The 113,112-nt window shown below is 69.9% G+C and carries 104 protein-coding genes, 1 tRNA gene and 3 pseudogenes (2 of these 108 cut by a window edge); 50 read left to right on the top strand and 58 right to left on the bottom strand.

Annotated elements, in window-relative coordinates; translation table 11 throughout:
• The 6 genes from purM to AC5Y4Z_RS09010 all read right to left on the bottom strand — a co-directional run.
• Positions 1-895: the 5' portion of a phosphoribosylformylglycinamidine cyclo-ligase gene (gene purM / locus AC5Y4Z_RS09035; RefSeq protein ID WP_499962757.1), read on the bottom strand. Its footprint begins 200 nt before the window's first position; only the first 895 of its 1,095 coding nucleotides appear in the window; the start codon lies at positions 893-895; the stop codon falls past the left edge of the window.
• Between the two features lie 69 nt (positions 896-964).
• On the bottom strand, positions 965-2,491 hold the full coding sequence (gene purF / locus AC5Y4Z_RS09030; RefSeq protein WP_499962755.1) for an amidophosphoribosyltransferase: 1,527 nt from the start codon (positions 2,489-2,491) through the stop codon (positions 965-967).
• Between the two features lie 113 nt (positions 2,492-2,604).
• Positions 2,605-3,018, bottom strand: a complete 414-nt coding sequence (locus tag AC5Y4Z_RS09025; RefSeq protein ID WP_499962753.1) for a sterol carrier family protein — start codon at positions 3,016-3,018, stop codon at positions 2,605-2,607.
• A gap of 3 nt (positions 3,019-3,021) precedes the next feature.
• Positions 3,022-3,636: an Rv0804 family intramembrane glutamic endopeptidase gene (locus tag AC5Y4Z_RS09020; RefSeq protein WP_499962751.1), complete on the bottom strand. Its 615-nt coding sequence runs from the start codon at positions 3,634-3,636 to the stop codon at positions 3,022-3,024.
• Between the two features lie 39 nt (positions 3,637-3,675).
• On the bottom strand, positions 3,676-5,943 hold the full coding sequence (gene purL / locus AC5Y4Z_RS09015) for a phosphoribosylformylglycinamidine synthase subunit PurL (protein WP_499962749.1): 2,268 nt from the start codon (positions 5,941-5,943) through the stop codon (positions 3,676-3,678).
• A gap of 99 nt (positions 5,944-6,042) precedes the next feature.
• Positions 6,043-7,299 carry a M18 family aminopeptidase gene (locus AC5Y4Z_RS09010; RefSeq protein ID WP_499962747.1) on the bottom strand — a complete coding sequence of 419 codons (1,257 nt, stop codon included), beginning with the start codon at positions 7,297-7,299 and terminating at the stop codon, positions 6,043-6,045.
• A 51-nt stretch (positions 7,300-7,350) separates the two neighbouring features.
• On the opposite strand from AC5Y4Z_RS09010, the gene AC5Y4Z_RS09005 reads away from it, so the two are divergent.
• Positions 7,351-8,370 (top strand): Dyp-type peroxidase, encoded by a 1,020-nt coding sequence (locus AC5Y4Z_RS09005; RefSeq protein WP_499962745.1) that lies wholly within the window; start codon positions 7,351-7,353, stop codon positions 8,368-8,370.
• Positions 8,367-9,164 (top strand): family 1 encapsulin nanocompartment shell protein, encoded by a 798-nt coding sequence (locus tag AC5Y4Z_RS09000; protein WP_499962743.1) that lies wholly within the window; start codon positions 8,367-8,369, stop codon positions 9,162-9,164. Before AC5Y4Z_RS09005 ends, AC5Y4Z_RS09000 begins: the two co-directional genes overlap by 4 nt.
• Before the next feature lie 5 nt (positions 9,165-9,169).
• Here AC5Y4Z_RS09000 and AC5Y4Z_RS08995 read toward each other — a convergent pair whose 3' ends face one another.
• Positions 9,170-10,861, bottom strand: coding sequence for an MOSC domain-containing protein (locus AC5Y4Z_RS08995; RefSeq protein ID WP_499962741.1), 1,692 nt, complete (start codon positions 10,859-10,861; stop codon positions 9,170-9,172).
• Positions 10,862-11,030: 169 nt separating this feature from the next.
• On the opposite strand from AC5Y4Z_RS08995, the gene AC5Y4Z_RS08990 reads away from it, so the two are divergent.
• From AC5Y4Z_RS08990 to AC5Y4Z_RS08940, 11 genes are all read left to right on the top strand, one after another.
• Positions 11,031-11,903 carry an alpha/beta fold hydrolase gene (locus AC5Y4Z_RS08990; RefSeq protein ID WP_499962740.1) on the top strand — a complete coding sequence of 291 codons (873 nt, stop codon included), beginning with the start codon at positions 11,031-11,033 and terminating at the stop codon, positions 11,901-11,903.
• A 74-nt stretch (positions 11,904-11,977) separates the two neighbouring features.
• Entirely contained in the window at positions 11,978-12,676 is a 699-nt protein-coding gene (locus AC5Y4Z_RS08985) for a TetR/AcrR family transcriptional regulator (protein ID WP_499962739.1), read from the top strand.
• Complete coding sequence (locus tag AC5Y4Z_RS08980) at positions 12,673-13,338, top strand: TetR/AcrR family transcriptional regulator (protein WP_499962738.1); 666 nt, start codon at positions 12,673-12,675, stop codon at positions 13,336-13,338. The genes AC5Y4Z_RS08985 and AC5Y4Z_RS08980 overlap by 4 nt, the downstream gene beginning before the upstream one ends.
• A 121-nt stretch (positions 13,339-13,459) precedes the next feature.
• Positions 13,460-14,503, top strand: coding sequence for a zinc-binding dehydrogenase (locus tag AC5Y4Z_RS08975; RefSeq protein ID WP_499962736.1), 1,044 nt, complete (start codon positions 13,460-13,462; stop codon positions 14,501-14,503).
• Positions 14,504-14,543: 40 nt separating this feature from the next.
• Positions 14,544-15,425, top strand: coding sequence for a DUF427 domain-containing protein (locus AC5Y4Z_RS08970; RefSeq protein ID WP_499962734.1), 882 nt, complete (start codon positions 14,544-14,546; stop codon positions 15,423-15,425).
• Entirely contained in the window at positions 15,422-15,856 is a 435-nt protein-coding gene (locus tag AC5Y4Z_RS08965) for a VOC family protein (RefSeq protein ID WP_499962732.1), read from the top strand. Before AC5Y4Z_RS08970 ends, AC5Y4Z_RS08965 begins: the two co-directional genes overlap by 4 nt.
• 2 nt (positions 15,857-15,858) lie before the next feature.
• The gene (locus AC5Y4Z_RS08960; RefSeq protein ID WP_499962730.1) at positions 15,859-16,452 is read left to right on the top strand and encodes a TMEM175 family protein; all 594 of its coding nucleotides are present in this window, start codon (positions 15,859-15,861) and stop codon (positions 16,450-16,452) included.
• Positions 16,452-17,141, top strand: a complete 690-nt coding sequence (locus AC5Y4Z_RS08955) for a haloacid dehalogenase type II (RefSeq protein ID WP_499962727.1) — start codon at positions 16,452-16,454, stop codon at positions 17,139-17,141. The genes AC5Y4Z_RS08960 and AC5Y4Z_RS08955 overlap by 1 nt, the downstream gene beginning before the upstream one ends.
• Positions 17,142-17,151: 10 nt before the next feature.
• Complete coding sequence (locus AC5Y4Z_RS08950) at positions 17,152-17,619, top strand: cupin domain-containing protein (RefSeq protein WP_499962725.1); 468 nt, start codon at positions 17,152-17,154, stop codon at positions 17,617-17,619.
• A gap of 88 nt (positions 17,620-17,707) precedes the next feature.
• A complete protein-coding gene (locus AC5Y4Z_RS08945) occupies positions 17,708-18,187 on the top strand; it encodes a hypothetical protein (RefSeq protein ID WP_499962723.1) in 480 nt (159 codons plus the stop codon).
• 137 nt (positions 18,188-18,324) lie between these two features.
• The gene (locus AC5Y4Z_RS08940) at positions 18,325-19,137 is read left to right on the top strand and encodes a lysophospholipid acyltransferase family protein (protein ID WP_499962721.1); all 813 of its coding nucleotides are present in this window, start codon (positions 18,325-18,327) and stop codon (positions 19,135-19,137) included.
• 51 nt (positions 19,138-19,188) lie between these two features.
• On the opposite strand, the gene purQ is transcribed toward AC5Y4Z_RS08940, so the two are convergent.
• The 3 genes and pseudogenes from purQ to AC5Y4Z_RS08925 form a co-directional block, all read right to left on the bottom strand.
• The gene (purQ, locus tag AC5Y4Z_RS08935) at positions 19,189-19,863 is read right to left on the bottom strand and encodes a phosphoribosylformylglycinamidine synthase subunit PurQ (RefSeq protein WP_499962719.1); all 675 of its coding nucleotides are present in this window, start codon (positions 19,861-19,863) and stop codon (positions 19,189-19,191) included.
• Entirely contained in the window at positions 19,860-20,099 is a 240-nt protein-coding gene (gene purS, locus AC5Y4Z_RS08930) for a phosphoribosylformylglycinamidine synthase subunit PurS (RefSeq protein ID WP_499962717.1), read from the bottom strand. The genes purQ and purS overlap by 4 nt, the downstream gene beginning before the upstream one ends.
• 52 nt (positions 20,100-20,151) lie before the next feature.
• A pseudogene (locus AC5Y4Z_RS08925) lies at positions 20,152-20,882 on the bottom strand (ATPase).
• Here AC5Y4Z_RS08925 and AC5Y4Z_RS08920 point away from each other — a divergent pair.
• Positions 20,859-21,497, top strand: a complete 639-nt coding sequence (locus tag AC5Y4Z_RS08920) for an MBL fold metallo-hydrolase (RefSeq protein ID WP_499962715.1) — start codon at positions 20,859-20,861, stop codon at positions 21,495-21,497. The pseudogene AC5Y4Z_RS08925 and the gene AC5Y4Z_RS08920 sit on opposite strands and share 24 nt — an antisense overlap.
• Before the next feature lie 8 nt (positions 21,498-21,505).
• On the opposite strand, the gene AC5Y4Z_RS08915 is transcribed toward AC5Y4Z_RS08920, so the two are convergent.
• Both AC5Y4Z_RS08915 and AC5Y4Z_RS08910 read right to left on the bottom strand, forming a co-directional pair.
• The gene (locus AC5Y4Z_RS08915) at positions 21,506-23,173 is read right to left on the bottom strand and encodes an FAD-binding dehydrogenase (RefSeq protein ID WP_499962713.1); all 1,668 of its coding nucleotides are present in this window, start codon (positions 23,171-23,173) and stop codon (positions 21,506-21,508) included.
• Positions 23,174-23,206: 33 nt separating this feature from the next.
• Positions 23,207-23,911, bottom strand: coding sequence for a DUF2334 domain-containing protein (locus tag AC5Y4Z_RS08910; protein ID WP_499962711.1), 705 nt, complete (start codon positions 23,909-23,911; stop codon positions 23,207-23,209).
• 92 nt (positions 23,912-24,003) lie between these two features.
• Here AC5Y4Z_RS08910 and AC5Y4Z_RS08905 point away from each other — a divergent pair, with 92 nt between their 5' ends.
• Positions 24,004-25,617, top strand: a complete 1,614-nt coding sequence (locus AC5Y4Z_RS08905) for a DHA2 family efflux MFS transporter permease subunit (protein WP_499962709.1) — start codon at positions 24,004-24,006, stop codon at positions 25,615-25,617.
• Between the two features lie 5 nt (positions 25,618-25,622).
• Here AC5Y4Z_RS08905 and AC5Y4Z_RS08900 read toward each other — a convergent pair whose 3' ends face one another.
• Positions 25,623-26,186: a TetR/AcrR family transcriptional regulator gene (locus AC5Y4Z_RS08900; RefSeq protein WP_499962707.1), complete on the bottom strand. Its 564-nt coding sequence runs from the start codon at positions 26,184-26,186 to the stop codon at positions 25,623-25,625.
• Positions 26,187-26,279: 93 nt separating this feature from the next.
• Between AC5Y4Z_RS08900 and AC5Y4Z_RS08895 the strand changes: the two genes are divergently transcribed.
• Positions 26,280-26,726, top strand: a complete 447-nt coding sequence (locus tag AC5Y4Z_RS08895) for a DoxX family protein (RefSeq protein WP_499962705.1) — start codon at positions 26,280-26,282, stop codon at positions 26,724-26,726.
• On the opposite strand, the gene AC5Y4Z_RS08890 is transcribed toward AC5Y4Z_RS08895, so the two are convergent.
• Both AC5Y4Z_RS08890 and AC5Y4Z_RS08885 read right to left on the bottom strand, forming a co-directional pair.
• Positions 26,655-28,817: a S9 family peptidase gene (locus AC5Y4Z_RS08890; protein ID WP_499962703.1), complete on the bottom strand. Its 2,163-nt coding sequence runs from the start codon at positions 28,815-28,817 to the stop codon at positions 26,655-26,657. The genes AC5Y4Z_RS08895 and AC5Y4Z_RS08890 overlap by 72 nt on opposite strands.
• Positions 28,814-29,707: a phosphoribosylaminoimidazolesuccinocarboxamide synthase gene (locus AC5Y4Z_RS08885; protein ID WP_499962701.1), complete on the bottom strand. Its 894-nt coding sequence runs from the start codon at positions 29,705-29,707 to the stop codon at positions 28,814-28,816. The genes AC5Y4Z_RS08890 and AC5Y4Z_RS08885 overlap by 4 nt, the downstream gene beginning before the upstream one ends.
• A gap of 66 nt (positions 29,708-29,773) precedes the next feature.
• On the opposite strand from AC5Y4Z_RS08885, the gene AC5Y4Z_RS08880 reads away from it, so the two are divergent.
• Positions 29,774-30,439 carry a hypothetical protein gene (locus AC5Y4Z_RS08880; RefSeq protein ID WP_499962699.1) on the top strand — a complete coding sequence of 222 codons (666 nt, stop codon included), beginning with the start codon at positions 29,774-29,776 and terminating at the stop codon, positions 30,437-30,439.
• Here the strand turns inward: AC5Y4Z_RS08880 and AC5Y4Z_RS08875 are convergent.
• The 3 genes from AC5Y4Z_RS08875 to purB are packed head-to-tail and all read right to left on the bottom strand — an operon-like array spanning position 30,404 to position 34,079.
• Positions 30,404-31,429 (bottom strand): tellurite resistance/C4-dicarboxylate transporter family protein, encoded by a 1,026-nt coding sequence (locus tag AC5Y4Z_RS08875; RefSeq protein ID WP_499962697.1) that lies wholly within the window; start codon positions 31,427-31,429, stop codon positions 30,404-30,406. The two genes, AC5Y4Z_RS08880 and AC5Y4Z_RS08875, sit on opposite strands and share 36 nt — an antisense overlap.
• Positions 31,426-32,664 carry a cytochrome P450 gene (locus AC5Y4Z_RS08870; protein ID WP_499962695.1) on the bottom strand — a complete coding sequence of 413 codons (1,239 nt, stop codon included), beginning with the start codon at positions 32,662-32,664 and terminating at the stop codon, positions 31,426-31,428. The genes AC5Y4Z_RS08875 and AC5Y4Z_RS08870 overlap by 4 nt, the downstream gene beginning before the upstream one ends.
• Entirely contained in the window at positions 32,661-34,079 is a 1,419-nt protein-coding gene (purB, locus tag AC5Y4Z_RS08865; protein ID WP_499962693.1) for an adenylosuccinate lyase, read from the bottom strand. Before purB ends, AC5Y4Z_RS08870 begins: the two co-directional genes overlap by 4 nt.
• A 104-nt stretch (positions 34,080-34,183) precedes the next feature.
• On the opposite strand from purB, the pseudogene AC5Y4Z_RS08860 reads away from it, so the two are divergent.
• A pseudogene (locus AC5Y4Z_RS08860) lies at positions 34,184-34,959 on the top strand (DUF429 domain-containing protein); the annotation flags it as partial.
• Here the strand turns inward: AC5Y4Z_RS08860 and AC5Y4Z_RS08855 are convergent.
• A complete protein-coding gene (locus AC5Y4Z_RS08855; protein ID WP_499962691.1) occupies positions 34,916-35,533 on the bottom strand; it encodes a TetR/AcrR family transcriptional regulator in 618 nt (205 codons plus the stop codon). The pseudogene AC5Y4Z_RS08860 and the gene AC5Y4Z_RS08855 sit on opposite strands and share 44 nt — an antisense overlap.
• A gap of 73 nt (positions 35,534-35,606) precedes the next feature.
• Between AC5Y4Z_RS08855 and AC5Y4Z_RS08850 the strand changes: the two genes are divergently transcribed.
• Both AC5Y4Z_RS08850 and AC5Y4Z_RS08845 read left to right on the top strand, forming a co-directional pair.
• Positions 35,607-36,500 (top strand): alpha/beta hydrolase-fold protein, encoded by an 894-nt coding sequence (locus AC5Y4Z_RS08850; RefSeq protein WP_499962689.1) that lies wholly within the window; start codon positions 35,607-35,609, stop codon positions 36,498-36,500.
• A gap of 23 nt (positions 36,501-36,523) precedes the next feature.
• Complete coding sequence (locus tag AC5Y4Z_RS08845) at positions 36,524-38,107, top strand: gamma-glutamyltransferase family protein (RefSeq protein ID WP_499962686.1); 1,584 nt, start codon at positions 36,524-36,526, stop codon at positions 38,105-38,107.
• Here AC5Y4Z_RS08845 and purD read toward each other — a convergent pair.
• Both purD and AC5Y4Z_RS08835 read right to left on the bottom strand, forming a co-directional pair.
• Positions 38,104-39,372: a phosphoribosylamine--glycine ligase gene (purD, locus tag AC5Y4Z_RS08840; RefSeq protein ID WP_499962684.1), complete on the bottom strand. Its 1,269-nt coding sequence runs from the start codon at positions 39,370-39,372 to the stop codon at positions 38,104-38,106. The two genes, AC5Y4Z_RS08845 and purD, sit on opposite strands and share 4 nt — an antisense overlap.
• A gap of 109 nt (positions 39,373-39,481) precedes the next feature.
• Positions 39,482-40,666, bottom strand: a pseudogene (locus AC5Y4Z_RS08835) (serine hydrolase domain-containing protein).
• A gap of 140 nt (positions 40,667-40,806) precedes the next feature.
• On the opposite strand from AC5Y4Z_RS08835, the gene AC5Y4Z_RS08830 reads away from it, so the two are divergent.
• Positions 40,807-44,127 (top strand): helix-turn-helix transcriptional regulator, encoded by a 3,321-nt coding sequence (locus tag AC5Y4Z_RS08830; RefSeq protein ID WP_499962682.1) that lies wholly within the window; start codon positions 40,807-40,809, stop codon positions 44,125-44,127.
• Between the two features lie 97 nt (positions 44,128-44,224).
• Here the strand turns inward: AC5Y4Z_RS08830 and AC5Y4Z_RS08825 are convergent, their stop codons facing one another.
• Genes AC5Y4Z_RS08825 through AC5Y4Z_RS08810 form a run of 4 tightly spaced genes read right to left on the bottom strand, consistent with a single transcriptional unit; the run spans position 44,225 to position 47,754 of the window.
• Entirely contained in the window at positions 44,225-44,662 is a 438-nt protein-coding gene (locus AC5Y4Z_RS08825) for a carboxymuconolactone decarboxylase family protein (RefSeq protein ID WP_499962680.1), read from the bottom strand.
• The gene (locus AC5Y4Z_RS08820) at positions 44,662-45,522 is read right to left on the bottom strand and encodes an NAD(P)-dependent oxidoreductase (RefSeq protein WP_499962678.1); all 861 of its coding nucleotides are present in this window, start codon (positions 45,520-45,522) and stop codon (positions 44,662-44,664) included. Before AC5Y4Z_RS08820 ends, AC5Y4Z_RS08825 begins: the two co-directional genes overlap by 1 nt.
• Positions 45,519-46,268: an SDR family oxidoreductase gene (locus tag AC5Y4Z_RS08815; protein WP_499962677.1), complete on the bottom strand. Its 750-nt coding sequence runs from the start codon at positions 46,266-46,268 to the stop codon at positions 45,519-45,521. Before AC5Y4Z_RS08815 ends, AC5Y4Z_RS08820 begins: the two co-directional genes overlap by 4 nt.
• A gap of 7 nt (positions 46,269-46,275) precedes the next feature.
• Positions 46,276-47,754: an aldehyde dehydrogenase gene (locus tag AC5Y4Z_RS08810; protein ID WP_499962674.1), complete on the bottom strand. Its 1,479-nt coding sequence runs from the start codon at positions 47,752-47,754 to the stop codon at positions 46,276-46,278.
• A gap of 184 nt (positions 47,755-47,938) precedes the next feature.
• On the opposite strand from AC5Y4Z_RS08810, the gene AC5Y4Z_RS08805 reads away from it, so the two are divergent.
• The 9 genes from AC5Y4Z_RS08805 (at position 47,939) to AC5Y4Z_RS08765 (ending at position 56,508) form a co-directional block, all read left to right on the top strand.
• Positions 47,939-48,589, top strand: a complete 651-nt coding sequence (locus AC5Y4Z_RS08805; protein ID WP_499962672.1) for a TetR family transcriptional regulator — start codon at positions 47,939-47,941, stop codon at positions 48,587-48,589.
• Entirely contained in the window at positions 48,586-49,806 is a 1,221-nt protein-coding gene (locus AC5Y4Z_RS08800; protein ID WP_499962670.1) for a cytochrome P450, read from the top strand. Before AC5Y4Z_RS08805 ends, AC5Y4Z_RS08800 begins: the two co-directional genes overlap by 4 nt.
• Positions 49,807-50,631, top strand: coding sequence for an SDR family oxidoreductase (locus AC5Y4Z_RS08795; protein WP_499962668.1), 825 nt, complete (start codon positions 49,807-49,809; stop codon positions 50,629-50,631).
• Positions 50,628-51,989, top strand: coding sequence for a lanosterol 14-alpha demethylase (cyp51, locus tag AC5Y4Z_RS08790; RefSeq protein WP_499962666.1), 1,362 nt, complete (start codon positions 50,628-50,630; stop codon positions 51,987-51,989). Before AC5Y4Z_RS08795 ends, cyp51 begins: the two co-directional genes overlap by 4 nt.
• 2 nt (positions 51,990-51,991) lie before the next feature.
• Entirely contained in the window at positions 51,992-52,198 is a 207-nt protein-coding gene (gene fdx / locus AC5Y4Z_RS08785) for a ferredoxin Fdx (RefSeq protein ID WP_499962664.1), read from the top strand.
• Positions 52,199-52,200: 2 nt separating this feature from the next.
• Entirely contained in the window at positions 52,201-52,755 is a 555-nt protein-coding gene (locus AC5Y4Z_RS08780; protein WP_499962662.1) for a nuclear transport factor 2 family protein, read from the top strand.
• Between the two features lie 146 nt (positions 52,756-52,901).
• Positions 52,902-54,029: an NDMA-dependent alcohol dehydrogenase gene (locus AC5Y4Z_RS08775; RefSeq protein ID WP_499962660.1), complete on the top strand. Its 1,128-nt coding sequence runs from the start codon at positions 52,902-52,904 to the stop codon at positions 54,027-54,029.
• Between the two features lie 18 nt (positions 54,030-54,047).
• Entirely contained in the window at positions 54,048-56,063 is a 2,016-nt protein-coding gene (locus AC5Y4Z_RS08770; protein ID WP_499962658.1) for an oxidoreductase, read from the top strand.
• Positions 56,064-56,079: 16 nt separating this feature from the next.
• The gene (locus AC5Y4Z_RS08765; protein ID WP_499962657.1) at positions 56,080-56,508 is read left to right on the top strand and encodes a ketosteroid isomerase family protein; all 429 of its coding nucleotides are present in this window, start codon (positions 56,080-56,082) and stop codon (positions 56,506-56,508) included.
• A gap of 5 nt (positions 56,509-56,513) precedes the next feature.
• Here the strand turns inward: AC5Y4Z_RS08765 and AC5Y4Z_RS08760 are convergent, their stop codons facing one another.
• Positions 56,514-57,953 carry a hypothetical protein gene (locus AC5Y4Z_RS08760; protein WP_499962655.1) on the bottom strand — a complete coding sequence of 480 codons (1,440 nt, stop codon included), beginning with the start codon at positions 57,951-57,953 and terminating at the stop codon, positions 56,514-56,516.
• Positions 57,954-58,063: 110 nt separating this feature from the next.
• Between AC5Y4Z_RS08760 and AC5Y4Z_RS08755 the strand changes: the two genes are divergently transcribed.
• Entirely contained in the window at positions 58,064-58,468 is a 405-nt protein-coding gene (locus tag AC5Y4Z_RS08755; RefSeq protein ID WP_499962653.1) for an HIT family protein, read from the top strand.
• Between the two features lie 4 nt (positions 58,469-58,472).
• Here the strand turns inward: AC5Y4Z_RS08755 and AC5Y4Z_RS08750 are convergent, their stop codons facing one another.
• Together AC5Y4Z_RS08750 and phoP are read right to left on the bottom strand one after the other, a co-directional pair.
• Positions 58,473-59,900: a sensor histidine kinase gene (locus tag AC5Y4Z_RS08750; protein WP_499962651.1), complete on the bottom strand. Its 1,428-nt coding sequence runs from the start codon at positions 59,898-59,900 to the stop codon at positions 58,473-58,475.
• A 23-nt stretch (positions 59,901-59,923) separates the two neighbouring features.
• Positions 59,924-60,643 (bottom strand): two-component system response regulator PhoP, encoded by a 720-nt coding sequence (gene phoP / locus AC5Y4Z_RS08745; protein WP_499962649.1) that lies wholly within the window; start codon positions 60,641-60,643, stop codon positions 59,924-59,926.
• A 157-nt stretch (positions 60,644-60,800) separates the two neighbouring features.
• Here phoP and AC5Y4Z_RS08740 point away from each other — a divergent pair, with 157 nt between their 5' ends.
• The gene (locus AC5Y4Z_RS08740) at positions 60,801-61,532 is read left to right on the top strand and encodes a hypothetical protein (protein ID WP_499962647.1); all 732 of its coding nucleotides are present in this window, start codon (positions 60,801-60,803) and stop codon (positions 61,530-61,532) included.
• Between the two features lie 29 nt (positions 61,533-61,561).
• Positions 61,562-61,633, top strand: a tRNA-Thr gene (locus AC5Y4Z_RS08735).
• Between the two features lie 177 nt (positions 61,634-61,810).
• Here the strand turns inward: AC5Y4Z_RS08735 and AC5Y4Z_RS08730 are convergent.
• From AC5Y4Z_RS08730 to AC5Y4Z_RS08715, 4 genes are all read right to left on the bottom strand, one after another.
• Positions 61,811-62,296, bottom strand: coding sequence for a hypothetical protein (locus AC5Y4Z_RS08730; RefSeq protein ID WP_499962645.1), 486 nt, complete (start codon positions 62,294-62,296; stop codon positions 61,811-61,813).
• A gap of 456 nt (positions 62,297-62,752) precedes the next feature.
• Entirely contained in the window at positions 62,753-63,496 is a 744-nt protein-coding gene (locus tag AC5Y4Z_RS08725; protein ID WP_499962643.1) for a DUF732 domain-containing protein, read from the bottom strand.
• 30 nt (positions 63,497-63,526) lie between these two features.
• Positions 63,527-64,315 carry a carboxymuconolactone decarboxylase family protein gene (locus AC5Y4Z_RS08720; RefSeq protein WP_499962641.1) on the bottom strand — a complete coding sequence of 263 codons (789 nt, stop codon included), beginning with the start codon at positions 64,313-64,315 and terminating at the stop codon, positions 63,527-63,529.
• A complete protein-coding gene (locus AC5Y4Z_RS08715) occupies positions 64,315-65,103 on the bottom strand; it encodes an SDR family oxidoreductase (protein WP_499962640.1) in 789 nt (262 codons plus the stop codon). Before AC5Y4Z_RS08715 ends, AC5Y4Z_RS08720 begins: the two co-directional genes overlap by 1 nt.
• Before the next feature lie 71 nt (positions 65,104-65,174).
• On the opposite strand from AC5Y4Z_RS08715, the gene AC5Y4Z_RS08710 reads away from it, so the two are divergent.
• Genes AC5Y4Z_RS08710 through AC5Y4Z_RS08695 form a run of 4 tightly spaced genes read left to right on the top strand, consistent with a single transcriptional unit; the run spans position 65,175 to position 68,929 of the window.
• Complete coding sequence (locus tag AC5Y4Z_RS08710; protein WP_499962638.1) at positions 65,175-66,629, top strand: aldehyde dehydrogenase family protein; 1,455 nt, start codon at positions 65,175-65,177, stop codon at positions 66,627-66,629.
• Positions 66,626-67,429, top strand: coding sequence for an SDR family oxidoreductase (locus AC5Y4Z_RS08705; protein WP_499962636.1), 804 nt, complete (start codon positions 66,626-66,628; stop codon positions 67,427-67,429). The genes AC5Y4Z_RS08710 and AC5Y4Z_RS08705 overlap by 4 nt, the downstream gene beginning before the upstream one ends.
• On the top strand, positions 67,426-68,271 hold the full coding sequence (locus AC5Y4Z_RS08700) for an NAD(P)-dependent oxidoreductase (protein WP_499962634.1): 846 nt from the start codon (positions 67,426-67,428) through the stop codon (positions 68,269-68,271). Before AC5Y4Z_RS08705 ends, AC5Y4Z_RS08700 begins: the two co-directional genes overlap by 4 nt.
• A complete protein-coding gene (locus AC5Y4Z_RS08695; protein WP_499962632.1) occupies positions 68,261-68,929 on the top strand; it encodes a TetR/AcrR family transcriptional regulator in 669 nt (222 codons plus the stop codon). Before AC5Y4Z_RS08700 ends, AC5Y4Z_RS08695 begins: the two co-directional genes overlap by 11 nt.
• 20 nt (positions 68,930-68,949) lie before the next feature.
• On the opposite strand, the gene AC5Y4Z_RS08690 is transcribed toward AC5Y4Z_RS08695, so the two are convergent.
• From AC5Y4Z_RS08690 to AC5Y4Z_RS08655, 8 genes are all read right to left on the bottom strand, one after another.
• Positions 68,950-70,689 carry a PE domain-containing protein gene (locus AC5Y4Z_RS08690; RefSeq protein ID WP_499962629.1) on the bottom strand — a complete coding sequence of 580 codons (1,740 nt, stop codon included), beginning with the start codon at positions 70,687-70,689 and terminating at the stop codon, positions 68,950-68,952.
• Positions 70,690-70,803: 114 nt separating this feature from the next.
• Positions 70,804-71,649: a hypothetical protein gene (locus tag AC5Y4Z_RS08685; protein WP_499962627.1), complete on the bottom strand. Its 846-nt coding sequence runs from the start codon at positions 71,647-71,649 to the stop codon at positions 70,804-70,806.
• A 10-nt stretch (positions 71,650-71,659) separates the two neighbouring features.
• On the bottom strand, positions 71,660-74,020 hold the full coding sequence (locus tag AC5Y4Z_RS08680; protein WP_499962625.1) for a putative alpha/beta hydrolase: 2,361 nt from the start codon (positions 74,018-74,020) through the stop codon (positions 71,660-71,662).
• A 146-nt stretch (positions 74,021-74,166) separates the two neighbouring features.
• Positions 74,167-74,943 carry an enoyl-CoA hydratase gene (locus tag AC5Y4Z_RS08675; RefSeq protein ID WP_499962623.1) on the bottom strand — a complete coding sequence of 259 codons (777 nt, stop codon included), beginning with the start codon at positions 74,941-74,943 and terminating at the stop codon, positions 74,167-74,169.
• Positions 74,930-75,571 carry a S1 family peptidase gene (locus AC5Y4Z_RS08670; protein ID WP_499962621.1) on the bottom strand — a complete coding sequence of 214 codons (642 nt, stop codon included), beginning with the start codon at positions 75,569-75,571 and terminating at the stop codon, positions 74,930-74,932. Before AC5Y4Z_RS08670 ends, AC5Y4Z_RS08675 begins: the two co-directional genes overlap by 14 nt.
• Positions 75,572-75,672: 101 nt before the next feature.
• A complete protein-coding gene (locus AC5Y4Z_RS08665; RefSeq protein ID WP_499962619.1) occupies positions 75,673-76,557 on the bottom strand; it encodes an alpha/beta fold hydrolase in 885 nt (294 codons plus the stop codon).
• Between the two features lie 42 nt (positions 76,558-76,599).
• Positions 76,600-76,761, bottom strand: a complete 162-nt coding sequence (locus tag AC5Y4Z_RS08660; protein ID WP_499962617.1) for a hypothetical protein — start codon at positions 76,759-76,761, stop codon at positions 76,600-76,602.
• A gap of 27 nt (positions 76,762-76,788) precedes the next feature.
• On the bottom strand, positions 76,789-76,938 hold the full coding sequence (locus AC5Y4Z_RS08655; protein WP_499962615.1) for a hypothetical protein: 150 nt from the start codon (positions 76,936-76,938) through the stop codon (positions 76,789-76,791).
• A 72-nt stretch (positions 76,939-77,010) separates the two neighbouring features.
• On the opposite strand from AC5Y4Z_RS08655, the gene AC5Y4Z_RS08650 reads away from it, so the two are divergent.
• Entirely contained in the window at positions 77,011-77,280 is a 270-nt protein-coding gene (locus AC5Y4Z_RS08650) for a hypothetical protein (RefSeq protein ID WP_499962613.1), read from the top strand.
• A gap of 26 nt (positions 77,281-77,306) precedes the next feature.
• On the opposite strand, the gene AC5Y4Z_RS08645 is transcribed toward AC5Y4Z_RS08650, so the two are convergent.
• The gene (locus AC5Y4Z_RS08645; RefSeq protein WP_499962611.1) at positions 77,307-77,924 is read right to left on the bottom strand and encodes a DUF2510 domain-containing protein; all 618 of its coding nucleotides are present in this window, start codon (positions 77,922-77,924) and stop codon (positions 77,307-77,309) included.
• A gap of 252 nt (positions 77,925-78,176) precedes the next feature.
• Here AC5Y4Z_RS08645 and AC5Y4Z_RS08640 point away from each other — a divergent pair, with 252 nt between their 5' ends.
• Positions 78,177-79,736 carry an LCP family protein gene (locus AC5Y4Z_RS08640; protein ID WP_499962609.1) on the top strand — a complete coding sequence of 520 codons (1,560 nt, stop codon included), beginning with the start codon at positions 78,177-78,179 and terminating at the stop codon, positions 79,734-79,736.
• Between the two features lie 533 nt (positions 79,737-80,269).
• The gene (locus AC5Y4Z_RS08635) at positions 80,270-80,512 is read left to right on the top strand and encodes a hypothetical protein (protein WP_499962607.1); all 243 of its coding nucleotides are present in this window, start codon (positions 80,270-80,272) and stop codon (positions 80,510-80,512) included.
• Between the two features lie 61 nt (positions 80,513-80,573).
• On the opposite strand, the gene AC5Y4Z_RS08630 is transcribed toward AC5Y4Z_RS08635, so the two are convergent.
• Complete coding sequence (locus tag AC5Y4Z_RS08630; RefSeq protein ID WP_499962605.1) at positions 80,574-81,377, bottom strand: SDR family NAD(P)-dependent oxidoreductase; 804 nt, start codon at positions 81,375-81,377, stop codon at positions 80,574-80,576.
• Between the two features lie 19 nt (positions 81,378-81,396).
• Here AC5Y4Z_RS08630 and AC5Y4Z_RS08625 point away from each other — a divergent pair, with 19 nt between their 5' ends.
• A complete protein-coding gene (locus tag AC5Y4Z_RS08625; RefSeq protein ID WP_499962603.1) occupies positions 81,397-82,287 on the top strand; it encodes an NAD(P)-dependent oxidoreductase in 891 nt (296 codons plus the stop codon).
• Here the strand turns inward: AC5Y4Z_RS08625 and AC5Y4Z_RS08620 are convergent.
• Together AC5Y4Z_RS08620 and AC5Y4Z_RS08615 are read right to left on the bottom strand one after the other, a co-directional pair.
• Positions 82,270-83,100 carry an SDR family oxidoreductase gene (locus AC5Y4Z_RS08620; protein ID WP_499962601.1) on the bottom strand — a complete coding sequence of 277 codons (831 nt, stop codon included), beginning with the start codon at positions 83,098-83,100 and terminating at the stop codon, positions 82,270-82,272. The two genes, AC5Y4Z_RS08625 and AC5Y4Z_RS08620, sit on opposite strands and share 18 nt — an antisense overlap.
• Positions 83,101-83,189: 89 nt before the next feature.
• Positions 83,190-84,119 carry an enoyl-CoA hydratase gene (locus AC5Y4Z_RS08615; protein WP_499962598.1) on the bottom strand — a complete coding sequence of 310 codons (930 nt, stop codon included), beginning with the start codon at positions 84,117-84,119 and terminating at the stop codon, positions 83,190-83,192.
• 97 nt (positions 84,120-84,216) lie between these two features.
• Between AC5Y4Z_RS08615 and AC5Y4Z_RS08610 the strand changes: the two genes are divergently transcribed.
• From AC5Y4Z_RS08610 to AC5Y4Z_RS08600, 3 genes are all read left to right on the top strand, one after another.
• Positions 84,217-84,381: a hypothetical protein gene (locus tag AC5Y4Z_RS08610; RefSeq protein ID WP_499962596.1), complete on the top strand. Its 165-nt coding sequence runs from the start codon at positions 84,217-84,219 to the stop codon at positions 84,379-84,381.
• Positions 84,382-85,842, top strand: coding sequence for an alpha,alpha-trehalose-phosphate synthase (UDP-forming) (locus AC5Y4Z_RS08605; RefSeq protein WP_499962595.1), 1,461 nt, complete (start codon positions 84,382-84,384; stop codon positions 85,840-85,842).
• A gap of 65 nt (positions 85,843-85,907) precedes the next feature.
• Positions 85,908-86,486 (top strand): hypothetical protein, encoded by a 579-nt coding sequence (locus AC5Y4Z_RS08600; protein WP_499962593.1) that lies wholly within the window; start codon positions 85,908-85,910, stop codon positions 86,484-86,486.
• Positions 86,487-86,495: 9 nt separating this feature from the next.
• Here the strand turns inward: AC5Y4Z_RS08600 and AC5Y4Z_RS08595 are convergent, their stop codons facing one another.
• The 12 genes from AC5Y4Z_RS08595 to AC5Y4Z_RS08540 all read right to left on the bottom strand — a co-directional run bounded on the left by AC5Y4Z_RS08595 (position 86,496) and on the right by AC5Y4Z_RS08540 (position 98,368).
• The gene (locus AC5Y4Z_RS08595) at positions 86,496-86,981 is read right to left on the bottom strand and encodes a mammalian cell entry protein (protein WP_499962591.1); all 486 of its coding nucleotides are present in this window, start codon (positions 86,979-86,981) and stop codon (positions 86,496-86,498) included.
• Positions 86,981-87,700 (bottom strand): Rv1363c family protein, encoded by a 720-nt coding sequence (locus AC5Y4Z_RS08590; RefSeq protein ID WP_499963300.1) that lies wholly within the window; start codon positions 87,698-87,700, stop codon positions 86,981-86,983. The genes AC5Y4Z_RS08595 and AC5Y4Z_RS08590 overlap by 1 nt, the downstream gene beginning before the upstream one ends.
• Complete coding sequence (locus AC5Y4Z_RS08585; protein WP_499962589.1) at positions 87,700-89,427, bottom strand: virulence factor Mce family protein; 1,728 nt, start codon at positions 89,425-89,427, stop codon at positions 87,700-87,702. Before AC5Y4Z_RS08585 ends, AC5Y4Z_RS08590 begins: the two co-directional genes overlap by 1 nt.
• A gap of 12 nt (positions 89,428-89,439) precedes the next feature.
• The gene (locus tag AC5Y4Z_RS08580) at positions 89,440-90,603 is read right to left on the bottom strand and encodes a virulence factor Mce family protein (protein WP_499962587.1); all 1,164 of its coding nucleotides are present in this window, start codon (positions 90,601-90,603) and stop codon (positions 89,440-89,442) included.
• Positions 90,600-92,045: a virulence factor Mce family protein gene (locus tag AC5Y4Z_RS08575; protein ID WP_499962585.1), complete on the bottom strand. Its 1,446-nt coding sequence runs from the start codon at positions 92,043-92,045 to the stop codon at positions 90,600-90,602. Before AC5Y4Z_RS08575 ends, AC5Y4Z_RS08580 begins: the two co-directional genes overlap by 4 nt.
• Positions 92,042-93,106 (bottom strand): virulence factor Mce family protein, encoded by a 1,065-nt coding sequence (locus AC5Y4Z_RS08570; protein WP_499963298.1) that lies wholly within the window; start codon positions 93,104-93,106, stop codon positions 92,042-92,044. Before AC5Y4Z_RS08570 ends, AC5Y4Z_RS08575 begins: the two co-directional genes overlap by 4 nt.
• A 7-nt stretch (positions 93,107-93,113) precedes the next feature.
• Positions 93,114-94,166 carry an MCE family protein gene (locus AC5Y4Z_RS08565; protein ID WP_499962583.1) on the bottom strand — a complete coding sequence of 351 codons (1,053 nt, stop codon included), beginning with the start codon at positions 94,164-94,166 and terminating at the stop codon, positions 93,114-93,116.
• Positions 94,166-95,368, bottom strand: coding sequence for an MCE family protein (locus tag AC5Y4Z_RS08560; protein ID WP_499962580.1), 1,203 nt, complete (start codon positions 95,366-95,368; stop codon positions 94,166-94,168). Before AC5Y4Z_RS08560 ends, AC5Y4Z_RS08565 begins: the two co-directional genes overlap by 1 nt.
• Before the next feature lie 18 nt (positions 95,369-95,386).
• The gene (locus AC5Y4Z_RS08555) at positions 95,387-96,229 is read right to left on the bottom strand and encodes an MlaE family ABC transporter permease (protein ID WP_499962578.1); all 843 of its coding nucleotides are present in this window, start codon (positions 96,227-96,229) and stop codon (positions 95,387-95,389) included.
• A 7-nt stretch (positions 96,230-96,236) separates the two neighbouring features.
• On the bottom strand, positions 96,237-97,001 hold the full coding sequence (locus AC5Y4Z_RS08550; protein ID WP_499963296.1) for an MlaE family ABC transporter permease: 765 nt from the start codon (positions 96,999-97,001) through the stop codon (positions 96,237-96,239).
• A 237-nt stretch (positions 97,002-97,238) separates the two neighbouring features.
• Positions 97,239-98,153, bottom strand: coding sequence for a 3-oxoacyl-ACP reductase (locus AC5Y4Z_RS08545; protein ID WP_499962576.1), 915 nt, complete (start codon positions 98,151-98,153; stop codon positions 97,239-97,241).
• A gap of 23 nt (positions 98,154-98,176) precedes the next feature.
• Positions 98,177-98,368, bottom strand: a complete 192-nt coding sequence (locus AC5Y4Z_RS08540) for a ferredoxin (RefSeq protein ID WP_499962574.1) — start codon at positions 98,366-98,368, stop codon at positions 98,177-98,179.
• Positions 98,369-98,560: 192 nt separating this feature from the next.
• On the opposite strand from AC5Y4Z_RS08540, the gene AC5Y4Z_RS08535 reads away from it, so the two are divergent.
• From AC5Y4Z_RS08535 to AC5Y4Z_RS08510, 6 genes are all read left to right on the top strand, one after another.
• Positions 98,561-99,745, top strand: coding sequence for an acyl-CoA dehydrogenase (locus AC5Y4Z_RS08535; RefSeq protein WP_499962572.1), 1,185 nt, complete (start codon positions 98,561-98,563; stop codon positions 99,743-99,745).
• Positions 99,746-99,774: 29 nt separating this feature from the next.
• Complete coding sequence (locus AC5Y4Z_RS08530) at positions 99,775-100,872, top strand: acyl-CoA dehydrogenase family protein (protein ID WP_499962570.1); 1,098 nt, start codon at positions 99,775-99,777, stop codon at positions 100,870-100,872.
• The gene (fadD17, locus tag AC5Y4Z_RS08525; protein ID WP_499963294.1) at positions 100,865-102,376 is read left to right on the top strand and encodes a long-chain-fatty-acid--CoA ligase FadD17; all 1,512 of its coding nucleotides are present in this window, start codon (positions 100,865-100,867) and stop codon (positions 102,374-102,376) included. The genes AC5Y4Z_RS08530 and fadD17 overlap by 8 nt, the downstream gene beginning before the upstream one ends.
• A gap of 89 nt (positions 102,377-102,465) precedes the next feature.
• Positions 102,466-106,689, top strand: coding sequence for a PE family protein (locus AC5Y4Z_RS08520; RefSeq protein ID WP_499962568.1), 4,224 nt, complete (start codon positions 102,466-102,468; stop codon positions 106,687-106,689).
• Complete coding sequence (locus AC5Y4Z_RS08515; protein ID WP_499962566.1) at positions 106,686-107,396, top strand: serine hydrolase; 711 nt, start codon at positions 106,686-106,688, stop codon at positions 107,394-107,396. Before AC5Y4Z_RS08520 ends, AC5Y4Z_RS08515 begins: the two co-directional genes overlap by 4 nt.
• A gap of 117 nt (positions 107,397-107,513) precedes the next feature.
• Positions 107,514-111,173: a PecA family PE domain-processing aspartic protease gene (locus tag AC5Y4Z_RS08510; RefSeq protein WP_499962564.1), complete on the top strand. Its 3,660-nt coding sequence runs from the start codon at positions 107,514-107,516 to the stop codon at positions 111,171-111,173.
• Here AC5Y4Z_RS08510 and AC5Y4Z_RS08505 read toward each other — a convergent pair.
• Together AC5Y4Z_RS08505 and AC5Y4Z_RS08500 are read right to left on the bottom strand one after the other, a co-directional pair.
• Positions 111,170-112,720: an acetolactate synthase large subunit gene (locus AC5Y4Z_RS08505; RefSeq protein ID WP_499962562.1), complete on the bottom strand. Its 1,551-nt coding sequence runs from the start codon at positions 112,718-112,720 to the stop codon at positions 111,170-111,172. The genes AC5Y4Z_RS08510 and AC5Y4Z_RS08505 overlap by 4 nt on opposite strands.
• Positions 112,717-113,112, bottom strand: the end of a protein-coding gene (locus AC5Y4Z_RS08500) for an amidohydrolase family protein (RefSeq protein WP_499962559.1). It continues 429 nt past the right edge of the window; only the last 396 of its 825 coding nucleotides appear in the window; its start codon lies beyond the right edge, outside the window; it ends in the stop codon at positions 112,717-112,719. Before AC5Y4Z_RS08500 ends, AC5Y4Z_RS08505 begins: the two co-directional genes overlap by 4 nt.

Raw genomic sequence — 113,112 nt, 5'->3', positions numbered from 1 at the left:
CGCGCTGGGCGATCATGGCGAACACCGGCGCGGGCGTCCACGTTCCGCGGTCCACCTCGGCGACCAGCCCGGGCGGGATGACGCGTTGCAGGTTGCCGGCCAGCCCGCCGCCGGTGACGTGGCAGAAGGTGCGGACGTGGGTCTCCGCCGTCAGCGCCAGGCAGTCCTTGGCGTAAATGCGGGTCGGTTCCAGCAACTCTTCCCCGAGGGTGCGGCCGAACTCCTCGACATAACCGGCCAGGTTCATCCGGTCGATCTCCAGCAGGACCGTGCGGGCCAGCGAGTATCCGTTGGAGTGCAGGCCCGAGGAGCCCATCGCGATGATGACGTCGCCGGGCTTGACGCGGTCGGCGCCCAGGACGTCGTCGGCCTCGACGACGCCCACACCGGTCGCCGAGATGTCGTAGTGGTCCGGTTCCATCAGGCCGGGATGTTCCGCGGTTTCGCCGCCGAGCAGCGCGCAGCCCGCGCGCACGCAGCCCTCGGCGATGCCGCTGACGATCGCGCTCAGGCGCTCCGGGACGGTCCGGCCGACCGCGATGTAGTCCTGCAGGAACAACGGCTCGGCGCCGCACACCACGAGGTCGTCGACCACCATCGCGACCAGGTCGAGGCCGACCGTGTCGTGCTTGTCCATCGCCTGGGCGACCGCCAGCTTGGTGCCGACGCCGTCCGTCGACGCCGCCAGCACCGGCTCGCGGTAGTCGCCGCGCAGGGCGAACAGCCCGGCGAACCCGCCCAGGCCGCCGCGCACCTCCGGCCTGGTCGCCTTGGTCGCCAACGGCTTGAACAAAGCGACGGCGCGATCACCGGCTTCGATGTCCACCCCGGCCGACGCGTAGGTGATGCCCTGGCTGCCCGGGTTTCGTCCGGGGCTTTTTCCGGGATCCGTCATCGCGATAAAGGCTACCGGGCGCCGCTTCGCGCCGGTATCAAACGTCTTTGAAGCACCAGGCGAATTCGGTCAGCGCACGATCGGCACTTCATCGGGCGCAAGATCGTCGAGCCCGGCCCCGCGCGCCGCGTTGGCCAGCATGTGCTCGATGACGTTCTTGCCCAGCGCCGTCTCCCCGGGCAGCTCGATCGGGTACTTGCCGTCGAAGCAGGCGGTGCACAGCCGCGAGGCGGGTTGCTCGGAGGCCGCGACCAGCCCACGCAGCGAGATGTAGCCCAGCGTGTCGGCCCCGATGGCGTGCCGCACCGCCTCGAGCATCTCCTCTTTGTCCTGGACGGCGTTGGCGATCAGCTCGGCCGGCGACGGGAAGTCGATGCCGTAGAAGCACGGCCACTTCACCGGCGGCGAGGCGATGCGCACGTGCACCTCGAGGGCGCCGGCCTCGCGCAGCATCCGCAGCAGCGCGCGCTGGGTGTTACCCCGCACGATCGAGTCGTCGACCACGATGAGCCGCTTGCCGCGGATCACCTCTTTCAGCGGGTTGAGCTTCAGCCGGATGCCCAGCTGGCGGATGGTCTGCGACGGCTGGATGAACGTGCGCCCGACGTAGGCGTTCTTCATCAGGCCCTGCCCGTAGGGGATGCCGGACTCCTGCGCGTACCCGACGGCCGCCGGGGTGCCCGACTCCGGCACGCCGATCACCAGGTCGGCCTCGACAGGGCATTCGCGGGCCAACCGGCGACCGATCTCGACCCGGGTGGCGTGCACGCTCCGGCCGGCGATCGTGCTGTCCGGCCGGGCCAGGTAGACGTACTCGAAGACGCAGCCCTTGGGCTCGGGGTTGGCGAACCGCGTCGACCGCACGCCGTCGGCGTCGATGGCCAGCAATTCGCCGGGCTCGATGTCGCGGACGAACGAGGCGCCGACGATGTCGAGCGCGGCGGTCTCGGACGCCACCACCCAGCCGCGGTCCAGCCGCCCGAGCGAAAGCGGCCGCACCCCATAGGGATCGCGGCAGGCATACAGCGTGTTCTCGTCCATGAAGGTCAGGCAGAACGCGCCGCGCACGGTCGGCAGCAGCTCCAGCGCCGCCTGCTCGAGGGTGGAATCGGCCGCGCCGTGTGCCAGCAGCGCGCCCAGGATGTCGGAGTCCGTCGTGGCCGGGGCCGGGATGCGGGTGCCGATCAGCCCCTCGTCGCGGGCGCGAGCGGCGAGTTCGGCGGTGTTGACCAGATTCCCGTTGTGCCCCAACGCGACTCCGGTGCCGGCCGCGGTGTTGCGGAACACCGGCTGGGCGTTTTCCCACGTGGTGTCGCCCGTGGTGGAGTAGCGGCAGTGCCCGATGGCGACGTGGCCCTGCATCGCGGCCAGCGTCTGCTCGTCGAACACCTGGCTGACCAGACCGAGGTCCTTGAAGACGAGCACCTGCGACCCGTCGGCGACGGCGATGCCCGCGGCTTCCTGCCCGCGATGCTGCAGCGCGTACAGGCCGTAATAAGTGAGCTTGGCGACTTCCTCGCCCGGGGCCCAGACCCCGAATACGCCACACTCTTCGCGGGGGGAGTTCAGGTCCTGATCGAGTTCCCGGACGGTCACGGTTCGGCGGCTCCCTGGCGAACGGCTGGTGACCTAACGGAGTCTACGGGCACGACGGGCGGCGCGCCCAATCCGTCGCGCGTGTTGGACGCCGAATTCACCTGCCGAAAAGCCTAAACGTGCAGTTCAGGGTTATCTCGGCCGACGTCGACGAGGGGCAGCCAGTGGCCGATTTCACCCGCCCGGGACCCCGACAGCGTCAGCGCCCCGGTGGTGTGCGCCTGGTCGAGCGGCACCAGCCCGGTGGCCAGCAGCAGCCAGGTGCGCGGATCGGCCTCGACCACGTTGGGCGGTGTGCCGCGGGTGTGCCGGGGACCCGCGATGCACTGGACCGCGGCGAACGGCGGGACGCGGACCTCGACGCTGGCGCCGGGCGCCACCGCGGCCAGGGTGCGCGCGGTGAGCCGCACCGCGGCGGCCAGGGCGTTCCGGTCGGGCGGCGGACGCGATTCGTCGCGCAGCCAGTCGACGACGGCCAGCACCGCCTGCCGGGTTTTGACCGGGTCGGCGCTGTGGCGGGCGGGCATGCCTCAGCGTCGCACGGCCAGCGCGGCGATCGCACCGGTCTCGTTGACGGCCAGATGCGCCAGTATCGGCGCGGCCAGGCTCCCGGAACGGTCGGCCAGCCAGCCGAACACCCAGCCCGCCACACCGGTGACCAGCACGGTGCCCGCCACCGGCTCACCGGTCGCACGCGCGTCCGCGATGTGCGACAGCCCAAAGGCGATGGCCTGCAGCGCCCTTCCGGCGGGCCTTCCGCACGCGCGGCCGCCGACGGTGGCCAGCGCGCCGCGGAACGCCGCCTCCTCGGCCCAGACGGTGCCGACGGGGATGCGCAACAGCAGCCATGCGGGGGCCGACGCCGGCGGCTGGCGTGCGGCCATTGCCGCGCGCACCACGGGCACCGCTGTGGTCGCCGCGATTGCGCTCGCCGCTGCCACACCGGCCGCCGACCCCAGCCTTATCCCGGCCTTCAGGCGCGGCGGGCGAAGACCCAGGGGCGCGCGGGTGACGAACACCAGCAGCGCGCCCGCGGCAGCCTGCGCCGCCACCCGCAACACGCCGGGCAGCCGCGGGCTGACGACGCTCCAGCCGACCAGCGCGGCGGCTAACGCGAGCGGCTTGGCCGCTGACTCTGCGTTCATGGCGAACAAGTGCGAGTAGCCCGCGCCATCAGCGCAGAGTCATTGAGCAAAGAGGCGCGGCAGCACCGCCTCGGACGTCTCGCGCAGTTCGGCCAGCGACACCGTGAACAGGCCCTGAACCTCGACCGCGTCGGAGGCCTGGTCGACGACGCCGACGCGGACCGCGGGCAGCCCGCGCGCCTCGCACATCGCGCGGAACCGGCTCTCCTCGGTGCGCGGCACCGCCACCAGCACCCGCCCCGCCGACTCCGAGAACAGCATCACGAACGGATCGGCGTCCTCGGGAAGCACGATGCGGCAACCGGTTTCACCGGCCAGCGCCGCTTCCACGACGGCCTGGGCGAGACCGCCCTCGGACAGGTCGTGGGCGGCGGACACCAGCCCGTCGCGCGACGCCGAGGTCAGCACCTCGGCCAGGAGCTTTTCGCGGGCGAGGTCGACCCTGGGCGGCAGCCCGCCCAGGTGGTCGGCGGTCACCTGCGCCCAGACGGAGCCGTCGAACTCGTCGCGGGTATCGCCCAGCAGGACAAGGGTTTCCCCGGGTTCGGTGCCCAGCCCGGTGGGAATGCGGCGGCCGACATCCTCGATGACGCCGAGCACCCCGACCACCGGCGTGGGCTGGATCGCCGTCGACCCCGTCTGGTTGTAGAAACTCACGTTGCCGCCGGTCACCGGAATGCCAAGGGCGGCACAGCCGTCGGCGAGGCCGCGCACCGCCTGGGAGAACTGCCACATCACCCCGGGATCTTCGGGGGAACCGAAGTTGAGGCAGTTGGTCACCGCGACCGGGGTGGCGCCGGTGACGGCGACGTTGCGGTAGGCCTCGGCCAGCGCGAGCTGGGCACCGGCGTAGGGGTCCAGCAGGGTGTAGCGCCCGGAGGCGTCGGTCGACACCGCGATGCCGCGGCCGGTGGACTCGTCGACGCGCAGCACGCCGCCGTCGGCGTGCTCGGCCAGCACGGTGTTGCCGCGCACGTAGCGGTCGTACTGCTCGGTGATGAACGCGCGGCTGCACAGGTGCGGACTGCCCAGCAGCGCAAGCAAAGTCGCGCGCAGCTCGTCGCCGGTGGCCGGCCGCGGCAGGCGCGTCGACCGGTCGGCGTTCAGGGCGTCCTGCGCGTCGGGACGCGCGACCGGACGCTGGTACACCGGCCCCTCATGGGCCACGGTGCGCGGCGGCACGTCGACGACCGTCTCGCCGCGCCAGGCGATCCGCAGCCGGTCGCCGTCGGTGACCTCGCCGATCACGGTGGCCAGCACCTCCCACTTGCGGCACACCGCCATGAAGGCGTCGACGTTCTCCGGCGCGACCACCGCGCACATGCGCTCCTGCGACTCGCTGCACAGCACCTCGGCGGGCGTCATCTCGGTGGTCCGCAGTGGAACGGTGTCGAGCTGGATCGCCATCCCACCGTCGCCCGCCGAGGCCAATTCGGAAGTGGCGCAGGCCAATCCGGCCCCGCCCAGGTCCTGGATGCCGATCACCAGCCCGCCCGCGTAGAGCTCCAGGCAGCATTCGATGAGCACCTTCTCCATGAAGGGGTCGCCCACCTGCACCGAGGGCAGCTTCTTGCGCGAATTCTCCGCGTCGAACGTGTCCGACGCCAGCACCGACACCCCGCCGATGCCGTCCAGACCGGTGCGCGCGCCGAACAGGATGATCTTGTTGCCCACCCCTGAGGCGAACGCCAGATGCAGGTCCTCCTGGCGCAATACGCCCACGCACATCGCGTTGACCAACGGGTTGCCGGCGTAGCACGCGTCGAAGACCGTCTCACCGCCGATGTTGGGCAGGCCCAGCGAGTTCCCGTAGCCGCCGATGCCGCGCACCACGCCGTCGACCACGCGGCGGGTGTCCGGCGCGTCGGCGGCACCGAACCGCAGCTGGTCCATCACGGCGACCGGGCGCGCGCCCATCGCCATGATGTCGCGGACGATGCCGCCCACCCCGGTGGCCGCGCCCTGGTAGGGCTCGACGTAGGACGGGTGGTTGTGCGACTCCACCTTGAACGTGACCGCCCAGCCGTCGCCGATGTCGACGACGCCGGCGTTCTCGCCGATGCCGGCCAGCATCCCGGCGCGCATCTCGTCGGTGGTGGTCTCACCGAAGTAGCGCAGGTGCACCTTCGAGGATTTGTAGGAACAGTGCTCGCTCCACATCACCGAGTACATGGCCAGCTCGGTGTCGGTCGGCCTGCGGCCCAGGATCTCGCGGATGCGCTGGTACTCGTCGTCTTTGAGGCCCAGCTCGTGAAACGGTTGCGGCTGGTCGGGCGTGGTCGTGGCGTGCTCGACGGTGTCAGTCACGCACACAGTCTAGGGACTCCCGCGAGTGTGAATCTGGCGACGCGACACGCCGCGGGTCCGTCGCCAGATTCACACTCGCCGGGGGCACCGGCTCGTAAGTCAGCGGGGCGACAGGAACGCCTGCAGCGCAGCGGAATAGGCGGCCACGTCGTGCGCGCCCATCAACTCCCGCGCGGAGTGCATGGCGAGCTGGGGGGCGCCGACGTCGACGGTCGGGATGCCGGTGCGCGCCGCGGCCAGCGGCCCGATCGTCGAACCGCACGGCAGGTCGGCGCGGTGCTCGTAGCGCTGCAGCCCGACCCCGGCCTGCCGGCAGGCCAGCTCGAAGGCCGCCGCGGTGCGTCCGTCGGTGGCGTACCGCAGGTTCGGGTGCACCTTGAGCACCGGCCCGCCGTTGGCCTCGATCAGGTGGCCGGGCTCGTGTCGCTCCGGATAGTTGGGATGGGTGGCGTGGGCCATGTCGGCCGAGGCCAGCATCGAGGCCGGCAGCCGGCGCAGGAAGTCGTCCCGGCCGCCGCCGGCGGCGAGCACGATCCGCTCCAGGACGGTGCCCAGCAGGTTGGACTGCGCGCCGTGGTCGGACGACGACCCGACCTCCTCGTGATCGAAAAGCACCAGCACGGGCAGGAAACCCCGCGGTTCGGCCCCGATCAGCGCTTCCAGCCCGGCGTAGCAGCTGGCCTGGTTGTCCAGCCGGGGGGCGCTCAACAAATCGCCCTCGGCGCCGATCACCGCCGACGGCGTCAGGTCGTGGGTCATCAGGTCGGCGGCCAGCACGTCGGCCGCCGCCACCCCGGCCCGGCCGGCGACGTAGTCCACGAACGAACCCCGTTGTTCCGCAGCGCCGCACACCGCGTTGACGTGTCGCTGCGGGTCCAGCGTCACCGACTTGCGGTCCTCGGCCAGGTGGATCGCCAGCTGGGGCACCCGCAGGATGGGGTCGTCGATCCGGACCAGCCGGTGGCTGACCCCGGCACCGTCTTGGACCGACAGCCGCCCGCTGATCCCCAGGTCCCGGTCCAGCCAGGAGTTGAGCCACGCTCCGCCGTACGGCTCCAGCGCCACCACGCGCCACCCGGCGACCAACCGGTCCGGATGCTGCTTGACCCGCAGGTTGGGGCTGTCGGTGTGCGCGCCGACGATCCGGAACGGCCCGTCGCCACCGGCGGAATTCCAGGCGACCAGGGAGCCCGCCCGCACGCTGAAGTAGCGCCCCGGCCGCTCGGGCCAGCGGTCGGTTTCCGTGAGTTCGGCGTATCCGGCCGCGGCCAACCGGGCGGCCACCGTGGCGCAGACGTGAAACGGCGACGGGGACGCGTCGATGAAATCGCAGAGACCCGTGGCGCTGGCCGGCATGTGAACATCATGGCTGTCGGGGACGCCGGACTCCACGATAGGGTCGGCAGAGTGCCGACGGTGCAGCCGCAACCCATCCTCGAGCCGCTGACCCCGGCCGCGATCTTCCTCGTATTGACCATCGACGACGGTGGAGAGGCGACGGTGCACGACGCCCTGCCCGACATCTCCGGGCTGGTGCGCGCGATCGGTTTCCGCGAGCCCCCGAAGCGGCTGTCCGCGATCGCCTCCATCGGCTCCGAGGCCTGGGATCGCCTGTTTTCCGGCCCGCGGCCCGCCGAACTGCATCCGTTCGTCCCGCTGCACGGCCCGCGGCACACCGCCCCCGCCACACCGGGGGACCTGTTGTTCCACATCCGGGCCGAGAGCCTGGACGTCTGTTTCGAATTGGCCGACCGCATCCTGCGCGCGATGGCCGGTGCGGTCACCGTGGTCGACGAGGTGCACGGCTTCCGCTACTTCGACAACCGCGACCTGCTCGGCTTCGTCGACGGCACCGAAAACCCCGACGGCCCACTGGCGGTCAGCGCCACCGCCATCGGCGACGAGGATCCTGACTTCGCCGGCTCGTGCTATGTGCACGTGCAGAAGTACGTGCACGACATGTCGTCGTGGAATTCGCTGTCGGCCACCGAGCAGGAACTGGTGATCGGGCGCACCAAGCTGGACGACATCGAACTCGACGACGACGCCAAGCCCGCCAACTCCCACATCGCCCTCAACGTCATCGAAGACGACGACGGCACCGAGTTGAAGATCGTGCGGCACAACATGCCGTTCGGCGAGCTGGGCAAGGGCGAATACGGCACCTACTTCATCGGCTATTCGCGGACGCCGCGGGTCACCGAGCAGATGCTGCAGAACATGTTTCTCGGCGACCCGCCGGGCAACACCGACCGCATCCTGGACTTCTCCACCGCGGTCACCGGTGGGCTCTTCTTCTCGCCCACCGTCGACTTCCTCGACGACCCACCGCCCCTGCCCGCGTCATCGGTCACGGCGCGGCCCGTCACACCAGCACCCGACGATGGCTCACTGGCGATCGGCAGCCTGAAAGGAACCCCTCGATGAACAACCTCTACCGCGATCTGGCACCGATCACCGAAGCCGCTTGGGCGGAAATCGAATTGGAGGCCACCCGGACCTTCAAGCGCCATATCGCCGGGCGGCGCGTGGTCGACGTCAGCGAGCCGGGCGGGCCGGTCGCGGCCTCGGTCAGCACCGGCCGGCTCGTCGATGTCGAGGCGCCCACCGAGGGTGTCCAGGCCCACCTGCGGGCCAGCAAACCGCTTGTCCGGCTGCGGGTTCCGTTCACGTTGTCCCGCTCGGAGATCGATGACGTCGAGCGCGGTTCGAACGACTCGGACTGGGATCCGGTCAAGGTCGCGGCCAAGAAGCTGGCGTTCGTCGAGGACCGCACGATCTTCGAGGGCTACGCCGCCGCGTCGATCGAGGGCATCCGCAGCTGCAGCTCCAACCCGGCGCTGACGCTGCCCGAGGACCCGCGCGACATGCCCGACGCCATCTCGCACGCGCTGACCGGGCTGCGGCTGGCCGGTGTCGACGGCCCGTATTCGGTGCTGCTGTCCGCCGAGACCTACACCAAGGTCAGCGAGACCACCGCCCACGGCTATCCCATCCGCGAGCACCTGAACCGGTTGGTCGACGGCGACATCATCTGGGCGCCCGCCATCGACGGCGCCTTCGTGCTGACCACCCGCGGCGGCGACTTCGACCTGCAGCTGGGCACCGACGTCGCGATCGGCTACCTCAGCCACGACGCCGAGACCGTGCAGCTGTATCTGCAGGAGACGCTGACGTTCCTGTGCTACACCGCCGAGGCGTCGGTCTGCCTGGCCCCGTAAGACACTCAAAGATCTAGGACAAGATCGCCGTCCGGCGCGGCCGAGCAGATCAGCACTTCGCCCGCACCGGGCTTTTCCAGCGGCGGTTGCACGTACGTCGCCGCCCCGGCGACGACTCCGGTGACGCACAGGTGACAGACCCCGCTGCGGCACGAGAAACGGGTTGGCACGTCGCAGGCTTCGGCGAGATCGAGGATGCTGCGGTAGGCAGGCGACCAGTTGACGGTCAGCCCGCTGCGCGCGAACGTGATCGACGGTCCGGTGCCGGGTACCGTCCCGGGCGGGTGGGGCGACGTGCGCGGCCCCGTCTCGACGACGCCCGGGTTGATCGCCGGCAACGCGCCGAACAGTTCGCTGTGGATGCGGGCGGGGTCGAGGCCGCCGGCAACGAGGTAGTCGCGGACCTCGGACATGAATTGCGTTGGGCCGCAAAGGTACACAGTGGCATCGGTCGGCAGGCCCAGCGCCGCGATCGACGCCTGGGCGAGGCGACCCTGGGTTTGGGTGTAGAAGACCCGCCGGCGCGCATGGGGCAATGACGCGATGAGGGCGTCGACTTCGCTTGCGAAGGCCTCGGTTTCGCGGTTGCGCGTGGTGTGCAACCACCAGATGTCGCGAACACTACCGGCATTCGCCAGCGCGTGCAGCATCGCCAGCACGGGGGTGGCCCCGATCCCCGCCGACAACAGCACCACCGGATTGCGGTCGTCGGCGAGACAGAACTCACCGCGCGGCGCGGCGGCCTCGAGCACCGACCCCGCCCGCACATGGGCGTGCAGCCAATTGCTCACCACGCCGCGGTCCTCGCGTTTGACGCTGATCCGGTAGACGCCCGCACCGGGATCGCCCGACAGCGAGTAGCTGCGCAGCGGTGCCGGTTCGCCCGCGCCGGGAAGCCGCAGCGGAAGGTACTGACCCGGAAGCGGCGGGGGCAACGCGGCGTGGTCCGTGGACTCGAGGGTGATCGAGAGCACCTGGGGGCTTTCCCGGCAGGTTCGGGTGACACGCAGCGGGCGAAATCCGTTCCACGCGACTGTGGTTGGGGGCGTCTCGTCGCGCTCGGCCAGCATGTCGCGGAAGGACTGCTGCCAGCCGGGGCTGAGTGCCGGCACGTCGACGGCCCGGCGTAGCCGCTCGGCGTTGCGGCCGGGCAGATACAACAGCGCGTCGACATCGGCGACGCTGAGTTCGTGGCGGCCCCGGCGGGTGCGCACGATGTCGTCACCGGCGCGGACACGGCCCTCGGTGATCACGCGGAAGTAGAACCCCGGGCGGTGGTGGGCGACAAGCAGATTGGGCATTTCGGGCTCGTCGAGGCGCAGGCCGACCCGAAAGCAGGTGACACGCGGCTGGGTGACCTCGAATTCGGCGTCCCCGATGCGGTAGCGATCGCCGATGCAGACGTCGTCGTCGGCCAGCCCGGTGACGGTGAAGTTCTCGCCGAAGTGGCCGGGTTTCAGGTCGTCGCGCCCCAGGTAGGTTTTCCAGTAGTCGTACGACTCGCTCTGGTACACCATGACCGCGCGCTGTTCGCCGCCGTGGCCGGCCAAGTCGCCCTGCCCGTCGCCGTCGAGGTTGGTGCGGCGCGCCATGACGGGCCCTGTGACCGGCGTCTTCCAGATTCCGGTGCGTACGGTTTTGCCCCGCCATTGAACGTCCTTGGGCAGGCCGACGTTGACCGAAACCAGCCTGCCCACCCGCGTCACCTCGCTCGGCAGCCCAAATTGGGATGACCGGCCCAGAATATGCCGGCCGCAGCGACTGGGCAACCCGTGGGCTGTTGCGCGCCCCTAGTTTTGGTGCATACTGGGTCACATAACCCAGAAATGCGGTAGGCGCTTTCATCGAGTGCCCAGGAGGTGCGTCATGCCGGCCGTCCATCATCGATACGCCACCGTCGACGGCCGTCGGCTGTTCTTCCGCGAGGCCGGCGATCCCGAGGCCCCGGCGCTCGTGCTGCTGCACGGGTTCCCGACCAGTTCCCACATGTTTCGCAACCTGATACCGGCGCTGGCCGACCGCTACCACGTGATCGCGCCCGACCACTTGGGCTTCGGGCTGTCTGACGCCCCGCCCGTCGAGGAGTTCGACTACACCTTCGATGCGCTCACCGACCTGACCGCCGGTCTGCTGCGCACGCTCGGCCTCGACCGGTACGCCATCTACGTGCAGGACTACGGCGCCCCGATCGGATGGCGGCTGGCCCTGCGCGACCCGTCGGCGATCACCGCGATCGTCACCCAGAACGGCAACGGCTACGACGCGGGATTCGTCGAGAGCTTCTGGAAGGTGGTGTGGGCCTACCAGCGCGAGCAGACGCCGGACACCGAGGCCGCGGTGCGCCAGTTCCTCACGCTGGACGCCACGCGGTGGCAGTACGTCACCGGCGTCGCGGACGAGACGCTGGTCGACCCGGAATCCTGGCAGCACGACTATGCGCTGATATCCCGCCCCGGCAACGACAAGGTGCAGCTGAAACTGCTGCGCGACTACGCCACCAATGCGCCGCTGTATCCCCGCCTGCACGAATACTTCCGCGAAACTCGCGTGCCACTGCTGGCGGTGTGGGGCCGCGGCGACGAGATCTTCGGCCCAGCCGGCGCCGAGGCGTTCGCCGAGGATTTACCCGACGCCGAGATCCAACTGCTCGACGGCGGCCACTTCCTGCTCGAGTCGGCAGTGGACGAGGTGACCGAGCTGGTCCGCGGTTTCCTCGACAAGGTGAACGTGCCCGCCTGACCGGTCCCGCGCGCCACGGGCATCAATGGGTTGAATATCCCAGAGTTCGGACGCCCACGGGCTAGCCTGACGCAATGGCCCATCCCGATGTTCACGACGAACAACGGTTGACCGCCAAAGGGCGCGCCACCCGCGACCGGATCGTGGGAGCGGCCGCCCAGCTGATCGTCACCGAGGGGCTGTCCGCGTCGAACCTGGATAACGTGCGCAGGGCCGCATCGGTCAGCGGCTCTCAGCTTGCGCACTACTTCGCCGACAAGAGCGCACTGATTCGCGCGGTCATCCGGCGCCAGATCGGCGTGGTTCTCGACTTTCACCGCCAGCCAAAGCTGCACGGCCTGCAGTCATTCGACGACTTCGAGCGGTGGATCGACCTGAACATGCGCTACCTGCGGCGCATCGGATACTTCGGCACGCCCACCTATCACGCCCTCGCCGCGCAGCTGGCGAAGTCCGACGAGGCGACCCGCGAGACGCTGGGCGTGGGCTATCGGCAATGGATTGCCCTGCTGGAGCAGGCGATTGAGCGCATGAAGGACGACGGCGTCGTGGTCGCCGACGCCGATCCGCGACGGTTGGCGACGGTCATCGTCAGCGCCCACCAGGGGGGTGGCACCCTGGCCTTCACCTACCGGGCGGAATGGCCGCACGCCGACGCCGTGCGTTTCGCGGTCAACTATCTGCGCATGTTCGCCGCCGATCCCGCCGAGCGGACCCCGCGGCCGGCCCGGCGCGTCCGCGGCCGGGGCGGGACCACGCAGCGCGCATCGTGACCGACGACAGCGCAACGCGTTTCACCCGCAAGGGACTGGCGACCCGGGCGCGGATCGTCGAGGTCGCCGCGCGTCTCATGTTCGAGCGGGGCGTCGCCAACACCAGCATCGACCAAGTGCGGCGCGCGGCCGGCGTCGGCGGCTCCCAGATGTCGCACTACTTCCGCGACAAACGCGATCTGACCCGCCACGTCGTGGCCGCGCGCCGCGACGACGTACAGGCCTTCCACACGCGATCGCCGCTGGGCGGCCTCGACAGCCTCGACGCCCTGCAGGCGTGGGCCGACGCCTGCCTGGCGGACACGGATGCCGTGTACCGCGTCGGCGGCTGCGTCTACGGCTCGTTGGCGGGCGAGCTGATCGACGCCGACGACGAAATCCACGACGACCTCTCCGCCGGCTACGACCGGTGGATCGGGTTGTTCCAGGCCGGCCTGGCCGCGATGCGGCGCGGCGGCGAGCTGCGACCCGACGCCGACCCGCGCCACCTGGCCGCGTCGCTGGTCGCCGCCCACCAGGGCGGCGCGCTGATCACGTTCGCCACCGCGGATCCCGAACCGCTGCGGGCCGCCGTCACTGCCGCCGTCGACTACGTGCGCTCGTTCGCGGCGACTCCCCGGCCCCGCACCGGCCGGTCCGATCGTCGCCGAGGCAAGTCCTGACCCACGGCGCGTCTGGACAGACTGGGTCGAATGGCCCATAATAGTGGGTTGATTGGCCCATTCATTTTGGATGCGGACGGCGCATAATCGCAGCGACACACACGCGGGGAAGAGGCGGCAAGTGTCCGTGACCGATTCACCCCAACTGCCCAGCGCGCCGGCGGTGGTGCGGGAACAACCCGGTGGCGAGACCATGCGCGCGATCATTTTGAACGGATTCGGCGGCCTGGACAGCCTTGTCTACACCGACATCCCCAAGCCGCTGCCCAGGGACGGCGAGGTGGTGATCGCGGTCAAGGGGTTCGGGCTCAATCACGCCGAACTGCACATGCGGCGCGGCGAATGGGCCGAGGCCGCGGAAGTCAGCGGCATCGAATGCGTGGGCATCGTCGACTCGTGCCCGGCAGGCGAATTTCCAGTCGGCGCAAAGGTGGCGGCGCTGATGGGCGGCCTGGGGCGCACCATCAACGGCAGCTACGCCGAATACACGCGCGTGCGCGCGGCGAACGTCGCGCTTATCGAGTCGGACCTGCCCTGGTCGGCCCTGGCGGCCCTGCCCGAAACCTACGCGGTCGCCTGGACATGCCTGTTTCGCAACCTCGACCTGAAAGCCGGGCAGACTTTGGTGCTGCGCGGCGCGACGTCATCGCTCGGGCAGGCCGCCCTCAAGATGGCCGTCGCCGCCGGAGCCCGTGTCGTCGCCACCGCGCGCAGCCGCGGCCGCTTCGCCATGCTCGAGGAGCTGGGCGCGGCTCGCGTGGAGGTGGAGCGGCGCGACCTGGCCGCCCACCTGCCCGAGGCAAAAGTCGACGCCGTCCTGGACCTGGTCGGCAACAGCACCATCCTGGACTCCCTCGACATGCTGCGCCGCGGCGGCACGGCCTGCCTGGCGGGCTGGCTGGGCGGGCTGGACCCCCTCGGCGATTTCAACCCGTTGCTGCGCATGGCCTCCGGGGTGAACTGGAACTTCTTCGGCAGCTTTGTGTTTGGCACCGATGGGTTCCCGCTGTCCGACGTGCCCCTGCAGGACATCGCGCGGCAGGTCGCCGAGGGCACGCTCGAGGCCAAGCCGTCCCGCGTGTTCTCGTTCGACCAGATCCACGAGGCGCACCGGGTGATGGAGGCCGGCGAAGCCGGCGGCAAGATGGTCGTCGTGCTGGAGTAACGCTTGGCCGCGAACAGGTTTCGGACGAGAGGACAAGACGATGGGGCTGGCGTGGCAGCAGGGCCCACTGGCGACCGGATCGGTGGGGCACTTCCTCACCGAGCAGCCGATGCCGCCGCGATTGCTCTACGCCGAACCGCTGCGGCGTCGGATGCGGGTGCACTTCGCGGACCGATGGATCGCCGACAGCGAGGACGTCGTCCTGTTGCACGAACCGGGCCGCTACCCGGTCGCCTACTTCCCCCTCCGCGATGTCGAGGCGGGAATCCTGACCGCCGAGGACCGGGTGACCCAGCACCAGGACCTCGGCGACACCGCGTGGTTCACCGTCAAAGTCGCCGCGCGAGAAGCCAATCACGCCGCATGGCAGCACACCGCGCCGCCGCCCCACGCCGCGATCCTCGACGGGCGGCTGGCGTTCGCCTGGCGCTCCATGGACGCGTTCTACGAGGAAAACGAACGCATCGTCGGGCACGCCGCCGACGCCTACCACCGCATCGACATCCGCTCCACCTCACGGCATCTGGTCGTCAAAGACGGCGAACGGGTCGTCGCCGACACGAAACACCCATTGGCGCTCTACGAATCGGGCTTTGCGCCCCGCTGGTACGTGCCGCGCGAGGACATCGACGAGAGCTGCCTCAAACTCATTGAGCTTCAGACCTTTTGCCCGTACAAGGGGATATGCTCCTACTACGACATCGACGGCCGCAAGCGCGCCGCCTGGTCCTACATCAACGCATGGCCCGAGGTAGCGCGCGTCACCAATCTGGTGTCGTTCGAACCCGACAAGATCGACGTCTACCTCGACGGCGAACAGCTGCACCTCGAACCCGGCCAGACCGTCCTGCCCCACGGCGTCGACCGAGGACTCGACACCGACGAGGTGCTGCGGAAAACCCCCACCGGGAGCGCACGATGAAGGCGCTGCTGGAGGTCGTCATCCTGCCCGTCTCCGATCCCGATCGGTCGCTGCGTTTCTACCGTGACCAGGTCGGTTTCGACCTCGACGTCGACTACGCGCCCACCGCCGACTTTCGGGTCGTCCAGCTCACCCCCCAGGGGTCGGCGAGCTCTATCCAGTTCGGCGTCGGATTGACCGACGCGCCGCCGGGCTCGGTGCGGGGTCTTTATCTGGTGGTCGACGACATCGAAGCCTGCCGCGCGGAGCTGACCGGCCGCGGCGTGGACGTCAGCGCCATCCGGCACAAGGACACCGACGGCGGCTGGCGCGGCGGCTTCCTCCCGGGCCCCGCGCCGGACCGCGCCGATTACGCGAGCTTCGCCGATTTCCGCGATCCCGACGGCAACGCGTGGGTGCTACAGGAACGCAAGGCCGGCGGCGGGGGGTAGGGGTGGCGGCGCGGAAAATCAGTCCGGACCGGGTGGGGGCGTTCTCCGACGGTGTGTTCGCCGTACTCATCACGATCCTGGTCCTGGAGCTCAAGCCGCCGACGGCCCACACCTTCGCCGCCCTGTTCCCGCTGTGGCCAACGGGTCTGAGCTATGTGGTCAGTTACCTGTTCATCGCGATCGTCTGGGTCAACCATCACCACTTGCTCAGCTTCGCCGACGAGACGACGCCGCGGCTGGTGTGGTCGAATTTCGCCCATCTCTTCTCGGTGTCACTGATCCCGATCACGACCGAGTGGATCGCCGACAGCAGGCTGGCCGGCGCGCCCGTGGCCTTGTATGCATCCGTGTTCGTCCTGGTCAATATCACCTATCTCGCGCTGTGTTTCGAGGTCGTCGACCGGCCCGCCAACGAGGATGTGTCGCAGCGCATGCGCAGGTTGATGCGGATGAGGTCGTTCATCACGATCGCCGTGTTCGTGTCGGCGGCGGTCGTCGCCCTGTGGTGGCCCGCGGTGGCGATGGTGCTGATCTGCCTGTGCCTGATCTGGTACCTGCGGCCGGGCATCCCCGCAGCCAAGAATGCGGCGCCCTGATGGTGACGCCGTCGGTCCTCGTCTTCGACGTGAACGATACGCTGCTCGACATCGAGTCGCTGGCACCGCTTTTCGGCGAGCGCTTCGGCGACGAGCGGGTGCTGCGGGAATGGTTCGCGCAACTCGTGATGTACTCGATGACCATCACCCTGGTGGGAAGCTACGTGGACTTTCCCACGCTCGGCCGGGGTGTGCTGCGCATGCTCGGTGACGTCTACCGTGTCGATGTCACCGACGACGACCTGGAGCGCCTGACGACCGGCCTGCTCACGATGCCGGCACACCCGGACGCCGCCGACGGACTCGCCGCCCTGCGCGACAACGGCTTTCGCCTGGTCACCCTGACGAACTCACCACCCAACCCGAGCGGGCCGACCGCGCTGCAGAATTCGGGCCTGGCCGGCTTTTTCGAACAACAGTTGAGCGTCGATGCCCGCCGCGCCTTCAAGCCGGCGCCGTCGGTGTACCGATACGTGTGCGAGACGCTCGAGGTCACGCCCGCCGAGTGCATGATGGTGGCCGCGCACGCCTGGGACACCCTCGGCGCGCAGCACGTCGGGTTCAGCTCGGCCCTCATCACCCGGCCGGGCAACCCGCCGCTGCCGGTCGACGGCCTGCCGCAGCCAGACATCGTGGTGAGCGACCTGCGCGACCTGGCCGAGCGCCTCATCGCCAGCAGGAACGACTGACGGGAGCATCATGGCAACCTCGGACGGATTTCACCCCGACTTCGACGAGACCGCAACGGAAGTCGCGCGCAGCCGGGTGCATCACGTCAAGGCGGCGGACATCAGTTCGGACACCGCGCAGTCGGAGGGGCTGCGGCGCTTCGCCGCGCTCACCGGCACGTCGGTGGGCGCGGAGAAGCTGTGGATGGGCGAGACGCACGCGTTGCCGGCGACCGCGTCGTCGAACCATCACCACGGCGAATCGGAGACCGCGATCTACGTGCGAAGCGGCCACCCGGAGTTCGTCTTCCACGACGGCACCGGCGAGGTGCGCATCTCGACCGAGCCCGGCGATTACGTCTTCATCCCGCCGTACCTGCCGCACCGCGAGGAAAACCCCGACCCGAGACACGCGGCGGAGGTGGTGATCGCGCGCAGCACCCAGGAGGCGATCGTGGTCAACCTGCCGGCGCTGTATCCGCTGCACGACGCCCCGTAGATCGCTCAGCCAATTCTCAACAAGTTCTTTGCTCCCGGCTAGCTCGGCTCCAAGGATCCGCAAAGCCGCCGGGGCCACGATCGACGGCATGACGAGTGAGCCGCTCTGCGCGAACCTGGTCGAACGCTACCTGCGCACCCGGGGCAGCCGGTATTTCCGGGGCCGGCACGACGGCGAATTCTTCTACGTCGCCAACACCCGGCCGCGGCGCCTGCACGTCCACCTCGAGGTCTGCCCGACGCACGGTGACGTGTTGATGGTCCGGGTGGCCCCCGCGTGTTTCTTTCCCGCCACCGCCCGCCCCTGGCTGATGCACTTCGCCGACGCGTGGAACCGGCAGGACCGCGAGGTCATCGCGATCGTGCACGGCTCCTCCGATCCCCAGCGCATCGGCGTGGTGGCGCGCCGATCGCAATGGATCCGGGGAAACCTCAAGCACTTCGAGGGTTTCGCGTCCTTCGTCGACGCCGTCATCGCGGGCGCGATCGAGCTCTTCGGCGAGCTGGACCCGGCCGCCGAGATCGTCGATGCGCCCTCGACGGCCCCGTTGGTGTGTGACGCCGGCTGAGCGAGCTCACCGAGCGTGCAGCTGTTGCGAAAAAATCGGCGAAATCTCGCAATGGCTGCACGCTCGGCGACACGTGGGTTGTGCAGGTCAAGGGTGCCGAGGTTTGAGATCGGCGCCACATCGGCAATGAATAACAAATGCCAAGAACACGTGCAGCGGGCGACAACCACGAGACGGCCAAATGGGATCCGGCCTTCACCCAAAAGGTTGCCGAAGCCCTCGGGCCGGCCGTCAGGCGGTGGTATCGCGCCGAGGTGCGAAACATCGAGAACGTCCCCCCAGCCGGCGGAGCGCTCGTGGTGTCCAACCACTCGGGCGGCATGCTGACCCCGGATGTACTGATCTTCTCGCCGGCCTTCTACCGCAAGTTCGGCTACGGCCGGCCCGTCTACACGCTGGGCCACTACGGCCTGTTCCTGGGCCCGCTGAACGGCTGGCTGCGGCGCCTCGGGGTCATCGAGGCCAGCCGCGAAAACGCCGCCGCCGCTTTGCATTCGGGCGCCGTGGTGCTGGTCTTCCCGGGCGGCGACTACGACTCCTACCGGCCCACCCTGGGCGCCAACACCGTCGACTTCAACGGCCGCACCGGCTACGTCAGGACCGCCATCGAGGCCGGGGTCCCGATCGTGCCGACCGTGTCGATCGGCGCCCAGGAGACCCAGCTGTTCTTGACCCGCGGCAACTGGCTGGCCCGCAAGCTTGGGCTCACCAGGGCCCGGATGGACATCTTGCCGATCAGCTTCGGCTTCCCGTTCGGCCTGAGCGTGATTTTTCCCCCAAACCTGCCGCTGCCGGCCAAGATTGTCACCGAGGTGCTCGAGCCGATCGACGTCGCCGCCCGCTTCGGTGAAAATGCCGATGTCGACCAGGTCGACGCCCACGTGCGCGCGGTGATGAGCGCCGCGCTCAAGCGGCTGGCCGGCCAGCGCCGGCTGCCCGTTCTGGGCTGACCTGCAGACCGCAATGCCCGCACGATTCCGCAGCGCGGCAGGGGTTCCCGCTCACGCGGCCAGCACGGCGTCCAGCGCCGAATAGAACAGGCCCAGGCCGTCGTCGGAGGGACCCGTCAGCGCCTCGATGGCGTGCTCGGGATGCGGCATGAGCCCGACGACGCGGCCGTTGGCCGAGCTGATGCCCGCGATGTCGCGCTGCGAGCCGTTGGGGTTGTCGTGGTAGCGGAACACCACCCGACCCTCGCCCTCGAGCTCGTCGAGCACGTTGTCGGGGGCGACGTAGCGGCCCTCGCCGGACTTCAGCGGGACCAGCAGCTGCGCGTCGTCCTCGAAGCGCGACGTCCAGGCCGTCGAGGTCGAGGCCACCCGCAGCCACACGTCGCGGCAGACGAAGTGCAAACCCGCGTTGCGGGTCAGGGCGCCGGGCAGCAACCCGGCCTCGCAGATCACCTGAAAACCGTTGCAAATCCCCAACACCGGCATGCCGCGCCGCGCGGCGCCGACCACCTCGGCCATCACCGGGGCGAACCTGGCGATCGCACCCGCGCGCAGGTAGTCGCCGTAGGAAAAGCCGCCGGGCACCACCACGGCGTCGACACCCTTGAGGTCGGCGTCGGCATGCCACAGCGCGACCGCCTCGGCGCCGACGAACCGCGCCGCACGCGCGGCGTCCACGTCGTCCAGCGTGCCGGGGAAGGTGATCACGCCGATGCGCGCCGTCACTGCGCCTCCCTGGTTATCGTCCAGTCCTCGATCACGGTGTTGGCCAACAGCGATTCGGCTATCTCGGCGAGCGTGGAGTCATCGATCGTGTCGTCGACCTCCAACTCAAACCTCTTGCCCTGCCTGACATCTGAGATCCCCGGGTGGCCCAGCCGACCCAGCGCGCCGACGATGGCCTGGCCCTGCGGGTCGAGAATCTCCGCTTTGGGCATCACATGAACGACGACCCGGCTCACCGGCGCTCCTCCTCAGCTGTGTTTCGGCGCTCACTCTACCGGCGCGCGCGGGTCACGGGCACGAGGCGATGTAGGCGTCACACAGCGGGGCGGTCATGGCGTTCAGCACCGGGTCGTCCGCCATCGACGGCCAGGACACCTGCGGCGGCGCCGAGGACCACAGGGTGAGTTCGCTGATGGTGCTGCTCGCGGTGTGGGCCACCAGGTAGGTGTGCGCGACGACCGGGCCGCTGATCACCGCGGCCATCCGGTTGGGTTCGTCGCTGGTGATCGACGGCGACTGCGCCGGGGCCCGCTGCTGGCAGGCCCGCAGCGCGGCGACGGCGGCGGCGAACACCGAGGCGGCGGCCGCGCCGCCGCGGGCGGTGTCACCGCGCCAGTGCAGGATCTGGGCCTGCAACTGCCACTGGCCGTCCGGGTGAGTGATCGTCGCGCGCGCCGCCACGGCCGAGTCGCGGGCGTCCTGCGGCGCCGCCGGCGTGGCGCACAGGTCCTCGAACCGGAACCGCGGCGTCCCGGTGCCCGTCAGCGCGACGGCCGAACCGGCGAGCGCGGGCCACGCGTAGACCGGGTCCAGCGGCACCGCGCGCGACCGGATCCACGCGGAGTTCGGGATCTGGTCGCACACGGCCGGGCAGGTCTCGGGGTCGGCGGGTGCGGGCGCCACGACGACGAGTGACACGGCGAGGCCGCCGACAACCAGCATCGTCGCCAGGATCACCCGCATCGGCATCACCCCTTCAAGGCACAATCGTAGACATGCAATTGACGCATTTCGGCCACTCCTGCCTTCTCGCCGAGTTCGACAACACGCGTGTGCTTTTTGATCCCGGTTCCTTCGCCCACGGTTTCGAGGGGATCACCGGCCTGTCCGCCATCCTTGTGACCCACCAGCACCCCGACCACGTCGACGTGGGGCGGCTGCCGTCGCTGCTGGAGGCCAACCCGGAAGCGGCCCTCTACGCGGATCCGCAAACCACCGCACAGCTGGGCGACCCGTGCCGGGCGGTGCACGTCGGCGACGAGCTGCAGGTCGGCGAGCTGACCGTCCGGGCCGTCGGGGGCCGGCACGCCGTCATCCACCCGGAAATCCCTGTGATAGAGAACATTTCGTATTTGGTCGGCGACGGCGGCCACCCGGCGCGACTGATGCACCCCGGCGACGCGCTCTTCGTGCCCGACGAGCCGGTGGACGTGTTGGCCACGCCGGCGGCGGCCCCGTGGATGAGCATCGCCGAGGCCGTCGACTACCTGCGCGCGGTGGCGCCCGCCCGCGCGGTACCCATCCACCAGGGCATCATCGCGCCCGATGCGCGGGGCATCTACTACGGCCGGCTCACCGAGATGACCAGCGCCGATTTCCAGGTGCTCCCCGAGGAAAACGCCGTCACCTTCTGAGTTTCGGCCTAGGTGATGTCGTCGGCGGCGCCGCGGCCGGCGGCGCGCCCGGAGAAGATGCAGCCACCGAGGAACGTGCCCTCCAGCGCGCGGTAGCCGTGCACGCCGCCGCCGCCGAATCCGGCCGCCTCGCCGGCGGCGTACAGCCCGGTCAGCGGGGTCCCGTCGGCCGTGAGGACGCGGCCGGCGAGGTCGGTCTCGATGCCGCCCAACGTCTTTCGGGTCAGGATGTGCAGCTTGACCGCGATCATCGGCCCGGCCTTCGGGTCGGTCAGCCGGTGCGGCGCCACCACCCGGCCCAGCCGGTCGCCGAGATAGGTGCGGGCGGCGCGGATCGCGGTGATCTGGCCGTCCTTGCTGAACTTGTTGGCCACCTCGCGATCGCGGGCGGTGACCTCGGCCTCGACCGTGGCGTAGTCCAGCGGCAGGACGTCGGGCAGCTTGTTCATCGCGGTCACCAACTCCCGCAACGAGTCCGCGCTGACGAAGTCCACGCCCCGGTCGATGAAGGCCTGCACCGGCGCCGGCGGTCCGGAGCTGGCCCGGTTGCGCAGCAGCTCGCGGACGCTCTGCCCGGTCAGGTCGGGATTCTGCTCCTGACCCGACAGCGCGAACTCCTTCTCGATAATTTTGGCGTTCAGCACAAACCAGGTGTAGTCGTACCCGGATTGGGTGATGTACTCCAGAGTGCCGAGGGTGTCGAACCCGGGGTACAGCGGGACCGGCAACCGCTTGCCGGAGGCGTCCAGCCACAGCGACGACGGACCCGGGATGATGCGGATGCCGTGCAGCGGCCAGACCGGGTCGTAGTTGGTGATGCCCTCGGTGTAGTGCCACATCCGGTCGGGGTTGATCACGCGCGCGCCGGCCCGCTGGGAGATGTCGATCATCCTGCCGTCGACGTGCGCGGGCACGCCGCTGAGCAGTTGTTCGGGGACGCGGCCCATGCGTTTCGGCCAGTTCTTTCGCACCAGGTCGTGGTTGCCGCCGATGCCGCCGCTGGTCACCAGCACCGCGGGGGCGCGGAACTCGAACTGCCCCACCGCAGTTCGCGACGACGCCACGCCGCGCGCCGCCGTCGAGGGCTCCAGCACGGTGCCCCGGACGCCGGTCACCGCATCCTCCTCGACGATCAACTCGTCGACCTGGTGGCGGTGCGCGAAGCGCACCGTCGAGCGGTCCCGCAGCCGGCGCGCGAAGATGTCCACCAGCGCGGGCCCGGTTCCCCACGTGATGTGAAACCGCGGCACCGAGTTGCCGTGCCCCTGTGCGCCGTAGCCGCCGCGCTCGGCCCAGCCCACCAACGGAAAGATCTTGAGCCCCCGCTCGCGCAGCCAGGCGCGTTTGTCCCCGGCCGCGAAATCCACGTAGGCGTGGGCCCATTGGCGTGGCCAGTAATCCTCGGGCCGGTCGAAGGCCGCGGTGCCCAGCCAGTCCTGCAGGGCGAGTTCGTGGCTGTCCCGGATACCCAGGCGGCGCTGCTCCGGGCTGTCGACGAAGAACAGGCCACCGAACGACCAGAAGGCCTGACCGCCGAGATTGGCGCGGTTCTCCTGGTCGAGGATCAGCACCCGCAGGCCGCGCTCGACCAGTTCGCAGGCGGCCACCAGGCCCGACAGCCCGGCGCCGACGATGATCGCGTCAGCGGCGAACCCCGCGGCCGAAGAATCGCTCATGCCCGAACAGGGTAGTGCGCCCCGCTGCGGCGCTCAGGCCGCGTGGGGGATTGCCCTCGGCGACCGCCACTGGTACACCGTCGGCGAGCAGCCGTGCATCAGGGCCAGGTCGACGGCGTCGAGTATCGCCTGCAACGGGCCCGGCTTGCGCAATTGGTGGCCGGCCACCGCGATCCGCACCAGGCCGCCGCGGCGCGCGATCCGCTCCGCGGACAGCACCACCATGCGGCACCACCACGGCTCGGTCAGGAGGCCCTCGCCGACGCCCAGCACCCGGGAGCGCTCGGTGGTGTCGCGGACCAGGTCGGTGACCCCATGCAGCTCGGCGAGCAGCCGAAAACCGTTCTGCGGCAACGCCTTGACAACACCCGGCGAGACCACCCAACCCGGGGCCGCGAACAGCCGGGTGCGCAGCCCGAGGTGTTCGAGCACACGGTCGGCCCCCATCAGCCGCAGGTTGGCCTCGTGGGCGCGCAGGACGGCGAACTCGCCGCGGCGCGTCTTCGTCGCGGGGTCGTCGTAGCCGTGCAGCACGATGGCGTCCCCACCCGCCCGCCGCGCGGTCAGCCACTCGACCGTGTGCGGGTCGCGGTCGAGCCGGTAGTCACCCCGCAGCCGGGGGGCGACCAGGAACGACACCGGGACGTCGCGGGCGTCCATCTGCGCGCAGAACGCCTCCACGTCGCCCAGGGTGCGGGCGCCGATCCCCGAGACCGAGACGATCAATTTTCCAGACACACCCGCAGTTTGACGATTTCAGGTGTCGAGAGGGTGAAGGACACGCGGATAGCAGGCGTATATCGGCCACCGGGCGAGACGATCGGTTCGATATGCTAAGGAACGCCATGGACGAGGCCCGATTCACAGCGGCCCACCTCCCGCCGCCCACCGCCCCCGCCGGGCAGCCGGGCGCCCACGTCTATCCCGACAAGCTCGATGCCCGGTTGCTGCGGATCTCCGGCGTGTGCCTGCTGGCCACCGTGATGGCGATCCTGGACGTCACCGTCGTCGCCGTCGCGCAACGCACCTTCATCAACCAATTCGGGTCGACCCAGGCGGTCGTCGGCTGGACGATGACCGGCTACACCCTGGCGTTGGCGGCGGTGATCCCGCTGACGGGTTGGGCCGCCGACCGGTTCGGCACCAAGCGGCTCTTCATGGGGTCGGTGGTGGCCTTCGCGCTGGGCTCACTGCTGTGCGCGGTGGCGTCAACGATCGTGCAGCTCATCGCGTTTCGATTCGTGCAGGGCATCGGTGGCGGCATGTTGATGCCGCTCGGATTCATGATCATGACCCGCGAGGCGGGCCCGGGCCGGCTCGGCCGGCTGATGTCGATCCTGAGCATCCCCATGCTGCTCGCCCCGATCGGCGGGCCGATCCTGGGCGGCTGGCTCATCGACACGTCCAGCTGGCGGTGGATCTTCCTGATCAACCTGCCGATCGGCCTTCTCACACTGATTTTGGCGGCGGTCGTGTTCCCGCGGGACCACGCCGCGCGCTCGGAGACCTTCGATGTCGTCGGCGGGCTGCTGCTGTCGCCCGGGCTGGCGACGTTCCTGTTCGCGGTGTCGTCGGTGCCGCGCTGCGGGACCGTGGCCGATCGCCGCGTCTTGATACCGGCGGCCATCGGCCTGGCGCTGATCGCCGCGTTCGTCGTGCACGCACGGCGGCGCGCCGATCACCCCCTGATCGATCTGCGGCTGTTCCAGAACAAGGTGATCACCCAGGCCAACGTGACGATGCTGCTGTTCGCCACCGCCTTTTTCGGCGCCGGCCTGCTGCTGCCGAGCTATTTCCAGCAGGTGCTGCACCAGACGCCGATGCAGGCCGGCCTGCACATGATCCCGCAGGGCCTGGGCGCGATGCTGACCATGCGGCTGACGGGTCCGCTGGTGGACCGGCAGGGCCCGGGCAAGTTCGTGCTGGTCGGCATCGCGCTGATCATCGCCGGCCTGGGCGCCTTCGCCTTTGGCGTGGCCAGGCAGGCGGACTACCTGCCGACGCTGCTGACCGGGCTGGCGATCATGGGCCTGGGCATGGGCTGCACCATGATGCCGCTCTCGGTGGCCTCGGTGCAGGCGCTGGCCCCGCACCAGATCGCCCGGGGCACGACGCTGATGAGCGTCAGCCACCAGGTGGGCGGCTCGATGGGGACAGCGCTGATGTCGATGGTCCTCACCAATCAGTTCAACCGGAGCGAGAACATCGCCGCGGCAAACAAACTCGCGGCGCTGCAGCAGAAAGCGGCCGCAACCGGGGTGCCGGTCGACGCATCGGCGATCCCCGCGCGGACCCTGGCCCCCGGCTTCCCGGGTGGCCTGCTGCACGACCTATCCCACGCGTACACAACGGTATTCGCGATCGGGGTGGCTTTGGTGGCGCTCACGATCGTGCCGGCAATGTTTCTCCCGAAGCAGCCGGCAAGTCAGACGGCTCACGAATAGCCCGCTCAGCCCTCGAACAGCATGGTGGCGATCCGCCCCACGGTGTCCATCGGATCGAGCCGCCGCACCTCGGCGTTGACCGCGTCGTTGAGCCACAGCGTCGAAAATCCGTGCACCAGTGACCATGCCGCCAGCTGGGCGGCCGCGGGGTCGGCCTGTGCGTGGGGGTCCCGCAGGGTCGCCACCCCGCGGGCGAGTTCGGCGCCGGCCGCGGACTCGGCGGCGGCCAACTCGGCGTCAGCGGTGTCGAGCAGCGACTTGTCGAACATCACCCGGTAGTGGCCGGGATGCGCGAGCGCGAACCGCACGTACGCTGGGGCCGCGTCGGCGAAGTTGCCGCGCGCCTCGGTCAGCGCCTCGGCCAGCAACCGGAAACCCTGGGTGGCCAGCGCGGTGAACAGCCCCCGCCGATCGGTGAAGTGGTGGGCCGGCGCGGCATGCGAGACGCCCGCGGCGCGGGCCAGCTCGCGCAACGAGACGCCGTCCGCGCCACGCTCGGCGACCAGGTGCGCGGCCTCGGCGAGGATGACCGCGCGCAGGTCGCCGTGGTGGTAGCGGGCGCGATTCACGAAGCCAGCATACCGATAGAACTTGACAGTGACTAGATAAGGGCCTACGTTGGGGCACTAGTAACTTGCCAGTGTCTAGATGGGATGGGTGCGATGGCTCCGTTGATCACACTGCTGGTGGGCACCATCGCCGCCCGGTGCATCGGCTGGCTGGGCGTCGGCTACGTCAACAGCTGGATCGCGGCGATCGCCGTCGGGCTGGCGGCGATGTTCCTGGTGACGGGGCTTGCGCACTTCGCGCCGGCCCTGCGCCGCGACCTGATCGCCATCGTGCCGCCCCGGTTGCCCGCCCCCGGCTACCTGGTCACCATCACCGGCCTGCTGGAGCTGCTCGGGGCCGTCGGCCTGTTGGTTCCCGCGACCCGCGTGGCGGCCGCCGTCTGCCTGCTGCTGCTGATGCTGGCCATGTTCCCGGCCAACGTCTACGCCGCCCGGATGCCCGACCCGCCCGAGTCGATGACGACGCGCCTACCCCTGCGGACGGCGATCGAGGCCGTCTTCCTGGCCGCCGCCGTAGCGGTCGCGGTCGGCGGCGGCTAGCAGCCAGGCGTACTGGAAAGCCGTTTCCTGCCAGGCCTTGTAGCGGCCGCTGACGCCCCCGTGCCCCGCGTTCATCTGGGTCTTCAACAGGATCGGGTTGCCGTCGGTGTTGGCGTGCCGCAGCGCCGCGACCCACTTGGCCGGCTCCACGTAGTACACCCGGGTGTCGTTCAGCGACGTCATCGCCAGGATGGCCGGATACCGCTTGGCCCCGACGTTCTCGTACGGCGAATACGACTTCATGTAGGAGTAGACATCGCTGTCGCTCAACGGGTTTCCCCATTCGTCCCACTCGGTGACGGTCAGCGGCAGGGAGGGATCGAGGATGGTGGTCAGGGGGTCGACGAACGGGACCTGCGCGAGGACACCGGCGAACAGCTCCGGCGCCAGATTGACCGCCGCGCCCACCAACAGGCCCCCCGCGCTGCCGCCGAGGGCGACCAGCTGTTGCGGCCGGGTGATCCCGGAGCCCACCAGATGCCTTGCCGTGTCGACGAAGTCGGTGAAGGTGTTCTTCTTCTCCAGTAGCTTGCCGTGCTCGTACCACAGGCGGCCCATCTCCCCGCCGCCGCGGACGTGGGCGATCACGAACACCATGCCGCGGTCCAGCAGCGACAGCCGGGCGATGGAAAAGCTTGGGTCGGTGCAGATTTCGTAGGCGCCGTAGCCGTAGAGCAGCGTCGGCGCCGGAAGCTCGACATCGGCGCGGTGCACGATCGACACCGGGATGCGGGTGCCGTCGTCCGCCACCGCCCAGTCGCGCCGTTCGACGTAGTCCGCGGGCCGGTAGTCGCCCAGGACGGGCTGCTCGCGCAGCAGGGTGCGTTCGCCGGTGGCGAAGTCGACGTCGAAGACTTGCGCCGGCGTGATCAGCGAGCCCGCCCTGATCCGCAGCTTGGGCGAATCCCAGTTCGGGTTGCCGCCCAGCCCCGACGACATCAGCTCGGAGTCGAACGAGATCTCCGCGGGTTCGCCGTAGCCGCCGCCGGAGTCGATGGGCCACAGCTGGATTCGGGGCAACGCCGCGCGCCGGTAGCTCACCACCAGGTGACCGGCGAACGCGTCCACCCCGTCGAGCCGGACGTCGTCGCGGTGCGCGATCAGCGTGCGCTGTTGTGTCGGGTCGCCGACGGGGGCCTCGGTGAGTGTGAAGTTCACCGCGCCGTCGTTGTGCAGGATCAGGAACCGGTCCTGTCCGCCGACCACCGCGTGCTCCACCGAATACTCCACACCCTCGCGCCGCGGCAGCACCACGGTGAACGCGGCCCGCGGGTCGGCGGAGTCGGCGTAGCGGATCTCGGTGGTGATCGAGGAGGCCGCGGCGATGAACACGTACTTCTCGCTGCGGGTCAGGCCGACGCCCAGCCAAAACCGTTCGTCGGCTTCGTGATACACCAGCTCCGACGGCTCATCGGAGCCCAGCCGGTACCGCCACACCTGGTCGGGGCGATGGGCCGCGTCCAGGGTCAGGTAGTACACGGTGCGGTTGTCGGCCGCCCAGGTCGCTCCCGCCGCGATGTCGGCGATCTCGTCCGGGTACTGCTTGCCGGTACGGAGGTCCCTGAACCGCAGGGTATAGCGCTCGTCGCCGACGGTGTCGACGGAATAGGCCAGCAGGTTGCCGTCCAGGCTGACCATCGCCGCGCCCAGCGCGAAGAATTCGTGCCCTTCGGCTTCGGCGTTGGAGTCGAGCAGAACCTGTTCGCCCGGGATTTCGGTGTTCTCGTCGAGGACGGGCGGGTCCCAGTCGCCGGGATCGCCGACCGGGCAACGGCACTGGACGCGATACTGCTTGCCCTCGAAGGTGCGGGCGTAGTACCACCAGTCGCCCTGCCGGGTGGGCACCGACAGGTCGGTCTCCTTGGTGCGCGACTTGATCTCGTCGAAGATCTGCTGCCGCAACGGTTCCAGGTGGGCCGTCATCGCGTCGACGTAGTCGTTCTCGGCCTCCAGGTAGCCGATGACCTCGGGGTCGGCCTTGTCGCGCAACCATTCGTACGGGTCGACGAAGACGTCACCGTGGTGTTCGCGCCGCGTCCCCACCCGCTTCGCGGTGGGCGGGACCGGGGGGACGAGGGAAGCGTCGGTCATGCGCCCGGGCCGATCCAGTCGTCGAACCGCAAGCCCGAGATGCGTTCGTAGGCCTCGACGTAACGGCTGCGGGTCGCGTCGACGATGTCGTCGGGAAGCGGCGGCGGGGGCTGCGACCCGTGCCGGTCCCAGCCGGACTCCGGGCCGGTCAGCCAGTTGCGGACGAACTGCTTGTCGAAGCTGGTCTGCACCACCCCGGGCCGGTAGTCCGCGGCCGGCCAGTACCGCGACGAATCCGGGGTGAAGATCTCGTCGGCCAGCAGCAGGTTGCCGTCGCGGTCGGTGCCGAATTCAAACTTGGTGTCGGCGACGATGATTCCCCGTGTCAGGGCGTGATCGGCGGCCTGCACATAGATTTCCAGCGTGCGGTCACGCAGCTGGTTGGCGCGCACCCCGCCCACCAGCTCGATCACCCGCGCGAACGGGATGTTCTCGTCGTGGTCGCCCAGCGCCGCCTTCGTCGCCGGGGTGAACAGCGGCGTGGCGAACTTGCTGGCCTCCACCAAACCCGGCGGCAGGGCGATGCCGCAGACCGTGCCGGTCGCCTGGTAGTCCAGCAGGCCCGAGCCGGTCAGGTACCCGCGGGCCACGCATTCCACCGGAAGCATCTCGAGGCGGCGCACCACCAGCGCGCGGCCGAGCACCTCGTCGGGGATGCGCGGGTCGTCCGGCGGCCCGGCCAGATGGTTGGGCGCGTCCACGAGGCCGAAGAAGAACACGCTCATCGCGGTCAGGATGCGGCCCTTGTCCGGGATCGTGCTGTCCAGGACGTAGTCGTAGGCCGAGATCCGGTCGGTCGCCACCAGCAGCAGATGCTCGTCGTCGACGCGGTGGATCTCGCGCACCTTGCCGCTGGCCAGATGTTCGTAGTCCGACAGTGCTGGGCGCATCGGGTCAGCCTATCGGGCGGCGCCGCAACGGCGACGCGGCGCCGGGAGCTGTGCTGGTATGGGGCTATGACATCGCCGATATCGCCGACACCGCCGCCATCGTCGAAGCCGCCTCGATCGCGAATCCTGCCCTACGCCACGACACCCGGCCGGCTGGCGGTCCAGCTCTTCAGCGATTTCGCCATCTTTTTGTGGACGGCGCTGTGGCTGCTCGTCGGCACGGCCGTATACGACGCCGTCTCGACCATCGCCGAGGCCGGCGGCCAGGTCGAGAGCGGCGCCAACGGGATCGCCGGCAACCTGGCGTCGGCGGGCCATGGCGCCCAGCAGATCCCGGTGGTGGGCGATGCGGTGAGCAAGCCGCTCAGCTCGGCCAGCGAGGCCGCCCTCGACATCGCGGCGGCCGGCCACAACCTCGACACCACGGCCAGCTGGCTCGCGGTGCTGCTGGCGGTGGCCGTCGTCGCGGTGCCGCTGCTGATCGTGGTGGTCCCATGGCTGTTGCTGCGCCTGCGGTTCTTCCGGCGCAAATGGACCGTCACCGGCCTGGCCGCCACCCCGGCCGGCGAGCAGCTGCTCGCGCTGCGGGCGTTGACCAATCGTCAGCCACGCAAACTGGTCGCGGTCTCCGCCGACCCGGTCGGCGGGTGGCGCCGCGAGGATCCGGCGACGATCCGCGCGCTGGCCGCGCTGGAACTACGGTCGGCCGGCATCGCGAGGCGGACGGGCTGACCCATTTTCCCGCACAGCTGCAAGCGCGCGGAGCAGTCCCGCGACGACCACGATCAGCCACGCCGCCAACGCGTCCCAGAAGAAGACCAGCGAAACCGTGCGCAGTGACCGCTGCCCGAGCTCGCCGGCCAACGCGTAGCAGGCGACGGAATACATGCCCAGCGGGAAGACGAAGGCCCACCACCCGCCGGCGAAGTGCAGCATCTCGGGCCGCCGGCTGATGCGGTGCAGGCCGAAGTAGATCAGCGGCGGTATCCACAGCGTCGCGGCCACCCACGTGACCACGGTGGCCACCCGCACCGGGCCCGCCAGCCAGGCCGGAGCCAGGGCGTGGATCATGTCGCCCGCCAAGGTCCCAATCGCCAAGCCGCCCATCAATATCCATGTGTCGGGCTCGAATCCGTCGAGGTCCTGTCGCTCTTTGACGGCACGCCACAGGATCAGCCACGTCATGAGGACGTAGATGCCCAGCGCCACCACCCACACGGGCAGGGCCAGCCACAGCGCCCAGGGTTCGTGGCGCGCAAGCGCCGCGGCCACGATCGACAGCCCGGCCGTCCCGACGCTGCCCAGTTCCCACGCGCCGTGCGCGCGGTCGCGCAGCGCGGCCCACGGGTGGCGCGACATGTTCCGCGCGGCGAGCGCGACCAACACCGCCCACGACGACAGCGCCACCGCGCCCAGGACCCGCAGCACGGTGCGGTGGGCGGCCAGCCGGCTGTCGAGCACCGCGCACGCGGCGACGAAGGTGAACAGCCGCAACGTCACGTCGGGGTCGCTCAAGTCCCACAGGGCGTTGCCGCGCCGGACGGCCGCGCAACCGATCACCAGGACGACCAAGACCACCAGCCCGCACGTGGCCACGACGCCGAACGTGTCGCTGATCCAGCGGTACCCGTGATCGCGCGCGCTGATAGACAGGATTCCGGTCGCCATCACCGCGGCGAACACATCGGGTGACGGCTCGAGGTCAGTGAGCCGGATTCTCACTGCAGTTCGACGACCAGGTGCCGGATGCCGGTGTGCCGATTGCTGCGGGTCCACTCGGGCGGCCGCACGACCCGCACCCCGGCAAAACGCGTCAGCAGTTCCTCGAACAGCACCCGCAGTTCCAGCCGGGCCAGGTTGGCGCCCAGGCAGTAGTGCACTCCCTGACCGAAGCCCAAGTGCGGGTTGGGCTTTCGGGCGATGTCGAACTCGTCGGCGCGGTCGAACACGTCGGCGTCCCGGTTGGCCGAGCCCTCCCAGATCTGGACCTTCTGCCCCGCGCGGATCGGCTGTCCGCCGAGCGTGACGTCGCGGGTGGCGGTGCGCCGCTTCGACGGCGACGGCGAGGTCCAGCGCACCATCTCCTCGACCGCCGTCGGGAGCATGCCGAAATCCGAACGCAGCGCGCGCAATTGGTCCGGATGCTCGGCCAGCGCCAGCAGGCCCCCGGCGACGGCGTTGCGGGTGGTCTCCGCGCCGGCGCTGAACAGCAGGCTGAAGAACAGGTACAGCTCGAGGTCGGACATGGCCGGCGCCGCAGCGTCGTCGAGCATCGCGTTGGCGACGACCGACAGCATGTCGTCGGTCGGCTCGGCGCGCTTGGACGCGATCAGCTGCTGGCCGTAGTCGTACATCCGCGACCCGGCCTCCGCCTCCGACAGCTGCGAAAGGGAAGCCTTGCGCGAACCGCCGAAGTCGAACTGGGGCTCGATCGCCTCGAACAGCCAATGCCGTTCGGACTCCGGCACTCCCAGCAGGATGCAGATCATCTGCATCGGCAGTTCGGCGGCGATCTCGACGAGAAAGTCGAGCGGTTCGCCCGGCACCACGGCGTCCAGCAGCCGCCGCGCCCGCGCCCTCAGGTCGTCCTCGACAAGGCCGATCATCCGCGGGGTCAGCCCGGAGCTGACCAGCCGCCGGATCTGCGAGTGCCGCGGGTCGTCCATCATGTTGAGCACCTGGCCCGCGATGGCCAGGTCCTGCAGCAGCGTGCCGCCGAACGGACGCTGCCCGCCGGTGACCGAGGAGAACGTCGCCGGGTCCTTCAGCACCGCAAGCGTTTCCGCGTACGTGGCGACCGACCAGAAGCCCTCGCCGTCGGGCGTGTTGTCGGTGGGCTCGTGCCAGTACACCGGCGCCTCGCGCCGATGGACGGCGAACAACTCGTGCGGGAACCCGTTGGCGAAGTTGTCCAGGTCGGTGAAGTCGATCCCCGACAGGGCGCCGGCGAGAGTCACAGGATCGCGCCCGGCGTGTATTTGGCCGCGTCCGGGTAGCGGCTCACCAACGCGTCCACCTGCGCGGCCACCTCGTCCACCTGGTCGGCTGCCGCGCCGGTGAACGCCCTCTTGTCGGCCAGCGCGGCCTCCAGGGCCGCCCGGTCCAGCGGCAGCCGCTCGTCGGCGGCCAGGCGCTCCAGCAGGTCGGGCTCGGCGCCGCGCTCCCGCATGGCCAGCGCCGTCGCCACCGCGTGTTCGCGGATCACCTGGTGCGCGGCCTCGCGGCCCATGCCGGCGCGCACCGCGGCGATGAGCACCTTGGTGGTGGCCAGGAACGGCAGGTAGCGATCCAGCTCGCGGTCGATCACCGCGGGGTAGGCGCCGAACTCGTCGAGCACCGTCAGGAACGTCTCGAGTTGCCCGTCGACGGCAAAGAAGCTGTCCGGCAAGGCGACCCGGCGCACCACGGAGCAGAACACGTCGCCCTCGTTCCACTGCGCCCCGGCCAGTTCGGCGGCCATGGCGGCGTATCCGCGCAACACCACCTGCAGCCCGTTGACCCGTTCGCAGCTGCGGGTGTTCATCTTGTGCGGCATCGCCGACGAGCCGACCTGCCCCGGCGCGAACCCCTCGGTGACGAGCTCGTGCCCGGCCATCAGCCGGATGGTGTGGGCCAGCGACGACGGCCCGGCGCCCAGCTGCACCAGCGCCGAGAGCACGTCGTGGTCCAGCGAACGCGGGTACACCTGGCCCACGCTGGTCAAAACCGTTGCGAAGCCCAGGAAGTCGGCGACGCGGCCCTCGAGCTGGGCCAGCTTGTCGGCCCGGCCGTCCAGCAGGTCGAGCATGTCCTGCGCGGTGCCCATCGGGCCCTTGATGCCGCGCAAGGGGTAGCGGTCGATCAACTCCCCCAGCCGGGTCAAGGCGATCAGGGTCTCCTGCGCCGCCGAGGCGAACCGCTTGCCCAGCGTGGTGGCCTGCGCGGCGACGTTGTGGCTGCGCCCGGCCATCACCAGATCCCGGTACGTGACGGCCCGCTCGGCGAGGCGCGCCACCACCGCGACCCCGTGGGAGAACACCAATTCCAGCGACCGCCGGATCTGCAGCTGCTCCACGTTCTCGGTCAGGTCGCGGCTGGTCATCCCCTTGTGCACATGCTCGTGACCGGCCAGCGCGTTGAATTCCTCGATGCGCGCCTTGACGTCGTGGCGCAGCGCCCGTTCGCGCTCGGCGATGGAGGCCAGGTCGACGTCGTCCAGCACCCTTTCGTAGTCGTCGATCGCGCCGGGCGGAACGTCAACTCCCAGCTCGGCCTGGGCCCGCAGCACCGCCAGCCACAGCCGCCGCTCCGCGACGACCTTGGCCTCGGGCGACCAGATCGCGACCATCTCCGCGCTGGCGTACCGGCTGGCCAGGACGTTCGGAATGCTCACAAAGACACAGCTTACGGTCCATCCCGCACCGCGAGAGTGCGACTGGCGACGCATCGCCCGAGTGGGGGCACCGGTAGTTGCACTCTCGCGGCACAATGTGGCCGGTGTACTTCGCCGGAGTGGACCTGGCCTGGGCCGGTCGCAACCCGACCGGTGTCGCGGTGCTCGACGCCGACGGCCGCCTGGTGCACCTCGGCGCCGTGCGCGACGACGCGGCGGTGCTGGCCGCGTTGTCGCCCTACGTGCGGGGCGATTGCCTGGTCGCCTTCGACGCGCCGCTGGTGGTCACGAACCCCTCGGGCCAGCGGCCCGCCGAGGCCGCGCTCAACCGCGACTTCCGCCGGTTCGAAGCCGGGGCGCACCCGGTCAACACCGCCAAACCCGAGTTCGCCGACGGCCCGCGCGCGGCCCGGCTGGCCCGGGCACTGCGGCTCGACATGGACGCACGGTTACCGGCCGCGCGGCGCGCGATCGAGGTCTACCCGCATGCGGCGACGGTGGTGCTGTTTCGGTTGGCGCGGACCCTGAAATACAAGGCCAAGCCCGGCCGCGACCTCGCCCGGCTCCGGTCGGAGCTGCTGTTGCTGATGGACGGCGTCGAGAAGCTCGCCCACGCCGCGGTGCCGCTGCGCGTCGCGAACCACGAGGGCTGGGCGGAGCTGCGCGGGCGGGTGGCCACCGCGCAACGCAAATGCGACCTGCGCCGCGCCGAGGATCCCGTCGACGCCGTCGTCTGCGCCTATGTCGCGTTGTACGCCCAGCGCCGGCCGGCCGACGTCACGATCTACGGCGACTTCGCCACGGGGTACATCGTTACGCCATCGCTGCCGAACGGCTCAGATCTGCACCGGCCGCGGGTCGATGGGAGCGAGGACGTCGACCAGCTCGACCACCGTGCTTAGCGCGGCGGCGGTGGGATCGCGGCCTTCGACCAGTGCGGAGACGACCGACCCGTCGACCGCACAGATCAGTGTGCACACCAGCTCGATCCGCACGGAACGGCCGGAACGCTCGAGTGCCTCGCCCACGGCCTCGGCCCGCTGGCGCAGGCTGCGGCGCATCGTCTCGCGCAGCGCGGGCAGCCGCGTGCAGGCGATGTGCCGCTCGTACCGGGAGATCAGCTGCTCGGTCAGCGCGGGATCGGACAGGTCGCCCACCAGCAGGTCGGCCAGCATTTCGGCGGTGGTCTCGGGTCCGCGGCGGCGCCGGGACAGCGCGGTGACCCGCGACCGCAGCTGCGCGATCTCGATCATGCCGATGTGCTCGACGGCGCGCGCGATCAGATCGTCCAGGGACGAGAAGTAGTAGGTGGTGGACGCCAGCGGCAGGCCGGCCCGCCGGGCCACGGCCCGGTGCCGCACCGCTTCGAACCCGCCCTCGGCAAGCAGCTCGGCGGCGGCGCTCACGAGCGCGTAGCGCCGACGTTCTCCCTTCGGAGTAACTGCTGCAGTCACGAGTAGCCATCGTGCCAGCAAAAGTGGTACTGCATTGCCATTTTGGCCAAACGGCCCGCCGAACCGACATGGCATGATGGCCCGCATGCCCGAGTTGAGTCGCCGCGCCCTGCTCGGCCTGGGTGCCGGCGCGGCCGTCGGCGCCGCCGGCGCATACGCCCTCGACATCCTGCTGCAGCCCCGAACGTCACAGGCCGCGCCGCCCGCGGCACCCGCGCCCAGCGCGCCTCCGGCGCCGGCCGCTCCGGCCCAACCCGCGCCGACGATGGTGACCGGCTCCTTCGTGTCAGCGGCGCGCGGCGGCGTCAGCACCAACTGGGCAATCGCCCGTCCGCCGGGGCAGACCAAGGCGCTGCGGCCGGTGATCGCGCTGCACGGCAAGGGCAGCGACGCGTCCACCGTGATGGCCGGTGGCGTCGAGCAGGGGCTGGCGCAGGCCGTCGACGCCGGGCTGCCGCCGTTCGCGGTGGTCGCCGTCGACGGCGGCGGCAGCTATTGGCACAAGCGGGCTTCCGGCGAGGACGCCGGGGCCATGGTGCTCGACGAGCTGATCCCGATGCTGGGCGGCCACGACCTGGACACGTCGCGGGTGGCGTTTTTGGGCTGGTCGATGGGCGGCTACGGCGCGCTGCTGCTCGGCGGCCGGCTGGGACCCGCGCGCACCGCGGCGATCTGCGCGGTGAGCCCGGCGCTGTGGTTGTCGTCCGGTGCCGCCGCGCCCGGCGCGTTCGACGGGCCCGACGACTTCGCGGCGAACTCGGTGTTCGGGATGCCGGCCCTGGCGTCGATCCCGATCCGGGTGGATTGCGGGGACAGCGACCCGTTCTACGGGGCCACGAAACAGTTCATCGCCCAACTGCCCAACCCGCCCGCGGGCGGGTTCTCGCCCGGCGGGCACAACGGCGGGTTCTGGAGCTCGCAACTGCCGGCCGAGCTGACCTGGATGGCGCCGCTGCTGACGGCCTGATTGGGCGCGTTACGCTCGCGGGGGTGAGCGCACCGTTCGGCTGGAGCTTCCCCTACGCCTGGCCGCGAAAGCCCGTACTGGCGTCAAGCGTCGTGTGCACGTCACAACCCCTCGCCGCGCAGGCGGGCCTGCGCATGCTGGCCGAGGGCGGCAGCGCGGCCGACGCGGCGATCGCCACCGCGATCGCCCTGACCGTCGTCGAGCCGGTGTCCAACGGCATCGGCTCGGACGCCTTCGCGATCGTCTGGGACGGACGGCGACTGCACGGGCTCAACGCATCGGGCCGCTCGCCGGCGGCGTGGACGCCGGAGTACTTCGGCGGCAACGACGTTCCCGCCCTGGGCTGGAATTCGGTGACGGTGCCCGGGGCGGTGTCGGCGTGGGCCGAGCTGCACGCCAAATTCGGCAAGCTTCCGTTTGAGCGGCTGTTCGAGCCCGCGATCTCCTATGGCCGCAACGGTTTTCTGGTTTCGCCCACAGTCGCGGAGCAGTGGGCCGCCCAGGTACCGCTGTTCAAGGACCAGCCCGGCTTCGCGCAGGCATTCCTGCCCGGCGGGCGCGCGCCCAAACCCGGTGAGCTGTTCACGTTTTCCGACCACGCCGCCACGCTGGAGAAGATCGCCGCGACCCGCGGCGAGGCGTTCTACCGCGGCGAACTGGCGGTCACGCTCGAGGCGCACGCCCTGGCCAACGGCGGGGCCATGCGGTCCGGCGACCTCGCCGCCCACCGCGCCGACTGGGTCGGCACGATCGACGCCGACTACCGCGGATACACGGTGCACGAGATACCGCCCAACGGCCAGGGCATCGTGGCGCTGATCGCGCTGGGCATCCTGGAGCACTTCGACATGTCCTCGCTGGCAGCCGATTCCGCCGACAGCGTGCACCTGCAGATCGAAGCGGTGAAGCTGGCCTTCGCCGACGCGCTGGCCTATGTCGCCGACATCGACCACATGGCGCTGCCCCCGCAGCGGCTGCTGGACCCCGAGTACCTCAAGCAGCGGGCCGGGCTCATCGACCGGACGCGGGCCACGCCGGCGTCCGTGGGCACGCCGGGCGGGGGCACCGTGTACCTGACGGCGGCGGACGCCGACGGGGTGATGGTGTCGATGATCCAGTCGAACTACATGGGGTTCGGCTCCGGAGTGGTGGTGCCCGGCACCGGAATCTCGCTGCAGAACAGGGGCACCCATTTCGTCTGCGACCCGGCGCACCCCAATTGCGTTGGGCCTAACAAGCGTCCGTACCACACGATCATCCCCGCGTTCGTGACGAAGCACGGCGCGCCGGTGATGAGCTTCGGGGTGATGGGCGGCATGATGCAACCGCAGGGCCACGTGCAGGTGATGGTGCGCATCGCCGACCACGGGCAGAATCCCCAGGCGGCCTGCGACGGCCCACGGTTCCGGTGGGTGCACGGCCTGCAGGTCAGCTGCGAACCGGGCTTCCCGCCGTCGACGCTGAACGAGTTGCAGCGGCGCGGGCACGAACTGATCACCGTCGACGACTACAACGAATTCGGCAGCTGCCAGGCGATCTGGCGCCTCGACGACGGGTACCTGGCGGTCAGCGACCCGCGCCGCGACGGCCAGGCCGTCGGCTTCTAGACGCTGATCCTGCCCTCCGCCGCGGCGAGGGCGATGTCGGTGCGAAAGTGGCTGCCGGGCAGCCTGATCGAGCCCAGGATGTCGTAGGCCGCCGCGCGCGCGGCGGACAGGTCCGCGCCGGTGCCCACCACCGACAGGACCCGGCCGCCCGACGACACGACCGCGCCGTCGTCGCGCCGCGCCGTTCCCGCGTGCAGCACCCCGTCGGCCTCGGAGCCGACGACGACGTCGCCGACCCGGGGGCGCCCGGGGTAGCTCTCAGCCGCCAGCACCACCGTCACCGCGGCGCCGTCGCGCCAGCGCAACTCGCCGAAGTCGGCCAGCCTGCCCGACCCCGCCGCATAGAGCAGCTCCCCCAGCGGCGACTCGAGCAGGGCCAGCACCGCCTGCGTCTCGGGATCACCGAAGCGGCAGTTGAATTCGACGACCGCGGGCCCCTTGGCCGTGATCGCCAGCCCGACGTAGAGCAATCCGCTGAACGGGCTGCCCCGCCGAACCAGTTCGGCGGCAACGGGTTCGACGATGCCGGTGACCACGTCTCGGTACAGGGTCTCGGGTAGCCATGGCAGCGGCGCGTAGGCACCCATGCCGCCGGTGTTGGGGCCGGTGTCGCCGTCGCCGACGCGCTTGAAGTCCTGCGCGGGCAGCAGCGGCACGACGGTGCGGCCGTCGACGACGCAGAACAGCGACACCTCGGGGCCGTCCAGGAAAGACTCCAGCAGCACCGGATGCCCCGACTCCAGCAGTCCGGCGGCGTGCGCGCGCGCGACCTCACGGTCGGGCGTCACCACCACGCCCTTGCCGGCGGCCAGGCGGTCGTCCTTCACCACCCAGGCCGGGTCGCCCGCGGGGGGCCCGAAGCGGTCCAGGGCGGCGTCCAAACGCGCTGGGCTGTCGACGGTTTCGCTGGTCGCGGTGCGCACGCCCGCCGCGGCCATGACCTCCTTCGCGAACGCCTTGGAGCCCTCGATGCGGGCGGCGTCCTTGCCGGGCCCGAAGCAGACGATGCCGGCGGCGCGCACGGCGTCGGCCACCCCGAGCACCAGCGGCACCTCGGGACCGATGACCACCATGTCCGCCCGAACCTGACGCGCCAGGGCCACGACGTCCTCGCCGGAGGTGATGTCGACGTCGCGCTGCTCGGCCAGCCGCGCGGTGCCGGCGTTGCCAGGGGCGACGGCCAGGCCGGTGACCTGGGGGTCACGGCGCAGCGCCAGCAGCAGCGCATGCTCACGGGCACCGGAACCGATCACCAGGACGCGCACGACACGTCACTTTAGCGGCCGGTCACGCACCTATGCCGAGCAGACGCATAATCGCACGTTTCGCTGCCGAAGAATGCGATTCTGCGTCTGCTCGGCAAGCGGGTGGGCCTTACAGGGCCTGATAGATCAGGCGCGTGTACTTGCGGGTGCGCTCGGTTCCGGCGGAGGTGACCTGTCCCATCTTGTTCATCACGTAGGCGAAGGTGGCGCGGCGCTCCGGGTTCATGACCGCCATCGAGCCACCCCAGCCGCCCCAGTAGCAGATCTTCTCGTCGGGGATGTCCGGCACCGCCTCGGGGAGGGGCAGCGCGAAACCCACGCCCCACCGTGCCGGCATCGCCAGCACCAGGTCGGTGCCGTTGACTTGCTCTTCGAAGATCAGGTCGATGGTGTCGGGGCTGAGCAGCCGAACTCCGTTGACGCTGCCCCCCAACGAAATCGGCGACAGTACCCGGACCAGCGACCGCGCGTTGCCGTGGCCGTTGGCCGACCCGATGTCCGCCCGGCGCCACGCGGTCGTCTCGGCCGCCAACGCGGATTCCGGGATCGGCGGCACCGCGGCGAACGTCTTGTACATCGGGTGGTCATGAGGCACCGCGGCGAGCGGCACATCCAGCGGTGGCGGTGGCACCAGTTGCGCGATGCGGGCGTCGTCTTCGGGCGCGGCGCCGATCTGAAAGTCGGCGCCCAGCGGTCCGGCAATCTCCTCGCGCACAAACTGTTTCAGCGACTTGCCCGTGATGCGCCGCACGATCTCCCCGATCAGGTGGCCGCTGGTGACGGCGTGATAGCCCGACGCGGTGCCGGGTTGCCACCACGGCGCCTGGGCGGCCAGTTGCGAGGTGGACTTGTCCCAGTCGTAGATGTCCTCGAGGGTGAAGGGCATCTCTCAGCCGGACACCCCCGAGGTGTGGCTCAGGATGTGGCGCACCTCGACCCGGTCCTTGCCGTTGGCCGCGAATTCGGGCCAGTACTTCGCGACCGGTGCGAACGGATCGAGCAGCCCGCGGTCGACGAGCATCAGCGCCGCCAGCGCCGTGACATTCTTGGTGCTGGAGAAGACGTTGACGATGGTGTCTTTCGTCCATTCGGTGGTTTTCGCCCTGTCGGCGTGCCCGCCCCAGATGTCTACGACGAGCTCGCCGTCGACGTCGACGGCGATGGCGGCGCCGAGCTCGCCACCGGTGGTGACTTCGTCGGCCAGCGCGGCGACGAGGTCTTCGAAGCGGCTGTCGTAGTGCCCGTGCAGGACGCCCGTCGTGAAGTGGGCGTCGATCAGGGTTTGGCTTGTCATTGGTGACCTCCTTGAGTCGAGGAGCCCACTATCCGACGGATCGCGGCACAGAACATTCGCCAAATGGCCTAGATCCCGCGCGGACGCTCACGACGGCGTTGTAGGCGTTTGTGCCGATGTTTGCCCGGTGCGGTCGTCGCATGCTGGCTAACATGACTGAGACCGATCGACGCGCGGACACGCCACCACTGAATTGGAGCGACTTGGGCGTAAGCGAGCTCCCGACCGGAACGGTGACGTTGCTACTGGCCGACGTCGAGGGCTCCACGCGGCTGTGGCAGACCCGGGCCGACGAGATGAGCGCGGCCATTGCGCGCCTGGACCGCGCGGTGTCGGACCTGGTGGCCCAGCACGGCGGGGTCCGTCCGGTGGAGCAGGGTGAGGGCGACAGCTTCGTGGTGGCCTTCGCCCGCGCCAGCGACGCTGCCGGCTTTGCCCTGAAGTTGCAACGGACGCCGCTGTCGCCGATCAGCTTGCGGATCGGCCTGCATACCGGCGAAGTGCAGCTGCGCGACGAGGCAAACTACGTCGGGCCCACGATTAACCGCGCCGCACGCCTGCGCGACCTGGCGCATGGGGGCCAGACCGTGTTGTCGGCCACGACGAGTGATCTGCTCGCCGACGGGCTTCCCGAAGATGCGTGGCTGGTCGACCTGGGCACCCACCCGTTGCGGGACCTGCCCCGCCCCGAACGGGTGGCGCAGCTTTGTCACGCCAATTTGCGCAACGACTTTCCTTCGCTGCGGGCGGCGAAAGCCACTGGAATACACCATCTTCCGCCGCAGTTGACGAGTTTCGTCGGCCGCGGCGCCGAAACCGACACCGTGCGAAGGCTGGTGGACGGCAACCGATTGGTGACGCTGACCGGCGCGGGCGGCGTGGGCAAGACGCGGTTGGCGGTGCGGGTCGCCGACGAGATGGGCGGCGAATTTGCGGACGGGGTTTGGTATGCCGATCTGGCGCCGATCACCGACCCGGATGTCGTACCCGTCGCTGTCACGCGCGCTTTGGGGCTGCCCGACCAGGCGGGGCGGTCGACGATGGAGACGCTGACCCGCGCCGTCGCCGATCGGCACCTGCTGATCGTGCTGGACAACTGCGAGCACCTGATCGACGCGTGTGCCTCGCTGATCGTCGCGCTGCTGGGGGCCTGCCCGGCGGTGAGCATCCTCGCCACCAGCCGCGAGCCGATCCGGGTGGCGGGCGAAGTCGCCTGGGCGGTGCCGTCGCTGTCGCTGGCCGACGAGGCGATCGCGCTGTTCACCGACCGCGCCCGCCAGGTGCGGCCCGAGTTCGTTGTGACCGGGGAGAACTCGGCCACGGTGACCGAGATCTGCGAGCGCCTGGACGGCATACCCTTGGCGATCGAGCTGGCGGCCGCACGGGTTCGCGCCCTGTCGCTGACACAGATTCTGGACAGCCTGCACAACCGGTTCCGGCTGCTGACCGGCGGCGCCCGAACGGCCGTGCGCCGCCAGCAGACGCTGCGGGCGTCGGTGGACTGGTCGCACGAGCTGTTGACCGAGCCCGAGCGTGTCCTGTTCGGTCGGGCGGGGGCGTTCATGGGTGGCTTCGACCTCGAGGCGGCGCAAGCCGTGTGCGGTGGAAGCGACGTCGAGAGCTATCAGACCCTCGATCAGCTCACCCTGCTCATCGACAAGTCGCTCATCGCGGCCGAAGACACCAACTTCGGGACGCGATACCGGATGCTCGAGACGGTGCGCCAGTACGCGCTGGAAAAGCTCGTCGAGTCCGGCGAAGCCGACGCGGTGCGCGCCCGCCATCGCGACCACTACGCCGGGCTCGCGTCACTACTCGACGCCCCGGGCCGCTCCGGCCATCAGCGCCGCGTCGAACAGGCCGAAATCGAGATGGACAACCTGCGAGCGGCGTTCGCGTGGTGCCGCGAAAACGGTGAGACCGTAGCCGCATTGCAGCTCGCATCGGCGTTGCAGCCGTTGTGGGTAAGCCGCGGCCGCGTGCGGGAGGGAACGGCCTGGTTCGACGCCGCGCTCGCCGAGTCCACGGCTCACGGCGCCGAGGTGCCGCCCACGGCGCGCGCCCGGGCCCTTGCCGACAAGGCCACACTCGACGCCACGCAAAACATCCACGACAACGTGGAGCAGGCTTTCGCGGCGCTGGCGATCTCGCGCGAGCTCGACGATCCGGCGTTGTTGGTGCGCGCGCTGCTTGGTTGCGGTGCGCTCGCCGCCTACGACGCCGCGAGAGCCCAACCGTATTTCGACGAGGCGCTCGGCTTGGCGCGCCGGTTGGACGACGACTGGAGCTTGAGCCAGATCCTCGCGTACCAAGCGTTCGCGGCGGTCACCGGGAAGGGCGACGCAATCGAGGCGCGGGCTGCCGGCGAAGAAGGGCGCGACATCGCCAACGCGATCGGCGACGGATACAACTCGCGCATGTGCCGCTGGTGCGTGGCGCTAGCGCAGTGGTGGCGTGGCGATCTCCGCGAAGCCACGGCTGAATTCAGCGATTTGGTCGCAGAGTCCGAAGCGGCGCACGACGACGTCTGGAGGATGTCCAGCCTCGTCAGCCTGGGCCACATGCTGGCCTACTCCGGCGACACGGCCGCAGCCCGGGCCGCCGCGGGTGCAGCCGTGGACGCGGCGGCAGACCTCGGCCCGTTCAATCAAGGCTTCGCCTATGCGGCGTTGGCCGTCGCGAACCTGGCCGCCGGTGACGTCGACGCGTCGGCCGAGGCCGGCGAGACAGCCTGGCGGCTCATGAAAGTCCAGCCCGAGCTGGCCGTCGTCAACGTCCTGCCGCTTGCCGACGTCGCGCTCGTGCGGGGAGACCTGGCCGCGGCCCGTCGTTGGGCCGACGACGCCGTCGCCGTGGCACCCGGCGTTCACAAGATACAGGCGCTGGCCACCCGCGCGCGTGTTGCGATCGCCCAGGACAACCCCGATCAGGCTGAGCGTGACGCCCGCGACGCCCTTTCGCGCGCCGCCAATCTCGAGGGGCAATGGATTGTCCCTGATGTCCTCGAGTGTCTCGCCACGCTGGCTGTCGGCACCGGCAGCTATCAAGAAGCGGCCCGCCTGTCCGGGGCCGCACACGCGCTCCGTAGCCGCACCGGCTTCGTGCGCTTCAAGATCTATGACGCCGCCCATGATGCGGTAGTGGCTGCGCTGCGTGACTCCTTGGGCGACAGAGAATCTGAGAGCGCCTGGGCCGAGGGTGAGGCGCTGTCGATCGACGAAGCCATCGCCTATGCGCAACGCGGCCGCGGCGAACGCAAGCGACCGTCAACCGGTTGGGAATCGCTGACTCCCGCCGAGATCAACGTCGTCAAACTGGTCAGCGAAGGGCTTTCGAACAAGGACATCGCCGAGCGCCTGTTCGTGTCCGCGCGCACCGTGCAGGCCCACCTCAGCCACGTCTACGCGAAGCTCGGCATCAGCTCGAGAGTGCAACTCGCCCAAGAGGCTTCGCGCCACTGACCCCTCGATCCGCCGAACGTGAAGCTGTGGCGGGCTTCCGGGGATTCGCGGCGAAAATCTCGCCACAGCTTCACGCTCGGCGAGTGGATAGTTTTGCTCAGTCGCGTTTGGCGCCCCGGTGCATGTTGACGGCGGCATCCACGTTGGCCTTCTTGTCCTCCCCGGCGCCCTTCGCCGCGGCCTTCTTGCGCTTTGCGATGACGGTGTCGACCGCGCCGTTGAGCGCGCTTCCCAGGGGGAAGCCGAGGTAGTGGGTCAAGAAGACCGCCATCTCCTTGAGTTCGGTCTCGCTGAGCTCCCCGTTGAGCAGCGCGGCGTTGATCTGAATCTCGGCCAGGTCGCGGCTTCCGATCGCGGTCACCGCCGTCAGCGTCATGATGCGCTTGTCGCGCATCGACAGTCCGGGTCGCGTCCAGATGCTGCCGAACAGGTGATCGACGGTCAGGTCGAAGTACGCGTCGCCCTCGACGTTGGGCATCTCCCAGCCGTAGACCTCGTTCATTTTCTCGAGGCCCTTGCGGCGCAGCTCGTCCATCACGCCTCTTTCTCTGTGTGCGGTACCCCGAGCCCGGCGGCCAGCCCGTCGTAGGCCAACCGGGCCAACGGCAGGTCGACGGAGACCGCCTCGCCCAGCGCCAGCGCCAGGCTCAGATCCTTCTCTCCCAGACCTCGGGCGTGCACGAAGGGTTCGTACAGGAAGCTTTCCGGCTCAATGTCTTTCATGTCGTCGCGCACCATGATCGCCCCAGCCCCGCTGGTGAGCGCGTCGGTGTGGCGCACCACCCGGCCCAGCGCCTGCAGGTCCAGTCCCGCCGCCTCGGCCAGCTTCATGGCCTCGCACGCCGCGGCGTAGGAGGTGAACGTCAACATGTTGCGGGCCAGCTTCATTCGCGTCCCCGCACCGGGGTCGCCGGCGTGGATGACCAGCGACGCCCAATGTTTGAATGCCGGCTTGATCCGCTCGTACACCTCACGCTCGGCGCCCACCATGGTGGCCAGCTCGCCCTTCGCGGCGGCGGCGGCCCCGCCGCTCACCGGTGCGTCGACGATGTGGATGTCGCGCGGTTTCAGCTCTCGGGCCAACTCCACGGCGGTGGTGTCGCTGATCGTCGAGTGGATCGCGATGACCGTGCCGGGCTTGGCGTGGGCCGCCAGCTCGCCGACGACCTCGCGCACCTGGGCGTCGTTGAGCACGGTGATGTGGACGAGGTCGGCGGCGGCGGCGATGTCGGCGACGCTGTCGGCCAGGCCGGCGCCCTTTTCGACCAGCGGTGTCATCGCCTCGGTCCGGATGTCGTAAACCGTTACCCCGCCGGGCCATTCGGTCATCTTCGTGGCCATCGGGGCGCCCATGTTGCCCAGCCCGATGTATCCCAGACGCAGGTGCTCGCTCATGACCGGATCACCTGCCCGCCGTCGACGTTGAAGATCTGCCCGGTGATCCACGCCGCCTCGTCGGACAGCAGGAACAGGCACATCCCGACCAGGTCCGCGGGAGTTCCCATGCGGGACAGCGGCAGGCCCTTGACGATGTCGTCGACCATCTCCTTGGGCGTGGTGGTCCGGTTGGCCTCGGTGTCGATCGGGCCGGGCGCGATCGCGTTGATCCGGATGTTCTGGCCGCCGAGTTCGCGCGAAAGCTGTTGGGTCAGGCCGTTGATGCCGACCTTGGCCAGTGCGTAGTAGTTCGCGTACAGCCACGCCGCGGTCGACGACTGGTTGACGATCGCGCCGCCGCCGCGCTTGGCCATCTTCTTGTACACCGCGCGGGTGCACCACAGCGCGCCGTCGAGGTTGACGCTCATGAACTTCTTGTAGTACTCGGGGTCGATGGTGAGCAGGAAGTCCAGCTTCATGCCACCGAAGATCGCGGCGTTGTTGACGAGGTAGTCGATGCCGCCGAACTCGGCCAGCGTGCGGTCGGCCATCGCCTTGGCCGACGCCGGGTCGGACACGTCGACCGGAACGGCCAGGGCCGTGCCGCCGTCGGCAACGATCTGCTTGGCCACGCCCTCGGCGGCCTCGGCGTTGATGTCGGCCACCACCACCGCCGCGCCCTCGCGCGCGAGCGCCTCGGCGTACGCCTGGCCGATGCCGCCACCGGAACCGGTGACGATGGCTACCTTGTTCTCGAACCGCATGCCGCTCCTAATTCACCGCTGTAGCAATGGTTTTGACTTCGAGGTACTCCTCGAAACCGGCCAGGCCCATCTCGCGTCCGTTCCCGGACTGCTTGTACCCGCCGAACGGCGCGTCCGCGGAGTACCAGACGCCGCCGTTGACGTTGATGGTGCCCGCCCGGATCCGCCCGGCAACCGCGGCGGCCCGGTCCGGGTCGGCGCCGAAGACGGTGCCCGACAACCCGTACGGTGAGTCGTTGGCGATGCGCACGGCGTCGTCGTCGCCGTCGTGCGGGATGACCGTGAGCACCGGCCCGAAGATCTCCTCCCGCGCGACGCGGGCGTCGTTGCCCAGGCCCGCGATCACGGTGGGCTCGATGAAGAAGCCGACCTCGCGGTCCGCCGGGCGGCCACCGCCGCACGCGAACGTCCCGCCCTCGGCGACGGCGGAGTCGAGGTAGCCCTGCACCCGGTCGCGTTGCCGCGCCGAAATCAGCGGCCCGCAAACGGTTCCCGGGTCGTTGGGGTCGCCGGGCTTGATCCCGCCCAGCGTGGCGGCCGCGATCGAGACGGCCTCGTCGTAGCGGGCCCGCGGCACCAACAGCCGAGTGGTGATCGCGCAGCCCTGCCCGGCGTGCATGCAGACCGAGAACCCCGCCATCGAGACGGCACCGCCCAGGTCGGCGTCGTCGAGCACGATGAAGGCCGACTTGCCGCCCAGCTCCAGGAACACCTTCTTGATGGTGGCGGCGCCGTCGGCCATCACGCTGCGACCGGTGGCCGTGGAGCCGGTGAACGAAACCATGTCCACGCGTGGGTCTTTGGCCAGCATGGCGCCGACGCCGTGGTCGCTCGAGGTGACGATGTTGACGACCCCCGGCGGAAAATCGGTGTGCTCGACGATGAGCGCGCCCAGCACCGCCGCGCACCACGGCGTGTCCGGCGCGGGCTTGAGCACCACGGTGTTGCCCGCCGCCAGTGCGGGACCCAGCTTGGCGAGGTTGATCTGATGCGGAAAGTTCCACGGCGTGATGGCGCCGACGACCCCGACGGCCTCCCGAGCGACGGTGCGCCGGGTCGGGATGCCCATCGGCGACGCCTGGCCGAGATCGGTGTTCCACTCGTAGGACTCGGCCGTGTCGGCCGCGAACGACAGGTCGTTGACCGGCACCTCCAGCTGCGCGATCGCGGTCAACATGCGCGGGGCGCCGACCTCGGCGATGGTGATCTCGCGCAGTTCCTCGAGATGCTCTTTCATCGCGTCGCGCAGCTGCCGCACGCAGCGCACCCGCAACTCGGTGTTGCGCGACCAGTCCGTGTCGTCGAAGGCACGCCGCGCGGCGTCGATGGCGCGACCCATGTCGGCGGCGTCGGCGTCGGCGGCGACCCCCAGCACTTCCTCGGTCGCCGGGTTGATCGTCGGGAAGGTGCCGGCGCTGCCGGGCGACAACTTGCCGTCGATGAACAGTGCGCTCGCGCCGTCGGCCAACAGGGACTTTTGGGTCATCTTCGCTCCCGCCTTTGGGCCCATTGACACAGCCAAGTGAGTGGACAGTTGTCCGATATCGCCGGTTCGAACCCTAGCTTCCCGGTCGTCACTGGTGCAAGGGCACGTTTGTTCATAGACCCATTACCTGCGTCTTTGCCTCACAAGCTTGCTTCCCGGCGGCGGCGTCCGATAGCTTGGACATGTGTCCAGCGATGCACTGGCTACGATCGCATCCCACGCCGACCGCCAGACCGGAGCAACTTTGCGCAACCGTCGCCAGGAGGAGACCTTCCGCAAGGTACTCGCCGCCGGCATAGAAACCCTGCGCGAGAAGTCGTATGCCGATCTGACCGTGCGCGCCGTGGCGGCCCGCGCCAAGGTGGCGCCGGCGACGGCCTACACCTACTTCTCGTCGAAGAACCACCTGATCGCCGAGGTCTACCTCGACCTGGTCCGGCAGGTCCCCTACTTCACCGACGTGAACGACCCCATGCCCGTGCGGGTGGACCAGACGCTGCGCCACCTGGCGTTGGTGGTCGCCGACGAGCCGGAGGTGGGGGCGGCCTGCACGACCGCGCTGCTCGGCGGGGGCGCCGATCCCGCGGTGAGCGCCGCGCGCGACCGGATCGGCGCGGAGATCCACCGCCGCATCGCGTCGGCCATCGGGCCGGGCGCCAACCCCGCCACCGTGTCCGCGCTCGAGATGGCCTTCTTCGGCGCACTCGTGCAGGCCGGCAGCGGCGAGGTCACCTACCGCGGCATCGCCGACCGGCTGGGCTACGTGGTGGGCCTCATCCTGGCCGGCGCGGGCGAGACCGGTCTCGAAACCAACGACAGCGGGGACGAGCGATGACCGTGCACGTCGGCGACCACGAGCTGGTCCTGGACCCCTACGACTACGACTTCCACGAGGACCCGTATCCGTACTACCAGCGGCTGCGCGACGAGGCTCCGCTGTATCGCAACGAGGACCTCAACTTCTGGGCGTTGTCGCGGCACAGCGATGTGTGGCAGGGGTTCCGCAACAGCACCACGCTGTCCAACCGCGACGGGGTGTCGCTGGACCCGGTGTCGCGCGGACCGCACGCGTCGAAGACGATGTCGTTCCTGGCCATGGACGATCCCGCCCACCTGCGCCTGCGCACGCTGGTGTCGAAAGGCTTTACCCCACGCCGGATCCGCGAACTCGAACCGAGCGTCACCGAGCTCGCCGTGCAGCACCTCGACACCATGCTGGAGCGCGCCGCCGCGGGCGAAACCGTCGACTATGTAGCCGAATTCGCCGGCAAGCTGCCAATGGACGTGATCTCCGAGCTCATGGGCGTGCCGGTGGCCGACCGCGACCGGATCCGCGCCATGGCCGACGGCGTGATGCACCGCGAGGACGGGGTCAACGACGTGCCGGCCTCGGCGATCGAGGCGTCGATCAACCTGATCGTCTACTACCAGGAGATGATCGCCGAGCGCCGCAAGCAGCCCACCGAGGATCTGACCTCGGCGCTGCTGGACGCCGAGATCGACGGCGACCGGCTCACCGACGAGGAAGTCCTCGGCTTCATGTTCCTGATGGTGATCGCCGGCAACGAGACGACCACCAAACTCCTTGCCAACGCCGCCTTTTGGGGCCACAAGAACCCCGACCAACTGACCCCGGTCTACGCGGACCTGTCCCGGGTGCCGCTATGGGTCGAGGAGACGCTGCGCTACGACACCTCCAGCCAGATCCTGGCCCGCACCGTCTCCGGCGAACTCAACCTCTACGACACCACCATCCCCGAGGGCGACGTGGTGCTCTTGCTGCCGGGTTCGGCGCACCGTGACGAGCGGGTCTTCGACGACCCCGACGACTATGTGATCGGGCGCGAAATCGGGCCCAAGCTATTGAGTTTCGGTAGTGGCGCACACTTCTGCCTGGGCGCGCATCTGGCGCGGATGGAAGCCCGGGTGGCGCTGACCGAGTTGTTCAAGCGAATCCGCGGATATGAGGTGGACGAGGCCAACGCCGTCCGCGTCCACTCGAGCAATGTCCGCGGGTTCGCTCACCTACCCATGAGCGTGGAGGTCCGCTGAATGCCCCGCTTTGACCCCCTGCCCGAGCGCCGGCCGGCGATCGTGGCCGGCGCCTCCTCGGGCATCGGGGAGGCCACCGCGATCGAACTCGCGGCACACGGCTTCCCCGTGGCCCTGGGCGCCCGCCGGGTGGAGAAGCTCAACGACATCGTCGGCAAGATCAACGCCGACGGCGGCGAGGCCGTGGGATTCCACCTGGACGTGACCGACCCGAACTCGGTGAAATCCTTTGTCGCACAGTCGGTCGAGGCGCTCGGCGAGATCGAGGTGCTGGTGGCCGGCGCCGGCGACACCTACTTCGGCAAGCTCGCCGAGATCAGCACCGACGAGTTCGAGTCGCAGCTGCAGATCCACCTCGTCGGCGCCAACCGGCTGGCCTCAGCCGTCCTCCCCGGCATGCTCGAGCGACAGCGCGGCGACCTGATCTTCGTCGGTTCCGACGTGGCCCTGCGCCAGCGGCCGCACATGGGCGCCTACGGCGCCGCCAAGGCCGCGCTCGTCGCGATGGTCACCAACTTCCAGATGGAGCTGGAGGGCACCGGCGTGCGCGCCTCGATCGTGCACCCGGGCCCGACCAAGACGTCGATGGGCTGGAGCCTGCCGGCCGACAAGATCGGGCCCGCGCTCGAGGACTGGGCCAAGTGGGGCCAGGCCCGCCACGACTACTTCCTGCGCGCGGCCGACCTGGCACGGGCCATCACGTTCGTCGCCGAGACACCGCGCGGCGGCTTCATCGCGAACATGGAGCTTCAGCCCGAAGCCCCGTTGGCCGACAACAAAGGTCGCCAGAAACTCGCGCTCGGCGAAGAGGGGATGCCGTCATGACCAGCACAGCCATCGTGCCGCGGGTTTCCGGCGGCGAAGAAGACCACGGCCATCTCGAGGAATTCCGCACCGACCCCATCGGTTTGATGAAGCGCGTCCGCGACGAGTGCGGTGACGTCGGCTGGTTCCAACTGGTCGACAAGCACGTCATCCTGCTGTCGGGGGCCGGCGCCAACGAATTCTTCTTCCGTTCCGCCGACGAGGATCTGGACCAGGCCGAGGCGTACCCGTTCATGACGCCGATCTTCGGCAAGGGCGTGGTGTTCGACGCCAGCCCCGAGCGTCGCAAGGAGATGCTGCACAACTCGGCGCTGCGCGGCGAGCAGATGAAGGGCCACGCCGCCACCATCGAGGGCGAAGTCAAGAAGATGATCGCCGGCTGGGGACCCGAAGGCGAGATCGAGCTGCTGGACTTCTTCGCCGAGCTGACCATCTACACCTCGACGGCCTGCCTGATCGGGCTGAAGTTCCGCGAGCAGCTCGACCATCGCTTCGCCGAGTACTACCACGAGCTGGAGCGCGGCACCGACCCGCTGTGCTACGTCGACCCGTACCTGCCGATCGACAGCTTCCGGCGCCGTGACGAGGCCCGCGTCAAGCTCGTCGCGCTGGTGCAGGAGATCATGGACCGCCGGCTGGCCAACCCGCCGAAGGACAAGGCCGACCGCGACATGCTCGACGTGCTGGTCTCGATCCGCGACGAAGACGGCAATCCGCGGTTCTCCGCCGACGAGGTCACCGGGATGTTCATCTCGCTGATGTTCGCCGGACACCACACCAGCTCGGGCACCTCGGCCTGGACGTTGATCGAGCTGATCCGCCACCCCGAGGTGTACGCCGAGGTGCTGGCCGAGCTCGAGGAGCTCTACGCCGACGGCCAGGAGGTGAGTTTCCATGCGCTGCGGTCGATTCCGAAGCTGGACAACGTGGTCAAGGAGACCCTGCGGCTGCACCCGCCGCTGATCATCCTGATGCGGGTCGCCAAGGGCGAGTTCGAGGTCGAGGGCTTTCCGATCCACGCCGGTGACTATGTCGCGGCGTCCCCGGCGATCTCCAACCGCATCCCCGAGGACTTCCCCGACCCCGACGCGTTCCGGCCCGATCGTTACAACAAGCCCGAGCAGGCCGACATCGTCAACCGGTGGACCTGGATTCCGTTCGGCGCCGGGCGGCACCGCTGCGTCGGCGCGGCGTTCGCCCAGATGCAGATCAAGGCGATCTTCTCGGTCCTGTTGCGCGAGTACGAGTTCGAGATGGCGCAGCCCGCGGACAGCTACCACAACGACCACTCCAAGATGGTGGTGCAGCTCGCCCGGCCGGCGAAGGTCCGCTACCGCAAGCGCAGCACCGGAGCATAGCCGTGGGTTACCGAGTCGAGGCCGATTTGGACCTGTGCCAGGGACACGCCATGTGCGAGCTGGAGGCGCCCGACTACTTCCGGGTCCCCAAGCGAGGCAAGGTCGAGATCCTCAACCCCGAACCGCCCGTCGACGCCCGCGACGAAGTCGAGCGCGCGGTCGAGATGTGCCCAACGCAAGCACTACTCATCAAAGAGAAAGAAGACTGAGGATGGCGTCACACTCCCGTGAAGACCTCGAGGCATGGGTCGACCGCTGGCTGCAGGCCAACAAGGACTGCGAGAAGGCCGGTGACTGGCGGCCGCTGGCGGACTTCTACACCAAGGACGCGACCTACGGCTGGAACATCGGCCCCAAGGAAGACGTGATGTGCGTCGGCGTCGACGAGATTCGCGACATCGCGCTGGGCCTGGAGATGGAGGGCCTGGAGAACTGGGTGTACGAGTACCAGAAGGTGCTCATCGACGAGAAGCAGGGCGAGATCGTCGGCTTCTGGAAGCAGATCGTCAACAAGACCGACGGCACCCGGGGCGAGATCTACGGCATCGGCGGCAGCTGGTTCCGCCTTACCGAAATAGACGGGGCGCGGCTCATCGAGTGGCAGCGCGACTTCTTCGACTTCGGTCACGTCGCCAAGATGTTCGCGACCCTCATCGAGTCCGGCGACCTGTCCGCCGGCATGCAGAGGCGGATCGAGCGCAGCGTCGCCGGCGAGAAGCTGCCGGGCTACTACCCGCTCGGCCAGGCGCCGGTCCCGATCTGGTGATCGGGTGCGAGACCAACCAAGCATTTGATTCGTTGCACACGCTATGCTGACGCCACAGGGGTGCCCTGTGGCATCCGTCACCAGCGCTGCCAGGCAGGACGGGTCGGGCAGTCTCACTTCAAAGGCGAAATGGGGTCAGGTCCAACGTGAAGACAAAAGGCGCACTGATCTGGGAGTTCAACCAGCCGTGGTCCATCGAGGAGATCGAGATCGGCGACCCGCAAGCGCACGAGGTCAAGATCCAGATGGAGGCGGCGGGCATGTGCCACTCCGACCACCACCTGGTCACCGGCGGGATCCCGATGGCCGGCTTCCCGGTGCTCGGCGGGCATGAGGGCGCCGGCATCGTCACCGAGGTCGGGCCCGGCGTAGAAGACCTCGCCCCGGGCGACCACGTGGTGCTGTCGTTCATCCCGTCCTGCGGGACCTGTCCGACCTGCCAGGCGGGCATGCGCAACCTGTGCGACCTGGGCGCGGGGTTGCTGGGCGGCCAGGCCGTTTCCGACGGCACCTTCCGCATCCAGGCCCGCGGCCAGAACGTCTTTCCGATGACGCTGCTGGGCACGTTCTCGCCGTACATGGTCGTGCACCGCGCCTCGGTGGTGAAGATCGACCCGTCGGTGCCGTTCGAGGTCGCCGCGCTGGTGGGCTGCGGCGTCACCACCGGCTACGGCTCGGCGGTCCGCACCGCCGACATCCGCCCGGGCCAGGACGTCGCCATCGTCGGCGTGGGCGGCGTCGGCATGGCCGCCCTGCAGGGTGCCGTCAACGCCGGTGCCCGCTACATCTTCGCGATCGACCCGGTCGAGTGGAAGCGCGACCAGGCCCTCAAGTTCGGCGCCACCCACGTCTACCCCGACATCGAGGCCGCGCTGATGGGCATGGCCGAGGTCACCTACGGCCTGATGGCGCACAAGGTGATCGTCACGGTCGGTGAACTGCACGGCGCCGACATCGACAACTACCTGAACATCACCGCCAAGGGCGGCACCTGCGTGGCCACCGCCATCGGCAGCCTGCTGGACACCAACGTGACGCTGAACCTGGCGATGCTGACCCTGATGCAGAAGAACCTGCAGGGCACTATCTTCGGCGGCGGCAACCCGCAGTACGACATCCCGCAGCTGTTGTCGATGTACAAGGCGGGCAAGCTCAACCTCGACGACATGGTCACCACCCAGTACCGCCTGGAGCAGATCAATGACGGCTACCAGGACATGCTGGACGGCAAGAACATTCGCGGCGTCATCCGCTACACCGACGCCGATCGGTAAGCACCCGTCAGCCCGCCGGTGAGCACCGGCTTTCCGCATCTGCTGGCGCCGGGACGAATCGGCGCCATGACGGTGCGCAACCGGGTGGTCATGTCTCCCATGGAGACGATGTACGGCACCCGCGACGGGCTGCCCTCGCAGCGCACCCGCGACTACTTCGCCGCGCGCGCCGAGGGCGGGGTCGGGCTGATCACGTTGGGCGCCACCGGGATCGACCACCACCATCCCGAAACTCCGGGCGGGCTGCACCTGGGTACCGACGACGCGGTCGCGGCGCACCGGGCGCTGGTCGAGGCGGTGCACGAACACCGCGCCAAGATCCAGCCCCAGCTGGTGCACGCCGGGCCCGACGGGCTCGGTCCGGAGATGTTCGGCGTCACCTCGCTGGGGCCGTCGGTGATTCCGTCCTACCTGACCGGGCACCCGTCGGCCGAGATCAGCACGCACCAACTGGGCGAGGTGTTCGACCTGTTCCGGGCGGCGGCGCGGCGCGCCGCGGAGGCCGGCTACGACGGCATCGAGCTGCACGCCGCGCACGGCTACATGCTGCTCGGGTCTTTCCTTGCCCCGCAACGCAACCGGCGCATCGACGACTATCGGGGTGACTCGCCGCGCGGCCGGGTGCGGGTGGTGCTCGAGGCGCTGGCCGCGATCCGCTCAGAGATCGGCGACGCCCTGCCGATCACGTTGCGCATCTCCGGCTACGAGCGGGTCGCGGGGGGCCGGCCGATCCACGAGACCGCGCGGCTGGCACCCGAACTCGTCGCGGCCGGCGTGAGCGCGTTTCACGTCAGCGGCGGGGTGATCGATCGGCTGGTCACCGGGATGGTCAACGGCGCCGACGACGGCGACGAGCTCAACGTCGGCGCGGCGGCCGCGGTCAAGCAGGCGGTCGACGTGCCGGTGATCGCCGTGGGCCGCATTCACGACCCGGCCCGGGCCGAGCGGATCCTGGCCGAGGGGCGGGCCGATTTCATCGCAATGGGCCGTCCGCTGCTGGCCGACCCCGACCTGCCCCGCAAGCTGCGCTCCGGCCATGCGCACCGGGTCCGCAAGTGCATCTCCTGCGAAAACTGCATCGACGCAATGGAACAGCGCTTTTCCGTCGATTGCGCCGTCAATCCCCGCACCGGCAAGGAACGCGAACTGGCCGCGCCCCGCGCCGGGCGGGCCAAGCGGGTGGCGGTGATCGGTGGCGGGCCAGCCGGGCTGGAGGCCGCCCGCGTGGCCGCCGAGCGTGGCCACCGGGTCACGCTCTACGAGCGCGGCGGTCAGCTCGGCGGCGCGCTGCGCTGGGCGTCGGTGCTGCATCCGGAGAACCAGCCGTTCCTGCGCTACCTGCGCGACGAGATCAGGCGCAGCGCCGTGAAAATCCGCCTGAATAAGTGCGTTTCGGTCGACGACGTCGTGTGGGCCGCACCGGACGCGGTGGTGGTGGCCACCGGCGGCCACGTAGCGGTGCCCGACATTCCCGGCGCGGACCTACCGCACGTGCACACCGGGCCCGGGTTGCGCGAGTGGCTCGACGGGCGGCTATTCGCCGGCCGGCGGCAGCGGCTGGTGCGCCCCGCCGCGGTGCGCCTCGCGGCCCGGGCCTGGATGCCGGTGGGCCGGCGGGTCGCCGTCGTCGGCGGCGACCTGGTCGCGCTGGAGCTCGCCGAGTTCCTGGCGGCGCGAGGCCGGCAGGTGTCGATCCTCGAGTCGGGCAACGACATTGCCCCGGAAGTGGGCAACAAGCGCAAGACCGAGCACATGGATCGGCTCGACCGGCTCGGTGTCACCGTGCACGTCCGCGGGGCCGTCGAGCGCATCACGACGCAGGCCGTGGTGTTCACGCCCGCCGGCGGCGCGCCACGGCACCTGCCCGCCGACAGCGTCGTCATCGCCGGCACGGTCCAGCCGGACACCCGCCTGTTCGACGCCGTCGTCGCCGCGATGCCGGGCGCCGAGGTGTATGCCGCCGGCGACTGCGGCGGCCTCGGACTCATCCGCAAAGCCACCGAGGAGGGCGCACGCGCCGCGTGTGCTATCTAGTGACAGGAGAACACAAATGACCGAAACCGAGCAATCCCAGGCCTCCCCCGCCCTGGCCGCCTCGCACGCGTCGTGGCGCTGCGTGCAGGCCCACGACCGCGAGGGCTGGCTGGCGCTGATGGCCGACGACATCGTCGTCGAAGACCCGATCGGCAAGTCGGTCACCAACCCCGACGGCACCGGGGTGCGGGGCAAGGAGGCCGTGAGCGCCTTCTTCGACTCCAACATCGCGGCCAATCAGCTGACGATCACCTGCGAGGAGACGTTCCCGTCCAGCTCCCCCCACGAGGTAGCCCATATCCTGGTGCTGCACAGCAAGTTCGAGGGCGGCTTCACCAGCAAGGTGCGCGGGGTGTTCACCTACAAGGTCAACGACGCGGGCCTGATCACCAACCTGCGCGGCTTCTGGAACCTCGACGTCATGGAGTTCGGCAAGGAGGAGTAGGCCCCTCAGCCGATGCGCCCGAGCCCGGTGATGTTGCCCTGCATCGCCCTACCGTCCATCAGGACCATGGTCGGCGTCTCGATCGGATCGCTGAGGATGGTCGCCGACTTCGGCTGCTCCCACAACAGCGCGCCCGTGCCGGCGTCGACCACGCCATAGGCGAAGATGTCCAGCGGCGTGGTCCGGTCCAACCCGATCCGGGTGATGGTGTAGAGCAGACCGTCGGCGGCGGACAGGTGCGGTAGCGCCGCGCTACGAACCCTGTTCTCCCACACCGTATGACAGCCCGGGTTGTCGACGTCCACCCTGGTCATGCCGCCGACAAACGGCGCCGTCGGCGGGACCGCGGGCCCCGCGTTCGGCGGAACCGTCGGGTAGGGGTAGCCGTAGGTCCCCGACACGAACACCGAGTTCCCCAGCCCGATCGGCGCGTTCTCGCTGCCCGGGCCGCCCTGGGTCAAAACCGTTTGCTGACAAATCAATTGGCCGGTTCCGGACTGGTAGACCAGCGCGTGCACCTGAGGGGTGGCGTTGTCGACGATCGTCAGATAGTCGGCGCCCGTCGTCGGGCCGAAGTACACGGGCGTGGAGCCGGTCCCCCAGCTCAGCTGCCCGGGCTTGCGGGCGGGGCCGCGGTCATAGGCCGCGCGCCAAAGGATTTGCGGGTTGCCGGCGATGTCGAGGTTCAGCTCGTAGAGGGCGAACGTGGTCGCCACGGCGACGCGACCCCTTGGCGCCGCCGAGATGCTGTTGGCCACCTGTTCGCCGGCGGGCAGCTGCAGGGTGGCGACGCCGCCGCCCGTCTTGGCCACCCCCACCACGCCGTTGCCGGTGGCGAACCAGACGTTGCCCGCGTAGTCGGGGACCAGACCCACCGAGCCGTCGCCGGCCGGTATCGCGCCCGACAGGTCGGTGGTCTCGGTGACGGTCAGCTTCCACAGACCGAGCGGCCCCTGTCTGGCGTGGGCAACGCGCAGCAGTTGGTTGTTCCCATCGATCATCACCACCTGGTTGTTGTTGTCCAAGTAGGCATAGACACCGCCCAGCAGGGTGCCCTTGGCGACCTGCAGCTTGGCCAGCGGAACGAAGATCGGGGCGACGCCGCCGGGATCGATCAAGAAGATGGTCGGGATCTGGGTGACGTCGTTGGTGCACAACGCCAGCACCAGGCCGTCGGTGCCCTGCATGATCGTCGGGCAGGCCGCCAGCAGCGGGTAGCCGAAGATCGGGTTCAGGTGGGCGCCGGGGCCGGGAAGCGGTCCCGCGTCGGAGGATTCGGCGTCGTTGTGCAGCGACGCGAGGCCCAGCGGCGCCATGAACGGGTTGGGCGTCGCGAACGGCCCCCAGGCGGCGGCCCCTCGCGCGGGCGACGGGACGGATGCCGAGACGAGGGTCGGCGCAAAGGCCACCGCGCACGCGGCCAGCAACGCCACCGGAAACCGCACGGAGGTCTCCTCCCGCCAATGGGTCAGGAGTGATCTTCCCGAGGTCGCAGAACGAAGTCGCAACGGTGCGCTAACGATTCCGCTTCGGACGGCGTGGCATGCTGGGGGCCATGGCGTCGATCTTCACCAAGATCATCAACCGTGAACTGCCCGGCCGCTTCGTCTACGAGGACGACGACATCGTCGCGTTCCTGACGATCGAGCCGATGACCCAGGGCCACACGCTGGTGGTGCCCCGCGCCGAAATCGATCAGTGGCAAGACGTCGACGGTGCGGTATTCGCCCGCGTCATGGCGGTGAGCCAGCTGATCGGCAAGGCCGTGTGCAAGGCGTTCCGCACCGAGCGTGCCGGGATGATCATCGCCGGGCTCGAGGTGCCCCATCTGCACGTCCACGTCTTCCCCACCCGCAGCCTGAGCGACTTCGGCTTCGCCAACGTCGACCGCAACCCGTCACCGGAATCCCTCGACCGGGCGCAGGCCAAGATCAAAGCGGCGCTCGAACAGTTGGCGTAGCGCCTCAGACGTGCGCGGGCACGTCGCTGACGCGCGGCAGCGTGACGCGGAAGCAGCACCCCTCGCCCGGCGCCGTGGCCACGCTGACGTCACCGCCGTGCGCGCGCACCAACGACTCGACGATGGACAGCCCCAGGCCGGTGCCGCCGCTGGCCCGCGCCCGCGACGAGTCGGTGCGGTAGAACCGCTCGAACACCCGCGACGCGTCGTGCTCGCTCATGCCGGGACCCTTGTCGGCCACCTCGAGCACCGCGTCGTCGCCCTCGGTGCCGACGCGCACGTTGATGTCGGCGCTGGCCGGGGTGTGCTGCAGGGCGTTGGCGATCAGGTTGCTGAGCACCTGCCGGATCCGCGGCTCGTCGCCGAGCACCTCGGGGGTGCCGGGGCCGTCGAAGACCTCCATGGTGATGACCCGGTCCGGGTCGATCGCCTGCGCGTCGTGCACGGCGTCGCTGGCCAGCGCCAGCAGGTCCACCCGATGCTGCTCCAGCGGTCGTTGCACGTCGAGGCGGGCCAGCAGCAGCAGGTCGTCCACCAGCAGGCCCATCCGGCTGGCCTCGCTTTCGATGCGCGACAACAGCATCGACACGTCGCGGGCGGCGCCCTGCCGGTACAGCTCCGCGAAGCCGCGGATGGTGGTCAGCGGGGTGCGCAGTTCGTGGCTGGCGTCGGTGATGAACCGTCGCATCCGTTCCTCGGAGCCGCGCGCCTTCTCGGCGGAGGACTCCGAGGAGGCCAGCGCTTGCTGTATCTGGGCGAGCATTCCGTTGAGCGCCAAGGAAAGTCGGCCCACCTCGGTTCTCGGGTCGCGTTCGGGGACGCGGCGATCCAGCTGGCCCGCGGCGATGTCGGCGGCGGTGTGTTCGACCTCGGTCAGCGGTCGCAGGCTGCGGTGCACCACCGCGAAGCTGGCGATCCCGACGATGACCAGCACCGCCACCCCGATGCCGATCTGCAGCCAGACCAGGGAATTCAGGGTGTGCTGCACGTCGGACAGGTCGACCGCGACCGTCGTCAGCCCGTGCGGGCCGCGCACCGACACCGCCCGCCACTGAATGTCGGAGCCGTTGACCGAGGGCAAAGTGGTCGGGTTGGGGCCGACGTCGTTGTCGGGCGGCAGCGCCGGTTCGGCGTTGCGGTCGTTGATGGCGGTGAACGGGGTGCCGTCGATGCCGATGCCCCGCACGTAGAACTTCGACGGCGGGCGGCCGGGGTCGGGCCCTTCGTAGGGTGGCGGCGACTGCCGGCGCGGCGCCTGCGCCCAGCCGCGCGAGGCGTCGAGCAGCGTCTGGTCAATCCGGCTGATCAGGCTGTGCCGCAGGATCGAGGTGACGGCGAACCCCGAAAACACCAGGCCGCACGCCACCAGGATCAGGGTGGCACCCACGAGGGCCACCCTGAGGGGCAATCCGCGTCGAACCTTGTTGGCCATCTTTCTATTCTTCGCGCGAATGCTCAGCGCGGTTCGCGCAGGACGTAGCCCACGCCGCGCAGGGTGTGCAGCAGCCGCTTCTCCCCGGTGTCGATCTTGCGGCGCAGATACGACACGTAGGACTCGACGACGTTGACGTCACCGCCGAAGTCGTAGCGCCAGACGTGGTCGAGGATCTTGGGTTTGCTCAGCACGGTGCCGGCGTTGATCACGAAGTAGCGCAGCAGGGTGAACTCGGTGGGCGACAGCGACACCGGCTCGCCGGCCTTCCACACCTCGTGGGTCTCTTCGTCGAGTTCGATGTCGGCGAACGTCAGGCGGGCGTTGCGCGGTTCGGCGCCGCCCTTGCCGGCGCGTCGCAGGATGACGCGCAGCCGGGCGACGACCTCTTCGAGGCTGAACGGCTTGGTCACGTAGTCGTCGCCGCCCAGCGTCAGGCCCGCGATCTTGTCCTGCAGGGAGTCGCGGGCCGTCAGGAACAGGGCCGGGGCGTCGATGCCGTCGGCGCGCAGCCGCCGCAGCACCCCGAAGCCGTCCATGCCCGGCATCATCACGTCGAGGATCACCGCGTCGGGGCGCGCGTCGCGGGCGCGATCCAGGGCCTGGGCCCCGTTGGTGGCGGTGTAGACCTCGAATCCCTGGAACTTGAGGCTGACCGAGAGGAGCTCGACGATGTTGGCCTCGTCGTCGACCACGAGGACGCGGGCCTCGGGTTTGGTTTCGCTTGGACTTGCCGCTGTCATGAGGTCACTGCTGTCCTTCGTGTGCGTTTGCTTTCCGGTCATTGTGTGATTCCTGAAAGCTCGATGCCAGTCGTCTGCTAACAGTCTGCCAAAAATCATCGCATGAGCTTGGAACGATGCGGTTTTACCGGCGGTTTCGTGAATAGACTCTGAAGGCATGAACCTCGCCAAAGGCATCGTGTCGCTCGCGACGGCTCCCGCGCGGGCCGGGCTGGCCGCCGCCGACGCGAGCCTGAACGTCGCGACGGCGGCGGTGGGGGTGGCGAAGCAGGCGCTGGGCGAGGCCGCCACCGGGGAGTCGCGGACCAACGCGATGGCGGCCATGTTCGGCATCGACGACGCGATCACCCGCGCCAACCGGTTGGCGCGGCTGCTGGACGACGACGCGCCGCTGGGCCGCGCCGTGGCCCAAGACGGGCCGTTGGACCGGTTGCTGCGTCCGGGCGGGGTGGTGGACATGCTGACCTCCGAGGGCGGTTTGCTCGACCGGCTGACCGCCGAGGGCGGCGGGTTGCAGCGCGCGTTGCAGCCCGGCGGGCTGGCCGATCAGCTGCTCGCCGAGGACGGGTTGATCGACCGGGTGCTGTCGGAGGACGGGCTGGCCGAGCGGCTGCTCGCCGAGGGCGGGCTGATCGACAAGCTGACCGCCAAGCACGGCCCGCTGGACCAGCTCGCCGACGTCGCCGACACCCTGGCCCGCCTGACGCCCGGCATGGAGGCGCTGGAGCCGGCCATCGCCACCCTGCAGGACGCGGTCATCTCGCTGACCATGGTGGTCAACCCGCTGAGCAGCATCGCCGACCGCATTCCGCTGCCCGGTCGTCGTCCCTCGCGGCGCCCGTCGTCGCGGTCGGTGCGCTCCACACGGATCATCGACAGCGACGAGTGAGGCGTTAGGCTGGCACCCTGGCTTACCCGGCCTCCTTAGCTCAGTGGTAGAGCACTCGCCTTGTAAGCGAGCGGTCGTCAGTTCAATCCTGACAGGGGGCTCAAATCTCTCTCAATCTCTGGCTTTCACCGAACGCTGCCGGGGCGTCCTGGGTGAGCTGACGGCGTCGAGTGTGCATCTATGGCTTTCGTTGTGAACGTAGGGCGGCACCCGGGCGAGATTTCCGCCCAGGATTCACTACCAAAGCCAAGGGTTCACAATCGAAGCGGATTCGTGAGTCACACGCCCGGCCAGTTGGCGGGTGGGGCGGCCCAGCCGAGAAATTCCGCGCCGGGGGCCGGGTTCCAGGACTTGAAAATCTGCACGCTGCTCCCGCCGCCCACCGCCGGCATGCCGCGTTGCGAGCTCTCATCCACCCCGCCGGAGACGAAAGTGCCGTCCCCCCTTGCGATCACGACATGGCCCTGGTGGGCTCCGCTTTCCATGTCCCATGGACTCTCTGAGAACACCAGCGCGCCCTTGGGGAAGTTCGCGTCCATGCGGATCTGTTTGGTGGTCGCCAGGTGATCATGGAACGCGAGCGCCGAGGGATAGCCAAGGCCGGGCTCGCCGTACGCGTTGGCCACGAACCGGCCGCACGCGAAAAGGTAATCATTCGAGCCGACTTTGCTGTTGGCCCACGCGACGGCACGGTCTTCCTTCGTCGCCGTGTCGGCATTCGCCGGGCCGGCGACGGCCACCAGCGCCACGGCCACCGCGGCCAATAACCGAGCGTTCATCCGTCGGCGCCCTTCCATACGTAGACGAGTCGTTGCGAAAAGTATCTTCGCCGAACGTGCTCTCATGGCGAGTTTTCGGCGGATTTGTCGCCGTGACTGCACGCTCGGCGCGCTCCAAACGAGCAAGTTTCACAGGAACTTTCAAGGTCCCGCGCCCACGCTGACGCCTAGCATTGATAGTGGTTGGTCCTAGCACTTGCCGAGCCCGAAATGCGGAAGTTTGCAGCGATTTCAGTTGCCGTTGGGGCGTTGATACTCAGCGGGGGTGCCGCTCACGCCGACACGCAGCCGATCACACCGGCACCGCCGCCGGGGGCACCGAAATGCCTTACGTTCGACGGCCAACCGCCACACGTGAACTACCTGCCGTGCGGATGGACGACGGACGGCACGCGGTGGACTCCGCCGCCGCCCCCGCCGGACCCGTAACGCCCGCGGAGGCTAGTGCTGGCCCGGGATGGCCGGCAGACCGTCCCGGATCTTTTCCAGATCGCCTTGGATGCGCTGCAGATCGCCTTGGACGGCTTGCAGATCCGAGAGCGTGTTCTGGAAGCCCGGCTGTGTCTGGGCCGCGCTGGTGGGCACGTACTGAGGGCAGTACGAGACGACCGCGCCGGCGGTGAAGTTGGCGCTCTGATCGGCGTCCCAGATCGTCGAGCGCTGCACGAAGCCGATCGCCTCGGCGTAATTGGGTTGGTGCGCCAGGAAATCGCAGACGGCATGCCCCTGGGTCGTCACGTATTCCTGGCTGGGAACCGGCACGCCATCGTGTTTCAACGTGTCGACCAACGCCCGGTCGACGATGTCCACCGGCGGAGCGTGGGCCTGCGGTGCGGCGGGCAGGGGCCGCGCGCTCGACGGCGGTGACGCCGCCTCCGGCTCGGCCGGCGGTGACTTGTCTCCCCCGAACATCACCGCGACCACCGCAACGGCGGCGACGGCGAGAACGGATAGCGGCAGCACCGCGAGCGGACCGAGCCGGCGCAACCCACCTTTGCGCCGGCGACGCGTGACCTCCGCGGCCGTGGCGGCGGCCGCCGGGGTCACCTCCGGAAGGTGGCCCAGGCGCTCGTCGAGCAGCTGGTCGACCCGCAGCGACGACGGCTGGCCGCCCTGCTCACGGATCGCTTGGCGCCGAAGGGCGATGAGCCGCAGCTCCGAGTCGATCGTCTCGCGATCGCGCATATCAGCCAGTCTGATGCCGGCGCGACGTTGTCACAAGTCCGGGTTGCCCGCGACACCGACCAGCAGGTCATCGAGGCGCCGCGCGAGGTTCCAGCCCAGGTAGACGGCGAAGTGGACCACGAGTTCCTCGAGCTCGTCGCGGGCCATGTCCCCGAGGGCGAGGGCGGCCCGGAGGTGCTCGGTGACCTCCTCGTCGATCGCCGTCGACGCCGCGCCGCAGATGCTGATGATGCGCCGGTCGCGGCGGGTGAGGTATTTCTGCCGGCTCCAGATCTCGCCATAGAGGTAGTCGAGGCGGGCGCGGCCGCCGAACGCGGTCGACGCCGGCGGCGGTGGTGCGCCGTGTATTTGCTCGTAGGCCGCGATGCCGCGTTCGCGGCGGGCGCCGTCTTCGGTGGGTTGCGCCCAGAGCTCAAAGTCGTGCGGCGCCAACGCCGCACCGCCTTCCTCGGTAATTTTGTGGATCGCCATCATTCCGTACATCTGCAGCACCGACGCCTTGGGCCAGCCGGCCTGGGTTCCGAAGTGCAGGACGAACTCGTCGAACTCGGAGTACGTGATGTCCCCGCTCTTCAGCGCCGCGTACACATGCGTCTCGATGGGCGTGACCGCCCCCGCCGCGCCGACACACGTCAGGGTGATCCAGCGCCGGTCCCTGGGCGTGAGCACGCCCCGCCGCCACATCTCGCCGAAGACGTACCCGATCACCCCCGACTCCAGGTACGCGCCGGCCGGGTCCGGGCTCGCGGACCTCATGATGTGCTCGTACTCGGCCCGCGCGACCGCCCGCCGCTCCTCGCGAGTTGTCCACTCGGCCATCAGAACCGCATGATCCAGCCGCCGTCGACCGAGATCGTCTGGCCGTTGATCCAGTCGCCCGCCGGCGAACACAGCAGCAGCATCGTCCCGATCAGGTCCGCGGGCGGCCCGGACGTCTTGCCCGGGATCTGGGCGCCGAGGATGTCGCGGACCGGCGAGTCCTTGGGCAGGCTCACGTAGGCGCTTTCGTTGTCGACCAGCCCGGGCGCGATCCCGTTGACGTTGATGCCCCGAGACCCGAGCTCGGTCGCCAGGTTGCAGGTCAAACCGTGCAGGGCGTATTTCGACACCCCGTAGATCCCGCCCGGCATGAACGCGCCGGCCGACAGGCCGTTCACGATGCGCCCGCCGCCGCGCGCGGTCATCGACTCGATGACCGCCTGGGTGCACACCAGCGGGCCGCGCAGGTTCACGTTGAGGACCCGGTCCCAGTCCGGTATCGGCATGTTGGACAGCCCATACGGGGGCAGGTCGGTCATCACCGCGGCGTTGTTGATGAGGATGTCGATCCCGCCGAACGCCGCGACCGCCGCCGACACCATCTCGGCGGCCGACTCGGCGGAGGTGACGTCGAGGTACACCGCGATGGCCCGAAATCCCTTGCCCGTCAGTGCATCCGCGGTGCGCTGCGCGGCGTGGAGGTTGATGTCGGCGATCACCACCGAGGCGCCCGCGTCGCACAGCGCGTCGGCATACACCTCGCCGATGCCGCCGGCGCCGCCGGTCACCACGGCCACCTTGTCGGTGAGGTCGAAGAGTTCCTGCACGTCCATCCGAGCATTAGGCACACACTTGACCTTTGAAGTCAAGTGTCTTAGGAATAAGTAGCCTTTCTTAGCGACCCGTGCGGAGGACCCCGATGAGCGTTGACCTGACCGTGCCCGCGGTGCACCTGCACATCGGCGGCGAGGCGCGCGCGAACGGTTCGGGTGGCCTGTACCAGCACGTCTATCCGGCGACCGGCGAGGCGCAGGGCCCCGTGCCCCTGGCCGGCCCGGACGACGTCGACGCCGCGGCGCGGGCCGCGCACGCCGCCTACGCGGAGTGGCGCGCCTGGCGGCCCGCGGAGCGGGCGCGGGTGCTGCGCCGGCTCGGTGAGCTGATGGAACGGGACACGGCAGAAATCGCCCGGTTGTCGGTGCTGGACAACGGGATGACGGCGGGCATCAGCCAATCCCTCGTCGGGATCATGGCCAGTTGGACGTCGTATTACGCCGGCTGGGCCGACAAGGTCGAAGGACGTGTCACGTCGTTCCCGGCGAACCAGCGCGAGCTGGCCTACTCGCTGCCCGAACCGTACGGCCTCGTCGGGATCATCCTCACCTGGAACGGCCCGGTGGTGTCGGTCGGCATGAAGCTGATCCCGGCGCTGGCGGCCGGGAACGCGGTCGTGATGAAGCCGTCCGAGCTGACGCCGTATGCGACCGAGCACCTGATGGGTCTCGTCCGGGAAGCCGGCATCCCCGACGGGGTGGTCAACCTCGTGCTGGGCGGGCCGGCGACGGGCGAGGCCCTGGTACGCCATCCCCTCGTCGAGAAGGTCAGCTTCACCGGCGGACCGGCGACGGCGCGCAAAATCCTTGCCGCGTGCGCCGAGTCCCTCAAGCCCGCCGTGCTCGAGCTGGGCGGCAAGTCCGCCAACGTCCTGTTCCCGGACGCCGACCTGGATACGGCGGTGGCCGTCAACGCCTTCAGCGTTCTCGGGACCCTTGCCGGGCAGGGCTGCGCGATCCCGTCCCGCATGGTCATCCACAACGACATCTACGACGACGTCGTCGAGCGTGTCCTCGCGATGGTCGGCGGGATGCGGTGTGGAGATCCGTTCGACCCGGCGACGGTGATCAGCCCCGTGGTGACGCGCGAAGCCCAGGAACGCATCCTGGCCATGATCGAACGCGCGCAGCGCGACGGCGCGAAGCTCCTGGCGGGCGGCGGCGCCCCGGCCCACCTGCCGAACGGCTTCTTCGTGGAACCGACGGTGCTCGGGGATGTGGACCCGGCCTCGGAGCTCGGTCAGGTCGAGGTGTTCGGCCCGGTGCTGTCGCTCATGCGGTTCGAGACCGAAGACCAGGCCATCGAGATCGCGAACTCGACGGCCTACGGGCTCGCGTCGTATGTGTACACGAAGGACGTCGACCGGGTGACCAGGATGGTGACCGCGCTCCGGGCCGGCGGGGTGTACGTGAACGGGGCGAGCCCGGTCGTCGGCTGCGAGCTCGCGTTCGGCGGTGTCGGCATCTCCGGCTTCGGCCGCGAGGGCGGCCAGGAAGGTCTGTTCGAGTTCCTGCGCACCAAGGCCGTAGGTATCGGATGACCAAGCGCCTCAACCTCAACGGCGCGGTCGCCGTGCTGACCGGCGCGGGCAGTGGCATCGGCCGGGCGACCGCGGTCGCGTTCGCCGAACGCGGCGCATCCGTCGTCGTGAGCGATCGGTCGGAAGCGCGGGTCGCCGAGGTCGTCGAGCAGCTGAACGCCCTCGGGCGCCCGGCGATCGGGCTCACCGCAAACGTGACCGTCGAGGCGGACCTGCAAAGGCTTCGGGACGCCGCGCTGCAGCGGTTCGGCCGAATCGACCTGGTGATGAACAACGTGGGCGTGCTGGCGGTCGGCGCCCCCGAGACGCTGCCCGACGAGGCGTGGACTCGCACGATCGACGTCAACCTGTTGAGCATCGCGCGCAGCAACCGAGTGTTCCTGCCCGGGTTGATCGCCCAGGGCCGCGGCCACGTCGTCAACACGGCCTCGGCCTCGGGGCTGCTGAGCTACGGTTTCGATCGACTGCCCTATGTGGCGTCCAAGCACGCGATCGTCGGGGTCTCCGAGGCGCTGGCGACCTACCTCGGCCCGAAAGGTGTTGGGGTGACCTGCCTGTGCCCCTCCGGGGTCATCACGAACATCCTCGAGGGGATCACCGTGTACGGCGATGCGCCGGCGACACCGCGCGCCCCGGCACACGCGCTGGTGAGCGCGGAGGAGGTCGGCACGCTGACCGCCGACGCGGTCGAGGCGGGGCGATTCCTGGTCGTGACCGCGCCCGAGGTGCACGAGTCGCTGCTGGCGCGCGCGAAAGACATCGAGGCGTACCTGCAGGCGAGCATCGCGGAGCAACGGTGACCGGCCTGAAAGTCGGATTCGTCGGCCTCGGGTCCCAGGGCGGGCCGATGGCGCGCAGGATCGTCGAAGACGGGTTTCCCACCACGCTGTGGGCGCGCCGCCCCGAGTCCCTCGGCCCGTACGACGGCACCGGCGCCGGCTACGCGCCGGACCGCCGCGCGCTCGGCGCCGCCTCGGATGTGTTGTGCCTCTGCGTGATCGACGATGCCGACGTGGACGAGGTCCTGCGCGGGGACGACGGAGCGCTCGCGGGAATGGCACCGGGCGGAATCGTGGTGATCCACAGCACCGTTCATCCCGACACCTGCCGCCGCCTCCAAAATGACTTCCCCCGAATGCATTTCGTCGACGCCCCCGTTTCCGGCGGCGGCCACATGGCCGCGGCGAAAGCGCTTTTGGTGATGGTGGGCGGCGACGAGGACGCGGTCGCGCGGTGCCGGCCGGTTTTCGATACCTACGCGAACCCGATCGTGCACCTCGGCGGTCTGGGCGCCGGCCTGACCGCGAAGCTGCTGAACAATGCGCTGTTCACCGCGCAGCTCGGCCTGGCCGCCAGCACCTTCGGCGCCGCCGCCGGTCTCGGCGTGGACCTCGAGGCCCTGACCGAGGTCCTGTCGACGGGCAGCGGGCGCAGCTACGCGGGCGAGGTGGTCGCCAACTCGGGGCACAGCCTTGCGGTGATGGCCGAACTCGCCGGGGCGCTGCTGGCCAAGGACGTCGGCATCCTCACCGACCTGGTCGGGCGCGATTCCGCCCGGCTGCTGCGGGCGGCCCTCCAGATGAGCACGGCCACCATCGAGGCGATGCGTCTCGACGATCCGGAGAATTCCGGTGCGCGATGATCTGATGGTGACCACCCGGACCGGACCCCCTCCGGCAACCGCGCTGCAGCTGCTGCTGGCGGCCGAGCGGCTTTTCGCCGAGCACGGGCTGGCCGGAGTTTCGTTGCGCCAGATCTCGATCGAGGCGGGTTCGTCGAACAACTCGGCGATCCGGTATCACTTCGGCTCCAAGGACGATCTGCTCCGGGCGATCTTCACCTACCGCCTCGACGACCTCATGCAGCGCCGCGCGCTGCTGCGGGCCCGCGCGAATCCCGACGATCTGCGGGCCCAGCTCGAGGCGCACATCCTGCCGCTGATCGAGTTGGCGGAATCGCCGGACAGCTCATACGTGTCGTTCATCGAGCAGCTGCAGCGCGCGGGCGCGGTCGACGTGTTCCTGCACCAGGCCGACGCAATGAAGTCCCAGGAGGAGTTCGCCTCCCGGATGCGGGGGGTCCTGCCGCACCTCCCGGAGCCGGCGCGCTCGATGCGGATCAGGCAGGCCCAGGACCTGGCCGTCCACCTCGCGGCCGAGCGCGAGCGCGCGATCCGGCGCAACGATTCCGTCGCCCCGTTCGCGCTGTTCGTCAGCGCCGCGGTCGACGGCCTCGCGGGCTTCCTCGAGGCACCCGCCTCCGCGGAAACCAACCGGCTGATCTCACGCGAAAACTGCTGAGCGCAAGCCGGATTGGGCGCTCAGATCAGTCCGCTCAGCTCGGTCTGCAGCCCGCTGATGCTGGTGCCCGCGACCGCGTCCATCAGGTCGCGGGTGACGGCGTAGGGGAAGTTGAACGCCGCCGCGCCGACCCCGTTGATGCCGCCGCGCACCGCGTCGACGATCGTCGCCGGATCGCCGCTGAGCAGGGACTGCCCGACGTCGAAGGCCGCAAACTGCGGCGCCGTGACCAGGTTGCGCACGTCGACGAACAGCTTGGTCGGCAGCGTCGGCGGCCCGACCGGAACTCCGTCCCAACTCACCAGCGTCCAGCCGTCCGTGGGGTTGCCCTGGACCTGGACGACGCCGGTGTTGGGCAGCGAGTGGGTGAGCATTAGCAAGGGGTTGGGGTTGTTGACGTTCATCAGCGTGCCGGTCTCGATCGCGAACGCGCTCGAGAATGCGACCTCGGTGACCTTGCCGTTCGCGGCGACGATTGGGTTGGCCAACGCGTTGGCATACATCGATTGCAGCGCGCTGGTGAAGCCCTGGTCGAACATCGCCCCGTTGAATTGGGTGCCCAGCCCCACGTTCGGCACGAGGGGGAATCCGAACGTCCACGCCAGGGGGCCGACGAGATACATGACGCCCGCGGGGATTTGGGGCATGCCCTCGAAAATGCCGGCGCTGATTTCGTTCAGCCCGGGCAACACCTGCGGGGTGATCCCCGTCATCCCGGCCAGCGGCGCGGCCGTCTGCTGGGCCCTGATCAACTGCGACTCGAAGATCCCGGCGAACGGGCCTTGCGAATTCAGCACTCCCGCAATGGTGTTGGCCTGACCCAGCCCCAGCGCAGTGAGTGGGGCCCCCGGCACCGCGGTGTCGATCAGGTTTGCTGCGTTGCCCAATGACTGGGCGTGCCGCACGAAGTCGATCTGGATGACCGGCCCGCTGGGGCCGCCCGGGCCGCCGGTGCCGACGAACAACCCGCCGCGACCCGCGGCCCCGTCGACGCCACCGCCGGGGCCGCCGGGTCCGCCGAGGCCGCCGTTGCCGAGGAAGAACGCGTGGCCGCCGGTGCCGCCGTTGGCCCCGACGCCACCGCCGCCGCCCATGCCGCCGTTGCCCATCAACCAACCGCCGATGCCGCCGACGCCGCCGGCGCCGCCGGTGAAGCCCGTGCCACCCGCACCGCCATTGCCGATCCACCCGGCGGCGCCCCCGGCGCCCCCGGCGGATCCCACGCCCCCGGTGGGCGAATAGCCGGGCCCGCCGTCGCCGAAGAAGAGGCCGCCCGGCCCGCCGGTGGGGGATGCCGCCGTCCCCGCGACACCGTTGCCGATCAAGTCGCGCCCGAGCAGTAACTCGGTGGGCGCGTTGATGATCGGGTCGAGCGCCCGGCCGAGCGGGCTGGCGATCCAGGCCTGGCCCGTCCCGTGGATCGGGCCGTAGACGAACGTCTGGAATCCGTCGGAGGTTGCCGACGTAAGACTGGAGGCGATGCCCGTCTCGGCGCTCGCGTACGTCGACGCCGCGGCGGTCAGGGTGCTCAGGAACTGCTCGTGGTAGGTCGCCGCCTGCGCGGCGGCCGCCTGGTACTCCCGGGCGTGCGCGCCGAACAGCGCCGCAATCGCCGCCGACACCTCGTCGGCGCCGGCCGCCGCCAGCCCGGTCGTCGGAATGGCCGCGGCCAGATTGCCGGCGCGCACCGCCGAACCGATCCGCGCTGCGTCCGCGGCAGCGGTCTCCAACATCTCCGGTGCCACCAGCATGAATGACATCGCCTATCCCCCCCGAACTGCCAACGCGTACTAGACATCATGGAGTCTCGCGTTCGAAAAGGGTGCGGATCGGCGCAACTGGAAGCAACTGAAAACGGGCGAAAACGGGTGCCGCTATTGGGGGCCCGCGGCGGGCCAGCCGGGATAGGGCGCCAGGGTGGGAAAGTCCGAGCGGGGATGCACACCGTTGAGGAGGTACAGCCGGCGTTCCAACGGGTCGGGCGCCGTGTCCACGCAGGACCGGGCATCGGCCGGTTCCGAGGGCCACTCGCCCGGGTTGAGGTTGTTCTTCATCGCGGGATCCGCTGTGAGGTAGCCGTTTATCTGCCAGCCGCCGAACACGTCGTCGACGGGCGCGGCGGCGGGCCCTTTCTGGGGCGGCAGGGCCGGCGATGGGCTGTGTTCTGGCGCGGTCATCCGGATCCAGCGCAAAGCGAGCCCGGCCGTGGGATCGGTTGCGGGCACGGTGCTCCTCGAGCCGTACGTCCCGTTGCCGAGGTCGATCGCCTCGCCATACCCCCAGCCGCACACGACGGCGGTCACCTGACGTCCAGCCGTGTCGATGCGCAGGACGTGGTAGCGGCCGGTGCCCACGATGCGGTCGCGGTTGGGGTGCTCGGTGTTGGGCCAGCGGTCACGGGTGCTGTCCGGTTGACCCTCCGGAGCGTTGGGCGGCACCGCGCGGGTGAACCCGGGATAGACGTAGCCGATGTCGCCGTCGGTTTCCGCCAACACGACCGATTCGATGTAGGCGCGCACCACCACCGGCGCCCCGGTGAGCAGATCTATCCCCGGATCGGCGCTCCAGACCACCCGGTCTTCCGCGTGGTTTCCCGTCCACGGGACCTTGGGCGGCGGCGCCGCGGGGTGCCGGACGGCCGGAGAACCGCAGGCCGCAAAAACCGCGCAAACCGCCGCAGCGAGCACGGGCGCGAGAAAGCCTTGGCGCAATGAATTCACGAACCTGTTCCTAGGGGTCGGGTATCTGCGTCACGGCGTCGTATTGATGTTGCATGTGCGGGATTACCGTGCCGTCACCCAATATTACCTGCACCGTGTTTTTGAGGGCCTGGTTGTATTGGTAGTCATTGAGCGTCGGTGCCCCTTGAAAGTGTTTGCAGTTGTTGACGTATTCATCGTAAGTGGCGATGTGCAGCGGGCTGCGGGGATCGCCGGGGACGTCCGGGGCGAAGAACTGGGGCGCCAGTCCCGTCGGGACGCGGTTGGCGACCAGCCCGTCGAGCACCTGTGCGTATGCGGTGCTGTCCGGCATGTGCGGGATGACGACGTCGTGAGGCGCGGTCGACGAGGGCGGCGCGCCGATGATGTCTTGCTCCAACGCGTTTCCGCCCATCGTCAGTGCCGGGCCGCCGATCGTGCCGATCAGGTTGTAGGGCGGTGGCAGCGTCTTGCCGGCCAGCCCCAAGGCGGTGCTGCCGCCCTTGACCACCGAGTTGTACGCCGACTCCTTCCGGGAGTAGGCCTCGCTGGCCTGTTGGGCGCCGTTGAGCCCTTCGGCGTGCACCGCGTTGTTGACCCCGACGTCGACCAAGCCCTTGAGCGTCGCGGCCTGCTGCAGATCGGCGTCGTTGGCGACGGCGCCGGGCACGTGTTGCGCCACCGCCTCGGCGTAGCGGTTCTGGTCCGCCATGATCTGCTGCATGGCCGCGCCGTTGAAGATGTTGGACGCGTCCTTGTCCGTGCTGAGCACCGAGAAAATGCCCTTGGCGATCGGCAGCTTGGATTCCACGTCGGTGTTGGTATCCGGCGTGTGGAAATACGGCGACAGGTCGTTGGTGCCGCCGGCGATGTTGGAGACGTAGGGCGACAGCCCGGTGGCGAACGCCTGCGTCAGCTTGGGGTCGACCTGGCCGAGGGTGTGGTGGCCCGGCAGGTCCAGCAGTTCGTGGGAGTGCGAGCCGAGGTAGGCCGCGTAGGTCTGGGCGGTTTGCCCGGCGATCTGGGCTTCCGGGCCGGACGCGTCCCTGGTCCAGCTGAACAACGACCCGGCGGCGTCGCCCCCGTCGGACCAGGCGTGGTGGGTGATGTTCTGCAGGAAATCCTGGGTCGACTGGTCGCACACGCCCTGCTGGTTGACGATCCAGTTGACGGCCTCGTGGTCGCGGCCGGCCGCCCAGAACACCGACTCGACCGTCGGGTCGAAGGTGTTGCGCGACCAGTCCTGCGTCATGATCATCGCCCCCTTGTGCAGCAGGCCCTGGTCGATCCCGGTGTTGTGCTGCAGCGCGGGGTTGCCGTCCCGGACGATGTCGGCGACCGTCCTGGTCTGGTCGGCATACATCCAGCCCGGTTGCGTGGTGTCCAGCGTCTGCTGCACGCTGTCGGGCAGTTGCGACATGCCCCCTCGCACCGTGTCGGTCCCCTGCTTGGCGCCCACCTTCAACGGCGTCTTGGGGAAGACCAGGTTGGGGTTGCTCATCAGCTGCCACGAGTCGCCGATCATGCGCTTGTCGTCGCCCAGGCGTTGTTCGGCGGTCTTGAGCGCGTCGATGGACATGCCGTGCTGCTGGGCCTGCAGCTGGCTGAGCACCGACGCCTGCTCGGCGGTCAGCGGGACCTTGCCGGCCAGCTGGTCGGGCGTGATCGAGCCCAGCACCCCGTTGACGCGCGACGCGGCGCCCTTGTCGCCGCCGAGGGCGGCGCGCACGTCGTGTTCGGCCGAGTCCGGCGTCTCGGCCTCGTGGCCGTCGACGCCCCAGACGCGGGCCGGGTCGTAGCCGTCCGTGGCCAGGTTCGACTGGCCCTTCTGCAGGGTCTGCGTGTAGCCGTTGCGCACCCCGTGCAAATGGTCCAGCGCGCGTTTGGTGACCTGCACCGCGTCCTCTTCGCAGATGTCGATGAAGGCGTCGAGCGCGCTGCGATCGGCGGCGGTGAGTTTGGGGTCCGTCTTCATCCGGACGGCTTGGTCGATCATGTCGTCGAGCTCGTGCAACGACGCGTCCAGGCCCGCGATCGTGGCCTTCCCGTCCTTTTGCGCCTCGGCCAGGGCGGCGGCGACCTCTTCGAGATGGGCTCCGATCTTCGGTAGCTGCTCGGACTGAGCGCCCAGCTCCCGCGCGGTGCGCTGCACCTCGGCGGCGTCGTTGATCGGGTTGTCGCCGTTTTCGTGAGTCCAGGCCGCCTCGAAGCGGCGACGGGCCTGATCGAACGTCGCGTCGGCCTCGGCGGTGGACCGGCCGGCGCCGTGAAAGGCCGTGGCTAACGCGGAAATCTGTGCCGGACGGCCGACCTGCAGGCTCTCGTTGACGGCCCACGGATCGCCACCGGCCGCGGCGATCAGCGCGGGAACGATTATGTATTTGAACGACATAACACGTGCCCCGGCGAGCTCCCCGGCATCGCCGCCCCCCCTTCGGTGAACTCGTGCTCAGACTACTGGTCCAGGCGCGAGGGTCAATTCGGTCGAAGAATTCGCGAAATTGGGTTTCGTTTGTCGTCGGCGAATTTTCGTGGCGGCTAAGAGCCTTTCTTGCGCGAGAGAAACGCCCGCATGTGTTGTTGCGGCTCGCCGGTCAGGAATGCCAGGGCGAACTTTTCGATGCTGTCCTCGATGGCGCCCTGAACCGTCATATCGAACCAGTTGTTGAGGAGGCTCTTTTGTTGGCGGACCGCGTGCGGGCCGAACCCGCTGAGCTTGGTGGCGAGTGCGGCGATGCGGTGGTCGAGTTGGTCGGCGGCGACGACCTCGTGCACCAGGCCCCAGGCGGCGGCGGTGCCGGCGTCGATCGTCTCGCCGGTGAGCAGCAGCCACGCCGCGTGGGAGGCGCCGATCAGGGCCGGCAGCAACGCCGAGTGGATGACCGACGGAATGCCGATCGCCACTTCCGGCATGCCGAACTTGGCTTGCGACTCCGCGATCCGCAGATCGCAGGACGCGGCGACCTCGAGGCCGCCGCCGAGGCACCAGCCGGCGAGCCGGGCGATGACCGGGACGGGGCAGTCGCGAATCGCCTCACACAGCCCCGCGAGGCCGCGGATGAACTCCTCGGCGCTGGACCGGTCGAGGGCGACCATCTCGTTGATGTCGGCTCCGCCGATGAACGCCCTGTCACCGGCCCCGCGCAACACGACCACCCGCGCGTCGGCGTCGTGGCCGAGCCGGCCGAACGCCTCCGTCAGCTCCTCGATCGCGCCGGTGCCGATGATGTTGAGTGGCTTGGAGTTGATCAACTCGATGGTGACCACGCCGGCGTCGTGCCCGAGCCGGACGAATCGCCCGTCAGGGCAGGACATGCAAGCCCCACCGGCCGAGCAGGGGATCAATGGCGGCGAAGTACGTGGTGTAGTCGTCGCCGTCCGGGGACGACGTCAAGAGGCCGACCGCGCTGACGGTGCCGTCGGGGTTTTTCACGAAACCCGGGCTGCCGCTGTCGCCGTTGAGGCTGTACACGCTGGCCTCGACGACGTCGCCCGTCACGTCCTTGACCACGCCGCACGTCTCGCCGGTGACCGCGCCGATCTTGCAGAACGGCATGCCCGCCCGAATCTGGTTCGCGCTCAACACATCCCGGACCACATAGCGGCCGCCGACGTGTCCTACGGGCGCGCCGATGCCGGGGTCGAGGCGGATGATGGCGGCGTCCCTGCTGTCGCCTTCATGCTCGCTGGCGCTGATCGTGCCCAGCGGGACGTCGTCGCCGTAGGTCCATACCGAACCGTCGTGGGCGTCGCAGTGCCCACTGGTCATCAGGTAGTAGCTGCCGTCATCGCCCTGGGCCGCGAAACCCGATGTGCACGAGCTGTTTTCATCCTCCACTTTCATGCCCGGCATCGCGCCCGGGCTGGCGCCCACCGGGGTCGCCGACGTCATCACGGCGACGGCCACCGCACCGACCATCCCCGCCCCTCGCAACCACCGCATGGCCGCCCCGCCTCTCTTCGTGTCGGCCAGCATGGTAACAGCGCGCTCCCCGAACCCGCTCGGGCAGCGGGGAACTGGGATGCCGTGCGCTTATCGGCGGGTCATCCGGCGTCCACGTGCCGGGCGAGGAATTTCAGGACGGCGTCGGCGAAGACGTCGTTGCGGTCGCCGGCGACCATGTGCCCCGCGCCGCGCACGTCGGCGAACTCGACCTGCGGGAAGCGCGCCAGGAATTCGTCGGCGCGCTCCTGGCTGACCAGGTCGCTCACCTGACCCCGGATCAGCAGCATCGGCACGCCGTTGCGCAGGATCGCCTCGACGGCGTTGTGCATGCGGTCGGGGTCGGTGACCTCGAACGGGGGAAATGCCGCGGTGCCGCTGATGAACTGCGGGTCCCAATGCCAATACCACCGATCCCCGCGGCGGCGCAGGTTGGTGGTCAGGCCCTCGAGATCGGTGGGCCGCGGCCGGTGGGGGTTGTATTCGGCGATGGCGTCGGCGACCTCTTCGAGTGAGCCGAACCCCGACTCCACCCGGTCGGCCATGAACGCGTGGATCCGGTTCGCGCCGGACTGCTCCATGTTGGGGACGATGTCGACGAGCACGACCGCGCTGGCCGTGCCGGGCGAGAGCTCGCCTTCCAGCAGCATCGACGTGAACCCGCCGAGCGACGCGCCGACCAGCACCGGCCGCGGTGGCAGCGTGCGCAGCACCTCGGCGACGTCGGCGGCGAAGCTGACGACGCGGTAGTCGCCCTCGTCCGACCAGTCGGATTCGCCGTGCCCGCGCAGGTCGATGGTGACGGCCTGCCAGCCGTGCTTGGCGACGGCGCGGGCGGCCTTGGCCCACGAGCGGCGGGTTTGCCCGCCGCCGTGCAGGAACACCACCGCACGCGCCCGCGGATCGCCCAGGCGGTCGGCGACGATTCGCACGCCGCCGGGCCCTTCGGTCGAGAACGTTTCAGGTGCCGCGGGCGCTGGGGTCACCAGGAGATAGTAAGACGCGCTCGAAATCTCCCGGCGGTTTCGTCACGCGGCGGAATGCTTGCCGGTCCCGAGGACCTTGGTGATCCGGCGGACCAGCCTGCCCAGGGGGCTCCCCGCGCGTTGGGAGTCCTTGATCCGGCCGAGGGTTTGCTCGCCCTTGGCGGCGTAATCGCCGACCGTTTCGTCGCCTTCTTCAGCGCGCATGCGCTGCCTCCCTCCCTATCGAGGTCATCACTGCGGTGTCTGGGGCTCCGGCGGGTCCGCGGGCGTGAGCCGCTCCGGGGGTTCTGCCGGCGTGAGCCGTTCGGGCGGCTCTGCCGGCGTCAGCCGCTCGGGCGTCTCGCCCGGGGTGCCGGGCTCCGGTGCCACTGTGTCATTCATGATCGGCCCTCCAATCGGCTCCGGGTTGCGTACCCGGCGGGCGCGCGGATCAAAACGGCCTACACTCCGGGGATGCATCCGGTGCCAACCGGGCACGCATCGCACCAGGCCCCTCTCGTGGTCGGGCTTGTTGTCGCGCTGCTGATCGCCGTCCTGGCGATCCCGGTCAAGCAACGCTGTGGTGCGCCGGGCTTTTCGTGCGCCACCGCGCCGGATCAGGGGGGCAACGTGCATTACTACTACGAGGTCGAACCGCTCGGTGTCTACCTCGCCGAAATCATCACCGGCTCGAACATCCGCCTCTACTACACGTCCGGCGAGGAGCTCGTGCGGAACGGGTGAATCATGTTCGGGCGCAGCGGTTTTCGCTAGCCATGGCAGACCTGCGTCGCGTAGGTGACCGGCGGCGCGTTCAGCCGTGACGACACCGTGACGGATGGCTTCACCGCCGCTTTGGTGAGGCCGAACCTGGTGAGGTCCAGGCTGATGTCGACGGTGTCGGGGGCGGTCTTTGCGGCGTGAGTTCCCTTGTCGGCCCGGACATCCGGGCCCTTGTCCGCGCGGTGGATCGCGAGTTCGTCGGTGCCCTGCTGCGTGTTCAGGAGCGCGAACGTGGTGCCGTCGTTGGCGACGGCGTAATTGACCGCATAGCTGGGTGACGCCGGCAACGGCTGGGCGAATCGGACCGCCAGCTGCAGCACATTGGCCCGGGGATGGCTGACGCCGACGGAGGCGACGGTCAACGCCGGCGGCGGCGTCGGGCCGGGCTGCGCCTGGCAAACCAATCGGTCCGGCAGGTGAGACCAGTCGTCGTGCGACGGCCGCATCCAGACGTAGAACCCGGCGATGACCGCGGCCAGCAGCACCGCGACCGGGACCACCAGCCGTAGACCCGGCGGGAGCCGCTGGAAGCGCCGCCCGGCACCGGCGCGCGCCCGCGGCGGGTATCGGCCCGGTGACAAGTTGGGTTCGATCTCCTCGGCCATGTGCCCCTCCCGAGACCGTGTTGAGACGCGCGGGCGGACGGGCCCGGCGCCGGTCATCAAAACCGCTGGTAGCGGCCGGATCTTCGCGGCGAGATCGGTGCGTTTCCCCCGGGTGACCCTGGTTACATCAGGCTGCTCCATTAGAGCGATCACAGCAAGCTCACGCATACTTGACGGCATGCTGCAAGCGACATCACCGCAACCCGCTATTGCGGTGACGGGTGGTGCGCTGGTAATAGGACGAGGTTTTTGATGTCACGCTCTGGCGGTGCTCATCGCCGCCATCGCGCCGTTCGGCGACCGTCGCGGCTGCGCAAGGGGCTGACCCGTGCCGCGATGGCGCTGGTGTCGGTGGGGGCGGTGCTGATGACCGGGGCGGGCTATTACGTCGCCCACGGGGCGTTCGGCGGCATCACGATTTCCGAGGCGCTGTCGCCGGAGGACCCGCGCTCCAGCGGCGACAACATGAACATCTTGCTCATCGGGCTGGACTCGCGCAAAGACCAGGACGGCAACGACCTGCCCTGGTCGATCCTGAAGCATTTGCACGCCGGCGATTCCGACGACGGCGGCTACAACACCAACACGCTGATCCTGGTGCACATCGGGGCGGACAACAAGGTCGTCGCCTTTTCGATCCCCCGCGACGACTGGGTGCCGTTCAACGGCGTTCCCGGCTACAACCACATCAAGATCAAAGAGGCGTACGGGCTCACCAAGCAGTACGTCGCGAACAAGCTCGCCAATCAGGGCACCAGCAGCCAGAAGGAACTCGAGACCAAGGGCCGCGAGGCGGGCCGGGCGGCCACGCTGCGCGCGGTGCGCAGCCTGACCGGCGTGCCCATCGACTATTTCGCGGAAGTCAACCTGGCCGGCTTCTACGACCTGGCCCAAAGCCTGGGCGGCGTGGACGTGTGCCTGAACCACGCCGTCTACGACTCGTATTCCGGCGCCGACTTCCCCGCGGGGCGCCAGAGACTGGATGCCTCCCAAGCGCTTTCGTTCGTCCGGCAGCGGCACGGGCTGGAGAACGGGGACCTGGACCGCACCCATCGGCAGCAGGCGTTCATCTCGTCGGTCATGCAGGAACTGCAGGCCTCGGGCACCTTCACCAACATCGACAAGCTCAAGAGCCTGATGGCGGTGGCGCGCAAGGACGTGGTGCTGTCGTCGGGCTGGGACGAGGACTTGATCCAGCGCCTGGGCACGCTCTTCTCCAGCGGCAACGTCGAATTCCGGACGCTGCCGGTGGTGCGCTACGACAACATCGACGGCCAGGACGTCAACATCATCGACCCGGCGGCGATCAAGGCCGAGGTGGCCGCGGCGATCGGCGCGCCGCCGCCGTCGACCACGCCCGCCACCACCGCGGCCAAACCCAGCCCGTCGACCGTCGTCGACGTGATCAATGCCGGCAGCATGAGCGGCATGGCGTCCGAGGTGTCCCGCAGCCTGAAAAAGCACGGTTACACCGCGGGCCAAGTGCGCGACCGCAATTCGGGTGAGCCGACCGCCACCGCCATCGAGTACGGCGCCGGCGCGGAAACCGACGCGCGCAACGTGGCGACGCTGCTGGGGCTCGACGCGCCCAAGCAACCGGACAGCAGCCTCGAGCCCGGGCACATCCGGGTGATCGTGGATACCAACTTTTCGATGCCGGCGGCGGACGAGACCACGACGGACGACACGACGACGACCACCACGACCACCAGCAGGTCCAACACGTACTACTACAACGGCACCACGACCACCTACCCGACGCCCGATCAGGGCAAGCCGATCGACGGCGGCGGGGTGCCCTGCGTTAACTGAGCGGCGATCCGAGCGATCGACAGCGGCGTCGCCGGCTTCCCTCAGTTGATAAGGTATTCCCTTACGCCCTAACGGGTCTCAACTCATAGACGGGGCGGGTTCGATGCGCAGGATCCGAATATCACCGGGAGTTTTGCCGGTCGTCCAGACAACCATCCAACTCGCTCCTTCGCCGACCTCCACGGTGCGAGCCCAGGTAGTCGGCGTTGTACGAAACTGGCTGGCCCCAACTCGGTGCAGCTCAGGATGCGCATCAAGATCTCCCAGAACCTGAGCAATGGCCGCGCGAACCGCTCGTTCGTAATCGTGCGTGCTGGCGGCCAAGGACCGCGAGCGGTCCGCTGCGACCGGCGCGAAGAAAAGAGGCATGGGCGCCTTTCGATGCCAACAGACCGACCCCCCACCTTAACACCCATCCTCCCTGATACCCCGAAACCCGCTTTCCCCATTGGACCGATGGGGTGTGGAAACCTATAGTGGAGCTATAGCGGAATGAAATCGCAGGGATGAGGCCGCGTCGAGGGAGTGAACCCATGGACCTGATCGAAGTTGACAGCCGTCGGCGAATCACTCTCCCCAAGGCAGCCCAACATAGCGTCTATCTGGTCACCACCAGCCCGGATGGCACTGTCACCCTCACTCCGGCCGTTGTGCGTACCGCCTTAGAGGACGCGCTCAGAAACCAGCCGGGTTACATCGAAGCACTCGAACGTGACGCCGCCGATCCGAGTAGCGATATCCGCTTCGCAGACTGGCGAAATCCCAACCCGACATAGCCCGCACGAGCGCAACCCGCCCCAGCCCGCTTTCCTCACCGTGTCGCATGAGGTCAACGGGCTAAGCGTGCGTGCCGCCGTCGATGCGGATTTCGGTGCCGGTGATCCAGGCGCCGTCGTCGGACACCAGCATGGCGATGACGCCGGCGATGGCGCCGGGCTCGGCCATCCCGGTCCCGCTGGATTCGACGGTGGTGGGCAGGATCGGCATGAGCCTGGGAAACAACGACCAGTCCGCGTCTTTGGGGATGTATCCCCCTGTGGCGTCGGTGATTCCGGACTTGACGCTGCCGGGCGCCACGCACGCCGCGCGCAGGCCGTCCTTGGCGTACTCGAGCGCCAGCGAGTGGGTGAACGCCTGAATTCCGCCCTTGCTCGCCGCGTAGGCCGCCATGTAGGGATGCGCGAACGACGCCGACGTCGAGCTGAAGTTCACGACCGCGCTGCGCGGATTCGCCAGCAGCGTTGGAAGCGCTTCGCGCACCACGAGAAACGTCCCGGTCAGGTTGATCGCGACGATCCGGTTCCACAGCTCCAGGCTGGTCTCGTGGGTGTGCGCGGCGCGCAGGATGCCGGCGGCGTTGACCAGCGAATCCAATCCGTCGAGCGCCTGGACGGCCGCGCACACGCCGTTGATCACCGAGTCCTCGTTGCCGACGTCCATCGGAAGGGTGGTGAGGCGCTCGGCCGTCGCGGCCTCCTCCGCCCGCGCCTTGGTGGTGGCCAGGCCGTCTTCGGCGACGTCGGCGGCCACCACAGCGGCGCCCTCGTCGAGCAGGCGCAGCGCGGTGGCCTGTCCGATGCCCGACGCGGCGCCCGTCACCAGGATCCGCTTGCCCTCGAGTCGCTGCGTTGCAGGCTTCATAAAAGGCAGAGTGTATGGCATGGACATCGGATTCATCGGCCTGGGAAACATGGGCCGGGGCATGGCCGCGAACCTGATCAAGGCCGGGCACCGCGTCGCCGTATATAACCGCTCCCCCGACAAGGCCGAGGCCCTCGTCGAGCAGGGCGCGACCGCGGCGCGCACCGTCGCCGAGGCGAGCCACGCCGAGGTGGTGTTCACGATGCTCGCCGACGACGCGGCCGTCGAGGCGGTGACGTTCGGTGACGGCGGCGTGCAGGCGTCGCTGCCGGACGGCGCCACGCACGTGTCGTCGAGCACCATCAGCGTCGCGCTCTCGCAGCGGCTGGCCGCCGCGCACGCCGACGCCGGCCAGCGGTATGCCGCCGCACCGGTGTTCGGCAGACCCGAAGCGGCCGCTGCCGCAAAGCTTTTCGTGATCGCGGCGGGCGCCCCGGAGGTCTTGGCGCCGCTGTCCGCGCTGTTCGACGTGATCGGGCAACGGACCTTTGTGGTGTCCGACCAGCCGCACACCGCCAACCTGGTGAAGCTGAGTGGCAACTTCCTGCTCGCCTCGGCCATCGAGAGCGTCGGCGAGGCCGTCGCGCTGGTCGCGAAGGCCGGCGTCGACCGCCAGCAGTACGTCGACATTCTCACCTCGACGTTGTTCACCGCGCCGGCGTATGCGACCTACGGCCGGCTGATCGCGCGCCGGGAGTTCGAGCCGGCCGGGTTCGCGGCGAGCCTGGGACTCAAGGACGTCCGGCTGGTGCTCGCGGCCGCCGAGCAGCTGCAAGTGCCGCTGCCGGTGGCCAGCGTGCTGCGCGACCGGCTGCTCACGCTGGTGGCGACCGGCGGCGGACAGCTGGACTGGTCGGCGCTGGCCGAGCTCGCCGCCCGCGACGCGGGAAGCTCAGACCACTCCGCGTAGCCCCTCGGCGCCGAACGCGGGTTCCAGCATCGCGGAGAAGTCCGGGCCGCGCCGCAGGAGGTGGCCGCCGTCGACGTTGATGCACTGCCCGGTGATCCAGCTGGCCGCGTCGCTGAGCAAGAACATCGCCAGGTTGGCCACGTCCTCGACCTCCCCCGCGCGCGGCAGTGGCGTGCACTGGCGGTAGTCCGCGCTCAACTCCGGCGACTCCGTAATGGGCACAACGAGATCCGTGCGGATCAGGCCCGGACGGACGCTGTTGACGCGCACCCACGACGGTCCGAGTTCGTCGGCGGCCAGCTGCATCATGTGGTCGACGGCCGACTTGGTGACCCCGTAGGCGCCGAACCAGCGGTGGGTGTTGCTGGCCGCGATCGACGAGATCCCGACGAACGAACCGCCGCCGCCGCGCACCATTTCCCGCGCGGCGTGCTTGAGCACGTACATGGTGCCGTTGACGTTGAGGTCGACGGTGCGCCGCCAGGCCTCCGAGTCGATCTGGGTGATGGGCCCGATCGTCTCCGACCCGCCCGCGCAATGCACCGCGCCGTGCAGCCGGCCGTGCCACGCCGTCGCGGCGTCCACCGCGCGGGCGGCCTCGTCCTCGTTGGTGATGTCGGCGGGCTCGTAGCGGATCGAGCCGGCGGCCTTGAGCACCTCGATGTCCTTGGCGGCGGCCGCCAGCCGATCGGGGTTGCGGCCGACGATCATGACCGAGGCGCCGGCCGCGACCAGCCCCGCGGCGACCCCCTTGCCGATTCCGCTGCCGCCACCGGTCACCAAGTACGTCCGGTTGTCGAATGAAAGCTGCACGCCGCGCCCCTTCACGGGAGAAACTGAAACGGGTTCTAGCATAGGCGAGCGATACACCCGCCCCGCAGGTCTATGGCTGTTCGCGCGCGCTACGGCGTATCGCGACGGGCCACCTGCGTGGGCTTGGCGTCGCGCCAGTCCTCCACGTCGGGCGGCAGGCCGACCGCGTACCTGTTCTCGTTGTGGGCCGCCCAGTGCGCATGCCCGAGCTCGTGGATGTGGAACGCGTGCCGCAGCGCCTCGGTGAAGCCCATCGCGTCGGAGGCGGCGTTGACCGAGTCCTTGACGAGCAGCGCCGCCATCGTGGGCCGGTCGGCGATGCGCCGCGCGAACTCCAGCGTCTTGTCCTCCAGCTCGTCGACCGGGAACACCTTGGACACCATGCCGAGCCGGTAGGCCTCGTCGGCGTCCAGCGCGTCGCCGGTCAGCAGCAGCTCCTTGGCCTTGCGCGGGCCGAATTCCCAAGGGTGCGCGTAATATTCGACGCCCGGCATGCCCAACCGCACGGCGACCACGTCGCTGAACTTGGCATTGTCGGCGGCGACGATCAGGTCGCACGCCCAGATCAGCATCAGGCCCGCCGAGATCGCATTGCCCTGCACCTGGGCGATGGTGATCTTGCGCAAGTCGCGCCAGCGGCAGGTGTTCTGGAAGAAGTAGTGCCACTCCTGCAGGTAGATCTTCTCCGCGATCGGGTCGCGGGTGCCGCCGTTGATGCGGAAGCTCGGCAGCTGGCTGCGTTCGGCGATCGCCAGCTCCGAGCCCAGGTCGTGGCCCGCGGAGAAGTTGCGGCCCCGCGCCGCCAGGATCACCACGCGCACGGCGTCGTCGGCCTCGGCGCGCAGGAACGCCTCGTCGAGCTGGACGAGCAGGCCGCGGCTCTGCGCGTTGTGGGCGTCGGGCCGGTTGAGCCAGATCCGCGCGATGCGGCCCTCGTCGAGGGTTTCGTACGTCACCAGCGCCTCGGCGTCGGTCCCGCCGGCGCCGGCCTGGGTGCCGGCTTGGTCGGAGAGTGTCATTCCGCCCACCTTCTTCTCAGATCCGCGTTGTTTACACATTACGGCCAGTCTGTAAGCGGGTCGCCCTCGGGTCACGCCCTTCGCCTACAGTTATGTCATGCCTACGAAATCTGATCCAGGCGAAATCGGCGACGTGGAGCCGCTGGCCGACAGCACCGCACGCCAGGCGAGGCGGGTCGTCGCCGCGTATGCGAACGACGCCGACGAGTGCCGGGTTTTCCTGTCCATGCTCGGTATTGGGCCGGCAAAGCACGACGCCTAAATGGCTTCTCAGGGCGGCTTCGGCAACTCCGACTTCGTCGTGGTTGCCAATCGGCTGCCCGTCGACCTCGAGTGGCTTCCCGACGGCACGACGACCTGGAAGCGCAGCCCCGGGGGCCTGGTCACGGCGCTGGAGCCGCTGTTGCGCCGCCGGCGCGGGGCCTGGGTCGGCTGGCCCGGCGTCGCCGATGACGACGACGACCTCGACTACGAGCCCGTCGTGCAGGACGACCTGCACCTGCATCCGCTGCGGCTGACCACCGAGGACGTCGCCCAGTACTACGAGGGATTCTCCAACGCCACGCTGTGGCCCCTGTACCACGACGTCATCGTCAAGCCCATCTACCACCGCGAATGGTGGGACCGCTACGTCGACGTCAACCGCCGCTTCGCCGAGGCCACGTCCCGCGCGGCCGCCCGCGACGCGACGGTGTGGGTGCAGGACTACCAGCTGCAACTGGTGCCGGCGATGCTGCGCGAGCTGCGCCCCGACCTGACCATCGGCTTCTTTTTGCACATCCCGTTCCCGCCGGTGGAGCTGTTCATGCAGATGCCGTGGCGCACCGAGATCATCGAGGGGCTGCTCGGCGCCGATCTGGTGGGCTTCCACCTGGCCGGCGGCGCGCAGAACTTTCTGTTCCTGTCGCGGCGGTTGATCGGCGTCAACACCTCCCGGGGCTCGGTCGGGGTGCGGTCGCGCTACGGCGAGGTGGAACTCGAGTCCCGCACCGTTCGGGTGGGCGCGTTTCCCATTTCCATCGACTCGGCCGACCTTGACGCCAAGGCCCGCCACCGCGACGTCCGGCGCCGCGCGCGAGAGCTGCGCGCCGAGCTGGGCAACCCCCGCAAGATCCTGCTCGGCGTCGACCGGCTCGACTACACCAAGGGCATCGACGTTCGCCTGAAGGCCTTCTCCGAGCTGCTGGCCGAGGGCCGCGCCAAACGCGACGACACCGTGCTGGTGCAGCTGGCCACGCCGAGCCGCGAACGGGTGGAGAGCTACCAGATCCTGCGCAACGACATCGAGCGCCAGGTCGGCCACATCAACGGCGAATACGCCGAGGTCGGCCATCCGGTGGTGCACTACCTGCATCGCCCCGTGCCCCGCGACGAACTCATCGCGTTCTTCGTGGCCGGTGACGTCATGCTGGTGACTCCGCTGCGCGACGGGATGAACCTGGTCGCCAAGGAGTACGTCGCCTGCCGCAGCGATCTCGGCGGCGCGCTGGTCCTGTCCGAATTCACCGGCGCCGCCGCCGAACTGCGGCAGGCGTACCTGGTCAACCCGCACGACCTCGAAGGGGTCAAGGACGCGATCGAGGCGGCGCTCAACCAGTCGGACGAGGAGGGGCGGCGCAGGATGCGCTCGCTGCGCCGCCAGGTGCTCGCCCACGACGTCGACCGCTGGGCGCGCTCGTTCCTCGACGCCCTCGCCGAGTCGCATCCGCACGAAGCCAAGTAACCCATGGTGTCGCGACCGAAACGCTGTGATACTCAGATGCGGCGTCGAACGCGGAAGGGGGCGTCATGAAGCTCCGGCGTGGGCTGGCCGCTGGTGCCGGCATCTGTTCGGCCGTTGCATTGGGAATCGCGCTGACGTCGGGCGATCCGGCGAAGGCGATCGGCCCGCCCCCGGATGGCACCTACACCTTCAACGAGGCCGGCGTATCCGGGGTCACCTGGACGATCACGGCGCTGTGCGACCAGCCGTCGGGAACCCGGAACATGAACGACTATTCGGACCCGATCGTCTTCGCGATGAGCTGCGCCCTCAACGTGGTGAGTTCGACGCCGGAAAAGATCTCGGCCGCCGACAAGGCACAAAACTTTTCCAGCAGGGCGCGAATGTCTTCGATGCTGTGGACCCTGAAGGTCGACAACGCGAACGGCGTTTCGTGCCCGGGCGGCGGCACCGCACCGACGACCGAGACCTACGCGTTCAGTGACGAAACCCTGACCGGCACCCACACCACCCTGCACGGTCCCGTCTGCGGGCTGCCGTCGGACATGAAGAAGCAGCCGTTCTCGCTGCAGCCGTCCGGGCCGCCACCCAGCCCCATTCAGCGTTATCCCATGCAGTGCAACCTGATTGCCGCGTGCTGGTGAGCGGGTTCGTCAGATCGGCGTGATGTAGGCGATCAGCCACTGCTTGCCGATCTTGGTGAAGTCGACCCGCAACCGGCTGCCGTCGTAGAGCGGCTGGCGTGACTTGTCGGTCACGGTGCGGTTCATGTAGACCATCACCGACGCCGACGTGCGCTTGGCCGACATGACGCCCACGCCAACGACATTCGCCTGGACGACCACCTCACGCTTCTTGGCCTCCGGGATGATCTGCGTGTTGGCGCTCTTCTGGAACTCCTGGCGATAGGCGGGCGTCAGCAGCGGGTAGGCGGCCGACAGGCTGCGCTCGACGGTCTGGTAGTCGTAGGCGAAGACCTCGGGTATCTCCTTGGCGGCCAACCCGGGCAACACCGCCCGCGCCGCCGCCTCGCCGCGCGTCTGCACCCGCGCCCAGTACAGCCAGCCGGCGACGGCGGACAAGCCGACGAACGCCAGCACCAAAAGAGCGCCCGCGACGGTGGTCAGCAACCGCCGCACTAGTTACCCCCGTCGGGATATTTCAGGTCATAGCCGGTCATCCGCCCCTGTTCGTCCTCGTGCACGATGACGCGCAACCGGTACGGCATGGACGGCTTGTTGGTCCCGTCGATGTCGGCGACCGTGACCCGCACCGACACCAGCACCGACGCGTTGTCGGTGACCGCATCGACGCCCTCCAGAGCGGCGCCGTTGACGACGGCCTCCGAGGTGGCATTGGTGGAACGGAACAGGCCCTTGAGGTTCTCGATGTTGTTGTTGGCGCCCAGCATCCCGCGCAGCGGGCCGCTGGTGCCGTTGAAGAACCGGTTCACGCTCTCGTCGATGTTGTCCTGCTTGTAGCTGAACATGTTGACCACGGTCTGGGTGGCGGTGTCGACGAAACGTTGATCGCGCGCCTGTTGCGCCTCGGCGTGGCGCTGCTGGAGGAACAGCGCGACGACGCAGGCGGTCAGCGCGCCCACCGCCAACAGCGCCGCGGCCGACGAGACCCACACCACCAGCCGCCCGTTCGGCCGCCGCCGGGGCGGCGGTTTGACTCCCTTGAGCGCCTTGGCGGACGTGCCGGGTTTGGCGGCCGGCGCCGTGGGCGCCGACGACGCCTCGACGGCGACCGGAGCGGCCGCGGTCGACTCGGTCTTGGCCGGGCCCGCCGCCCGGGATGCCCGCCGGCGGACGCGCCGGGTCGTCGTTTGTTCAGTCGTCACCGCATCGCCAATCAAAGAGGCCTTGGATCAAGCATCAGATCCACCCAGTTCTCGGCGCTGGACGTGCCGGTTGCGCCGGCCGCGAAAATACCAGTGCCGCCCGCCGGGTCCACAAAGGCGCCGGTGCGTTCGTCATAGGTGGTGTAGGCCGGGCCGCTGGCCTGCGGCTGCGAACCGGGCGGCGGCGGCCCCCACGGCTTCTCCGGGCCCGGGCCCGCCGGCGGCGGGTTGATCCCCACCGGCGGGGCCGGCGGCGGCAGCCACTTGGGGAACGGAATCTGGGGCGGCACCGGCGGCACGCCCGGCGGCTGCCACGACGTGAACGGCGGCGGCGGCCCGTTGTCGTTCGGCGGCGGCGGGGAGAACGCGGGCTGGTGGTTGGGCAGCGGCCCGGGCCCCGGCGCCACGCCGGGCGGCGGCGGACCGGCGATCGCGATGCCCGGATCGGGTTCGGCGTCCGGCGGGATGTAGGGGAACTTGTTGGGCGGCAACACGTTCAGCCCGTTGGTCATCGGCGTGTCGTACGGGACCGGCGGGCCGCGCCAGGGGTTGCGGCCAACCGGGACGAAGCCCTTCGGGTCACGGCACAGCTGGATCGTCGGCGCCCGTTTGCCGGGGAATTCCTGGCAGGGATAGTTGCGGGCGCCGCGCACGGTACTGGGATCGTTCTGGGCGACCTTGCAGTACAGGTCCTTTGGCAGCTCGCGGATCGTCTCGTCGGCCGGCGTGCGCATCAACGGTGGTGGGATGAAGCCGACGGCGCACGGCGGCGGGTCGTTGAGGTCAAGCTTGAAGTCGAGCTTGGCGCCCTCGTCCTGCGGGGTGCCGTTCGCGATCGTGGTGATCGCGGCGAACAGCGCCGGAAAGACGACCAGCAGCTGCTCGATCGACTTGTGATAGATGACGCCGACGCGGCCCAGGTTGGCGAGGCTGGCGGCCAGCGCCGGGAACGACGGGCGGATGCCGGAGAACGCGGTGCTGGCCTCGTCCGTCGCGCCCGGTGCGGTGGCCAGCGTCTGCCGCAGTTGCGGGTCGGCCTGGTGCACCTCGGAGGTGAACCGCGCCAACCCATCTGAGAGCGACTTGATGTCGGCGCCGGCGCGAATCTGGGATTGCAGGAACGGGCCCGCCTGGTCGATCAGCTGTGAGACCTGCGGGTAGTTGGCATTGGCCTCGTCCACCAGCAACCGCGCGGACTCGATGAGCCGGGCCAGCTCGGGACCCGAACCGTTGGCGGCCATGAACGTCTCGTGCAGCAACTCGCGCAACCGGGTGTCGCCGAGGCTGTTGACCAGCGTCTCCGCCCGCTTCAACAGCTCGGCGACCTCCTGGCCGATCCGGGTGTTCTGCCGGTCGATGCGAGAGCCGTTGTGCAGCTTGGTCGTTGCCGGGTTGCCCGGCGGCACCAGGTCGATGTACTGCTCGCCGACCGCCGACACGCTCTTCACGGTGGCGGTGACGTTCGACGGGATGGGGGTGCCGCTGTTGAGCCGCATCTCGGCGATGACGCCGTTGGGGCTCAGCCCCACCGACTCCACCCGGCCGACCGCGACACCGCGGTAGGTGACGTTGGCGTTCTTGTACAGGCCGCCGCCGGCGACGAAATCCGCGCTGACACCGTACGTTCCGATCCCGAACGTGGCGGGCAGCCGCAGGTAGAACACGGCCATCACGCTGAGTGTGATCACGGTGATCACCGCGAAGATCCCCAGCTGGACCCTGGTCAGTTTGTCGATCATCGGCGCCGCCCCCTACTGCCCCTGCGAGCCCGAAGCCGTGCCGGGTGGAATCTTGAACGGGTCGGCGGCCTGCCCGGACAGGTTGGCCAGCTCGCCGGTCAAAAAGTCGGGCGGGTTGAGGATCTCGCTCATGTGGGCCATGTTCGGGTCCAGGAAGGACGTGGTGAAGAACGTCTCGCCGATGCGGCGCAGGGTGAGGTCGAACGTGGTGAACACGTTGAGGTAGTCGCCACGCACGGACTGCTTGATGCCGAAGTTGGGGAACGGGAAGGTCAGCAGCAGCTGCAGCGAGGTGACGAAGTTCTTCCGGTTGTCGTTGAGTTCCTTGACGACCGAGTACAAGCCCTTGACGTCCTCGGCGAAGTCGACCTTGGTCTTGGCCAGCACGTGGGAGGTCACGGTCGCCAGCCTCTTCAGCGCGGCGAACGCGTCGACGATGTGTCCGCGGTTCTTGTTGAGCACCCGGATCGCCTCGGGCAGCGTGTCCAGCGCCCGGCCCAGGTTCTCCTTGTCGCGCGCCAGGCTCGCCGAGAACCGGTTCAACCCGTCGACCGCGCTGATGATGTCGTTGACCTGCCGGTTGAGGCCCGCGGTCAGCTCCTCCAGTCGGGGGATCAGGCCGACGAACTGGTCCTGGCGGCCGGCGAAGGCCTGATAGGTCTCGTCGGTGATCTCTTCCAGGGCACCGAGATTGCCCTTGTTGACCACCACGCCCAGCGCCGAAAGCACCTCTTCGGTGGTGGGATAGCGGCCCGTGTTGGACTCGGCGATCTTCGATCCGTCCTTGAGCCGGCCGGTCGCCGGCTTGTCCTTAGGCGCCGCCAGGTCGATGTGCATCGAGCCCAGCAAGGACGTCTGGGCCACCGTCGCGGTGGTGTTGGCCGGCAACACCACGTTCTTGTTCAGCGCCAACTTGACTGCGGCATAGAAGGATCCGTCGGCCCGCTGCACCGCTTCGATGCCCGAGACGCTGCCGACGGTCACGTCGTCGACCATGACCGGCGAGTTCTGCGGCAGCGTCGCCACATCGGGCATGTCGACGGTGATCGAATACGCGCCGCTGCCGTGGCCGGCGGTACCCGGCATCGACAGCGAGTTCAGCCCGTTGAATTGGCAACCGGCCAGCAGAACGCCGCCGGACGCCAACACGGTGCCGCGCAACCAGATTCGCCTCATCCGCCACCACCCAGGTCGGCCGCCGGGGCGCTGGGCGCCTGGTTGGGCGGGGGGCCCGGCAGCGGACCGAACGCGTTCCCGGGCCCGGGACCCGGCGCGGTGCCGGGGCGCGCGCCGGTGGGCGACGGGCCCGGCGCCGGCCCGGTCTGCGGCGCGGTCGGGACCAGCAGGGCCTGCAGGTCCGCGGGATTCTGTGCGGTCGGCGGCGTTTGGACACCCTTCGCCGGTACCCAGGTCAGCTGCGGAATCGGGGTGGCCGCCTTGGCCTGGGTCTCGGGGGTGTCGTAGATGATCTGGCCCTTGTAGGCGGTGATCGTGTTGAGCGGGTGGAACATGATCGGCGGGTAGTTCGCGCTGAGCCGGCGCAGCACCGGCCCCAGCCGCTCACGGCAGATCTCGGCGCGCCGGTAGTAGTCGGGCGCCCTCGGTCCAGCTTGCGTCTCGAAGGACCCACCGCAGATGAACTGCACCGGGTTGGCGAACTCGGGGATCGACAACAATCCGGTCAGCGCCCCCTGCGCCGGGTCGTAGATGTTGTAGAAGTTGGCGATGCCGGGGCCGGCCACGTGCAGCACCTGCTCGATGTTGTCGCTCTGGTCGCTCAACGTCTGCGCGAAGTCGTTGAGGTTGTTGACGGTGTCGATGATCGTCGAGTTGTTCTCGTGCAGGAAGCCGCGGATGTCCGAGAGGGCCTGATTGAGGGTGCCCAGCGTGTTGTCCAGGTGCCGCGAGCTGTCGGCGAGCACCTGTGACACCGACGCGACGTTGCCGGCGAACTGCACGATCTGCTCGTTGCTCGACGACAGCGCGTCCACCAGCACCTGCAGGTTCTTGACCGTGCCGAACAGGTCGCTGCGCGAATCCCCCAGCCGCCCAGCCACTTGCGAGAGCTCACGCAGCGCGCTGTGGAACGACTGGCCCTTGCCGTCGAGCGTGTCGGCGGCCTGGTTGATCACCGAGCCCAGCGGGCCCTGCATCGAGCCGGTCGTGGGGCCCAGCTGGACGGCCAGTTGGGTCAGGGCCTCCTTCACCTCGTCCCATTCCACCGGGACCGCCGTGCGGGCCAGGTCGATGCTGCCGCCGTCGGGCAGCGCGGCCCCGCCGGTGTAGGCCGGGGTGAGCTGAATGAACCGCGCCGACACCAGGTTCGGCGAGATGATGACGGCTCGGGCGTCCTTCGGAATCTTGACGTCCTTGGACACCGACATGACGATCTTGACGTCGGTCGGGCGCGGTTCGATCGTGTCGATCGAACCCACCGGCACCCCGAGGATGCGGACCTGGTCGCCCGGATACAGGCCGACGGCGGACGCGAAGTAGCCGATGACGGTGCGGTTGTTGCCTTGCGCCGTCAGCACATACACGCCCCCCACCACCATCGCGACCAGCGCGATGATGACGGTGTAGCGCAGCCCCCGGCTGCCGGCGATCCGATTCGTCATGGCGACTTCGGCCTGATGATCCAGCGTTCCTGAATGAGCCCGCGCAGGTAGTCGGACAGGCTGGCCGGCAGCTTGCCCGGCTGGTAGAAGAAGTCGAACATCGTGGCGAGCAGCGGCGCGGGAATCACGCCGTAGACGTTCACGTTGAATCCGGGCCCGGAGCCGACCACCTCGCCCAGCTCGGTGGCGTAGGTGGGCAGGCGCTTGAGCGCCTCGGTGATGTATTCGTGGCGCTCGTTGAGGTTGGCCAGCACCAGGTTCAGCTTTTTCAGCGCGGGGCCGAACTCTTTGCGGTTGTCGGCGACGAAGCCCGAAATCTGTTGCGACAGCCCATCGATGCCCGCGATCAGCTGACCGAGGGCGGCGCGCCGCTCGTCGAGCGCGGCGAACAACTCGTTGCCGTCGTCCACGAGCTTGTTGACCTGGTTGGCGCGCTGCGACAGCACCGCGGTGACCGACTTCGCGTGCGCCAGCAGGCCCTGCAGCGCCTCGTCACGCCGGTTCAGCGTGCGCGACAGCGACGTCACCCCGTCCAGCGCGCCGCGCAGTTCGGGCGTGGCGTCGTGCAGCGTGTCGGTGAGCACGTTCAGCGCCTGCTCGAACCGCGGCTTGTCGAGGTTGTTCGCGTTGTTGCCCAGATCCTCGAGGGCACCGGCCAGCGTGTACGGGGTGGTGGTCCGGTTCAGCGGGATGGTGGTCGCCTTGCCGTTGCCGCCCGGGGTCACCGCGATGGAGCGTTCGCCGAGGATGGTGTCGGTGCGGATCGCGGCCAGCGACTGATCGCCGACGGTCACGTGCCGGTCCACGCTGAAGGTCACCTTGGCGCTGTCGCCGGCCAGGCCGACGGAGGCTACCTTGCCGACCTTGAAGCCCGACACGTAAACCGCGTTGCCGGGCGTGATGCCGCCGGCATCGGTGAAGTACGCGTCGTAGGTCTTTCCCTGCGGCCAGAACGGCAGCCCCGCGTACCCGAACGCGATGAGCACGACGCAGATCACCAGCACCACGCCGAAGATGCCGGTGCGCAGCGGGTCGCGCTCGCGCCTCGGCGGCTTCTGCACCTCCGTGTCATTTGACAAACGAGCACCTCCCCTTGCTCGGATCGACCTGGCCACCCATGGGTATCAGGATGTCGCTGCCGGCCGGCCCGTTGATCTTGATCGTCACCGAGCAGAAGTAGATGTTGAAGAACGACCCGTAGGCACCGAGCGCGGCCAGCCGCAAATAGTCCTCGCCCAGTTGCTCGACGTCGTTGTTCACCTCGGCCTTGCGGTTGTCCAGCTCGGTGGCCAGCGGCCGGGTGTTCTCCAGGACGCCCTGTAGCGGTCGGCGCGAATTCTTCAGCAGCTCAGTCAAGTCCGTGGTCGTGGACGCCAGCGGGGGGATGGCGCCGGCGATCGCGTCCTTGTTCTGGGCCAGCCCGGTGATCAGCTGCTGCAGCTGGTCGACGCTGACCGAGAACTGCGCGCTCTTCTGGTCGACGGTGCCCAGCACCGTGTTGAGGTTGGTGATGGTGTCCCCGATGAGCTGGTCGCGCTGACCCAGCGCCGACGAGAAGGCGCTGGTGTCGGCCAGCACGTTGGACAACGCTCCCCCCTGGCCCTGCAGCAACTGGATGACCGCGCTGCTGATCGTGTTGACCTTGTCGGCGTCCAGCCCCTTGACCAGCGGGCGCAACCCGCCCAGCAGCGCGTCGAGATCCAGCGCGGGCTGGGTGTGCTGGGAATTGATCGTTCCGCCCGCCGGCAGCTTACGCAGTTCCCCCGGGCCCGACGTGATCTCCAAAAAGCGGTCACCGACCAGGTTTTCGTACCGGACCACCGCCCGCGTCGACGAGTACAGCGTGTAGCGCCGGTCGACGCCGAACTTCACGTCGATGGTGTTGTCCGGGTTGAGTTTGATGCCGGAGACCGCGCCGACCGGCACGCCGGCGATGCGGACCTTCTGGCCCGCCTTCAACCGCGACGCGTCGATAAACGTTGCGTGGTACGTGTTTTCGGCCCCGAACCGGAAGTCACCGAAAACGATCACCAGGCCCGACGCCACGAGCAGCATGACCACCGTGAAGATGCTGACCTTGATCACCATCGACCGGTGCGACGGCATGCCCGCGGCCGCCATCAGAAGTCGTCCCGTTCCGCGAAGGCGCCGTGGAACAAGAACTGCAGCGTCGAGGGCGCGTCGACCTGGACTTCGGTGAACGGCTCGTACGGGACGTTGGCGTTGTCGGTGACCAGGAACGGCGCGCGGTAGAACGACCCGCCGCTCTGCTTGGTCGGGATGTCGGGCAACCCACGGCAGTTCGGGCCGCCGGAGGCGTTGACGATCGGCAAGCTCTCCGGATAGGTGTACGACGGCGCCCCGAGGACGAAGTTCGACGACGTGAACAGACCCGCCTTGCGCACGCCGAGAATCGGGGCGTACTCCCGGATGCCGCGCTCGATGCCCGCGAACAGGCAGCCGAATTCCGGCGAATAGTCGTGGGCCACCTTGATCGGGGCCCGCAACCGGTTGATGGCGTCGATGAAGTTCTGCTCCGCCGGCTCCAACGTCTCATAGGCGTTGTTGGACAGGCCGATCGTCGCGAGCAACGTGTCGTTGAGGTTGTTCTGTTGGTCGACCACCGTCTTGTTGATCGTGGGCAGATTGTCGAAGATGGTGTTGAGGTCGGGGGCGGCGTCGGCGTAGGTGTCGGTGACGATCCCGGCCTTGCGGAAGTCCTCCTGCAGGGCGGGCAGCTTCGGGTTCGCTTGGCGCGCCAGCGTATTCAGTCCCGACAGCAGCGAGCCGAAGTCGTCGCCGTGGCCACGCAGGCCTTCGGCCAGCGCGCTCAGCGTCCCGTTCAACTCGACCGGATCGACCTTGTGCAGCAGGTCGATCAGCGACTGGAACAGGGTGTTGACCTCCAGCTGCACCGAGGAGGCCGCCACGTGCGCGTCGGGACGCAGCGCCGTCGGCGAGGGCGCCTGGGGCGGAATGAATTCCACCGACTTGGCACCGAAGATGGTATTGCCCGCGATGCGCACCGTCGCGTTGGACGGGACGAAGTGCATCTGGTCGCTGTTGATGGCCAGCGTGAGCCGCGCCTGGTCGCCCGAGTAGTCGATGCCGGTGACCTTGCCGATCTGGATGCCGCGGTATTTGACCTTGGCGCCCTTGTCCATCACCAGCCCCGCCCGCGGGGCCGAGACGGTGACGGCGTCGGTCGAGGCGAAAGCCGCTGTGTAGGAGAGGTAGGTCACGACGGCGAAGGCGACCAACAAACTGGCCAGCAGCGCCGCTGCCAGCCGAGCAGATGTGCGTCGGGTTCCTCCGTCTGCCATGTTTCTTTGCGCGCCCCTTTATCCGGAGAGGTTGAAGTTACCGGACGCGCCGTAGACGGCCAGCGAGATGAACAGGGTGATGACGACCACGACGATCAGCGACGTCCGCACGGCCTGGCCGACCGCGATGCCGACGCCGATCGGACCACCGTGGGCGTTGTAGCCGTAATAGGTGTGGACCAGCATGACCGCGATGGACATCACGATGGCCTGCAGGAATGACCACAACAGGTCCGAGGGTATGAGGAACGTGTTGAAGTAGTGGTCGTAGAGGCCCTTGGACTGCCCGTTGATGTACACCGTGGTGAACCGGGCGGCGAAGAACGCGGCGAGCACCGACAGCGAATACAGCGGAATGATCGCGATCAGCCCGGCGATCAGCCGGGTGGACACCAGGTAGGACACCGAGTGCACCGCCATGCACTCGACGGCGTCGATCTCCTCCGACACCCGCATGGCCCCCAGTTGGGCGGTGGCGCCGGCGCCGATGGTGGCCGCCAGCGCGATGCCCGCGATCACCGGCGCGACGACGCGGACGTTGAGGAATGCCGACAGGAAGCCGGTCAGCGCCTCGATGCCGATGTTGCCCAGCGACGAGTAGCCCTGCACGGCGATGACGCCGCCGGAGGCCAGCGTCAAAAAGGCCGCGACCCCGACCGTGCCGCCGATCATCACCAGCGCCCCCGCGCCCAGCGTCATCTCGGCGATGTTGCGGATCGTCTCCTTGCGGTACCGGGTGAGCGCGTTGGGGACGTAGCGCAGCGTCTCGCCGTAGAACAGCGCCTGGTCGCCGAAGTCGTCCACCGGTCCCTGCAGCCTCGCCGCCAGGTTGCGCAGCCGGTAGGTGAGGTCGTAGCTCATGGCCCGCTCACTTGGCCGAAATCCGCACGCCGATGGCGGTCATGACCACGTTGATGACGAACAGGCAGATGAACGCGTAGACGACGGTTTCGTTGACGGCGTTCCCGACGCCCTTGGGTCCGCCCTTGACCGTCAGGCCGCGGTAACACCCGACCAGCCCGGCCATCACGCCGAACAGCAGCGCCTTGACTTCGGCGAGCACGAGCTCGCGCAGCCCGGTGAGCACGGTCAGCCCGTTGATGAACGCGCCCGGGTTGACGCCCTGCAGGAACACGGAGAACACATAGCCACCGGACAGGCCGATGGCGCATACCAACCCGTTGAGCAACAGCGCGACCACCGTGGAGGCCAGCACCCGCGGCACCACCAGCCGCTGGATCGGGTCGATGCCCAGCACCCGCATCGCGTCGATCTCTTCGCGGATGGTGCGGGCGCCCAGGTCGGCGCAGATCGCGGTGGCGCCGGCGCCGGCCACCACGAGCACGGTCACCACCGGGCCCAGCTGGGTGATGGTGCCGAATGCCGTTCCGGCGCCGGACAAGTCGGCGGCCCCGATTTCGCGCAGCAGGATGTTGAGGGTGAAGGCCACCAGCACGGTGAACGGGATGGACACTAACAGCGTCGGCACCAGCGATACGCGCGCGATCATCCACGTCTGTTCGAGGAACTCACCGAATTGGAACGGCCGTCGGAAACTCGCACGGCCGGTCTCGATCATCATTTCGAAGAACCCGCCGACGGCGCGGGCGGGAACCGCAAGCTGTTGTATCAGCGCGGCCACCCCCCTTCGCTGCTCGCGGCGAAGCCTATGTATCGCCTATGACGTGTCTTCGTTCGCATGCGGCTCGGTGTGAGCCGGATCATATTAACCCAGAAGAATCTCACGGTGTCAATGAACAGCATTTCTGTATCCGAACCGTTAATTTGGCCAGGTCAGAGCTATTGCTACCGCATTAATCTGACACAAGTTCTACTCGCCGATTCCCCCCCATAAAGTGCGTTTACACGGTCATTGCTCCATCAGGCCGACGGCGGAAAAATTCCGCTCCGGATCGCGCCCAGCAAAGTATTTCTGCAGCGCGCCGCTGAGCTGGCCGGGCTCCCACGCGGGCCCGTCGGCCTCGAACCGGTGCTCGGCCGTCGGCGCCGCAACCAGCGTCACCTGCCGGCCATAAACGATGAACACCTGGCCGTTGACCTCCGCGGCGGCCGGCGACGCCAGGAACTTGACCAGGTTCACCACGTGCTCGGGCGAGAGCGGGTCGATGCCACCGGGCTCGACCTCCGGCGCCGCTCCGAACACGTCGGCCGTCATCGCCGTGCGTGCCCGCGGACAGATCGCGTTGGCGCACACGCCGTAGCGGCCCAGCGCCCGGGCGGCCGTGAGGGTCAGCGAAATGATGCCCGCCTTGGCGGCGCCGTAGTTGGCCTGCCCCACCGGCCCCACCAGGCCGGCTTCCGACGCGGTGTTGACGATCCGGCCGAAGACCGTGCCGCCGGAGTCCTTGGCCTTGGCGCGCCAATAGGTGGCCGCGTTGCGCGTGAGCAGAAAATGCCCGCGCAGGTGCACGGCGATGACGAGGTCCCATTCCTCGTCCGACATGTTGAACAGCATCCGGTCGCGGGTGATCCCGGCGTTGTTGACCACGATGTCGAGCCCGCCCAGGCCGTCGGCGGTGCCGACCAGTTCGTCGGCCGTCGAGCGTTGGCTGATGTCGCCGGCCACCGCGACGGCCTTGGAACCGGTCGCGTTGATCTCGTCGAGGACGTCGGAGGCGTCCAGCGCCCCGGCGATGTCGTTGACGACGACCGTTGCGCCGAGCCGGGCTAAGCCGAGCGCCTCGGCGCGGCCCAGGCCCGCGGCCGCACCGGTGACCACCGCGACCTTTCCGGATAGATCGGTCGCGTTTGTGCTGCTAGTCAATTTATGAATACCTCTAGTCTGGGTCAGTCTTCGCGCAGGAGGGCCGCGCGCGGGCACTCGGCGATCGCCTGCTCGGCCAGCTGCTCCCGGTCGGCGGGAATCGGATCGGTCTTCACGACGGCGTAGTCCTCATCGTCCAGGTCGAAGATGTCCGGTGCGATTCCCAAGCACACCGCGTTACCTTCACACCGGTCACGGTCGACGATCACCCGCACGGCACCCTCCTCGAGCCTGGCCTAGGACCTGAGCACACGCCCCATCAGCACTTAGCTAAAACTAGGTACACCATAGGGCCCCGATGCGTCAGGGGAAACGGTCGCTGGATTCCCAGACTAGAACGTGTTACAACCGGGAAGACGAACGGGTGGCTTTTGGTCGCCGAACGCTGAACCGAAGGGCGGCTTGGAATGCGCATCAGTTACACCCCTGAACAGGAGGAGCTGCGTCGCGAGCTGCGTTCGTACTTCACCGAGCTCATGACCCCCGAGCGCCGCGAGGCGCTGACCTCTTCAGGGGGCGGCGAGGTCGGCACCGGGACCGCGTATCGCGACACCGTCGCGCAAATGGGTAAGGACGGCTGGCTCACCCTGAACTGGCCCAAGGAATACGGCGGCCAGGACCGCTCGCCGATGGACTCGCTGATCTTCACCGACGAGGCGGCCATCGCCGGTGTGCCGGTGCCGTTTTTGACGATCAACAGTGTGGCGCCGACGATCATGGCCTTCGGCACCGACGAGCAGAAGAAGTTCTTCCTGCCCAAGATCGCCGCCGGGGAGCTGCACTTCTCGATCGGCTACTCCGAGCCCGGCGCCGGCACCGACCTGGCCAACCTGCGCACCACCGCCGTCCGCGACGGTGACGACTACGTCATCAACGGCCAGAAGATGTGGACCAGCCTGATCGCCTACGCCGACTGGGTGTGGCTGGCGGTGCGCACCAACCCCGAGGCCAAGAAGCATCGCGGCATCTCGATGCTGACCGTGCCGACCACCGCCGAGGGCTTCTCCTGGACACCGGTGCACACCATGGCCGGCGTCGACACGAGCGCCACCTATTACTCCGACGTGCGAGTCCCCGTCACCAACCTGATCGGCGAGGAGAACGGCGGCTGGAAGCTGGTGACCAACCAGCTCAACCACGAGCGGGTCGCCCTGGTGTCGGCGCAGCCGATCTTTTTGGCCCTGCGCGAGGTTCGCGAATGGGCGCAGAACACCAAGGACGACGGCGGCGCCCGGCTCATCGACTCGGAGTGGGTGCAGCTCAACCTGGCCCGCGTGCACGCCAAGGCCGAGGTTCTCAAGCTGATCAACTGGGAACTGGCCTCGGCGTCCAGTGAAGCGTTGAACCCGGCGGACGCGTCGGCGGCCAAGGTGTACGGCACCGAGCTGGCCACCGAGGCCTACCGGCTGCTGATGGAGGTGCTCGGCACCGCGGCGACGGTACGCCAGAACTCGCCGGGCGCGCTGCTGCGCGGCCGGGTCGAGCGGATGCACCGGGCCTGCCTGATCCTGACCTTCGGCGGCGGCACCAACGAGGTGCAGCGCGACATCATCGGGATGGTCGCCCTCGGGCTGCCCCGGGCCAACCGCTAGAGCGTCTCTATATATAAGGACAAGAATTCATGGACTTCACCACGACGGAAGCCGCACAGGACCTCGGCGGGCTGGTCGACACCATCGTCGACGCGGTGTGCACGCCGGAGCACCACCGCGAGCTGGACAAGCTCGAGCAGCGATTCGACCGCGAGCTGTGGCGCAAGCTCGTCGATTCCGACATCCTGACCAGCGCGGCGCCGGCGGCGCTGGGCGGCGACGGCTTCGGCGTCCTCGAGCAGGTCGCCATCCTGGTGGCGCTGGGCCACCAGCTGGCCGCGGTGCCCTACCTGGAGTCGGTGATGCTGGCCGCTGGGGCGGTGGCGCGGTTCGGCTCGGAGGAACTGCAGGAGGCGTGGGGCGCGCCGGCGGTGCGGGGCGAGAAGATCCTCACCGTCGCGCTCGACGGCGAGATGGGCGAGGGGCCGGTGCAGGCCACCCGCGCCGGGGACGGCTACCGCCTGACCGGCACCCGCACCCAGGTCGGCTTCGGCCCCGTCGCCGACGCCTTCCTGGTTCCGGCCGAAACCGATTCCGGCGCGGCCGTTTTCCTGGTCGCCGCCGACGACCCCGGTGTCACGGTGACGGCGCTGGAGACCACCGGGCTGGGCAGCGTCGGGCACCTGGCGCTGGATGGGACGACGGTGGACGGCGCGCGCAGGGTCGGTGACGGCACCGTTTCGGTCTGGCTCGACACCCTGCTCACCTTGGGCCGCAGCGCATTCCAGCTCGGGGTGCTCGAGCGTGGCCTGCAGCTGACGGCCGAATACGCCCGCACCCGTGAGCAATTCGACCGCCCCATCGGCAGCTTCCAGGCGGTCGGCCAGCGGCTGGCCGACGGGTATATCGACGTCAAGGGGTTGCGGCTGACGCTGACCCAGGCGGCCTGGCGCGTGTCGGAGGACATCCCCGCCGAGATCGACGTCGCCAGTGCGGGGTTCTGGGCCGCCGACGCGGGGCACCGGGTGGCGCACACCGTCGTCCACGTGCACGGCGGCGTGGGCGTCGACACCGATCACCCCGTGCACCGTTACTTCCTGGCAGCCAAGGAAATCGAGTTCGCGCTGCGCGGTGCCACCGGGCAGCTGCGCCGGATCGGCCGTGAGCTTGCCGAAACCCCTGCCTAGCCCGACCGATCTGACGGTCACCGACCTGCTGGTGCCGCTGGCCGACATCGACGACCGGGGCGTCTATTTCGAAGACTCGTTCACCAGCTGGCGCGATCACCTGCGGCACGGCGCCGCGATCGCGGCGGCGCTGCGCGGGCGCCTCGACCCCGGCAAGCCGCCGCACGTCGGCGTGCTGCTGGAGAACACGCCGTTCTTCTCGGCGATGCTGGTCGCCGCCGGGATGTCCGGCATCGTGCCGGTGGGGCTCAACCCGGTGCGCCGCGGCGATGCCCTGGCCCGCGACATCGCCCACGCCGACTGCCAGTTGGTGCTGGCCGACTCGAATTCGGCTGCGCCACTGGGCGATATCGGGCATGTGAACGTCGATTCCGCTGCGTGGGCCGCCGACGTCGACGCGCATCGGGACGCCGCGCTCGAGTTTCAGTCCGCATCCCCGGCGGACCTGTTCATGCTGATCTTCACGTCGGGCACCAGCGGGGAGCCCAAGGCGGTCAAGTGCAGCCACGGCAAGGTGGCGATCGCCGGCGCGACGATGACGCAGCGCTTCGGCCTCGACCGCGACGACGTCTGCTACGTGTCGATGCCGCTGTTCCACTCCAACGCCGTGCTGGTCGGGTGGTCGGTGGCCGCGGCGTGCCGGGGCTCAATGGCGTTGCGGCGCAAGTTCTCCGCGTCCGGGTTCCTGCCGGATGTGCGCCGCTACGGTGCCACCTACGCCAACTACGTGGGCAAGCCGCTGTCGTATGTGCTCGCCACCGAGGAGCGGCCCGACGACGCCGACAACCCGCTGCGGGCGGTGTACGGCAACGAGGGCGTGCCCGGCGACATCGACCGCTTCGCCCGCAGGTTCGGCTGCGTCGTGCAGGACGGGTTCGGTTCGACCGAGGGCGGGGTGGCGATCGCCCGGACCCCCGACACCCCGCCCGGCGCGCTGGGGCCGCTGCCGGACGGGATCGCCATCGTCGATCCCGAGACCGGCCAGCCGTGCCCGGCGGGGGTGGTCGGCGAGCTGGTGAACACCGCCGGGCCGGGCCGGTTCGAGGGCTACTACAACGACGCGGCCGCCGAGGACGAGCGGATGGCCGGTGGCATGTACCACAGCGGCGACCTCGCCTACCGCGACGAGGACGGCTACGCGTATTTCGCTGGCCGGCTTGGTGATTGGATGCGGGTCGACGGCGAAAACCTGGGCGCCGCCCCGATCGAGCGGGTGCTGCTGCGCTACCCCGGCGCCACCGAGGTGGCGGTGTATGCGGTGCCCGACGCGATCGTCGGCGACCAGGTGATGGCCGCGCTGGTCATGGCGGCCGGCGTCGAGTTCGATCCCGAGAAGTTCCGGGCCTTCCTGGCCGAGCAGCCCGACCTGGGCCCCAAGCAGTGGCCGTCGTACGTGCGGGTCAGCGCGGAGCTGCCGCGGACGGCGACCTTCAAGGTGCTCAAGCGGCAGCTATCGGCCCAGGGCGTCGACTGCGGCGATCCGGTGTGGCCGGTTCGCCGGTAGATAATCGGCCCATTAGCGCCGAAACACGCAATGCGCTGCGCGTACCGAGATACGATCCGGTCCTACTGATTGCAGCGATGGTGGCGTAATTGCTTGTCTCACCGGAACAGTTGACATCGGTGGCCGCCGATGTCGGGCGCATCGGCGACTCGTTGGCCGCCGGGAACGCGGCGGCGGCCGCCACGACCACGACCGTGATGACCGCGGCCGGCGACGAGGTGTCGGCGGCGATCGCGGCGCTGTTCTCCCAACACGCCCGCGGCTATCAGGCCCTCGCCGCGCAGGCCGCCTCGTTCCACAGCCAGTTCGTCCAGGCGCTCGGCGCGAGCGCGGGATCGTACGTCGCCGCCGAGGCGGCCAACGTCGCGCCGCTGCAGTCGCTCCTCACTGCGGCCGCCGCGCCCGCGCAAACGTTCTTGTCGCGACCCATCATCGGCAACGGCGCCAACGCGACGACCCCGGGCGGCAACGGCGGCGACGGCGGGTGGCTGTTCGGTAACGGCGGCAACGGCGCGGTCGGCCTACCCGGTCAGCCCGGCGGCAACGGCGGGTCGGCCGGGCTGTGGGGCAGCGGCGGCGTGGGCGGCCCGGGCGGCGCCGGCGGCGGCCGGGGCGGCAACGGCGGCAACGGCGGCTGGTTGTTCGGGGCGGGCGGCGCCGGCGGCATCGGCGGCACCGGCACCGCCGGCGGCGGCATCGGCGGGACCGGCGGCAACGGCGGCAACAGCGCGTGGCTGATCGGCGGCGGCGGCGCCGGCGGTCCGGGCGGTCAGGGCGGCACCGGCGGCGGCACCGGCGGCCAGGGCGGCAACGGCGGGAACGGCGCCCTGCTGATCGGCGCCGGCGGGGCCGGCGGAGCGGGCGGGATCGGCAGCCCCGGCGCCACCGGCGGGGGCGCCGCGGGCAGCGGCGGAAACGGCGGGAACGGCGGTGCCGGCGGGTGGTTCATGAACGGCGGCGACGGCGGGGCCGGCGGCCAGGGCGGCAACGGCGCCTCCGGCGTCGACTCGACGAACCCCGCGGTTCAGGGCGGCCCCGGCGGCAACGGCGGGGCCGGTGGTCACGGCGGCGCCGGGGGCACCGGCCCGGTGCTGTTCGGCCACGGCGGCGCCGGCGGGCTCGGCGGCCAGGGCGGCACCGGGGGCCAGGGCGGCCACGGCGGGAACAACGTGATGGTGGCCGGCCAGGGGCTCGGCGGCGACGGCGGCAACGGCGGCACCGCCGGCGCCGGCGGGACCGGTGGCGGAGCCGGGCTGCTCACCAGCGCCGGCCTGCCCGGCGGCATCGGCGCCGGGGGCACCGGCGGCACCGGGGGCACCGGCGGCACGGGCGCGAACGGCCCGACCGCGGCGGGCGCCGGCAGCCCGGGCAATCCCGGCTTCCAGGGTGGCCCGGGCGGCCACGGCGGGCAGGGCGGTGCGGCGGTCGCGGGCGGCGTCGCCGGCAACGGCGGCGCCGGCGGCGCGGGCGGCCAGGGCGGCAACGGCAGCGCCGGGATCGACGCCGGCGGCAACGGCAACACCGGCGGCCGTGGCGGCGACGGCGGGCAGGGCGGCGCGCCCGCCGGCGGCGGCGCGGCCGGGCCGGGCGGCGGCGGGCAGGCGGGCGCCGCGGGTGCCGGCGGCGACGGCGGCACCGGCGGCAAGGGCGGCAACGGCACCGCGGGTCTCGCCGGCACCGACAACACCAACACGCCCAACGCCGCCGGCGGCGGCGGCGACCCGGGCGGCGGGGGCGGTGCCGGCGGCAACGGCGGCAAGGCTGGCGGCCCCGGCGGAACCGGTGGGACCGGCGGCAACGGCGGTAACGGCGCCGCGGGTGGGGCCGGCGGGCATGCGGGCGACAACAGCAACAACAGCCCGGTCGGCGGCCAGGGCGGCAAGGGCGGCGACGGCGGCGCGCCCGGCGCCGGTGGGGCCGCCAACGGCGGCACGGCGGGCGCCCAGGGCGTCGGCGGAAACGGCGCCGCCGGCGGCGCCGGCGGCCAGGGCGGCAGCGGCGTGGCCGGCGCCGACGACAACTCGTCCGACGGCCAGGCCGGCGGAAACGGCGTCTTGGGCGGCGCGGGTGGCCGCGGCGGTGACGGCGGAGCCGCGGGCGCCAACGGCGGAACCGGCGGCAACGGCGGCCAGGGCGGCCAGGGCGGCGCCGGCGGCGGGGGCGGTCAAGGCGGCGGCGGTGTGGCGGGCACGGCCGCGGCACCCGCGGGCGGCCAGGGGGGCTCCGGCGGCACGGGTGCCGGCGGCGGCAAGGGCGGCGACGGCGGCAACGCCGGCGGTGCCGGCGGCATCGGCGGGCAGGGCGGCCAGGGCGGCGCGGCCGGTGCCGGCGGCGCGGCCGGCAACGGCGGCACCGGCGTCACCCCCGGCAGCGGGGTCACGACCGCGCCGGACGGCGGCCAGGGCGGCACCGGCGGGCAGGGCGGCCAGGGCGGCCAAGGCGGTCAGGGCGGCAACGCCGGCGCGAGCGGCCAGGGCGGTCTCGGCGGTGGCGGCGGCCTCGGCGGGAACGGCGGCAGCGCCGGCAAGGGCGGCACCGGGGTGCAGGGCACCACCACCGCGCCCCCGGGATCGGGCGGCGCCGGCGGCCAGGGCGGGGGCGCCGGCAACGGCGGCCAGGGCGGCACCGGTGGGGCCGGCGCCACGGGTGCGCCCGCGGGCAACGGCGGCCTCGGCGGCAACGGCGGCAACGCCGGCAAGGGCGGCGACGGAAATACAGGCGCGGCCGGCGGCGGGAACGGTGCGAACCCGAACGTCGTCCCGCCGGCGGGCAAAGGCGGCGATGGCGGCAACGCCGGTGCTGCCGGCTCCGGCGGTCAGGGCGGCACCGGGGGCGGCGCCGGCCTCAGCGGCGGCAACGGCGGCAAGGGCGGCGACGGGGGCAACGGCAACGACGGCGGGGCCGGCGCCAAGGGCACCGACGGAATCAATACCGTCAACCCGAATTTCAACGCCACCCCGACCGCCGGCGCCGGCGGCAACGGCGGCGCGGGAAGCTCCGGCGGCGCTCCCGGCGCCGGCGGGTCCCCGGGCGGCGCCGGCAACGTGGGCGCTCAGGGCGCGGGCGGCGACGGCGGCAACGGCGGCAAGGGCGGGGCCGGCGGCAAGGGCGCCGACGCCGTCAATACCCCCATCCCGACGACGGTCGCGCAGGCCAATCCGGGCACACCCGGCACCCCCGACGGCACGACCCCGGCCGGCGGCAACGGCGGGACCGGCGATCCCGGCAGCCCGACCACCGCTACCCCGCCCATCACTCAAGTCCAGCAGGGCGGCAACGGCGGAGCCGGCGGAGCCGGAACCAACGCCGCCAACAACGGCACCGCCACCGGCGGGCGTGGCGGCGACGGCGGCCAGGGCAGCGCTGTCGGTGGGCCCGGCGGCACCGGCGGTACGGGCGGCAACGCCTCGGAATCCGGCACCAACGGAGTCGCCCACGCCGGTGACGGCGGGACCGGCGGGTCCGGCGGCGGCTTCGGCGCCGGCGGCAACGGCGGCAATGGCGGCAACGTGACGGCCGGGTCGGCCGGCAGCACCGCCGGCACCGGCGGCAACGGCGGCAACGCCACCAACGGCACCACCACGATCGACGGCCAGCCCGTCAGCGCGGGCAACGGCGCCGCCGGCGGAACCGGCGGCAATGGCGGAAACATCGTGGGCGCCGGCGTCACCGGCACCGCCGGCAACGGTGGCACCGGCGGCAACGGCAACGACGGTTCCGTCAACGCAGGCGCCGGCGGGCAAGGCGGATTTGGTGGCAATGCCGGAGCCGGTGGCGCCAACGGCGGCACCGGCGGCACTGGCGGCGCGGGTGGGGCCGGTGGGGCCGGCGGCAACGGCGCCGTCGGCGGAACCGGCGGGAGCGGCGGCAACGGCGGCACCCTGCAAGGCGGCGCGACCGGCACCGCGGGCGCCGGCGGCACCGGCGGTAACGGCGGCGTTGGGAGCGTCGGTGGCGCCGGCGGCGGGGGCGGCCAGGGTGGCTCCGGCGGCCTGTCCGGCGGCGGTGGGGCCGGAAACGGCGGCGCCGGCGGCGCCGGCGGCGCCGCGGGCAGCGGCGGCACCGGCGGCAACGGCGGGAACGGCGGCACCGGCACGACCACAAACGGGGCCGCGGGCGCCGGCAACACCGGGGGCAACAGCGGGACCGGCGGCACCGGCGGCGCCGGCGGCGCGGCCGGCAACGGCACCGTCGGCGGCGGCGGCACTGCCGGCACGAGCAATGCGGGCCAGGCCGCCACCGGTCAGACCGGAGGCGCCGGCGGGACCGGCGTCGGCACCGGCGGTGTCGGCGGCACCGGCGGCACGGTTTGAGGTTGACTCCCGAGCTGGAAGCGAGCTTCGAAGAGCTCGCCGCCGCAGTCCCGGCGACCATCGGCATCGCGATCGCCGGCTCAGAACTGACCGAAGTGTGCTCGCTGGGCCGCTGGTCGCGCGGCGTCGCGTGGTCGACGATCAAGGTGCCGCTGGCGATCGCCGCCCTGCGCCGCGACCCCGGGCGGGCCCGCGAGTCGGTCGTCAAGGCCATCACCGCATCCGACAACGCGGCCTCGGAACAGTTGTGGTCTGAGCTGGGCGATGCGGCGGACGCCGCCCGGCGGGTGCAGGCCGTCGTCAACGAGGGCGGCGACACGGCAACCGTCGTCGAATCGCGGCGAATCCGGCAGGGCTTCACCGCATTCGGTCAAACGCAGTGGACGCTGGCCGGCCAAGCCGGGTTCGCCGCGCACCTGGCCGACATCCCGGGCGCGGCCGACGTCGTCGACCTCATGCGCCAACTCGTCGCCGGGCAGCGTTGGGGCCTGGCCGCCAAAGGCATTGCCGCCAAGGGGGGTTGGGGGCCGGGGCTGCACGACGGCTACCTGGTCCGTCAATTCGGCTACGTGCCAACGGATTCCGGCAACCTGGGCGTGGCGCTGGCGGCCGAGGCACGCGAGTTCGAGGCGGGTGTCGACGTCGTCAACGCGATGGCCGACTGGCTCGTCGACCACCTTCCCGCCCCCCATTTCGCCCGGCCCTAATTCGGTTGACAGAGAGCGCTTTTGGCGAGAACAGGCGATTTCGGCGGAAACGCTCGGTGGCCGCCGCCGTCGCGATACGCTTCCCGGTAACTGTCTCAAGGTACGGCGAGGTGCCCGATGGCGTACGTGCTCGTCTCACCGGAAACGGTGGGCGCGGTGGCCGCGGACGTCGAGAGGATCGGCGCGGCCCTGGCCGGCGGCCACGCCGCCGCGGCGGGCGCGACCACGGCCGTGGCGAGCTCGGCGTCCGACGAGGTGTCGCTGGCGATTGCCGAGCTGTTTTCCCGAACCGCTCAGGGCTATCAGAAGCTGGGCGCGCAGGCCGCGGCGTTTCATGACGAGTTTGTCCGGGCGCTGGCCACCGCGGGGAATTCGTATGTAGCCGCCGAGGCGGCCAGTGCCTCACCGCTGCAGATCGTCGAGCAGGACCTCCTGGGTGTGATCAACGCGCCCACGGAGCTGCTGTTGGGGCGCCCGCTGATCGGCGACGGCAGCAACGGAGCGCCCGGGACCGGCCAGGCCGGCGGTCCCGGCGGGATCTTGTTCGGCAACGGCGGCAACGGCGGGTCCGGTCAGACCGGGGCACCGGGCATGCCCGGAGGACCCGGCGGTCGAGGCGGGGACGCCGGGCTGTTCGGCAACGGCGGCACGGGCGGAACCGGCGGGACGGGCGGAGCCGGCGCCGCCGGCGTGACCGCGGCCGGCCAAATGGGTGGGAGCGGCGGGACCGGCGGGGCGGGCGGCAACGGCGGCCTGCTCGGCGGCTTCGGCGGTCGCGGCGGCGTGGGCGGAGCCGGCGGGGCGGGAGGTATCGGTGCCGCCGGCGGCGCCTTCGTCGGCGGGAACGGCGGCAACGGCGGCGCGGGCGGTGTCGGCGGCCATAGCAGCGACGGCAGTGTGGGGACTGCCGCTAGCGGCGGGGCCGGCGGACAGGGCGGCGTCGGCGGCCAGGGCGGCGCGGGCAGCCAGGGTGCGGCCGGGGGCGGCCAGGGCGGTGTGGGCGCCGATGGCGGTGTCGGCGGCCAGGGCGGCATCGGCGGGGCGGCCGGCTCCGGCGGCGGCGGCCAGCAGGGCGCCGGCGGCCAGGGTGGCGCCGGCGGGGTCGGCGGCACGGGCGGCCAGGGCGGCACCGGCACCGACGGGACCCAGGGCATGGCGGCCGGCAAGGGCGGGCTCGGCGGCGACGGCGGCACCGGCGGGGCCGCGGGGGCCGGGGGCGCGGGCTCGACGCAGGGCGCCGAGGGCACCGCCGGCAATGGCGGGCAGGGCGGCCAGGGCGGCACCGGCGGTGCCGGCGCCGACAACACCACGATTGCCGCATCCGGAACCCCGGGCGGGCAGGGCGGCCAGGGCGGGACCGGCGGCGACGGCGGCAACGGCGGGTCCCCGGGTCCAGGCACCGGCGGCCGGCAGGGCGTGGGCGGCACGGGCGGCACCGGTGGCGTCGGCGGCGCCGGCGCGCAGGGCGGCGCCGGCACCGACAACACCGCCAACCCCGGACAGGTCGGCGGCCAGGGCGGCAGCGGGGGCGACGGCGGCACCGGCGGCACCGGCGGGCAGGCCGGCACCGGTGCCGGCGGTGCGGGCGCCGCGGGCACCGGCGGCCAAGGGGGCACGGGCGGCGCCGGTGGCAACGGTGGCAACGGCGGGAGCTCGGCCAACGGCGGCGGTGCCGGCAACGGCGGCAACGGGGGCAACGGCGGCGACGGCGGCACGGCCGTCGGCAGCGGCGACGGCGGAAATGGTGGCAACGGCGGCGATGCCGGCGCGGGCGGCACCGGCGGCAATCCGGGCACCGGCGGGACCGCCGGTGGCAGCGGCGGCAACGGCGGCAACGGCGGCGCGGGCGGCCAGGGCACCGGCGGGGGCACGGGCGTCAACCATGGCGGCGGCAGCGGCGGCAGCGGCGGCACTGGCGGCAGCGGGGGCGCCGGGGGCGAGCCCGGCGAAAGCGCCAGCCTGCAGGCCGCCGAAAACAACAACACCTACTTCGGCAGCGGCGGCAACGGCGGCGCGGGCGGCAGCGGCGGGAACGGCGGCCAAGGCTCCAGTGGCCCCGCCGGCCCCAATGCCGGCTTCGCCGGGGGCAATGGCGGCGCCGGCGGCCTAGGGGGTCAGGGCGGCGCGGCCAGCCAGCGGCTCACGCCGACGGCACCGCAGCACGGCTTCTTCGGATCCAACGGCAACGGCGGTCCGGGCGGCGACGGCGGCACCGGCGCCAACGGCGGCACCGGAGGCGCGGGCACCGGCAGCGCCGGCGGCACCGGCGGGGCCGGCGGCAACGGGGGCGCGGCCGGCGCGGGTGGCGCGCCCGGCAACGGCTTCCAATCGGCGCCCGGGAGCGAACGGCTGCCCGTCGGCACCGGCGGGCGCGGCGGCACCGGCGGAGCGGCCGGCGACGGCGGCACCGGCGGGCAGGGCGCCACCGGCTTCAACGGCGGCGCCGGCGGCGCCGGCGGGCAGGGCGGCAGCGGCGGCGCGGGCGGCGAAGCCAGTGGCAGCACCTTCAACGCCCAGGGCGACAACGGAGGCAACGGCGGCAACGCGGGCCAAGGCGGCAGCGGGGGCGCCGGCGGAACCGGCGGCGCGGGCGCCAACGGCGGCACCGGTGGCGACGCGGGCCGAGGCGGCAACGGCGCCAACGCCGGCAACGGCGGCGCCGCCACACTGGCCGGCACCGGCGTCAACGGCGGCGCCGGCGGGACCGGCGGCAACGGCGCCAACGCCGGCGCACCCGGTCCCGGCGGCGCGGCCGGCTCCGGCGGCAGCGTCGGCGCCGGCGGTAACGGCGCGCACGGCGGCAACGGCGGCAACGGCGGAACCGGCGGCAGCGGCGGCACGGTCGGCTCCCCCGGCACCAACGGCGCCGGCGGCCCCGGAGGAACCGGCACCGGACCCGGCGGCGGCGCCGGCAGCAATGGAACGCCGATTTCGCAGAACGAAGCCATCGCGCTGACGTTGTCGCAAAACCGATTCCCGATCGTCTACGTCTCGGTCAACGGCGGGCCGCCGGCGCCCGTGCTGGTGGACACCGGATCGTCCGGTCTGGTCATCGAAGGGCAATACGTCCCGAACCCCGGCCCGGCGGTCACCACGGGTTCGGTCACCTATTCCGGGCCCGGCGCGTCGGTGACGGTCAGCTACACCACCTCCGACGCGACGGTCGGTTTCCTGAGCGGGGCGAACGGATCCCTGACCGCCGTCACCACACCGACCGCGGTCGACCTCCTTACCGGAAGCGACGCAACCAATTTCGCCAACTATTGGGCCGGCACCGGCGTGGTCGGCGTCTTGGGTATCGGGCCGAACGCCGGGGGTCCGGGCACCAGCACGGTGATCACGGCGCTGCCCGGCACCCTGGATCAGGGCGCGCTGTTCAACCAACCCCAGGGCCAGCTGGTGTTGGGTCCCAACCCGTTACCCGGCGGTGTCGCGGTGACCGGATCGCCGAGCGTCAGTAACCTCGACGTCCAGGTGACGGTCCCCGGGCACGCGACGACGTCCACGACCGTACCCTCCCTGCTCATCGACTCCGGCGACAACTTCGGATCCATCCCGGGCGCCCTCCTCGGGACCGGCCAGACGTCCGGAACCGTGCCGGTGGGAACGGTCGTCTCGGTCTACAGCAACGGTCACCTGCTGTACACGTACACGATCTCGACGCAACCACTTACGGTCACCGGCACCGTGATGAACACCGGCAACATCCCCTTCGAGCTGGGACAGATCTACATCTCCGAGAGCCCGAGCGGTCTCGGGACGACGATCTTCGGCTAACCCAACAGGGACGGCACCACCGCATCGATCAGGTGTGGCCCGGGTTCGGCGAAGGCCGCGCGCAGGGCGTCGGCGAATTCCTCGGCGGTGGTGACGCGTCGCGCCGGTACCCCCATGCCCTCCGCGATCTTGACGAAATCCATTGCGGGGCGCGACAAGTCGAGTAGGTCGAGCGCCTTGGGGCCGGGCGATGACCCGGCGCCGACGCGCTGCAGCTCGACCCGCAGGATGTCGTAGGCGCGGTTGTCGTACAGCACGGTGGTCACGTCGAGGTTCTCACGCGCCTGCGTCCACAACCCCGAGATCGTGTACATCGCCGACCCGTCGGACTCCAGGCACAGCACGGGGCGATCGGGCGCGGCCACCGCCGCGCCGACCGCGGCCGGGATGCCGTAGCCGATCGCCCCGCCGGTCAGCGTCAGCCAGTCGTGGGCCGGCGCCCCCGCGGTGGCCTGCGGCAGCAGCACCCCGGAGGTGTTCGACTCGTCGACGACGATCGCCCGTTCGGGCAGCAGCGCCCCGATCGCGTCGGCCACCGCCGCCGCCGTCAGCGGTCCCGTCGGCAGCTGCGGGCGCGAGGCCGCCGCGACGGGCGCGACCGTGCCCGGCGCCAGCTCGTCGGCCAGCGCCGCCAAAGCCGTTGCGGCACCGTCGTATTCGGCGAGCACGTGCACCTCGCAGCCGCCCGGCACCAGGTCGCTGGGCATGTCGGGGTAGGCGAAGAAGGACACCGGTGAGCGGGCGCCCGCCAGCACCAGGTGCTTGGCGCCGTTCAGCTGGGCGGTGGCGGCCTCGGCGAAGTAGGCCAGCCGCTCGACGGCCGGGACGCCGGTGCCGCGCTCCAGCCGCGTCGGGAACGTCTCGCACAGCAACCGGGCACCCGTCGCCGCGGCGATCCGCGCGGCGGCGGCCAGGCCCGGCCCGCGGGTGGCGTCGCCGCCGATCATCAGCACCGTGGGCTCCCCGGAACGCAGCACCTCGAGCGCGCCGGCCGCCGCGGCCGGGTCCGTCCGCACCGAACTAACCGGCGCCGCGGGGGCCGGCTGCGCCCCGTCGGACCAGGACACGTCGGCCGGCAAAATCAGCGTGGAGATCTGCGAGCCGGACCGGCTGGCCGCGATCGCCTCGGCGGCGTCGCCGACGACGGCCGCGGTGTCGTCGCTGCGGCGCAGCCATCCCGAGACGCTGCACGCCAGCGCGTCGATGTCGGATTCCAGTGGGGCATCGTACTTTTTGTGATAGGTGGCGTGGTCGCCGACGACGACGACCATCGGCACCCGGGCGCGCCGGGCGTTGTGCAGGTTGGCCAGACCGTTGCCCAGCCCGGGGCCCAGGTGCAGCAGCACCGCGGCCGGCCGATCGGCGATGCGGGCATAGCCGTCGGCCGCGCCGGTGGCCACGCCCTCGAAAAGGGCCAGCACGCCCCGCATTTGGGGAACGGCGTCCAGGGCGGCCACGAAGTGCATCTCCGAGGTGCCCGGGTTGGCGAAGCACACGTCGACGCCTCCGTCGACCAGGGTGTTGATCAGGGCCTGAGCGCCGTTCACCTGTCTGCCTCCAGTTTGAAAACGCGTTGGGCGTTGCCGCGCAGGAAGTCTCGGCGGCCCTCGTCGCTGAGCCCGAGCTCGTCCAGTCCCGCCAACGCGTGGGAGGGGGCGATCATCGGGTAGTTGGTGCCGAACAGCACCTTGCGCCCCCCGGTGCCGGTTTTCATGAACCGGACGAGCTCGTCGGGCAGCCGCCTGATCGTGTAGGCCGAGGTGTCGATGTAGACGTTCTCGTGCTTGCGGGCGACCGCGACCATCTCCTCGGTCCACGGGTAGCCGACGTGCCCGCAGACGATCACCAGCTCCGGAAAGTCCAGGGCCACCTGGTCGATGTAGGGAATCGGGCGCCCGGTCTCCGATGGCCGCAGCGGGCCGGTGTGGCCGACCTGGGT

The sequence above is a fragment of the Mycobacterium sp. NGS63 genome (assembly GCF_059812295.1).
This window is presented reverse-complemented; position numbering and strand designations above follow the sequence as displayed.

Bases quoted from the DNA above. Each gene is read 5' to 3' on its own strand.
- AC5Y4Z_RS08725 (WP_499962643.1), bottom strand. From the start codon at position 63,496: ATGCGCGATCGCGAGACGATCGACTCGGAGCTGCGGCTCATCGCCCTT.
- AC5Y4Z_RS08710 (WP_499962638.1), top strand. From the start codon at position 65,175: ATGAGCGTTGACCTGACCGTGCCCGCGGTGCACCTGCACATCGGCGGC.
- AC5Y4Z_RS09010 (WP_499962747.1), bottom strand. From the start codon at position 7,299: ATGCCGGCCAGCGCCACGGGTCTCTGCGATTTCATCGACGCGTCCCCG.
- AC5Y4Z_RS08560 (WP_499962580.1), bottom strand. From the start codon at position 95,368: ATGGCAGACGGAGGAACCCGACGCACATCTGCTCGGCTGGCAGCGGCG.
- AC5Y4Z_RS08655 (WP_499962615.1), bottom strand. From the start codon at position 76,938: ATGAATGACACAGTGGCACCGGAGCCCGGCACCCCGGGCGAGACGCCC.
- AC5Y4Z_RS08635 (WP_499962607.1), top strand. From the start codon at position 80,270: ATGGACCTGATCGAAGTTGACAGCCGTCGGCGAATCACTCTCCCCAAG.
- AC5Y4Z_RS08820 (WP_499962678.1), bottom strand. From the start codon at position 45,522: ATGAGCGAGCACCTGCGTCTGGGATACATCGGGCTGGGCAACATGGGC.
- AC5Y4Z_RS08670 (WP_499962621.1), bottom strand. From the start codon at position 75,571: ATGCGGTGGTTGCGAGGGGCGGGGATGGTCGGTGCGGTGGCCGTCGCC.
- AC5Y4Z_RS08640 (WP_499962609.1), top strand. From the start codon at position 78,177: ATGTCACGCTCTGGCGGTGCTCATCGCCGCCATCGCGCCGTTCGGCGA.
- AC5Y4Z_RS08815 (WP_499962677.1), bottom strand. From the start codon at position 46,268: ATGCGGTTCGAGAACAAGGTAGCCATCGTCACCGGTTCCGGTGGCGGC.
- AC5Y4Z_RS08705 (WP_499962636.1), top strand. From the start codon at position 66,626: ATGACCAAGCGCCTCAACCTCAACGGCGCGGTCGCCGTGCTGACCGGC.
- AC5Y4Z_RS08750 (WP_499962651.1), bottom strand. From the start codon at position 59,900: ATGGCCAACAAGGTTCGACGCGGATTGCCCCTCAGGGTGGCCCTCGTG.
- AC5Y4Z_RS08970 (WP_499962734.1), top strand. From the start codon at position 14,544: ATGGGGCTGGCGTGGCAGCAGGGCCCACTGGCGACCGGATCGGTGGGG.
- AC5Y4Z_RS08580 (WP_499962587.1), bottom strand. From the start codon at position 90,603: ATGAGGCGAATCTGGTTGCGCGGCACCGTGTTGGCGTCCGGCGGCGTT.
- AC5Y4Z_RS08765 (WP_499962657.1), top strand. From the start codon at position 56,080: ATGACCGAAACCGAGCAATCCCAGGCCTCCCCCGCCCTGGCCGCCTCG.
- AC5Y4Z_RS08890 (WP_499962703.1), bottom strand. From the start codon at position 28,817: ATGACCGACGCTTCCCTCGTCCCCCCGGTCCCGCCCACCGCGAAGCGG.
- AC5Y4Z_RS08630 (WP_499962605.1), bottom strand. From the start codon at position 81,377: ATGAAGCCTGCAACGCAGCGACTCGAGGGCAAGCGGATCCTGGTGACG.
- AC5Y4Z_RS08810 (WP_499962674.1), bottom strand. From the start codon at position 47,754: ATGACCCAAAAGTCCCTGTTGGCCGACGGCGCGAGCGCACTGTTCATC.
- AC5Y4Z_RS08645 (WP_499962611.1), bottom strand. From the start codon at position 77,924: ATGGCCGAGGAGATCGAACCCAACTTGTCACCGGGCCGATACCCGCCG.
- AC5Y4Z_RS08940 (WP_499962721.1), top strand. From the start codon at position 18,325: ATGCCAAGAACACGTGCAGCGGGCGACAACCACGAGACGGCCAAATGG.
- AC5Y4Z_RS08600 (WP_499962593.1), top strand. From the start codon at position 85,908: ATGAAGCTCCGGCGTGGGCTGGCCGCTGGTGCCGGCATCTGTTCGGCC.
- AC5Y4Z_RS08720 (WP_499962641.1), bottom strand. From the start codon at position 64,315: ATGGCCGAGTGGACAACTCGCGAGGAGCGGCGGGCGGTCGCGCGGGCC.
- AC5Y4Z_RS08965 (WP_499962732.1), top strand. From the start codon at position 15,422: ATGAAGGCGCTGCTGGAGGTCGTCATCCTGCCCGTCTCCGATCCCGAT.
- AC5Y4Z_RS08680 (WP_499962625.1), bottom strand. From the start codon at position 74,020: ATGTCGTTCAAATACATAATCGTTCCCGCGCTGATCGCCGCGGCCGGT.
- AC5Y4Z_RS09025 (WP_499962753.1), bottom strand. From the start codon at position 3,018: ATGCCCGCCCGCCACAGCGCCGACCCGGTCAAAACCCGGCAGGCGGTG.
- AC5Y4Z_RS08780 (WP_499962662.1), top strand. From the start codon at position 52,201: ATGGCGTCACACTCCCGTGAAGACCTCGAGGCATGGGTCGACCGCTGG.
- AC5Y4Z_RS08660 (WP_499962617.1), bottom strand. From the start codon at position 76,761: ATGCGCGCTGAAGAAGGCGACGAAACGGTCGGCGATTACGCCGCCAAG.
- AC5Y4Z_RS08920 (WP_499962715.1), top strand. From the start codon at position 20,859: ATGCAATTGACGCATTTCGGCCACTCCTGCCTTCTCGCCGAGTTCGAC.
- AC5Y4Z_RS08530 (WP_499962570.1), top strand. From the start codon at position 99,775: ATGGACTTCACCACGACGGAAGCCGCACAGGACCTCGGCGGGCTGGTC.
- AC5Y4Z_RS08905 (WP_499962709.1), top strand. From the start codon at position 24,004: ATGCTAAGGAACGCCATGGACGAGGCCCGATTCACAGCGGCCCACCTC.
- AC5Y4Z_RS08510 (WP_499962564.1), top strand. From the start codon at position 107,514: ATGGCGTACGTGCTCGTCTCACCGGAAACGGTGGGCGCGGTGGCCGCG.
- AC5Y4Z_RS08690 (WP_499962629.1), bottom strand. From the start codon at position 70,689: ATGTCATTCATGCTGGTGGCACCGGAGATGTTGGAGACCGCTGCCGCG.
- AC5Y4Z_RS08795 (WP_499962668.1), top strand. From the start codon at position 49,807: ATGCCCCGCTTTGACCCCCTGCCCGAGCGCCGGCCGGCGATCGTGGCC.
- AC5Y4Z_RS08650 (WP_499962613.1), top strand. From the start codon at position 77,011: ATGCATCCGGTGCCAACCGGGCACGCATCGCACCAGGCCCCTCTCGTG.
- AC5Y4Z_RS08945 (WP_499962723.1), top strand. From the start codon at position 17,708: ATGACGAGTGAGCCGCTCTGCGCGAACCTGGTCGAACGCTACCTGCGC.
- phoP (WP_499962649.1), bottom strand. From the start codon at position 60,643: ATGACAGCGGCAAGTCCAAGCGAAACCAAACCCGAGGCCCGCGTCCTC.
- AC5Y4Z_RS08585 (WP_499962589.1), bottom strand. From the start codon at position 89,427: ATGATCGACAAACTGACCAGGGTCCAGCTGGGGATCTTCGCGGTGATC.
- AC5Y4Z_RS08825 (WP_499962680.1), bottom strand. From the start codon at position 44,662: ATGGACGAGCTGCGCCGCAAGGGCCTCGAGAAAATGAACGAGGTCTAC.
- cyp51 (WP_499962666.1), top strand. From the start codon at position 50,628: ATGACCAGCACAGCCATCGTGCCGCGGGTTTCCGGCGGCGAAGAAGAC.
- AC5Y4Z_RS08955 (WP_499962727.1), top strand. From the start codon at position 16,452: ATGGTGACGCCGTCGGTCCTCGTCTTCGACGTGAACGATACGCTGCTC.
- AC5Y4Z_RS08615 (WP_499962598.1), bottom strand. From the start codon at position 84,119: ATGACACTCTCCGACCAAGCCGGCACCCAGGCCGGCGCCGGCGGGACC.
- AC5Y4Z_RS08675 (WP_499962623.1), bottom strand. From the start codon at position 74,943: ATGTCCTGCCCTGACGGGCGATTCGTCCGGCTCGGGCACGACGCCGGC.
- AC5Y4Z_RS08885 (WP_499962701.1), bottom strand. From the start codon at position 29,707: ATGCGCCCAGCACTGTCGGACTACGAACATCTGGCCAGCGGCAAGGTG.
- AC5Y4Z_RS08575 (WP_499962585.1), bottom strand. From the start codon at position 92,045: ATGACGAATCGGATCGCCGGCAGCCGGGGGCTGCGCTACACCGTCATC.
- AC5Y4Z_RS08950 (WP_499962725.1), top strand. From the start codon at position 17,152: ATGGCAACCTCGGACGGATTTCACCCCGACTTCGACGAGACCGCAACG.
- AC5Y4Z_RS08555 (WP_499962578.1), bottom strand. From the start codon at position 96,229: ATGAGCTACGACCTCACCTACCGGCTGCGCAACCTGGCGGCGAGGCTG.
- AC5Y4Z_RS08625 (WP_499962603.1), top strand. From the start codon at position 81,397: ATGGACATCGGATTCATCGGCCTGGGAAACATGGGCCGGGGCATGGCC.
- AC5Y4Z_RS08565 (WP_499962583.1), bottom strand. From the start codon at position 94,166: ATGGCGGCCGCGGGCATGCCGTCGCACCGGTCGATGGTGATCAAGGTC.
- AC5Y4Z_RS08605 (WP_499962595.1), top strand. From the start codon at position 84,382: ATGGCTTCTCAGGGCGGCTTCGGCAACTCCGACTTCGTCGTGGTTGCC.
- AC5Y4Z_RS08895 (WP_499962705.1), top strand. From the start codon at position 26,280: ATGGCTCCGTTGATCACACTGCTGGTGGGCACCATCGCCGCCCGGTGC.
- AC5Y4Z_RS09020 (WP_499962751.1), bottom strand. From the start codon at position 3,636: ATGAACGCAGAGTCAGCGGCCAAGCCGCTCGCGTTAGCCGCCGCGCTG.
- AC5Y4Z_RS09000 (WP_499962743.1), top strand. From the start codon at position 8,367: ATGAACAACCTCTACCGCGATCTGGCACCGATCACCGAAGCCGCTTGG.
- AC5Y4Z_RS08535 (WP_499962572.1), top strand. From the start codon at position 98,561: ATGCGCATCAGTTACACCCCTGAACAGGAGGAGCTGCGTCGCGAGCTG.
- AC5Y4Z_RS08830 (WP_499962682.1), top strand. From the start codon at position 40,807: ATGCTGGCTAACATGACTGAGACCGATCGACGCGCGGACACGCCACCA.
- AC5Y4Z_RS08880 (WP_499962699.1), top strand. From the start codon at position 29,774: ATGACATCGCCGATATCGCCGACACCGCCGCCATCGTCGAAGCCGCCT.
- AC5Y4Z_RS08755 (WP_499962653.1), top strand. From the start codon at position 58,064: ATGGCGTCGATCTTCACCAAGATCATCAACCGTGAACTGCCCGGCCGC.
- AC5Y4Z_RS08990 (WP_499962740.1), top strand. From the start codon at position 11,031: ATGCCGGCCGTCCATCATCGATACGCCACCGTCGACGGCCGTCGGCTG.
- AC5Y4Z_RS08985 (WP_499962739.1), top strand. From the start codon at position 11,978: ATGGCCCATCCCGATGTTCACGACGAACAACGGTTGACCGCCAAAGGG.
- AC5Y4Z_RS08610 (WP_499962596.1), top strand. From the start codon at position 84,217: ATGCCTACGAAATCTGATCCAGGCGAAATCGGCGACGTGGAGCCGCTG.
- AC5Y4Z_RS08915 (WP_499962713.1), bottom strand. From the start codon at position 23,173: ATGAGCGATTCTTCGGCCGCGGGGTTCGCCGCTGACGCGATCATCGTC.
- AC5Y4Z_RS08850 (WP_499962689.1), top strand. From the start codon at position 35,607: ATGATGGCCCGCATGCCCGAGTTGAGTCGCCGCGCCCTGCTCGGCCTG.
- AC5Y4Z_RS08740 (WP_499962647.1), top strand. From the start codon at position 60,801: ATGAACCTCGCCAAAGGCATCGTGTCGCTCGCGACGGCTCCCGCGCGG.
- AC5Y4Z_RS08800 (WP_499962670.1), top strand. From the start codon at position 48,586: ATGACCGTGCACGTCGGCGACCACGAGCTGGTCCTGGACCCCTACGAC.